Genomic DNA, 115,343 nt, shown 5'->3' on the forward strand with positions numbered 1-115,343 from the left:
CATACTTCTACTTCTTTCAACCCAGCATTCATAGCTATCTTCGCAGCATCCTGAGCGGCGACTGTAGCCGCGAACGCTGAAGACTTTCTGGATCCAGAATACCCAACCTTACCTGCAGAAGCCCAAGAAATCACATTGCCTGCAGGATCTGTGATGGTCACAATGGTATTATTGAATGTCGCCTTAACATGAACAACTCCAGAAGGAACACTTTTCGTGATTTTCTTTTTAGCTCCCTTCTTGACCTGCATTTGATTTTTAACCAAAACAAGACTCCTAAATTAAAATTATTTCTTTTTACCGGCTACGGTCTTACGTTTCCCTTTTCGAGTACGCGAATTCGTTTTCGTTCGTTGACCTCTAACAGGTAGAGACAAGCGATGTCTCGACCCTCGATAGGAGTGTATCGCTATTAAACGTTTGATATCAGACTGAACACTGCGTCTGAGATCCCCTTCGACCAAATACTCCGCCTGCAACAAAGCATTTAACCTTCCAATTTCCTCCTCAGTCAACTCTCCTGCCTTCGAATCAGGATTCAACTGCAATTTCCGAATAATCTCTGCAGACAAAGCTGGCCCTATTCCGTAAATATACGTAAGGCTCACAACTAACTTTTTCTTCGCTGGAATATCTGTTCCAATAATGCGTGGCATGTGCTTAACTCTCTATTTAAAACCCTGAAATATTAGGTCAAAAACTGTTATTTTTCAACGCCTTCCTTGCTACTAGCCCTTTTTGTTTTTTAAAAAGCCGTCATATCTCCTCATCAGGAGAAAAGCGTCTATTTGTTTCATCGTATCAAGAATAACTCCAACAACAATCAACATTGCAGTCCCTCCTAAAAAATAACTCACGTTGGAGTCTACTTTAAGAAGACGACCCAAAATTGAAGGAAATATAGCTATCCCGGCAAGAAAAACTGCACCAAGAAGCGTTACTCTAGTCATTGTGTACTCCAGATACGCTTGGGTAGCTTTCCCTTGCTTAATTCCAGGAATAAAAGCGTTATTCTTTTTCATTTCAGAAGCAATTTGTTCCGGATGAAACTGTGTGGCTGTCCAAAAATACGTAAAGAAAATTATAAGCAACACAAAACACACAGAGTACGCCCAGGTTCCTGGAGAAATAAATAATGCTATCCGCCTTAACCATGAAGACTCTGAAGTCATAAACTGCCCAATGGTAGCAGGAAACATAAGCAAAGAAGAGGCAAAAATTACAGGAATAACTCCCGCATAATTGACCTTCAGAGGAAGATGAGCTCCTCCTCCGGGAACCTCCCTACGCCCAATAATCCTCCTAGCATACTGAACAGGGATCTTACGAACACCTTCTATAATTAAAACCGTAGAAAGCACGACCAAAACAAACACGACAAGCAAGAGTAACAGAGAAAGAAAACCAAAATCGGAGGCTTCTTGAGACCCTATGTTCAAACGATTAATGACGGAACCCACAACAGAAGGAAAGGAAGAAAGTATCCCCAAGGCTATAATCAAGCTAACTCCATTTCCTATCCCTTTATCCGAAATTTGCTCACCAATCCACATCAACAGCAATGTCCCTGTAGTCATGACTAAGGAGATTGTTAAATAAAAAACCCAAGGGATCCCAAATAGCTTAGGAGCAAGCATGATAGGAAGAACAATGCCCGGAACAGCCGCATCCATCCGAAGAGCAAATTTTGCAAATAACACAGCCTGGATTATCGCTAATCCAACAGTCAAAAGACGAGTATACTTCCCAATTTTTCTTCGACCAAGATCCGGAGACTCCCTGACTTCTCTTTGAAGGGCTGGCATGAATATCATCATCAACTGGACTATAATGGACGCCGAAATATAAGGCACTACACCCAGAGCAATCACCGTCATCTGGGCAAAAGCCCCTCCAGAAAACACATCCACTAGCTGAAAGAGATTCTGACCACCACCTATGAGTTGTTTAAAATACGCTAAAGCTCTTTCCCCATTAATACCTGGAACAGGTATAAACACCCCTATACGGCAAGCAGCCAACAATAGAAGAGTCAAGTATATCCGATTTCTAAGCTCAATGACCGAAAAGATCTTCTTTAACGTAATCATAATACCGTTGCTTTACAACAAACCACTAAGAAATTCCCAAGACAGACTGCGCCCCCAAGGAAAATTGTATCAAAGAATCCCTACAGGTAAGCTTCTTAGTCAAATCCCCTTTTAAAATAATCTTAGCACCAGAGGCCTTCTTAGAGACTATCTTCTTCTCCTTCAAGATAAAAAGAGAAACTTCATCTCCATCTTGAAAAGCAGCATCCAATCTCTCCGTGGTAACTTCCTCTACTTTGCTTGCGAATCGAGTTACGTCCGCACCCCTAGTCGGAACCCTTCTATATAAAGGGACCCCACCCCCTTCATAGCCAAAGCGTCGCTTATAACCGGATCTACTTCCATCCCCCTTATGTCCTCGACCAGAAGTTTTTCCATGACCAGAAGAGGGACCCCGTCCTAATAACTTCTTCCTTCGTTTTCTTCCCGAGTGATCGAACAAAGATTCTAACTTAATCATTTGCAACACCTCTTCCCTTCAATACGTCTTCCTTAACAGTAAGCTCTGAAAGGGCTTTAAAAGTAGCTTTCACCTGATTGACTGGATTATTGGATCCAATATTTTTTGCAACGATATCCTTTGCCCCAGCCATTTCCAGAATCAACCTGACTCTAGATCCTGCCACTATACCTGTTCCTGGCTTTGCGGGCTTCAAAAGTAGCTGGGCTCCATCAAAATTCACTCTAACCTCATGTGGTATGGAGCCATTCTCCATAGCCTTAACCCTGATCAAGTTCTTTTTGGCAGCTTCTCCACCTTTCCTTATCGCATCTGTTAGCTCGTTAGCCTTAGCAAAACCGTAGCCGACACGGCCCTTACCATCACCAACCAAAATTAGGGCTGAAAAACTAAATTTTCTTCCCCCTTTCACAACTTTTGAACACCGGTTTACGAAGAGAACTTTCTCTTCCAAGTGATCTTCTCTATGATGAGAGTTTTTTGATGCTGTCATTATACTTCCTTTTAAAACTGCAATCCACCTTCTCTCGCTGCATCCGCTATCGCAGCCACAACCCCATGGTACTTAAAGGGACCCCGATCAAATACAACCTTACTAATATTAAGACCCTTTCCTATCTCAGCAATCTTCTCTCCTAGATGCTTCGCAGACTCTCTACTCTTCTTAGCTAGGTCCGTATTCTTTAATGCTTTTACTATCGTAGAAGCTGATCCAAGAGTTTTTCCTTGTTCATCATCTATGAGCTGAACGTAAAGATGCTTATTCGTCTTTACAACACAAAGCCTTGGTCTCTCTAAGGACCCTCTCAAATGCTTTCTAACCCTGAGAGCTCTTCGTCGTTTCATCGAATTTGACTTAAGAAGAGAACTTTCCATATTTTTTACCTATTTTTTACCAGTTTTTGCAGCCTTACCAGCCTTACGACGAACATACTCTCCCTCATAGCGAATACCTTTCCCCTTATAAGGCTCTGGAGGACGTTTCGCCCGCACTTTAGCCGCAAACTCCCCAACTAACTGTTTGTTGATACCCTTAACTGAAATAAGCGTGTTTTTTTCAACGGAGACTTGTAATTCAGACGGAATAGGCATTTTTACCGGATGAGAGACCCCTATAGACAGATCCAATAAAGATCCTTGAACAGCAGCTCTAAAACCGACTCCTATCATCTCCAATTTTTTTTCAAATCCCTCAGAGACACCCTTCACCATGTTTGCAATCAGCGCCCAAAAAAGCCCTTGCAAACGACTAGGTCTATCTACAACGTCGGGAGAAGGCTGAACCGTAATATTCCTATCATCTACAGAAACTACTACTTCCCTAACCAACTTCTGGGATAAAACCCCTTTTGGCCCTTTTACAATAATCTCTTCGCCATTCAAAGAAACTTCCACCCCTTTAGGAAGCTGAATGGGATCTCGAGCTTTACGAGACATTTTCTACCTATATTTCCTTTTTCTTACCAAACAAGACAGAGCAACTCACCACCTACGTTGCTACTCCTTGCCAACGAACCCTCGATTACCCCCTTAGAAGTAGAAAGAACAGAAATACCCATATTCCCAAATACGTAGGGAATCTTAGAGGAAGGAACATACACCCTAAGAGAAGGCTTTGATACCCTTCTTAACCCCTTGATAACAGGCTTCCTATTCTCCCCATATTTGAGGAAAATACGCATAGTTTTCTTTCTATTCTCTTCCTTGACGAGATACTGAGCAATAAAACCTTTCTTCTTAAGGATCGCTATTATTGACTCCTTTATCTTACTATGAGCCACATCTATGAAAGTGTGCTCTGCAGCCAAAGCGTTCCTAATTCTTGTAAGCAAATCCGCTATAGGATCACTGGTAGTTCCCATTGTCTCTCCTTATTCTGCCTTCTTAAATCGTAGACCCATAGCTCTCAGCAACTCCAAACACTCTTCGTCCGTTTTTGCTGTGGTTACCCAAGTGATATTCATACCTTGAGACCTTTTAACCTTATCAAGATCTACTTCAGGGAAAATTTGCTGATCATCCAACCCTAAGGAATAGCAACCCCTACCGTCTCCCTTCAATCCAAAACCTCTGAAGTCCCTAATTCTAGGAGAAGCTATATTACAGAATCTATCCATAAAATCATACATTCTCTTCCCTCGAAGAGTAACTTTGGCTCCAATCCCTTGACCTTCCCTCAACTTAAATCCTGCAATAGAGTTTTTTGCCTTAGTAACAAGCGGTTTTTGACCAGAAATATACGCTAACTCTTCTAAATGAGACTGGAAAAGATTCTTATCTTTTGCTGCTTCAGCTAATCCCATGCTTATGACAATCTTTTTTAAGACAGGGATTTGCATTACATTCCGATACAGAAATTTCTCAGATAGTTTCTGTCTAATTTCTGTGCAATATAATTCCTTCAACCTACTCATCTTAGTCCTTTCTCCCTACAACACGATAAAGAGCAAATGATCCGTCTGGTTTCTTTTGCCAAAGCTCTTTCTGCCCGTTCTCACCATACCTGACAGATAGCTTTGCCGGATTTCCATCTATAGATAAACGGACGTTAGAAATATGAACTGGAGCTTCTATCGAAATACGCTTCCCTTTAGGATTCTCTTGACTCTTCCTAACATTTTTTATACGAACGTTAACCCCTTCTACGGTAACCCTATCATCCGAACAAGCAAGAACTTTCCCTACACTTCCTTTTGCGTTTCCGGAAATGACTCGAACTACATCACCCTTGCGAATCGTCTTTTTACTCATGCCCAACTCTTCTATTTTAAATAACTTCAGGAGCCAAAGAACTAATCTTGATAAAACCTTTATCTCGAATTTCTCGAGCTACTGGCCCAAAAATACGAGTGCCTTTTGGATTCCCTTTATCGTCGATAATGACACAACTATTAGAATCAAATCGGAGCTTTGATCCGTCTTTCCTAGAAATATCACATCGAGTACGAACAATTACTGCTTTAACTACGTCCCCTTTCTTAACTGAGCTATCAGGCTCTGTATCACGAACAGAACAAACTATCACATCGCCTACAGTAGCATAACGCTTCTTAGATCCGCCTAAGACCTTAAAGCACTTTACTCTCTTCGCTCCAGTATTATCGGCAACTTTCAGTTGAGTTTCTTGTTGAATCATATTTCTACTTTCCCGCCAATTCCGTATAAGAGGTTATTTAACAACTTCGACCACTCGCCATCTCTTTAATTTAGAGATTGGCCTCGTTTCAACGATACGAACAGTATCCCCTTCTTTAACCCCTTCTTGTTCTTCCACATGGGCATAGTATCTTTTAGAATCCCTGACAACCTTAGAGTATTGAGGATGAGGATACATCCTCTCCACTCTTACCACAACAGTGTTCATCATCTTGGAAGATACGACAACACCAACCTTAACTTTTCTTCTGCCTCGAGATTGCATCTCAGCCATTTTCTTTACCTTTAGCTCTTTCTTGTTTAATGGTTAGAGCCCTAGCAATATTTTTGCGGCACTCACTAAATAAATGTGCTTTAACCGACTTATTACTAAGAACAACTTCTTCCTTTAAGGAAAATATTTGCCTCTTCATTTCTTCTATATAAGCGTCCAAATCACTATTACTCTTGGCTCGTAGCTCCTCTAAAACAACTCCACGCTTCATACTAAACCCTCTCTACTCGCTTAACAAACCTGGTCTTAATTCCCAACTTTGCCGCAGCTCTTCTTAACGCATTCTGCGCTTCTTCTCGAGGCACATTGGCCACCTCAAAGAGAATCCTGCCAGGACGAACCACAGCAACCCAGTGATCCGGAGCCCCTTTTCCCTTACCCATACGAGTTTCTGCAGGCTTTTTCGAAACACTCTTATCAGGAAAAATTCGAATCCAAACCTTTCCTTTTCTCTTCAAATGTCTATTGATAGCCACCCTGCACGCCTCAATTTGACGGCTAGTTATCCAACCTCTCTCGAGGGTCTGCATCCCAAACTCTCCGAAATCAACAAAATTTCCACCTTTGCTTAACCCAGCAAATTGGCCTTTCTGCTGCTTTCGAAACTTCATTCGTTTAGGCATTAACATGTCGTTTTCTCCACACTATAGCTTCTTATGCGGCCACTACAGGAGCAGTCGCTGAAGTTTTCTCTCCAAGATTTATCCAAACTTTAATTCCTATAATTCCATAGGTAGTCTCAGCAGTTGAGATAGCGTAATCTATATCAGCTCTCAACGTATGCAAAGGCACTTTCCCTTCCTTATACCACTCGGAACGAGCAATCTCAGCACCAGCCAATCTCCCAGAAACCTGGATCTTTACTCCTAACGCTCCCGCGTCCATGACAGATTGCATTGCTTTCTTCATAGCTCGGCGAAACGCCACTCGCCTCTCGATCTGCTTAGCAATTCCATCAGCAACGATCTTAGCATTCAACTCTGGACGCTTAACTTCGGCTATCTCTACCCACACTTCTCGCCCAGTTAACTTTCTAAGCTCTTCTTTCAAAAGGTCTACTTCAGTACCCTTTTTGCCTATAACCAATCCCGGCCGCGAAGTATGTATCGTCACCTCTATCTTTTCACTCATCCTGCGAATCGTAAATCCAGCCGCTCCTTGACAAGAAGGTTTCTTCTTCAAAAACTCTCGGATGCGGACATCCTCCACAAGAAACTCTCCAAACTCTTTTTTGTTTCCAAACCAAAGAGAACGCCAACTTTTGTTAACTCCAGTGCGAAATCCTATAGGACATCCCTTCTGACCCATAAATACCTAACTCCTAGTTCTCTCCGACAACAACAGTTAAATGGCTAGTCCTCTTTAAAACAGGAGACCTTCCACCACGACTTTTAGATTTTATTCGTTTGTATGTAGGTCCAGCATCAACTCGAACCTCTAACACACTCAATTTTTCCCGCTTAACATTGTCATGAAGCTCTGCATTAGCCACAGCACTATCTAAAACCTTTTTAAAAAGCTTTCCAGATTTCGCTTGTACAAAGCTAAGCTGAACAGCCGCATCAGCAACACTCAAATTCCGTATTATCCCAGCAACGAGTCTAGCCTTCCTCGGCTGCACCCTAATATAACGAGCCGTAGCCTTAAACATACACCTTCTCCTTATAGCCCCACACTTCCGCCTTAACCTTTTTTAACCGGATGGCTTTTGAATATCCTAGTTGGAGCAAATTCCCCCAACTTATGCCCCACCATAGTCTCAGAGACAAAGACAGAGAGAAACTTCTTCCCGTTATGAACTTCAAAAGTATGCCCCACCATCTCAGGTATAATCATGGAGCGGCGAGACCAAGTCTTAATAGGCGACTTTTTCTCGCTTTGATTCATGTCACGAACCTTCTTCAACAAATGATGATCAACAAAGGGTCCTTTTCTTAACGATCTAGCCATACTTCCCTATTTCCTACGGTCTTTTACAATCCACTTATTGCTCTTACGTTTAGCTCTAGTCTTTAATCCCTTCGTCATCTTACCCCAAGGAGTACGCGGGATATAACCATTATGTCGACCTTCCCCACCTCCATGCGGATGATCAACAGGGTTCATTGCTGTACCGCGAACTGTGGGCCGAACTCCTTGCCAGCGACGCCTTCCAGCTTTCCCATCATTTCTTAAATTGTGATCGGCATTAGAGACTTCCCCTAAAGTCGCACGACAACCTTCATGAAGCATACGAAACTCTCCCGAAGGCATCTTTAAAGTCACATAGCCATTACTTTTAGCTAAAACTTGAGCCGATAATCCAGCAGATCGAACAAGCTTGCCTCCACCTCCGGGGCGCATTTCAACATTGTGAACAGAAGAGCCCAAAGGAATTTTCTTCAATGACATGCAACAGCCAACCTTGTAAGGACTATCCTCTCCAGAGAAAACCTCATCCCCTCGCTGCATCCCCTTGGCCGCTATAATATACCGCTTCTCCCCATCAATATACTGCAAAAGCGCTATGTATGCAGATCTATTAGGATCATATTCGACAGAAGCCACTTTAGCTGGAATACCATCTTTGTTTCTTTTGAAATCTATGATTCGGTAAAGACGCTTGTGTCCCCCACCGATATGACGACAAGAGATATGACCTAAATTATCCCTTCCACCACTCTTCTTAATGAACACAGACAATTTTTTCTGCGGTCTTACGCTTCTCTTAGAAGCAGATCCATTCAAGTCTCCAATCCTGGTTAACTCATCAAACCGAGGAAGAACTAACTGCCTAGATCCTGGAGTGACTGGCTTAAACTTCTTAAACATTCCTTACACCTCTCTACCAACTAAGCGACAGAAAAACCCGCCTGAAAAGTAACTATAGCTTTCTTAAATCCTGCAGACTTCCCTTTCTTCCGACTACGAAATACACGCTTCGCCTTAGGCTTAACACAAATAGTGTTCACCTTCAGTACTCGAGCGTTTTTCTCCGCATAAATTTGCTCTAAAGCTTTTGCGATACTAGGCTTTGTTGCATCTTGTGCCACCAAAAACACAAACTTCGGATCGGCGGAATAACTCCCCGACTTTCTCCCAGAGCCGTCACCAAGACTTAAACTTTCTAGAACCTTAGCTTTCTCTGTTATGTAATACCCTTTAATCACATCATAAGGACTAGACATTTTTTCCTTCAGCCTCCCCTCTACTCTCCCGAAACACCTTGAAGCAATCGCTCCACAGACTCAAAAAACGCACTTTCAGAGATCACAATCCCCCTAGAAGACGCAACATCATACCCATTTAAGTTTTCGTTGTAAGCAAAACCCTTGCAAGCAGCTAAATTTCTTACACTCTTTCTAAAACTTTCATTCGAATGCACATGCTTTTTCGAATCAACAAACAAAACCCCCCTCTCTTCTACTTGACAATTCCTCAAAAACTGCGCCACCAGCCTAGTTTTTGGAGCCGACATAGAAGAAAAAACCTCATCCTCCACAACAAAGAACACATTAGACTGTATCTTCTGAGCTAAAAGATACCTCAAAGCCGAACGACGCTCTTTTTTGTTAATACGAATATGCTGATCAAACTTTGGCTTAGGACCAAAAACTATTCCTCCTCCTCGAAATTGAGGAGCCGCCAAACACCCCTGCCGCGCATTCCCAGTTCCTTTTTGCTTAAAAGGCTTCTTAGTCGAATGACTTACCTCTGACCGCCCCTTAGTACAAGCAGACCACTGACGCTTGTTTGCACGCAAAGCCACCAAATAATCTTTTACGACCTGACGATTAACCCCCTTTTCAGAGAAAAAGAGATCACTCAACTCAACCTCTCCAACCCTCTCCCCAGAGAAATTATATTTCGACAACATCACCATGATAAATACCCCTCGAGAATCAACCGCTTTACTTGCCCTTAGAAACCATTGAACGCTTAACCACAACTAGACCACCCTTTCCACCAGGAACAGCCCCCTTCACCAAAAGAACCTTGCGATCCACATCTACTTTAACAACCTCTAGATTCTTTACAGTGACATTATCAGCCCCCATATGACTCGGTCTAGGACTTCCAGGAAAACACCTCCCCGGAGTTGAACGCATCCCAGTAGAACCAGCATGCCTATGAAACCCTGAACCATGACTAGCAGGCCCCCCTCGAAAGCCATATTTTTTCATAACTCCCTGAAAACCCTTACCCTTGGAAACCCCACTAACATCTACGGAAACAACACTTTCAAAAAGCTCTATCCCCAAAGACTGCCCAAGAGAAAATTCCCCCAAAGAATCTTCAGAAACCCTTACTTCCTTGAAATGCCTAAAAAACTTATCCCCAAACTTAGCCGTATGCCCAGCAAGCGGCTTGCCAACCCTGCGGAGAGCTGTGCGAGGATCCGAAACAACGATCTCCTCAAAAGCCAACTGCACAGCCGAGTACCCATCGGACTCTACAGTTTTAATCTGAGAAACAATGTTATTTTCTAAACTGATCACAGAACAAGGGACCAAAACACCTTCCTTATCAAAGATGTGCACCATTCCCTTTTTCTTTCCCATCAAACTAAGCTGCGCTTGCATAAAATACCCTACACACACACGACCTCAATCATACAGTCGTCATCTCGTGAATTCGAAAAATAGTTGTCAAAGAATTTCCCTAAAAAGAAAAGGAACCTTTCCTCTAAGAAAATAAAAAGGAGAGGTTAACAGAGGGAGAAGATTTTTACAACAGAAAAAGAGGTTCTTAATAAAATACCCCTTCTATAGTTTACAGAAACAAAACGAAAAAGATTTAACAATAAAAAAGCCCACGAAAACCGTGGGCTTTTTTGGTCTTTAAAAAGAATTTTAACCAAATTATTGATCAGAAGACCAAACTTTGTACATTCCAAGACCTCCGATAACGATCCCTACAGCACCTCTAACAATAAAAGTAACTGGCTGCGTGATTGGGAATGTTATAAGTTTCAACGCATCCAAGAAGAGCTCCAATGCTTTTTCAACAACACCACAAATCCCCTTCTTGATAGCCGTCTTGTGAGCAGTTTTCAATGCTTCTATATCTTGCTGCAAGAGCTCTTGATCATCATTCGAAACAACTCTGCTGGCGTATGACTCAGCAATGGCATTTAAAGAAGATAATGCACGATTAAACTGTCTATTCTCCAGCCCAAGCCCTATGGACCCTCCAACAACACCTGCCGCATGGTTAGCTACCATTAGATAATCACACGTCGCCGTCATATTAGTTTTAGTGTGGCGACTAACTAAACCACCGTGAGTTAACTTGTCTGCAAGCAAAACAGGCCTCAAGGAACCAAATGTGACTGCAAATGTAGAGGCCCCCACAAAATCGCACCCAGACTTGATTGCAGCAGCCAAATATTCACCTTGTGTTAAGTATTGCTTATTATAAACCTTACCACTGTTTCTTTCATCAACAACTCCCTGCTTCTCTCCAGCAAAGGCATATCTGAAGTTTTGATAACAATTTCTAGCAGAGGCTACTGCTCCAGGGATACACCCATTCAAAACATTGGTTAACCCCACCACAGACCTTGCGTCCTTCAACGTAGTAAGAACATTAGAAGCTGTCGCTAAAGAAGCTTCACCTCCCCCCTGCTGCAAAATAATACCCTTGGTTAGCTCTGCGGCAGCTATAGAGACCTTTAAGGATTTATCAACCCCACTTGTTTTGTTTACAAAGGAACTTACCGGATTCCCTAGATCACAAAAAACCCTGTTGAGCAATGCTTTTTGAGGAGCTTTTTTTGTAGACGGCACAGTAAAACTACATCCACGCTGCGCCAAAGAGAATAACCGCACGCCACTCGACATATACACACCCCCAGTTGAAACTTAAGTTGCTAAGACAGAGCATTATATCAGAACAAACAGAAATCACAAAGCCCTAATTCAACAAGGCCAAGCCAAAACCTCATTCTCTGCAATTCCGTTTAAAAAATTCTCTATGCTTAAAGCAGTTTTCCCCTCTAGCTTCACCTTCTTTAAAGATAAAGCCCCACTCCTACAGAGAACTACCAAATCTTTTTTTGATATTTTCAAGAGATCCCCTGGTCTCCCTTGAAAACTTCCATGAACAGGGCGGGCTTCAAGAATAGAGAGCCTTTTAGGCCCGCTTCCCCGAATCGAAACGGACATCCACGCTCCAGGAGAAGGCGTCACTCCACGGAAGCAATTATAAACTTCCTCGATAGAACGATCCCAACATAACTTGCCTTCGGCTTTCTCTAGTTTCGGCGCTAAGGAGGCCAAAGAATCGTTCTGTTTTTCTAATGTTAACGAACCCTCTTCTATCTCTTGCATGACCCGGATTAAAGCATCTGCCCCACCCAAAGAAAGAACTTCTGCTAATTCTCCTGCAGTCATGTCAGGCAAAACCGGGACCCGTGTTTTGAGAGCAATATCTCCTGTATCCATACCTGCATCCATACGGATAACCGTATTCCCGCTCTCAGTAACTCCATCCATTATACAACGCTGGATGGGCGCGGCTCCCCTGTATGAAGGCAACAACCCCGCGTGCAGGTTGTAACATCCATGCTTAGGAATGTCTAAAACCACCTGTCTGAGAATAGACCCATAAGCCACAACCAGGAATATATCAGCACCAATATTACGCAATTCCTCTACAAATACAGGATCTGAAGCCTTCTCGGGCTGCAGTAACGGAATACCTTTTTGCAAAGCGAGCTCTTTCACAGGAGAAGGCACCGTTGCACTGGATCTTTTCCCAGGCTTATCCATCCGAGTAACTACAGAAAGAATGGAAACCCCCTTCTCTAACAACCCAGCCAACACTGTCCGAGCAAAAACAGGAGTACCAAAAAAAATAGCCTTAAGATTCGACAAGCACTTCCTCTCTTTCTGAATTCTGCTCCATGAAAAACACCTTCTTTGTATTACGCTCTATTCCTCGTTTACTATCTTCCTTGCAAAAATCCAGAAAATAAGCTACCTCAGGAACCGCGCCAACCTCTTGCTCCGCGATACCTAAAGCTTCTTTGAATGAGTAACTTGAGGAGTAAACTATTTTAAAGGCCTTAATTAGAGCAGATCTTACAGAAAAAGGCAACTTACGCCTTTGCAATCCAACCTTGTTGATTCCTCCCAGAACAAGAGGATCTCCCATGCCTATAGTGTAGGGGGGCACGTCCCTCCTAACACCACTCAATCCTCCAATCATGGAATACGCGCCTATACGCACAAACTGGTGGACTCCTACCATTCCCCCTATAACAGCGTAATCTCCCACCTGCACGTGACCTGCTAGCTGCGTGTAGTTACTAATGATCACATGATTCCCTATGGAACAATTATGAGCAATGTGCACCCCCGGCATGAGTAAACAATTGTCCCCTATGGAAACTTTTGTCCCTTCAAAAGTCGAAGAAGTTATAATAGCAAACTCCCGAATCTCACAATTCTTGCCAATGACAACAAAAGTTTTTTCTCCGCGGTATTTCAAATCCTGGGGCTTGTTACCTATCATAGCTGAAGGCCAAATAGTAGTCCCCTCTCCTATTGTAGTGTGGCCATCTATGTAAGCATGCGACTTAACGACAACGCGATCTTCTAACACTACGGTAGCTTTAATCACTGCGAACGGCTCGATAACAACATTCTCACCTATCTGCGCCCCTGGCTCCACTATCGCTGTTGGATGAATGTTCGTCATAAATCTCCGCAATTAAATTGATGCTTTATCTACAAGAGCAAAACTAATAAAAGCTTCAGCAGCTAACCCTGCCTCAACAAAAGCCTTAGCCTCGGCCTTCCCCCCCTTGGCAGAAAGAACCGAAAAATTTGCTTGAAGAGTCAAAATATCTCCCGGTCTCACTGCTTGCCGAAACTTAGCTTCTTTGACACCTAAAAATAAAGAAACTTTTTTCTCTCTCTCTTCCTTCGTTAGCAACATTCCCAATAGCAGCCCCGCTGCCTGTGCTAAGGCCTCTATAATTAACACCCCAGGCATAATAGGAGCGTCAGGGAAGTGTCCTACAAAAAACTGCTCGTTGAACGATACGTTCTTTTGCGCCGTAATAGACTTTTCTTCAAAACTGTACGCCACCACACGATCCACCAAAAGAAATGGAAACCTATGAGGAAGTAACTCAAGTATGTCCTTCACAGAAAGTGCTTCACCATTCATATAGCTCATATTCCTTGTTATTGTAGAACCGAGACCAATTCCTTAGCTAATGCAATATTCGAAGAGTGCCCCGATCCTACTGCCACTACATGAGCGAGAAACGGTTGCCCAACCAACGAAAGATCCCCTATTAGATCTAACATTTTATGTCTTACTGGTTCATCCGTAAATCTTAATTTTCCCTTACAAATAATTCCATCATCTTTGAAAATTACAGCGTTCTCCAAAGAGCCCCCTCGAATAAGCCCTTTCTCCATTAAAAAACACAGCTCATTATACAAAGCAAAGGTTCTACAAGGAGCAATTTCTTTTTTAAAAACTTCTTCTGTAATCACCAAGGAGCGGTATTGCGTTCCTATCATTCGGCAATGAGGATAATGCAAAGTGTAACTAATCTTAAATTCATCAGAGGGGAAGGCAGCCAGAAATATGTCTCCCGACTGGTAAAAAACAGGCCGAGATAACTTCCGGGGAAAAACAGAGCTACCCTGAGAACAAACCCCTGCTTGCTGAATGATCCGAACAAAGGACTCTGAACTACCGTCCCCTATAGGAATCTCTTCTTCTGAAGATCTAATAAACACGTTATCAATTTCGCAAGCCCTCAACGCAGCTAGAAGGTGCTCTATGGTTACAACCGAAACTCCTTCTCTTTGTAACGAGGTGCTCCTCCCTGTGTTAGATACGCAATCCAAACGTGCAGGAATATCCACATACTCTCCAGATTCTGGATTGCGTCGTTGAAAAACAACCCCTGTGTTCTCTTCAGCAGGCAATAAAAAAATTTCTGCAACTTTTCCTGAATGAACCCCTACTCCAGAGAACCTAACCCCTTTTTTCAACGTCTTTTGTGCTCGTTCTAACATGAAAAAACCTGATAAACAGCCAATGTATATTATTCTTCAGTTTTTTTTACAACTGACATGCTTGTAAACCTTTTTCCCGAATCACCCTCAAGAGACCCCTTCACGCCCCTTCACGCTATTCCTCGATACTGTTGCTGAAATCGGAAATACCACCACAAAAAAATAACTACAGCAGCCCAAGAAATAACCCTCACAGGCCAATCGCCATAAATTACGTAAGGCGTGCAATATTCAAACAATGAAATTTCTGCAATTAGAACTCCAGGCAAAACTTTTCGAATCATACTGTCCTCCGGAAGTTTAGCAACCACACGTCCTAAAGAATCTACCACAGCTGTTACCCCAGTATGGCAAGCTCTAATGCAGGGTAACCCGCATTCCAAATTCCTTGTCACTCCGTGAAGAAAATGCACCTTGGGCAACCTAGATTTTGGATACCAGCCATCATTGGAGATATTAATGAGTAGCTGCGCTCCCAACCGCTTATATTCCCTGACTAAATGTCCAAAAGTTTCTTCATAACAAATAGTTACAGCAAAAGGGATGCCATCCTTGGAAACAAATATGCCAGATCTTATCCCCGGTTCTCTTACATATGGCAAAACATACTCCGGGCAAAAGAACCGGAAAAATTTTTCGCCAACTTTCCCACCTGGGATATACTCTCCCCCGGGGACTAATATTCTTTTATCGTAGCAACCCGAAAGAATGTTCCCTGGAGAAAACATAAGGGCAGAGTTGTAAAAGTGCCGAGTTGTGTCAACGAATCGTTCAAACCCCATCACTAAATCGCAGTTGAACTTATTGGATAGTTCACATGCTACTTCTTTATTTGACAACAATGACGCATCGGGGAAACTAGACTTATTCCCGAACCATGTTTCTTGAAGAATAGAAAAATCTTTAGCCGGATACACCTTTCTGTGTACCCCGAAAGGCACAGAAACTTCTGGCATGACCATCAAATCCACTTGAGTATCTATTCTGGAACATAGCCGAAAAATTCTTTCCCAGACGGATAATGCGTTTGAAGGAATAGCAATAAAAGGAGGCTCTGCAGTCTGCAGCAGAGCAACTTTTACACTCCTTACTGAAGTTAGTTTCTCTCTATATTTTACAATCTCTCGAAACATCCCTCCCAGACAAAAAGGCACTAAAGATATGCATAAAAAGGGAACAAAAAATCGTAACTGACGACTTTCTAAGAAATACAAAAAAGAAATATTTGTTGCTATTACAATAACACTAAGCCCCGACCAACCAAAAAAAGAACTAAACTGAGCCAAATAGGGGACCCCAGTTAAAGCCCATCCTATATAATCCAAAGAAATTCCTGAAAAAATACAGTGATACCTGATTGTCTCCCAAAACACCCAAAGAAAAGGGAATGTAAAGACAACAAAACAAAAGGATTGACGCTTTTTTATCCAAAACAACCCTGAAGAAAACAGGGAAAAAACTACTCCCGACACTATAATCAGAGCTAGCCATGGGAAATAAATAACCCAGCCTAAAAGCGAAGCGGATGCCATCCAAGAAAAATGAATCGCAGAAACCCCTGCCATCCAAAGAAACGAAATCACCAAGCGTTTCCTTGATGAATACGCCTCTACCGAATGCCAATAAAGTCCATAACCAACCAAACCCCCGACTAAGGATACTAACGGAGCAATATCTGGCTGTGAAAGGATCATCAAGAAAAACGACAGAAGAAGAACAACTTTGTTCAACATATTATTTATCAGAATTTAATCGACTTCTTCTTCTGACATCTGCCTCTTCATATCTCCGTTTTTCCTCTTCTGTTTCAGGAACTACAACATGAACTTCCGTAGGTTTGTTTTCCTCATCAACAGCTACGAAAGTAAAATACGCCGACGTAATATGTCTTCTTTCTTGTCGAAAGCTATTTTCAGCCCAAACTTTTACACCAACCTCCAAGGAAGTCCTCCAAGTTCGATTCACTGAAGCCTTACATATTAACGTTTCTCCCATAAACGCCGGAGCACAGAACCTAAGTGCATCTACAAACGCTGTTACGCAGATGCGTTCAGTATGCCTCTCTGCTACGACAAGAGCTAATCGATCCAAAATGCTCATAAGAAGCCCTCCAAAGACCGTATTGTTAGCATTTAAATCGTTGGGGAAAATTTTGTATATGTGACTATCGATACGACTAAACGAAACCGGCTTCTTCTTAACCACGACGACATAAAGGGGTAAAAGGAATAAAAGGTGGATACTAATCCTGATTATAAAGAAAATCAAGGGAATCTTGATTTGTCTAATTAAAGATCAGAAAAAGGATTAACAACCTGAGAAAAACCTATCTTTTTCTGGCGCTGTTTTATCTCACTGCGGATAGAATATAAGAGGTCCGTATCAAAATCCATCCTCGCTGCCCATTGCAGATAGGTTAGAGGAATTTCGGAAAAACACCGTCCCTTATGCTTCCCTAACGGCATGTATTTCATCTTAATCGGATTAGCTAATATTTCCTTGATTTGCTCAACGGTGCGAAACCTCTTACAAAGATATTTGAATATCGCAATATTAATTTCCACATCCTTCATGGCTCGGTGATTACCATTATAAGGGACATTAAAATGCATCGCTAAAGACTCTAATGAATTATTAGGACTATCCCCATATTCCTTAGCCAACCGTAAGGTGTCTACTACACAATATTTAGAAAAAAATTGCTGATCTACTCGCTTGGCTTCTTGACTTAGAACATCCAAATCGAACCCAATACTATGACCTACGATGTAATCTCCATCTCTGAAAAAAGAGTTTAACTTAGGTAACACCTCTGCAATAGTTGGCTGTCCTTCTAACATGGCATCGGATATATGGTGTATACGTTGGGACTCTACAGAAACAGATCTTTCCGGATTTACGAGAGTTTCAAAAGAATCCAACACTTCCTTGAAAGTAAACCGTACTGCAGCAACTTCTATGATACGATCTTTTTTTACATCTAGTCCTGTCATTTCACAGTCAAGACAAACAAAAACAGTATCCTTTAATAGTCCCATGCCAATTTTTATCCTTCTCTACAGCCCCACAGATCATTCCTAGGGGATGTTATAGCAATATCTCTTCTATTTTTTCCTAAAGACACAATACGCACCTCCACGATCTCCCGAAAAGTCGCGGCAACTTCCCCCATCTTTTCCGGCCACTCTACGCATAGAATATCCGAATCTTCCGCGTCCTCAAAAATTGATGTGTCAAAGAGATTAGAAAAACGGTACAAGTCGTAGTGCAAAACCCTGCGCCCATTGTTCTCATAAGTAAAAAGCCCAGAAAAGGAGGGGCTGGCTACTTCTCTACCTGCATGGTCCCCGAGATACCCCTCAACAACCCCTCTAACGAACTCGGTTTTACCTACGCCGTAGTCCCCGAACAACAACACCAAGCAGCCCATAGGGAGCTCTCTACCCAATCTTTCTCCAGCTAGAAGGGTTTCCTCCCTAGAGTAGCTTTCTATTCGTCGGCATCCACCCATTCACTAATGTACTCATGGAAAGATGTATCTTCTGCTAATACTTCTACAAATTCCGCAATTTTTTCTTCTTCTAGGTACCCCTGTAACAAAGACAAAAAGCTTCCTTCTAACTGAAATTTGTTTTGATTTTGTACTTCTACAAGCATCATGCGACGCAGATAGGACTTTTTGAAATCTTGAATCAGATCCGGCAAACTATTGAACAGCTTACCGGTAATCACCGAAGCAAAAACAACCTTCGTTCTAGGAGCTTTCGGCGGTTGGATATAATTAGCTATAACCTTAGGATCATCTGAGACAAAAAATCTTTTAACTCGGACCCCCCCCTGTCGTTCCGTGTTCTCAGGACATTTCGCCAACCAATCATAAATAGCATCTAGGGGGTTGCGGTACACATTGTCAGCAAAAACCTTTCCTGTAAATGGACATATATATATCCGCCTGGTTTCTTCATTAACGGAAGGCTTCCCTACCCCGATGCGTATCTCCGTTTCCCTCCAAAGCTTCTTCTCTTCCTCTAGAATCCTGACGGCATCTTCAGGAGATTTAAAAATAATCTTATCCTTAACAAAAACTACGGGATCTAGGGATAGCTCCTTCTCCAGATAGAAGAGGTAAGCAGTCAGCAACTCCGGCCGCTTCTGCTCCTTTAAGAACTGCAGCAATTTTTTTTTTACACTTCCAGAAACATTCATATCTATCCTTCCAGATCGGCCCAAAAGAAAACCTCCTCTTCTGTCTTCAGAGGTCCTCAGAAGAGAACAGAACCCTAAACTTAATACACGAAACTAAGGACTACGCCAAGGTCATTTCAGCGGCTGATTCTATCATATCGAAGGAATTATGTTAATCAGAAAGGAGGATTTCTTACTCTCAATGATAAGAGTTTCGCCATTGTTTTTTTTTTATCTTAAGTCTACAATTCGCCTCGAATTTGCAACCATGGCGGAATCGGTAGACGCGCTAGATTCAGGTTCTAGTGAGCTTTGGCTCGTGGAAGTTCAAGTCTTCTTGGTTGCATGTGGCTTCTACCCTCAAGAGAAGCCTGAGACTTTGCAAATATCCTTAAGGTAGGTTTTATGGTTAAAATTGTCTCCGACGATTCTTTCGATGCATTCGTCGCGTCCAAGTTAGTTTTAATAGATTTCTTTGCAGAATGGTGTGGTCCTTGCCGGATGCTGACGCCTATTATTGAAGAACTTGCCAGCGAAATCTCGGGACTTTCCGTGGGAAAGATTAATATTGACGAAAACTCTAAGGTAGCTGGAGCTCTCGGTATTTCCTCTATCCCCACTCTCATCCTGTTCAAAGATGGCAAAGAAGTAGAACGAGTTGTCGGGCTTAAAGACAAAGCGTATCTAATTAAAATGATCGAGAAACATCGGTAAAAGGTTTTCAGGCGAAAATTGCTTGCCACTGGCTGTAGTTTTGGCGCACGACTTCGTACATGACAATGCCCGCAGTCGTCGCCAAATTCAGTGATCTTGTTCCCCCTTGCATAGGAACTGTTAAACACTGATCACGATATTTCCTATAGATCTCTTCCGTAACTCCTCTTGATTCAGACCCAAAAATATAAACTCCCGAAAGCGGCAGCTGCACTTCAGCATAGTATTTTTTCCCACGGGTAGACAAAAGAAAAACCTCACTCAAGGGCACGCCCTGAACAGCCTCCTCCAAAGAATCCACCACAGAAAAATCCAACTGGGGCCAATAATCCATCCCTGCTCTCTTGAGCATTTTATCCGAAATAGAAAAGCCCAACGGACGAACCAGAACTAAGGATGCCCCTAAAGCTACACAAGACCTCCCAATATTCCCCGTGTTCTGAGGAATATCAGGATGAAATAGTACCACCTTCATATTAAGAAGAGGGTTGCGAGCTTGCCTTGTCATCTTGAGCAGCAGCAACCTCTTCCCCATTTACCTTAATCAATTCTATCTCAAAAATTAATAGGGAATTCGGAGGCAAACTGCCAGTTGTTCCATAAGCTAAACTAGGGTGAATATACAACTCTCTCTTCTCCCCTTCTTTCATTCCCTGCATTCCAAGAGCAAAACCCTTTATAGTTTGATGAAGAGGTAAAAGAATGGGCTCTTTTAAATCATAGGAACTGCTAAACACCTTTCCGTCCGCAAATCTACCTTGGTAGTGTAGTAATGCGGTAGGGGTTCCCTTGAGCACTTCACCCGAACCTTGCTCTATAATTTTGTATTGTAAAAGATTTTCTTGCACTTCTATGACATTTGTTTTTTTCGCATTTTCTTTAAGAAAATTCTCTGCTGCTAATAAATTTTCAGAGCTTTTTCTTTCAAAAATTTCTTTTTGTAAAATCGTCATTTTCTCCTCATATTCAGTCTGAGACAATGGAGCTGCTTTACTTAACATTTCATCCTGCATTCCCTTGGCAACCTCAATCAGATCAAACGTTATATCCTCTGACTTTGACAATTGTCTAGCCAACAGGTGCCCAAATGTTCTAGATAACTTTTTACTTTCTTCCATTTGTTCATCGCTTTGAGAAATTTCTTTCTCCGCAACAGCATCTTTATCTCCTAATCCTAAGCTACGTGCTAAAGTACGAACTGAAGATTTAGAAGAGCAGCTTGTGACCAAAATCAACAGCCCAGCAATAACTAAACCCCACTGTTTTTTCATAATACCTCTCGTGGTATAGGTTATTTTCTAAACAACCAAGCCTCCCTCTCTAAGAAGGATTAACTCGAATATGTAACTCTTTCATTTGTTCTAAACCGATCTCCGAAGGCGCCTGCATCATTAAATCTGTAGCCTTTTGGGTCTTTGGGAAAGCTATAACCTCCCTAATACCCTCAGCTTTTCCTAAAATCATGACTATCCTGTCTAACCCCAAAGCAATCCCTAAATGAGGAGGAGTTCCAAAACGAAGAGCCTCCGTAAAAAATCCAAATTTATTCTTAATATCCTCTAAAGAAAGGTTTAGTACACGAAAAACTTGTTGTTGTAAATCTGAACAATGGATTCTTTGCGACCCAGAAGCTATTTCATACCCATTTAACACTAAATCATAACCAGAAGAACGAACTTTAAGGGGGTCTGTTTCTAAAAATTCAATATCCTTCTCATGAGGTGAAGTAAAGGGGTGGTGTTCTGAAACTATTTTTCCGTCTTCCTCCGCAAACAAAGGAAAATCTGTTACCCAAATAAAAGCATACTGACCAGGATCGCACAAACCTCTCTCTTTGGCTATCAACCGCCTCAGATGATCTAAAGATTGATTTACTATCTTGTCTGAAGAAGCTATTAAAAAGGCTGCGTCCCCCTCCTCAACCTCTAGGAAGGATAAAAGTGTTTCAAAAACCTCTTTACTTGCAAATTTAAGAACATTAGATGAAATTTCTCCGTTAATTTTCCTGATCCAAACAAGTCCTTGACTCCCATATCTTTTAACGAATTCTGTGTAACCATCTATCTGCTTCCTGGAAATATCAGCGCCACCTTCAACACGAAATCCCTTAACCGTACCTCCCGACGCAAGCTGATCTAAGAAAATAGAAAAGGTGAATTGATTTGCATAAGCTCGACAATCTTTCAATTTCATTCCAAATCTAAGGTCCGGTTTATCCGTCCCATACTCATCTATAGCTTGCTGATAAGTCATCCTGGGTAAAGCCCCATGAATCTCCACTCCTCCGGCTAAAAAAAGTTCTTTTACAAGACCTTCCACCAGAAGAAAAAGATCTTCCTGAGTAGCAAAACTCATCTCCATATCAATCTGAGAAAACTCCGGCTGCCTATCAGCGCGAAGATCTTCATCACGAAAACAAGTTGCTATTTGAAAATACTTATCTAATCCCCCTATCATCAACAATTGCTTGAAAATTTGAGGAGATTGAGGCAATGCATAAAAATCTCCCGGATGCACTCTGGAAGGCACAACGTAATCTCTAGCGCCTTCAGGAGTCGACTTACAAAGAACAGGGGTCACTACCTCAGTGAAACCTTTCTTATCCATATATTTCCTGCAAGCCATCATCAGCTGATGTCTCAGAGACAACTTTGATAAAATATCCCCTCGACGCATGTCCAAATAACGATATTGTAGTCGCAACTCCTCGTTCACGTTTACATGATCATCGCAGATGGAAAAAGGTGGAACCTCAGACTTTGACAACACCGTTAACCCCTGGACTTCAACTTCTATTTCTCCAGTAGACAAATTAGGATTCGACATTCCCTCTAAGCGCTTTCTCACCCGACCTTCGATGGCAATTACCCATTCCGAACGCAAAGAATCCATGACTTTATGAAGTTCTGGTGCGTCTTTCGAGCTGCAAACAATCTGGGTAATCCCAAACTTATCCCGAAGATCAATAAAAAGAATTCCTCCATGGTCTCGGAATCTATGGACCCATCCTGCAAGTTTTACTATCTGTCCTTCGTGAACCAAAGACAATTCATTACAATTGTGCGTTCTGTATTTCATAAAGCAATTTTTCCTTAATATCCTCTTGAGAGCCCTTCTCTTCCTTTCGATCCCTCATATTTCGCAAAATGAAATGTTTATTTCTTAACTCTTCTTCCCCAACAACGCAGATGAAAGATATGTTTTCTATAGAAGCGCTCTTCAACATACTCTTAACACTTCTTCCTGAATAATCTACTTCTGCAGGAATCGACATTTGCCTCAAAGAATTTGCCCATAAGAAACAAAATTCTTCTGCTTCTCTCCCCATTGGCAATAAGCGGCAAGAAAAGCCTTTTCCAGGGAGAGGAGCTTGTTGTTGCATCAAAGTGCGTATAACCCTTTCTACGCCTATTCCAAAACCAAAGGCTGGAATATTCGGCCCTCCCGACTCAGCAATTAAATTATCATAGCGCCCACCACCCCCGATGGAGTTTTGCCCACCAATCCCTTCGATAAAAGCTTCAAAAACAAACCCCGTGTAGTAATCCAAACCACGGACCAATAAAGGGTCTAACGAACAACTTATACCTCTTCCTTTTAAAGCCGTACAAACCTCTTCTAGATACGTCCGATCTGCATCCTCCAGAAAATCAACCCCGGAAGGGGCAGTTTTTAAGAGAAGAATATCTTCAGGTTCTTTGGAATCTAAAATTCTCATGGGATTCGTAGAAAAACGCTCTTTGCTAATAGGAGAAAGTTGCTCATAGCAATCTGAAAAAAACTCCCTCAGCTTCTGAGAATAACTCTCCCTCGAACTTCCGCTGGCCAAATAGTTTACTCTAAGTTGAACATCTCTCAGACCCAAGGAGGAAAAAAAGTCCCATAATAAGGAGACTACTTCCGCATCCTTAAGTGGATGTTTAATTCCAATAGCCTCTACTCCAAACTGATGATGCTGACGATACCGACCGGCCTGCTGCCTTTCATACCTAAACATGGGAGCCAGATAAAAAAATTTATTCTCTTTGACACCTTCGTAAAGTCGATGCTCCACTAGGGCTCTCGCTACCGCGGCGGTCCCCTCCGGCCTTAAAGTAATGGACCTACCCTTCCTGTCAAGAAAAGTGTAAGTCTCCTTTCGAACAATGTCTGTATGCTCTCCAACTCGATGAAACACCTCAGTCTTTTCAAACACTGGTGTGCGAATCTCCTGAAACCCATACAAATCGCAGAGATGCCGAGCAACGGCTTCCACGTGACGCCAAACCCCTGAAGACCGCCACAAATGTTCCGCATCAAGAACTCTTGGGAGAATATCAAAGACTCCTTTCGGAAGTGAGGACCCCATAATTCTTCTCTCTGAATTACCTCTACTAAATTGGGGAAGGATACTCCATTCGTTGATTAAATCGCAAAATCAAACCCGACTCATGTCAGAAGAAGTCAAAAAAAGGGGCTGAATAATTTCTGATTCTTGTATCTCAGGATTTACAATCCCGCCTCGATTTTCAAAACAAATACTTACGCCCCTGGGGGAAAAAGCAGATCGGCAACAAACAAATTTTACAAACCAAGCTCCTGCGGAAAGCAAAATAAAACCTACCACACAAAGAACTACAAAGGACCTTCTCTTTAAGAGTCTCATTTTTACCCCCTATTAATTAAGTCAAACAAGCAGTCCTTACTGAAAAGGTCGGATCGCTTTAAAAAAATTCCTAATCAAGCAAAATGTTTCAAATTAAAAACTTTTTTACATAAATTTGGTAGCGTATGCTTCAAAATGAAAAACTATCCATTATTTCCTCTCTTGTCTTTTTCCTCCTACCTATGCTAGTGTGGGAGGGAAGGCGTCTTTATTCCCAATGATTTCTACAAAAAGTACCTTCGCTCGATACTTTAAATGTGGATCAAATCTTAGGATAAGGAGAATCCATGAGAATCTTACCTAGTTTCTTTCGACCTCCGCAGCATATCGCAGAGATCGACAACCCGGAAATTGTCAAAAAGAAGTATAGATATTGGCGGCTTAGAATCTTCTATAGTATGTTTGTGGGGTATATTTTTTACTACTTCACAAGAAAAAGCTTCACCTTTGCTATGCCCACCTTAATGGCAGATTTGGGGTTTGACAAAGCACAACTAGGTATCATTGGCAGTACCCTCTACATCTCTTACGGAGTTAGTAAGTTTGTCAGTGGGGTTATGTCCGATCAATCCAATCCTCGTTACTTCATGGCGTTTGGTCTAATTGCTACGGGGTTTACAAATATATTCTTCGGCATGTCCTCTACCATTCCTCTTTTTGCTCTTTGGTGGGGAGTCAACGGTTGGTTTCAAGGTTGGGGATGGCCTCCTTGCGCGAGACTTTTAACACACTGGTATTCAAAATCTGAAAGGGGCACTTGGTGGAGCATCTGGAGCACTTCCCACAATATTGGCGGCGCTCTAATTCCAATTCTGACAGGAGCGGCAGTTAATTGTTGTGGTTGGCGAGGTGCCATGTACATTCCAGGAGTACTCTGTATTGGCATGGGACTGATCCTAATCAATCGTTTGCGAGACACGCCTCAATCATTAGGTCTTCCTGCGATAGAAAAACACCGAAATGATCCTCTTCCCAATACCCAGGAGTCAAACGTCACTGAAGAGGAGGAAGTAGAGCTATCGACAAAGCAAATCCTATTTACGTACGTGCTCTCTAATAAGTGGATCTGGTTATTAGCTTTGGCTTCGTTCTTCGTTTATGTAGTACGAATGGCTGTCAATGACTGGAGCGCTCTATTCTTAATAGAAACCAAACACTATGCTCCTGTGAAAGCCAATTTCTGTGTATCGTTGTTCGAAATTGGTGGCTTGTTTGGGATGCTAATAGCCGGTTGGCTGTCGGACAAGGTCTCTAAAGGAAAGCGTGGACCTATGAACGTCCTCTTTTCCCTAGGATTGATCATTTCCATAGCAGGAATGTGGTTTTATCGGGATTTGAATGTCCTTTGGATCGATGGATCTTTGCTCTTTACAATAGGTTTCTTCTTATTCGGCCCCCAAATGATGATTGGTTTGGCGGCTGCTGAGCTATCGCACAAAAAAGCCGCGGGAACGGCCAGTGGCTTTGCTGGGTGGTTTGCGTATTTTGGAGCAGCTTTCGCCGGTTATCCCCTGGGAAAAGTTGCTCAAGATTTTGGTTGGCAAGGATTCTTTGCTGCTTTATTGGCCTGTGGCGCAACCTCGTTGCTTCTATTCTTACCGACATGGAATGCCTCCCCTAAGCAGGAAGATAGAACTTAAACTGTTATAGTATTGGGAGTTATTTTGAACTGGATCCCTTTGCATTGTCACTCTCAATACTCTATATTGGATTCAACAAATTCAATAAACAGCCTAGTAGAGAAAGCCGTTGAGTTTAGTATTCCCGCCTTGGCTTTGACGGACCACGGAAATCTCTATGGAGCTATTCCTTTCTACAAAGAATGCACGAAGCATGGCGTCAAGCCTATCATTGGAGCGGAGCTTTATGTAGCTCCAAATTCTAGATTTGAAAAAAAGAAAGAAAAGCACCGACGAGTTGCTCATCATTTAATTTTACTCTGTAAAAATGATCTAGGTTATCAAAATCTCTGTAAATTATCTTCTTTAGCATTTACTGAAGGATTTTACTACTTTCCAAGAGTGGATAAAGATTTATTAGCAGAATATCACGAGGGCCTTATTTGTTTATCAGCTTGTCTCAGTGGATCTATCCCTCAAGCCATCCTTCACGCCCCAGATTCTTTGGAAACAGAAATACGGTGGTTCCATGATCTCTTCGGAGAGGATTTCTACCTAGAACTACAACTTCACGAGATGTCGGATGATTCTTTAGAAAAAATTGATGAAGAATGGCTGAGACAAGAACATAAAAACTTTGTTTTACAACAAAAACAGGTTAACACTGCCTTAATCGCCTCCAGCAAAAAATTTTCTATTCCTGTTGTGGCCACAAATGACATCCATTACATCCATCCTGATGATTGGCTAGCCCATGAAATCCTTCTAAACATTCAGAGCGGAGAAACCATACGCACGGCCAAGCAAAATACGTATGTCTCAAATCCTAAACGAAAATTCTATCCTTCAAGAGAATACTATTTTAAGTCTCCTGGGGAAATGCTAGCTATATTTTCTGATATTCCAGAGGCTATTTCAAATACCAACATCGTCGCAGAGAAGTGTAACCTTGAGTTAGATTTTGACAAAAAACATTACCCCATATACGTCCCAGAAGAACTCAAGGGGACTTCCTATACTGAGAAAGAACGTTATGAAGCATCTGCTAAGTTTCTCAGACAGCTCTGCGATGAAGGATTGAAAACGAAATATTCTCCTGAAGTTTTAGAGTACATAGCAAAAAAATTTCCAGGCAAAGACCCAATGAACGTAGTTAAGGAACGTCTGGAAAGTGAGATGTCTGTCATCATCCCTAAGGGAATGTGCGATTATCTACTCATTGTTTGGGATATTATTCACTGGGCCAAAGCTAACGGCATCCCTGTAGGGCCTGGAAGGGGCTCCGGAGCTGGGTCTGTCATGCTCTTTTTAATGGGTATTACGGAGATCGAACCCATACGGTTTGACCTGTTCTTTGAAAGATTTATTAACCCTGAAAGAATTTCTTACCCTGACATTGACATCGATATATGCATGTCTGGGCGAGAAAATGTGATCAATTACACTTTGGAACGACATGGCAGAGAGAATGTTGCTCAAATTATCACATTTGGCACGATGAAAGCCAAGATGGCCATTAAAGACGTGGGACGCACGCTAGATATCCCTCTGTCTAAAGTAAATTCAATTGCCAAACATATCCCAGACTTAAATACAACTTTAGAAAAAGCTCTAGAGATAGACCCTGATTTAAACCATCTGTACACTCATGATCCTGATGCTACTCAGATCATTGATATGGCTCTCAAATTAGAAGGCTCTATTCGAAACACTGGTGTGCATGCAGCTGGTGTTATCATTTGTGGAGAGAAGCTTATTGATAAAATTCCTATCTGCATATCAAAAGACTCTTCCATGATCACCACACAATACTCAATGAAACCCGTCGAGAGTGTTGGCATGTTGAAAGTTGATTTTCTAGGATTAAAAACTCTCACCAGTATTCGGTTAGCAATCAACTCAATTCAAAAAAAGACTGGCACGCAACTTAGCATTAGTAATCTTCCTCTTGATGATCTGAAAACTTTCGCTCTCCTACACCAGGGAAAGACTCTTGGCATATTCCAAATGGAATCCAAGGGCATGCAAGAGTTAGCTAAAAACTTACGCCCAGATACATTTGAGGAAATTATCGCTATAGGAGCCTTATATCGCCCAGGTCCCATGGACATGATCCCTTCTTTTATCAACAGGAAGTTTGGGAAAGAAATCATAGAATATGACCATCCTTTAATGGAGAGTATCCTTAAAGAAACGTTCGGAATCATGGTTTATCAAGAACAAGTTATGCAGATAGCAGGTTCCCTCGCCAATTATTCATTAGGTGAAGGTGATGTTTTACGGCGAGCCATGGGGAAGAAAGATGCTGAGCAGATGGTGAAAGAGCGTGCGCGTTTCTGTGAAAGAGCTTGTAACAATGGTATCGATTCTCAATTAGCAACAACCATTTTTGACAAAATGGAAAAATTTGCTTCCTACGGGTTTAACAAATCTCATGCAGCAGCCTATGGTCTTATTACTTACACAACTGCTTACCTAAAAGCTAACTATCCTAGAGAGTGGATGGCTGCATTATTAACTTCTGATCGAGATGACATTGAGAAGGTTGGAAAGTTAATTCGAGAAGTTAAAAACATGGATATTGCTGTATTACCTCCCGACATCAATGAATCGGACCTAGATTTTGTGGCTACGGATCAAGGTATTCGTTTCGCTCTTACAGGAATTAAAGGTGTTGGAAAAGGTGTCGTAGAGAGCATTTTAGAGGAACGTCTAGCCCGAGGACCTTACAAAGATATCTATGATTTTATATCCAGATCTGATTTGAAGAAAGTTTCAAAAAAAACCATAGAATGCCTTACAGATGCAGGATGTTTTGATTTTTCGGAACCCAATCGAGATAAAGCTTTGGCCTTAACAGAAACCATCTACGAATCCGTGGCCAAAGAGAAAAAGGAAGCTGCTTCTGGAGTGATGACCTTCTTTTCTCTGAAAACCATGCAAAAAGACTCTCCAGTAATCAAGAAAGATGTTTCTTTTGTTTCTAGAAGTAAGCGAGAGCTACTGAAAAAAGAAAAAGAACTGTTGGGAATTTATCTTACAGAGCATCCCCTAGATGCTATTAAACACCTTATTCCTCGACTTTCCGGAGTTCCTTTTAGCGAATTTGAGAACCTTCCTCACGCTGCAACTGTGAGGACAACATTTATCATAGACAAAGTTGTCACCAAAATTTCCTCGAAAGGGCAAAGACGATTTGCAGTCCTTAGAGTTAGTGATGGAGAAGATTCTGTTGAATTGCCTATATGGCCCGAGTTGTATGAAGAAAAACAAACTTTATTGGAAGAGGATCGCCTCATTTATGCTATTCTAACCATAGACAGACGAGGTGGAGAATCTCTGCGTTTACATTGCAAGTGGATGGCAGATTTAGCTACTGTAAATGAGAATATCATTACGGAATGCGATGAAGCGTTCGAGAAAATAAAAATTCAAATGCAAAAAGTCGCGTACATGACTTCTCAACCTTCTAACTCGATAGAAAAAAAACAGGCTCCCGCGATGAAAAAGCACACTACTGTTCTCAGTATGGATTTACGACAAATAAAACACAGTCACATAGTGACTCTAAAAGATCTAATTCAAAGTTACTCTGGAGATATTCCCTTAAAGTTAGTTTTTACAAGAGAAGATACTTTGGTAGGAACCGTTTCTCCTGATGAAAGTTTCTACGTATCAGAAGATTTAGAAGGTTTAGCTCGAGAACTGGAAGGGTTAGGGTTACCAGTGACGGTAGCTAAAGAGTAGTTAAGAATCTAATTTTCTCCCGTTGATAGCGTTAATAAATTCTGTTCTTTGTGATCCGTCTGTTCCTTTTGTGGTGATCCTGTAAGCGGGGACGAAAACTTTTTTTGTATCTATCACATAAAAGTTTTTCCCAAAAACTTTTGAAGCCAACGAGCGAATATCATCTTCACTGTGTTTTTCAGCAATCATTATTGATCCTTTGGGCTTCATAAGAGACACCAAAGACCGATTCATAGTTGTCATACAGTTAGTTAAGGGTTGAAACTTCCTAAAAGGAATTCCCACCCTGTCTCCTTGAACAAAGATTAACTTTTTCCTGTGGCAACTCTTGATTGACTTAGCCACGTGGAAATTTTTTGAAGCCAATCGCTCTATGAGCTGTTCTCTATTCATTGATCCCCCCATAGATATCAGCGTTTGCATAATGAGCATATCATGCCTGTCTGCTTTAGAAATTAGGCATTCTCTGAACCCTTGGGAACAATTCCAAGTCTCTGTATCCAAAACAACTTCCCCATTGACAAGACTCCATAACAACACACCTTCCAAAATTTCATAATCTCCACTTCTGGAAGGGACTTCTTTCTGGTACCTAGCTTTGAGAAGCACGTAAGGGAAAAAACATTGTTCCAAGTAAAGGTCTTGATTTTTGTACTTTAGGTTTTCTATCACTTGCTCGGGAGAATATGATCTTTCTATGATAAAGATTTGTTCGCTGCCTATCATTTTTTTAGCGATGCGGGTCCCTTTATTGAATACCTCTCTACCGTAACGAGCCGAAGCAGTCATTATAGTTCTCGCTCTTACAGAGTTATCCCACAAAAAAATACCTAAAAAAAGAAGAGAAATTGGGATAAAAGCAGAATAAACTATCTTTTTCATAAAACACCTTTAATTATTATTTTAATAAACAAAAAAATCTTTTATCAAATAAAAAAAACAAAAGTTCTTAAACAATATAATCACAAGGGATTTGACAAATTCACTTTTACTTTTCTATGATCGCCTATTAGGTTTTATGAGTTTTGAATTATGAATCGTGCAGTCGTCCTACTTCTTTTCTCCTCTTTGTTTTATTGTTCCTTGACAGAAAGCAAGCCTATTGCTTTTGAACCATTTATGGGAGGGAAGCTTTCTACAAAACGGTTTTCCCCAAAATACTCGCCCGAACGTTACATGGAAGATGGCAAGCAATTCTTAGCCAGAGGTCAGTACCATAAAGCTCTCACTTGTTTCCTAATTATCATTAACCATTTTCCCGGTCACGAACTACTTCCTGAGTCCCTGTTGCTGGCAGGAAAATGCCACCTGAAGAGAGAACAATTTGATTTAGCTAATAAACTGCTAAGTAATTACTTATCCCTACCTGAAGCGGCCTACTCACAGGAGCTGTTTGAAATGAAGTTACAAATTGCTGCCAATTTTGCGCAGGGAAGACGTAAGCATTTATTTGCTTTGGAGGGATTTCCAAAGCTTGAAAATGCGGATCAAGATGCATTTAATATTTATAACGAGGTCCTTTCAGCACATCCCTTCGAAAATCTGGGAGCTGTCGCTTTATTTTATAAAGGAGAACTCCTTCGGGTTAGAAAAGAATTTGATGAAGCGTTAAAAGTTTTCCAGAAATTGACTAAGCAATTTTCTTCGCATGAATTAGCCATAAAAGCATATATAGCGATATCTGAAATTTATGTGATTCAAAGTATTCCCGAACCACATAATACGACCTACTTAACGTTATCCAAAGCTAACTTAGACAAGTTTGTAAAAAAACACCCTAATCATCCTGCAGTCAAAGTCTTAAACGAAAACATCCGTAAAATTGAAGAATGTCATGCTAAAGGTCTCTATGGCACAGGGAAATTTTACGAAAAGAAAAAGAAGCCTATGGCCGCCAAAATTTACTACCAAACCGTAGTTTCCTTGTATCCAGAGACCTCCTGGGTAGCCAAGTGTGATAATCGTATAGCAAGATTGTCTCGAAAAGCTTAGTTCTTCACTCTCATGAGATTTCTATTCTTTTTAATTCTATCTTGTTCATTATCCTCCTGTATTGGTTATACCTTTGTTCAACCGCAAAGTATTCTTAGCAATTCGTGGGGCCAAGCCCCCATATATGTATGTCCCATTCAAAATGATCTAGGGGGGGAGTTTCTTTCTGCCATAACTAATGCTTTGGTTAGCAGAAACTTCTGTATTAGCTCCGAGGATTGTGCCGACTATGTGCTACTGGTAGAAATTATAAAGGAGGTTGACCGTAATGTTGGTTTTTCTTATGCCCCGAATAAGCAAGGAGAAGAGATTCAAAAACATTTCCTAGTATCTGACGAAGGACGCCTTTCACTCACTGCAGACGTAAAACTTAGAAAACTTTCTTCCGGAGAAATTATTTTTACTAAGAGAGTGTTCTCTAATGAAGTTGTCTTTGATTTTGAGCCCGATGTTGGAATAGAAAATGCTCATGATTTTTCTCTGGGCCAATACGAAATGTATGGAGAGGCTAAGAAAAGCGCTCGAAAGACATTGTTGACAACCGTAGCTCAACTAATTGCGAAACAGATGTACTATGACCTTGTCTAAAGTCCAACAAACCTTCCCGGCTGTTATGGGAGAGCTACATAACATGCTGGATTTTGTTAAAAGAGCTGGAAAAAAAACTGCTCTAGGCAAAAATCGTCTAGCCAAACTAGAACTAGCCTGCGAGGAATTTTTAGTTAACATCATTTCTTACGCGTACGATACTGCCTCTTCCGTAGGGATCATCAATATTCTATGTAGAAATTCTTCAGAATATTTTGAAGTGACAATCACAGATCATGGAAGACACTTTGATCCCGCTCAAGCTGTTATAGAAACCCCAACCGACAAACCCTTGAAGGATCGAGAACCTGGAGGATTAGGAATTTTCCTCGCCCGTTCATCCGTAGATGAAGTGCGCTATGAACGGCTTAACAATACCAATATGTTGCGTATTTATACCTATTTTAACAAAGAATAGCTATCAAAACCTGCTTCTTAAAACAAAAGCCTTTATTAGATCCTTTTATGTACAATCAATTAAACGGTAAACCCCAGAATCATAAATCTATTTTTTATCTACCATGTCTCTAACTACGTGTTGAAAAACAAAACTAAAAATGGCGATATTTGTCTCTAAAAGTACATCAACATAGCTCATCCAATGGGTTCTCGTTTTCTTAAGCAATTTCTTTCTTTTTTAACCTTTTTAGTAATAAACCAATCTTTTTTACTTTTAGCAGCTTTTGACCCAACTATCACTTCCTCTCTCAAACTTTCTGGAGAAAGTCTTCTTCTTGTCAACGTATCTAATGGGGATATTTTGTATGAGAAAAATTCTGAGACTCCCATCTATCCTGCCAGCATGACAAAAGTTGCAACAGCACTTTTTATTCTTGCTTGCTATCCAGAAATTCTAGAAAAGTACGTCACCATAAAAAAAGATTACCTATCCACGATAACCCCAGAAATCAAAAAAGAGTCTGGATACCGAAGCCCGCCTTATTGGCTGGAGAGCGATGGAACTAACGTAGGGTTAAAACTAAGAGAAGAAATCTTGGGAAAGGAATTATTCCTCTCTCTCTTGATTTGTTCTGCCAATGATGCAGCTAATGCCCTTGCTGGAGCTTGCTCCGGATCCATTCCCAAGTTCATGGAAGAACTCAACATTTTCTTGAAGCAAATTGGCTGTACTTCCACTCATTTTAACAACCCTCATGGGTTACACCATCCAGATCACTTCACCACAGCAAGAGACCTAGCTCTAATTTTTCGTCTCGCATTAAAATACCCCCTATTCCGGGAAACGATAGCTACTACTCGATATAAATCTCTTGAAACCAATTTAGAGCCTGGAAGAATTTTCCAACAAACGAACAAAATGGTAATTCCTTCCTCGCAATTTTATTATCGATATGCTGTGGGAGGAAAAACAGGCTCTACAAAATGTGCAGGGAAAAATCTGGTATGTGCAGCGAAAAATCATCGTCGGGAAGTTATTGTTGTAGCATCTGGATATCATAAATCTGTAGCAGTTCTATACGATGATGTAAGATCCTTATTTGAAGTAGCTTTAAATGAACCTTACCAAAAAGATTACCTACTTCCTCCGGGATCGTCTTTTTCTATATCTTTCAGTAATAGTTGGAAAAAAGTCAGGGTTCCACTGCCCGAAGGGATCTATTACAACTTCTTCGCCTCGGAAGGGAAAAAACAAGCATCCATGATCTTTCAGCAAACCCTAAAAACTCTTCCTATAGCAGAAAACTTATGCTTAGGAGAAATCCTAGTTCTTGACCATACTGGTAACACTTTGTCATCTTTCCCCTTGGTAACAAAAAAGCGACTCACTCATAGCTTATTATCGAGATTTTCTGTCTTTCTAGCAAAAAAGGCTCTCCCTTTTTCCCTTATCATATACACTCTACTCCTATTGAAAAAAAGGCGATCTAGACACCGGTCTCGAAGCATTTTTTCATAATTTGATATATTTTTTTTTGCACTTTAACTAGAATCCCCGCTGCCTTTTTGTATCTTTGAGAGATTTCAGTAAGGTCTTAGTATTCCCTGGTTTTTGACTGGTTGCGCAACAGTTTCTTTGGGAGCCTTATGAGGGTCCTTAAGGACTGCTTCTCTTGGTCTTCTCTTACTAAAGAGATAGAATCTTCAAAGCTGAGGAAAACTCCTACCGATCACCAATTATGAAAGTATACTCAACAACCGCTTCATCAAGAGTTTGTATTTTATGTATTCCAAGATTCATCTTTTCGTTGCTACGACAATCATCGCTACTGGTCAATCTGAATGTCTTGCAAATGTTGTATCCTTTAAGTCATTGTTTGTTACAGAATCTCTCTACAAGGAGGCTGTAGCTATTCCCGTAGCAACACTCCCCTCTCCCGTCGAGCATGATTCAAAAGATCCCCTCCAAGAACCACCTTCAGCGCCGGTCAAAGCGCCTTCAACTGAAAACTCACTTGAAGAAATCTCGTGCACTTCCGAACCAGTAGAGAAAGAAATTGAGTCCACAGGAACATCTTCCGGCTCCCCAGCATTTAACGAAGATCTTAATTGTAGGGCTCCTTGTGAAGGATTTTGCTACAATTTGTTTTCCTTTAAGGAATTGCTGTCTGATTATGGGCCAAGCAGTGATGTCGATCTACTTTACGAGCATGGATTTGTTTTTCTATCTTGTGTTTTAGAACAACTACAATGGGAGTAAGAATTAAACTTTGAAAATCACGGAGTACATTCCATCTCCGGATCCAGTGGTAGGCAGAAGTTTGGTTTCCTTCTCTACTTCCCAGCCAAAGGTTTTAACAAAAAATTTTTTTTGCTCTTCATTTTCCTGAGGGAGCAGGGAGCAAGTGATGTAGACCAACCTGCCTGAGCTGCAGACAAACTGTCTGGCTTCATTAACAATTTTTCTTTGAAGAGTTACCCACAGAGATAATTTCTTGGAGGATAATAACCATTTTCCTTCTGGGTGTCTGCGGAAAGTCCCCGACCCCGAACAAGGGGCATCTATAACAACGACATGACATCGTTTAGTATACTTGTTCAAGGTCTTCCTATTTACAATTGAAAAGTTCGTATTTCCTGAACGAAGTAAGCGTTTTTGGGCCTGTCTCAAGGCAACTTTTCGAATATCGTGCAGGAGAATTAAGGATGCTTTCTCTGCAAACACTAAGCTTTTACCTCCTGCTCCTGCGCAATAATCAAGCACAACATCTGAAGCAGTGATGGGTACTTCTTGGGAGACTTTTTGAGAAGACAAGTCTTGAAACTCAAAAAGTCCTTCATTAAATTCTTTGGTCCTTTGCAAAGGATATCTTTCCACCAACCGTATTGCACCAGGAATCGAACTACTAACCTCCCCTACGAATCGTCCTTCCCACCTATGCAGCAATTCCTTAGGAGAAATTTTTTTGGTATTCACTCGAATACTAGTTGGTGCCTCTTCTTGAAATAGAGCCAAACACTGCCTCACGTATTCCTCTGGATAGCAATCTTTTAACAAAGATAGAAAATCGTCAGAGACAGAGTAGTAAATCGCTTGCGAGCAAGGACTATCTTCTTTGAGAGTCTTTAGATCCTTTTCCAGTATTAAGGAGACAAGGTTCTCTGAAGAACATCGTTGATTCGTTTCTTTTAAGTAATATTTTAAAAAACGAAAATTCCTAATGATAAGATAGAAACACTCACTGATAAACTTACGATCTTTGGACCCTAAGGATTTATTATTTTTAAAATACCAGGCCAGCACTTGATCTGAAGGACTAAGGAAACTCGCTTCAATGAATTCCCGCAAAACCCGTTGTAAATGATATGCACGAAAAGGAACCATAATAGTGCTCATGATAAAAAATCTTCTCTTTTTCTTCAGACAGATTTTCTACTAGAGACCACTTCTTCCATCAAAGATTGTTTAAATTCCTCTTTGCGATTCCATAACCAACTCTCCAGAGTAACTCCCAATAGCCAATCTATCTTAATACCTTTGTCAATAACAGTGTCTATAAAAAGGAGTATTTCCTGGATCTCTCTAGCATCCTTAGCTAAAGGAAATACTTTCTCTCTTCGAAGCTCTTGTAAAAGAGCCTGACCTATAATAATCTGGCTATTTTTAAATACCTCCACATTTTGTTCGTGTATTAATTCCCATTCTCCCAAAATTCCTCTGCCCTGGTTTGAGTGTAATCCTCTCTCTATACATCTCCACATAGGCAATGTATTGACAACAAAAGCTTTAACCAACTCTTTAGTCAACAAACAAAAATCTTCAAAACTAAATTTTGTTAAGGATAAAAAATTATTGATTACTCTACTTTCTATTTCTCCAATTTTAACATCCCGATGATTAATAGAAACTGTAAGAAATTTTTCCAACAAGCGACTTCTCACTTGATCAGCTACACAGGTCTCGGACATCAAAAAATCCAACAGTGTTTTGAGAAGAAATGTCTCATTTTGCCGGATCTTAATGACGTCATGCATGAGATGCTTCAGAGAGCTACTAATAGAAATTCCCTTTTCAGCAAGGTAAGAGATCTCTTTTTTTGATGCCGTTGGAGAATATTTCTCTACTCCACTTTGAAAAACTGTAGTAATTTTAGATTGATTCCTTTGAAGCCCTGCATGCAAAAATTCTTTTATCCTCAAGAGCTTATTTATAACATCCCGTCGTTCTAAAATATCGTTACCTGTAAACTTGCTCAGCCACCTACGCTGCCATCGTTTTTCTTCATTCAACCTCCTGTCAAGGATGCCAAGAAGTTTCGTGAGTTCTAAGTAAGATTTACCTTCGTGACAAATAAGTTTATCTAAGACAGCAGCAAAAATAGATACATCTTGAGTTTGAGATTCTAACAAACCATCCCCTGCAAAAATAATCATGATTTGTCGTAAATCTCTATCGTAGACTATGTCTACCCTGTTGTCTCTAACAGATAGCTCTATCACCCTGAGATAATAGTCCGTCGAAAAAGAAAAATCTAACATAGGCATGAAAGAATGCTGAGTGCGTCCAAGACAAAGCCTTTACATAGAATTACTCTGAAAACGAAGAGAAATCTAATTTTTTCCAGCCACGGAAAAATCTTTTTACTATCGCATTAAGCTGTTTATCAAAAGCAACATCATTATGGTAATAAGCTTTAGCAATGGTAGCCGCGTTTGCTCCTACAGTCTGATCAATAATGTCTCGATTTAGATTCGGATTTGATTCATAAAGTTTTGATACCAAAGACTCTAGCTCTTTGATAAATTTCTCTCTCAGTCCAAATAACAGGTCCTGAACTAACAACTTCTCATCTTCTCCCAGAGCAGAAAAATCTTGCAGCAATTGAGCTAAAAGTTTCTCTGTCTCATAACTTCTCAAAGGATCAAAATCCGATAAAGAAGTCATCATATTGGAAGCTTCATAGCGTATGGAAAAAGTAGGAACCATACACAGCTTTAAGAGTGCACGCATAGCAGGAACGTTAGAAGTGCCCTCAGAAATACTCTCCACAGCTACGTGACCACACAACTCTTGTATCTCGCGCCACTTCGTTGAAGATTCAGGGGATAATTCTCGAATTAGAGTTTGTTTAATACTCTTTTCTAAGGGAATGCCCAAAAATAAAGATCGAACATCATCCACTCTTCTTAAAGCCATCAACATCAGCTTCGCCGCAGCAATTACAGATTCCTTGCTATGAGCGGGAATCTTAAATTGTAATGGAGATAAAACAACTCTAACAAAACCTGCTTTTAATCTTTTATTATACTGTTGGGCAAGAGAATCTTGAGAACTACTGGATTCTCGAGAATTATAACTTTCATCCCTCCGAACACCAAAATCTACACCCCTAAAACTCTCAGAAGAGGCGCTGCTTTTATTGGAACAATAACAACACCTTCGTATAACCCCCCAAACCCTTCGAGCTATGGAAAATATCCTTCGCAATAGATTCCTAAAAAATCCTGTTGGAAGTTCTTGTTCCACCCGACCATGAAGGTCATACTCAGAAGCATACTCCTCTGTCCGAGGTGTTCCCTCCTGAGACTCAAAAATCTCTTCAGTACACTCAGAAATCCTGTTATCTAAATCCTCAACTTCATCCAAGGAATCACTGTCTTCTTGGTTACTACCAACTTTTTGAGACCCTATATCTTCTGGCTGAATTCTTGAATCTTCTCCTCTAGGAGGTATCCCGCTAACCATCTTACAAACTCCCTATCTACTCATTTCTAGGTGGGAACATATCATTTATCATAACTTGCTTAGCAACAAGGGAAGATGTTGGCGTTTGTTTCTCCATATGCTTAAACAAAAGTTGAGTAGAATTTAAGTTTGACTCCACCAATCCTTTGCTATACCTGGGGTTGGCTTTTTCAATTTCTTTCTGCAACAAGGAAATCAATCCTTGAGCCTGGTTTGTCATGTTCTCTAGAGCTTTATTAAAATCTCTGGGAGACTTCTCTTTTAAAGCTTGGAGATCCTGTCCTAACCGAGCCAAGTCGGAATCAGCAGTATCATTTATTTCTTCCATAAGCTCTTGCACGTTGGATGCTGTCCCGGCTTCTAACAAAAACATCATCATTATGTTCGCTGTATCCCACCATCCTCCGTCATTACCTTCCACGAGGGCCTTGTCTAAAATTTGTCTTGTGTTGGTCTTGACTTGCTTTAACAGACCGGGGTTTGATGCAGGCCCTTTGGCCTGTTTGTGGGCAGTTTTCCTAACTTCCTCAAGAGATTGTGAGGTAATCCCAAGTCCTAACATCTTGTACTCCACTGGACGTTCTGCTTCGAGCTTTACCCAGCTGTCCCTTAGTATGCTTGCGGGATCCCATCCTTTAGTTTTCATCCCTTCCTGGATAGCTTGTTTTAACCCTGCCACTAGAGGGCTATCAGAGGGACTTGGATCAAAGGACTCACCAATCTCTTCGTAAACATGCTCTCCATCATCAACCTCTTGCATCCTTTGCTGCATTAGACCCTCATTATCTGGAGTCTCATAAATACTTTCCTCGTCAGAAGTGCGGGAACCTCCCTCACTGGCAGTGTGATAACTACCTTCACTGCTAACAGTGTGATAACTACCTTCACTGCTAGCTGTTGCGTAAACACTTCCTTCTCTACTGGAATCGGAAGTTTCAAACACATTGTCATCATTTCCAGGATACTTGATTTCCTCGTAGATATGCTCCTCATCGTCAGAACTGCTAGAAGAAATCATGGACTTCCTGTCAGATCCCTCCGAGCGCCCCTTTGTGAGCAACTTAGCTAGATCTCTATCTGCCACTTCTACGTCACCATTTTTTGATGTTTCTAAAGTATGGACCTCAGAATTTGAACGACTTCGACTTGGGGGTGTTGTGGGAGCAAAACCAGAATAAATTCCAACTTCTACCTGATCTCTACCCGTTGCATCTTCTCCTGCTAAATTTGGAGCACTACTGCTTCTATTTGGAGGTGTTGTGGGAGCAAAACTGGAATAAATACCTGTCTCTGGATTACGCAATTCTGGGGCACTTCGAGACTTATTCATTCCTCCTTTTCCGAATAAGGAACGCACTTTTTCTGATAATTTGGCTAAAAAACCCTTCCCTTCACCAGAAACTTTATGGGAAGAAGAGGAGGAGGCAGAAGAAGTTGAAGAAGAGGAGGCCATCCGTCCTCGAGCAACATTACCTACTCTTCCAGACGTTCCCGCAGACTCTCCTTCGGAACTCGAAACTTTTCTATCACCTAAACTACCTTCAGTTTTTCGAGGCCCTCCGCTGGATGTAGCTCCCTCCCATCGTACTCCCCCTGAAGACCCTTGATTTGGATCAATAGTCATTAGAATCTCCCAACAAAAAAAGAAAAAAATCAAAAATTAATTATCTTAATTTTAAAAAATTATTTATTAATAAAACAAACTTCAGAAGAAATAGAATTAAAAATAACAAAGAAAACAAAAAAGCCTTTTAATCAAAACTGATTAAAAGGCTTCTAATAAAACAAATAAAAAACAGAAATTAGTCGTTAGGTGGGAATAAATCGCATACTAATACCAACATAGCATTATCGCTAACGCTGGGATAAGCTTTTTCTATCTCCCTGAGTAAAAACTTAGAATGTCCAGCATATTGCCCAACTAAGCGATAGTTTGCATGAGGGTTGGCCTTTACTAATTTTCCTCTTTCAGTTTCTAGCATTTTTTGACCCTCCTTCAGCAAAGTCACCAACCCCTTGCTGTATTCCTTTAACCCCTTACTTTTTAATTTCTCCATATCTTCCCCTATTTGAGCAAGTAGCGAATCATGAATCTCATTTAACTCATTCATAAGATTTGCTGGGCCCTCAAGAGAATTTTCTGCCTGAAGCAGAAACAAGAAAAATATATTCGCTTTATTCCAATTCCCTGTTTCGTTACCTTCATAAACGGCATCCGACAAAAGGTTTCTTACATTACTTTTGATGTTTTTTAAACGTTTACCTTGACGGGTTATCCCCCGGGCCTTTTTAGCCAGGGCTTTCCTTTTTTCGCCTATGGTTTCAAGTAACAGTCTCTTTCCCATAAGCCTATATTCCAAAGGAGTTTCCTTTTCTACTGTCTCCCAAAGTTCTCTCAATTTTTTGCTGTTAACTTTAATATTCTCGGCTTCCTTGGAGATATTTTTCAGCCCCTTGACCAATACATCAGTCTTTAATCCTTCCTGAGAAGAAATGCTTTCTGAAGAACTTGAACGACTAGAAGAAGATCCGCTAAACCAGTTCACCACTCTATGCATTAAATTTCTAAGAGGACTTGAAGATTTTCGCGAACTACTACTAGAATGACTTCCAAAACTTCTATTGCTATTCGATCGACTAATATTGCTAGCGACACTGGAAGTTTTACTTTCCGTAGAACCAGAGGAAAATTCGTCATCCGCATCATAAGATACTTTACGTCCTCCTATACTTCCTTGAGCACCTCCTTCCGCACCAAGATCTCTTTCCCATGGATTATTATTTTGATTACCGGTTGGATTTATGCTCATACTGACCTTGCTAGTTAAAAATTAATAAAAAGTGTTCTTGCCAGCACTAGGAGAAAAAGTTTTTCTCCATGAAGCTTTACAGCTTCTTTAATCCCTTCACAAGTCGCTTATATACAAAGAATTGTCTACTCCTTCTTTCAGCTAAGCTGTTCCTAAAAACTTTTTGAGGTAATTTGTCAAAATGCAACAAAGCTGTTCTAAACTACCCTCACTAAAGCTTGTCCTATGAAGCAAAACACTTGATTTTTCAAAAAACTCTTGCGTCTATGTCTCTCAAATCTGGCGCGTATGGCGCTCGAGCATTAAAAATCTCCTAAAGAAAAGGTCTTTTTCTGTTGTCTAAAGCCCCGCACAAAACCATTAATTGGTCCCCACTTTGGGATTGCAATTGCGCTTTTGAGACTTTCTCTAAAACAGTAACTGTGAGTAGGGATAAGTCTTCTCGTAAAGATTATCACCAGGGCCTCCCAAAATCTGATCTCATCAGATGATATTGACCAACCCATGAGGAGAAGTAAAAACACGTTATTCTTTAAATATGAGACGCTTAAAGCTCTGTTGACAAAAGTATTCCTTGTTTTTTCAATCCCTACATTTTTCAAAGGCAATGGGGCGACTAAAATAGGCAATAGAACCGGCACAGATTTGATCGACATAAAATAAAAAACGTTTTGTTTTTGTTTATTTTATAATAAAAACAAAACAAACCAAACGAATTTTATTTATAAAACAAGACGACAACAAAGAAAATAATGATCTTTGCAAACAAAATAACTACAAAGAGGTATGCGAAAGAACTTCCAATCCGGGCAACATGCCGTGTTCAATAAATTCGAGGGAAGCTCCCCCACCTGTAGAAACAAGAGAAACTCTGTCAGAGACCCCAGCTAAATGGGCAACAGCACCCGCATCTCCCCCACCAATGACACTCACAACATCTTGAAGAGAAGCCATATACCGCGCTATTTCCAACGACCCTTTGTCAAAAGGAGATACTTCGTAGACTCCAACGGGACCATTCCAAAAAATAGTTGCCGATTTAGAAAAAACATCCATAAATAACTGTAGAGTTTTAGGGCCTATATCTAATCCCTCAAGATGAGAAGGAATTCCTTCGTCAATGATCATAGTTTCTACAGCAGCTTCAGCACTAGCTTCCTTAGCAACAACAGCATCAATAGGCAAAAAAACTTTCACTCCCTTATCTTGTGCTTTGCGAAGGATCATCTCAGCCATAGGAGTACCAGATTCCTCACACAAGGATCCTCCAATGTTTTTTCCCAAAGCTTTCAAAAAAGTATATCCCATACCACCAGCCAGTAAAAGATTATCTACCTTATCTAGAAGCGATTCTATAACACCTATTTTTGAAGACACTTTGGCTCCCCCGAGGAGGGCAGAGAAAGGTTTCTTTGGATTTTGAATCAAATTTTGTCCCAAAAACTCCAACTCCTTTTCTACCAAAAATCCTGCAGCAGACCTATTTGGGAAAAACTGAGGAACTACGTACACTGAGGCATGCTTTCTATGCGATGTTCCAAATGCATCATTAACGTAAAAGTCTCCGTAGGAAGCTATGTTGGCGGCAAATTCTGGGTGTTTTTCCGGATGTTTTTCCCCATCATGGAAGCGGAGATTTTCCAATAGCAGCACCCTTTCCGAAGGTAATTCTGCAACAGCTGCAGCAACCTCATCTCCCACACAATCAGACGCTAAAGGCACAGGGAACCCTAAAAAATCAGATAGTCTTTTGGCTACAGGACGAAGACTATAAGCAGTTTCAAAACCATTTCCTTTAGGTCTACCCAAATGGCTCATAATAATTACTGCAGCTTTCTTTTGTAACAAGTAACGAATAGTAGGGAGGGCTGCCTTAATACGCGTATCATCTAAAATCTTGCCATCTCTTAGAGGAACATTGAAATCCACCCTGACAATAACTCGTTTACCTTCTGGAGATAAATCTCTTACAGATAAAAAGCTTTCTTTCATACTACTATCCTTGAATTGCCATTAGTGTAAGACATCGCTACAAATTAGCATGGATGATGCCTTTGAAACTCTTTGAGTTCCCTTCTAACCAAAAACCGCTCTTAAAGCAAAGAAAAAGACTACAGAAAAGAAGGCTCCTGCAGGAACGGTGATAAACCATGACATTATGATATCTTTAATAATATTCAAATTTATAGCACGTATACCTCTAGCAATGCCTATTCCTAGAACAGCACCAACGACTACATGCGTAGTGGAAACAGGAAGTCCTAAAGCAGAAGCTAAAGCTATGGTAAGCGAAGAACCAAAACCGGCAGAAAACGCCCTAGAAGGCGTTAACTCAGTAATCTTACAACCCACTGTTTCTATCACCCGCCAGCCCCAGGTAGCCAATCCAATAATGAGGACAACGCCTCCCACTCCCATCAACATTGAGACCATTACTGGTGAGTACCTATGAGGGTACAATACCTTAATTACAGCAAGCAAAGGAGCAATCGCATTAGCAACATCGTTAGACCCATGGGCAAAAGCCATGAAGGCTGCGATAACAATTTGTAAATAAGCAAAAATCCTTTCCACCAACAAGTACTTTATTCCGTAATCTCCACCTCGAATCTTTAGTCTTTCCGTCAATGATCCCTCCACCGGAGATGAAGATATAGTCTGACTTTTTCTCATTCGCAGTAAGAAAAAACAAAAAGCAAAGGCTAACATTCCTGTACCCAGGACAACAGCTCCCCGCTCGTAAAAGGATAGCTTCGAAGCATAACTACTTCCTCCCAGAACGATAGCTGTCATAGTAGAAAGGATTACTAGAGCCATCAAAGGCGCAACTCTAACAACTGCCCGAACGGGATCAGATTTATAAAAGACTGTCTTGCGAATGATAGTAAAGACCAGGTGCGCAATACTTCCGCCCAAGATAGGGGAAACCAGCCACCCAGATACTATAGACCCTACAGCTCCCCAGCGAATAAACAACCCCTTCCCTACGGACAAACCAGAACCTATAACAGCTCCAATAATGGAATGAGTCGTGGACACAGGCCAACCGAAGAAGGATGCTAGCTGAAGCCAGACACCTGTAGCCAATAGCGTAGAGGTCATGGCAAAAACGTACTCCAAGGAGCTTCCCGTATATTTGGAAAGATCTATTATCTGCCCCTCGATAGTTCCCGCTACACGGTTACCTAGAAATATAGCGCCCAAGAGCTCAAAGATCGCGGCTACAACAACCGCTTGTCTTAAAGTCAATACCCCAGAACCAACACTAGTCCCTACAGCATTCGCTACATCGTTGGCCCCAATGTTCCATGATGCATAACAACTGCAGAGAACAATAAAACATAGAAGATAAAACATAGAAAACGACTTACTTGTCTTCCAAAGTCATATTGATTCTATTCGCTAACTTCTCTGAAGCATCAGAAACCCCTGCTGTACGCTTAATAACCCTGAGCCAAAGGTACAAATACTTCTCCGTCATCACTAAATCATCGTGGAATAAAACTTTCATCAATTTTCTTTGTAAAACATCTGCTTGGTGCTCAGCCTTGGCAACATCTTTGACATACTCTCTAGCTTTATCAGCTTTGCGACCTCCAAAAGAGCTTTCTAACAATTGGTTAAACTCTTGAATAAGAGTTGCTGCTATGCCAAAGGCTTCCAAATTCTTATCCAGGAAGTCAAAAAAAATAGCCTCAAATTCTTCAAGAAAAGTCAATTGCTTGACTGTCAACAAAATTCCCACATCCTCGGCAGCATCGGCAATACTATCTTGCACAGAGATAATTTCCAATAAATCCACTCGAGAAACGGGAGTAAATATGCCCATAGGCAAATGATTTCGCATATCATTCTTGATACAATCTGCTTGGTACTCTTTTTCAGAAATGTCCTGAGCGATTTCCTCTACTTCTGAATACCGTCTGTCCCGTACAGCGGAAAAAATCTCCGGCAACAAAGAAACACACTCCACAACAACCTCTAGGTGCGCTTGGAGAGGCTCAAAAGGAGATTGACCAAAGAGTCTAGCTAGAGTTTGCATAAGAATAACCTTTTTCGCCATAATAGCTATATTTTACGATCTTGTAAATGACTTATGCCCCGTTCTCCAATTCTGCAAGTTGCTGACCTTGATATCTCCCTTGTGAAACACAAAAAAATTTATCCCGTGGTGGAGTCCGTCTCTTTTGATCTGTATAAGCAAAAAACTTTGGCTATTATAGGCGAATCAGGGTCAGGAAAATCGTTAACAGCTCAGGCACTCCTCAGCCTTTTACCCAAAACCCAGTTTCTCATAAAAGGTTTAGCTCTTTATAAACAACAAAATTTGCTCACACTGCCTTCAAAAGTGACAAGAACAATTCGTGGAAATAGGATTGCTATGATTTTTCAGAATCCTATGGCCTCTTTAAATCCTGTGTACACCATAGAACATCAGCTAACTGAAGTCGTATACACCCACCTTGGCATACCCTCGCATTCTATTCGTGAGCTTCTATTGCATGCCCTTCAGGAGACACGTATTCAAAACCCCGATCAGTGTCTCAAATCTTACCCTCACCAACTTTCTGGAGGTATGCTGCAAAGGATATGTATAGCCATGGCTCTTCTGTGCCGTCCAGACATCCTGATAGCAGATGAGCCTACGACAGCGTTGGATGTCTCTGTCCAACACCAAATCCTTTCCTTGCTCAGAGATTTACAGGATAAAACAGGCATGGCAATTCTCATAATTACTCACAATATGGGCGTCGTAGCAGAAATTGCCGACGATGTAATAGTCCTGTATGCTGGTAGAACTATTGAAAAAGGTTCTGTCCAACAAATTTTCGATAACCCCTCTCACCCCTATACGCAAGCACTCTTTGCTTCAAGACCTAATTTAGTAGGACAAGTGAACACTTACCTAACAACTATGAAAGGATCCCCACCCCACCCTACACAATATCCGTCGGGGTGTCGTTATCACCCACGCTGCCCCAAAGTTATGGAAAAATGCAAGCAATGCCCCCCATCAAATATTGCTATTGGTGACAAACATGAGGTGAAATGTTGGCTGTATGATTACTAAACCATTGTTACTCAACGTTGCAGATCTGAAGAAATATCACTACAAAAGCTCAGGATTGTTTGCAAGCAAACAAATCATAAAATCCGTAGACGGCATCTCCTTCACCATGAAACATGGGCGAATCTTAGGAATTATAGGCGAATCAGGGTCAGGAAAAACTTCTCTAGCGTTAATGCTTGCCGGCTTATCCATACCTACCTCAGGCTCTGTGTTCTTCGATGGTATCAATGTACATAAGCCTCAAAAAACAGAAATCCCTATTCTAAGAAAAGAAATCCGAATGGTATTTCAAGATCCCTTTTCTTCTCTCAATCCAAGAAAAAACATCCTCAGCAATTTGGGAGAAATTCTTTTGCGCCAACGAATAGCTAAAAATAAAGACGAACAAATCCAACTTGTAACAAGCGCTCTTAACAAAGTTGGCTTACCGGACTCCGTCCTATACATGTATCCTCACCAACTTTCCGGTGGGCAACAACAACGATTATCTATAGGGAGAGCTATCATAGGGAAACCTAAATTAATTATCTGTGACGAAATTGTTTCCGCATTGGACCTCTCCACACAAGCACAAATCCTGAATATGCTCAAAGACTTGTATATTTCATTAGGGATTAATTACCTGTTCATCTCCCATGATTTGGCTGTGGTTAGACATTTTTGTTCGGACATCATCATCATGTATCGAGGGAAAATTATGGAAACCGGAAGTACAGAAAGCGTCTTTCAAAGTCCCAAGCATCCGTACACCAAGTTACTATTGAACTCTCAACCAGCAGCAACCCCTAATCAAGCAAGAAGCCGGGCTCCCAATCCTTTCGAGTTAACTACCCCCAGTGACACTCCCAGCCCAGAAGGATGTCCCTTTTACTCGCGTTGCCCCTTCAGAAAAAAGCTATGCAAAACAGGACCTATACCAAGAAAAACCGACCTCTTACAGACATACGATTGTATTTGCTAACCCGTCTCTCAAACACCACACAGCATGTCACGAAGATACCTTCGATAGGAGCGTCTCCAGCTCTGTGAATTGCTTCTCATTTTCAAAGTGAATAGAGATAACCCCCCTACCCCCCTTAGATCGAACAGTAACTTTAGAAGAAAACACCGACGAAAGCTTCTCGGTCGCTGAAGTTATCTGCTCTTCAGGAATATTACGTAAAACAATATCCTCTCCAACAAAAGCAGAAACTCTCGCAGATTCTCCACTCTTGAGCATCTTCTTAGCCAGTATTTCAGCTTCCCTAACTGCCAATCCTTCTTTCACAATTGCCTGAACCAGCTCTTTCCTAAGGGGAAGATCTTCCAACATCAGGACAACCTTAGCATGCCCTAATGATAGACTGCCTTCGCGAATGTACTGCTTTATACAGTCTCCCAAGGTAAGTAGCCGTAAGTAATTAGCAACTGTAGAACGTTTCTTCCCCACCTTTTTGGCCACCTGATCTTGAGTCAAACCAAAAACATCTATCAGCTTTTTAAAAGCCTCTGCCATTTCCATCGGGTTAAGATTAACCCTCTGAAGATTTTCAATCAAAGTAGCTTCTGCAGCAACCTGGTCCTTAGATGCCCGCACCAATACGGGAATAGTCGTAAATCCAGCCAATGCAGAAGCTCTCCAACGACGCTCCCCAGCAATAAGTTCGTAATATAAAACCTTACCCCCACTCTTTATCTCCCTAACAACCGGGGGTTGAATAAGACCAACGGAGCGAAGAGACTGAGCCAATTCTCCCAGCTCTTCCTCCGAAAAGTGCTTCCTTGGTTGAAATGGACTTACGCGAATAGATTCAATCGATACCTCTACTACTCTGTCTTCAAAATCTTTATCCACAGCGGCTAGACTCCTTATCCTCCATCAAGAGATTTCCATCATATAGGGAATATTTTTTTGTAGGCTATTGTTTACTCACAAATGTAAGCTTATCCCGAACGTTTACGAAAAAAATACTTCCTTATAGACTGAAAGACTACAGAAAAGGTACCTCATTATGCAAGAAAACAGAGCCTGTAAAACACGAAAAAATTTTTTCTCTCTTCAAGGAATCTTCCTTTGTCTTTGCGTTAGCGCTACGTTATTAACGAGCGTCCTATTGCAAAAAGAATATCGATACCGTAAAAAAATCATTAGCGACTACGATTGTTTTTTTTCTTCCTTTCTACAGTGTTCTCGTATAAAGCTCCCTCAGATAGAGGCCCCTTTCCTTAAAGCAGAAAAGATTTTCTGCCAGCGATCGAGTCAATTAGCCTCCTACTCTCACTTTCTAGCTTCGACGTCCTTTCTTGCAGGAGATAGACAAAAAGGCTCTTTGTACAACAACGTAGCGTATAACAACGCTTCCATGCTGTTTAATGCACCCAAAATTGCAGCCTTACAGAACAACATCATCCTTGCTCAAACTCAAGAAAACTTCTCCGAGGCCCTTCAACTAACTAAACAACTACTGCAGGACTTGTCCAAAGATAAAAGCTCCTACCCGCACCTCTACTTCTGTTCCTTGCTGCGCGCCGCTTACCTAAGCAATAAAGCAGGAGTCGACGCCAGAAACTTCAAAAAAGAAATAAAGAATCACCCTCTGTACAGTTCTTATTGTAGTTTCTTGGATCAAAAATATTGGAAGTTTGCCAATTACATGGAAAGTCTCTAGGAATATGCACATTGTTCTAGCTTATCGAAGAGTGTCTTTCTCTTCCAATCCCAGATACCTGGAGGCTTTGAAACAGCAACTGCTGTTCTGCAAAGAGCATTTTTCTTCGCTTACGTCAACCTCTTCTTTTCAACGCAAACAACGATTCTTCTCTTGCTTGCCAAATGAGATCTCCGTAACTTTTGATCATGCCTCAGCAGACTTTTACTTTTCTATATTCCCTTTCCTTCGCACACACGAAATCCCAGCCACAGTAGGTGTAGCTTGGAGATACATACCCCCTGATCATCTGGCAGAAAACTGCTCCCCATCAACCCGGATCAATATTCCTGAATCTTTGTCATTTCAAGACGAAATATTCTCTTCTTTCGCCCCCTTTTGCTCTCCTTGCGAACTATCTCAGCTAGCCGCTGCGCCTAACATTTTTCTAGCTTCTCACGGAATCGGGGTCCGCAACTTGATTCACACACCCCCTTATCTTCACGGAGAGGTTATCCTCTCGAAAAGAAACTTAGAAAAACTATTACAAATTCCTGTCTCATCTTTTATATACCCTTTCGGGAGATATGACTCTCACGTAGATAAGTTGGTACGCCAACACTACAAAACATCTTTTATACTTGGCAATACTTGGAATACTTCTCCTAAAAAGCACTTAGTTTACAGGATGGAAATGCGCTCAGTGGAAGACATAGAAGCTTTTCTGTCCATTAGAACTCGCGTATCTTGCATACGCAATTGGATCAAGGCCCTTTCCTCCAACCTCATAAGAAAAGTTTCAAAGCAATCCTCAAAAACTCTTTAGGAAAGAAATGCCAATAATTCCTCAAAAGTCCTAAGAAAAGTCTCTATATCTTCATCGTCATTGTAAAGACCCAAGGATACCCTCAACATCTGAGGAACTCCCCACCTACGCATTGCTGGCTGTGCGCACAAATGACCCGTTCGCACAGAAATTCCTCGAGCATCTAAAAGCGCTCCCATGTCCATTGGGTGCACCTTATCCATAGTTATACTGATTAGAGATCCTCGAGGAACTCCCTTACCTGGACCTACAACAGTTACCCCAGGTATTGCGAGCAAAGTTTCTAAAATTCTCTGGGTAAGCAAAGATTCTTTCTCAGAAATTTTTTTTAAACCTAAGGCACCTAGGTACTCCACGGCCTTGCCCATGCCTATCACTTCAGCTATAGGGGGAGTCCCTGCTTCAAATTTTAAAGGAGCAGGCTGAAAAAGAGTATCTTCCGACGCATAAACATCTACCATATCTCCCCCTCCAAAAACTGGAGGTAAAATTTCCAATAAACTTCTCTTTCCATAAAGAACACCCACTCCTGTGGGACCATACATCTTGTGACTAGAAAAAGTCATGAAATCCACATCTATCATCCGCACGTCTATAGATTGATGTGCAATGGATTGAGCTGCATCAAGACAAAGTAAAGAGTCATAACGACGGACAAGAGAAACAATCTCTGCCAAAGGCTGGATGGCTCCAGATACATTGCTAACATGGGCTATACTAACAAGAGCCGCACCCTGCCTAAGTAAAGATTCTAAGTGATCCAAACGAATAATCCCTTGTTCGTCCACCTGCACCTTAGCAACAGAGTGTCCAACCCTCTTGGCCGCTAATTCCCAGGAAAGAACATTTGCATGATGTTCGACTTCTGATACAACTACAGGGCCTTTTTTACTCAAGAAAGAATCATTGAAGGCTATAGCCAATTGATTTAACCCCGCAGTACAACCTCCAGTAAAAACAACCTCTTCAGAAAATTCAGCGTTGATAAAATCTTTAACCCTATCTCGAACTCTGGAATAAGCCTCTGTAACTGAAGAGGAAGCTTGATATATCCCTCGATATACCGTTCCATAATAGCACGAATAAAATCGAGACATCTCCTCTATTACGCATGAAGGCTTGTGCGTGGTGGCTGCAGAATCTAAATACACACATGAGGAAGACTGCTCTTCCCTTTGGTGAAAAATAGGAAAATCTGCTTTCCCTAAAGAAGGCTGTAAAACCTTTTCCCCGTCCCTAATCAAAACAAGCACCTTCTGGTTTCGGATGCAGAAAACCTTCCAAAAATACCTCCTTGGCCCTATCTTCCGAGATCCCCCGAGATCTCATAAAAAAAATAACACTCTCGTCAGGCTTCCCTACCGTAGCGCCATGAGACGCTTTTACGTTATCTGTAAAAATTTGAAGTCTTGGAATAGTAACAACAGATGCTGACTCTTCTAGCAGTAAACTATCATGTTTTTGATAAGCCTCTGAGGCTTCACAATCAGGATCTATTACAATATCTCCTTCAAAAGAAAAACTAGATCCCTCACGCAAAAGAGATTTTATAGTCTGCCTAGAACCTGTTTCTGCCGCCTTGTGAAGCATTGCCACCTTTAAAAAAAGCTTTTTAGGATCTTTAACGGATCCCAAAACTTCAGCGTAAGCTCGAGATCCCAGTAATTGATACCTACAATCAAGAACTCCCGAAGAGAAATTGTTTTCTCGAGAGCAAACGTAAGTTAAAATTGAGGACCTCTCTTGCATTAAAGCCGAAACGGACCAAATCTGAGAGGATTCATTAGCTAAACAAACTTCAAAGGACCCTAAAATATTTGTCGAATAGATTTCGCTGCCAAAATACAAATCAACCACTGAAAGCCTGTCAGCAACAATATTTAATACCCCGCTAATTATACTGTTAGAGCCAGACAACACCTTCCCCCTGCCTAGGAATATCTCTACAGGAAGGACATTAAGGGCAGCCGATGCTTTTGTGGATAACGCTACAGTAACAGCAGGAAGAGCTATGCTCTTCTTGTTGTTAGAGGGAGTTTCTAAGACAATATTTCTGATAATTATAGGGTCTTTAATCACATGTTCCTCAGGGATGTAAAGGAAAGCTGCCTCATCCAGAAAACTAGCGTTCAAGCAGTGAACAGGGCTCTTAATGTTCGTTAACCCTTCTTTATGCAACTGAAAAAAACTTTGATAAAACCCCCTAGCCTCTTTCATAGACAAAAGCAAACAACCCTCAGGAATATTGGATAAGAGAGGTTCAAACGATCCATTGACAAAAGTGCAACTCCAGCCAGGAAGCCGATTTATTCGCCCTTCCTGTATAAGCTCCGCAAGTTCTCCCTTGTTTAAGAAGCTTCGAAGATACCCCTCATCATCGCTAATATCACAAACTTTCACCCAAGAAATGCTACGCAAACAATTCTTGTACTCTTCATTCTCCAAGTACTGACTAGTTTCAAATTGTCTTTTAGTTATTTCCTTAGGTAGGGATAATACTTGTGTCATGCCAGTGTTCCCTCTTCTAATCGAAGCATTTCTTTTTCATCAAAGATGGCATCGTACCCCCGCTGCTCCAGCTGATGAACCATTCTGGCATCTCCTGAATAAACGACTTTACCTCGACCAAGAAGATGGACATAAGTAGGATTTAGCAGAGATACTATTTTCGGATTATGCGTGATAACACACAAAGAGGATGCCGCATGTATGCCCATATACTTTTTAACGGCGTTACAGATAAATTGTAGAGCATCAATATCCAGACCAGAGTCGGGTTCATCTAAAATCGCTAGTCTTGGCTCCAAAACCAACATTTGCAAAATTTCATTTTTCTTTCGCTCACCACCAGAAAACCCTTCATTAACAGAACGTTGCATGAGAGACCCATCAGGAATAAACTCATAACGTGCACAGGTCTCTGCCAAAAAACGCTTAAACTCGTCTGCGTCCAATTTACTTCGTCCCCTAGCTTCAGCACAAGCATTGTATGCTTCCCTTAAAAAAAATTCGTTAGCAACACCAGGAATTTCTGGTGGTTGCTGAAAACCCACGAATATGCCTTTCCGAGCTCGCTCTTCAGGATCAGCTTCTGAAATATCCTCTCCATAAAAAGTAATTTTACCAGAAACAACCTGGACTGAACTCTCTCCAGACAACACCTTCGTTAACGTAGACTTCCCAGCCCCGTTAGGGCCCATAATGATATGAATCTCTCCAGGAGCGATTTCTAAAGATAAATCTTTAAGAATATCTACACCCTCATAACTCGCTTGGAGATGCTTTATTTCCAACATGTTAGCCCACACTGTTTTCTAATTTAAGTAGCAATAATTTTTTCGACTCTTCCGCAAACTCCAGAGGCAACTCGCGAAAAATTTTCTCACAAAAACCATTAATAACTAATCCTATAGCGTCCTCTGCACTCAATCCCCGACTCCGCAAATAAAATAATTGATCCTGTCGAAGTCTAGAAGTTGTTGCTTCGTGTTCCACGGAAGCTGTGCTGTTTTTTACCTCTATGGAAGGAAATGTATGGGCTCCACACTGGGTCCCTACAAGCATGGAATCGCATTGTGTGTAGTTATGCACATACGCGGCCCCTGGAGCCACCATTACTTGACTACGAAAAGTATTTTGTGAACGATCTGCAGATATCCCTTTGGACACTATCGTAGAGGAAGAATTTTTGCCTATATGAATCATTTTCGTCCCCGTGTCGGCCTGCATCCTGCCCCCGGTCAGAGCTACGGAGTAAAATTCTCCTATACTATGTTCTCCCTTCAAAATACAGCTTGGATATTTCCAAGTAATCGCCGCACCCGCTTCCACTTGAGTCCACGATATTTGAGACCTAACCCCTTCACATAATCCTCGCTTCGTAACAAAATTGTAAACACCTCCCTTACCAGTTTTCCGATCCCCAGCGTACCAATTTTGTACTGTAGAGTATTTAATGCGCGCCCTAGATTTTGCTACCAACTCAACAACCGCAGCATGCAACTGGTTAGAAGAATAGGAAGGAGCCGTACAACCTTCCAGATAACTGACAAAAGAATCCTCCTCTGCAACAATCAATGTTCTCTCGAATTGTCCAGACTCCTTATCGTTGATGCGAAAATACGTAGAGATTTCCATAGGACAAGAAACTCCTTTGGGGACATACACAAAAGACCCATCCGTAAACACCGCTGCATTAAGTGCTGCAAAAAAATTATCTCGATAAGAAACTACACTGCCTAAATATTTTCTTATCAAATCAGGGTGATTCTGGACGGCTTCGGAAAATGAACAAAAAATAACACCCGCTCGTTCCAAAGTCTCCTTGAAAGTTGTTCCTATGGATACGGAGTCAAAAACCAAATCTACAGCAACATTCAGTAGACGCTTTTGTTCATCAACGGGAATCCCCAACTTTTTAAACGTTTCTAAAACCTCTGGGTCTGCATCTTCTAATCGTCCTAACTTGCCCTTGGTCTTGGGAGCCGTAAAATACACTATATCTTGATAATCAATACCATCCCTAACCAGATTAGCCCATGCAGGCTCCCGTAATCCCTGCCAATAGCGGAAAGCTTTAAGACGAAAATCCGTAATAAAGCCCGGCTCCTGGCGAAGCGCTGAAATCTTCTCGACCATCTCCGCTGAAAGTCCTTTTCCTAAACTTTCAGTCTCTACGGCAGTAGAAAATCCGTAGCGATACTCTTCCCTTTCCTTCAAGATAGCATTAATGTCTTGCTCACTCATAAAGCTCGGAATTTTTATTTTACATCGAAGATTCTTCTCCAACTGGGGAAGACCAGGGAAAAGTATACCACACCAGTAGTTTTTGGAATAAACAAAGAAAGCCCAGGGCGCGGAAAGCGCTCTGGGCTTCAAAAGACAAGGGTTAAACCCTCATGAAGTCAAGATTCAACCTCTCCAAGGAAACCCCCTAAAGAGGCGACGGTGAACTTATATCACACAACCATTTTTTACGAAAATTATTCTTCCAACAAATAAAAAAATAATTCCTAAAGCACCTTTTTACCCAGAGGAAGTGGAAAAGAACCAGTCGTTACAGCCTTCTCTAGTAAAGGCGCAAATTGAGATTCTTTTGAAGAAAGAAAAGCCAATTCTTTGAGCGCCTTCTCAGCATCTCCTTTCATATGATATAAGTACCCCAATAAATAATGGGCTCTTTCGTGATCCAGATTGATAGCCAAAGCCTTGTTGAAGGCATCAAAAGCATGCCTATCTTGTTTCAAATCCATATAAGACAATCCCACATAAAAATGCGCGTCAGCGTCTTCCTCGTTGAGATGTAAGGCTTCTCGAAAAGCTTTTAAAGCTAACTTTGTTTTGTCCAGAGTCAAATAACACAATCCCAGATTATAATGACCATCTGCCAAATCCGGGCGCAAACGAACCACCCTCTCGTAAGCTTCAGCAGCTCGTATCCACTCCTTGCCCTTGGATAATAAATACCCTAATTTGATCCATCCCTTCCAGTATAGCGGGTTCTTTTTCACTGTCGTTTCTAAAACTCTAACCGCCTCTTCTTCCCTGTCCATATCTGATAGAATTACAGCCTTGTTGTAAAGACTTTGAGGATTCCAGGGATCGACAGCTAAAATTTTGTCAAAGCAGTCCATAGCTTTCCCGTAATCCTTCAGCTTATGGTAAGCACTCCCCAAACTAAACCAACATTCGGAATCCTCAGGATGCAGATCTATATACATGTGGTACTGTTCAACAGCCTCCTCTAGACGATTATTTCTATCCAAAGCCACCCCATAACAGTAGCGAAGATAACTGTCGCAAGGATCAAACTCTAACCCAAGAGAACACCACTTTAAAGCCTCCTCTGCTCGCCCTGTTTCTAGACAAATAATCCCCAGGTAGCAATATGCCAAAGCAGACTCTGAATCTAAGGAAAGAACTTCTTTTAACCTCTCTTCAGACTGGGAGTACTCCCCACTCAAAAATAAATTAATTCCCGAACATAAATATTCTTTTGCCAGCTGGGATTTTGACAATTCGTCCATGACAGTGTTTCTCCTTCAAAAAGCTTTTCACTTCTGGAGAAAGCAATTACCGTGCCAAAAACGATTTTTTTAAAGATTTAATAGAATTACTTCTGAGCTGATCTAATTTTTTCCCATTTATCAATCATTTTCAAAGCCATAGGAGCCGCGTCCTTACCAAACTCTCCTAGTCGCAAATACACAATAACCACAATATCTGGATTTTGAAGCTCTTCATCTTTAAACCCTACAGCACCAAACCAAACATGCTTCATCTTCATTAACCCATGCTCCCGATCTAATCCTGTTCTAACTAAAGATTCTGCCGTACTGGTTTTTCCTATCACCCTAAGAAGAAAATCTTTAGGGAAAAGACCCCTCACTGATCTTGCGGTGCCATACTTCCCCCAAATAACATTTTGCATCCCCTTCTTGAATAAAACAGCAAGTTCATCAGGCATAAAAATTTCTCTTCTAACAAAGCTTCTTGCAGGAATGTACGCACCCCCATCCCATTCTCCCATCAACAAGTGCGGGACAAATAATTTTCCTCCGTTTACAAGAGACGCCATCATCACAGCTGTCTGCAAAGGAGTAACTGTCAACGTGTGCTGACCTATGGCCATTGCGTACAATCCTGACCGATTATAAGAAGTATCTCTGGGAATATATCCGGCAAATTCCCCAGGCAAATCTAAACCTGAAGATTCGCCAAAACCGAACAAGCTCGCTGCTGCACATAAATCTTCAGGGTCTTCCAAAAAATCCCCTACCATGAGAGAAAAATAGGGGTTACTAGACATTTCTAAAGCTTTAATCAAATCCATAGAACCTCGTCCAGAATAATCGTTGCCAGGAAGAACTCCTCCTCGATAAAAATTGGGAACAGGAGAACCGTCAGGGAAAAAACCTATGTGAGATTTTTTAGCCCGAAATCCTTCACTATTCTTATCTACTAAAATCAATAGCCTTGTTAAATCTTGTTGATCAGACACCCCTTCAAGAACTCTTTGAAAGAGAACAGAATAAGCAGAAACCAATTTGAATATAGACCCCAGAGTAGTTGCCTGTCTAAACGCATGCGACCTCAAATATCCAAAACCGTATGTCGGATAACATAGAGCAAATAGATCTTGCTCCGTAGGTTCTTTATTCTTGAGAAGAGAAACTGGGTATTTTCCCAACAAAGGTCTGCGAAGATCTGAAAAAGAGCGAAAAGCAGCTAAAAAAAGTCCAATATCCTCTGAGGAAATATCACTCAAACAATTTTTCAAAAAGAGATAGTGATCTCGCCAAGGCAAAGCCATGTGCGCCCCCTTTTCTAGCTCTTCCCTCCATGCTCCCATAGCAAGAACAAATGGCTCGATCTCCGAAGAAATGTTCTTCTGCTCTCCTGTCAACAAAAACAGCATCAACCTTGTCATATGCTGATCGACAAACTTTTGAAACAAAAGCCTCTTCTCCACGTCTAAGTAATCAATATAAGGTGTGGGGAACCTTTGTTTTCTTACTCGTTCTTGCTCTCTCTTTTGAACAAGCAATGCAGAAAAATTCTTGCATCGCCATTCTCTAAAATGCGTTTCTACAAAAACATCCTCCATTAGCTTTTCAAAAGCACTCTTGAGCGCTATGTACCTTCCCTCCATCTCTGAAAAAGAAAATAGAGACACCCTTTGTAAACATTCTTGAGAAATTCCTGCGAATCTTTTGGGCTCTACACACAACCGAAACAAATCAGCTAAAAGAATCTTGTCGTAATTAGCTGACAGCTCTTTGAAAAATGGTGCTAAAGAATCCTTTAGCTCCTCTATTTTCTCCCTATTATCCAAAAGGCAATTTTTAAGATCCTTTTGATCAGAAAGAGAAACCACTTCACCAGATAAGACGTTCCCTTCTTCTTCCGTGTATATGGCATCGAAAACAGCCGAAGCTGAATGTAATCCACTTTCGGAAAAGATACTCATAAGCGCTTCTATAAAGAATTGGATATCGATAGCTCGCTCGATAGTGGCATTATCACAAAAAACTTTCTTTACTAAAGAAGCTTCGGGAAGAATAAAATCTAAGTAATATCTTAGAGAAAGAAAAGTTTCCTCAAAGTATTGCTCATTTTTCAGAACATCTCTACGCTCCCTTTGAAGAGAGGTTTTGAAATCTCTAAGCTCTGAAATATGCAAAGAATTTTCTAACCATCGACATACAGACGATTTCATTTCTTCTCCTTCAATATCTGAAGAAGATCGTAGATTTATAAAATCATTTAAGTCACATCGAGGAGATGAAGCCATAGCTAAAATTTCCCCGCTGTTGGGATCAAGAGCCACAATAGCTCCTCCTTTTATCCAAGGAAATAACGGGGGGAGTTTTTTTTGTTTCCTCAAAGAACTTACTGATCGCAACATCTCGTTGCGCTCATGTTCTAGCAATAATTCATCTGCAAATGCTTGCAATTCAGAAGAAATAGTCAAAGTTAATTTCTTGCCTGGAACCGTTTCGCAACTTTCTTGGGGAAGCTCACGAATAAAATTTCCTCTACGATCGACAAGATAAGCCTTTTTCCCATATGAACCTCTTAATTTTGAATCATAAAAGGCCTCTATACCCATCTTCCCGACCAGAGCGTTGACGTCATAAGCATTCCCCTCCAACTGACGAAGTTTAGAAGCCACTTCATCCACACTTGAACATCCCTTTGGAAATGCAGGCTCCTCTCCGTCCTCATACGCACGAAGGCATTCACGCAACTTTGCTAATTCCTCTGTTATATGCCTATATTCCGAAGAACTAATAGGACCTATATATCCTATTAAATCTGCGGCAGTCTTCCCTAACGGGTAATGTCTAGAAGCCACCCTCTCAGCATGTAGCCCCGGCCAATCTTTTTCTAACATCTTAAATCGCAAGTAGGAGCGTTCCGAAATATTGGACTTGATTAGAAATGGGATATTCCCCAAAACAGAAGCTTTCGAGTGAATGAGATCTTCTATATGCTCTCTATCAAGGTGCAGCTCATCTGCTAGTAGAGCTGCCAGCCTAGTTATGTATTCCTTTCTAACAGGAATTCGCACTTTTTTCCCTTTGGAATCTAAGCGCCAAGCACCTATAGGGAGCTCCTTAATTCCACCATAAGAAACGCTCACGTTGTATTGCACTTTATTAGTAGCTAAAACTGTTCCAAACCGATCACATACAGTTGCTCTATCAGCTTGAAGAGGAAGCACTCTTTTTTGAGGCTTATAAGCTTCCTCAGTCTTCACATCATGCTCAACTACAGCAAGATGCCACAAACGGAATACTATGACAGCAAATACTATCAATATTCCCGAAAGTAATCTGTTAGCTTTTTCTGAAACAGATGGTGATGGCCTACTTCGCCGCTTCATAATTTGTACAAACGCATTTCATGCACAGTAATAAAAGCCCTAAATTTATTCATTTCTAAAATTTTTTATTAACAAAAAGCAGAAGTGCAAAAAAAAATTCCCATTCTTCGCTGTCAAACCTATAAAGGTTTGACAGCGAGAACTTTACAAAAGATTTCGAGATAAAAACCAGAAAAAAAACGATCGAAAATTCCAAAAAAATTCGACAGGATTTTCAAAAAAAACCAAATAATTTTGGCGTCACATCTTTACTATAAAGAGAAAAGTTTGCTATGTTTGCGACTAATACGCTTGGTGTTCATGCGATAAGGTTGTTATTCCCTCCGAAACGAACGTACGGGGATGATTTTCAACTAGATCGACGATTTCTCGGCATACTACCGAAACGCATTAGCCGGAGCAAAACAAGAATAGCGAGCATCGAACAACGAAATATTAGCAAAAATCTTCAGAGGTAAGTATGAAAAAACTCTTCAAGTCGGTATTGTTTGCCGCAGTCTTGGGCTCCGGCGCCACCTCCCTCGGTTTGCCTGTAGGGAACCCTGGTGAACCCAGCCTATTAATAGATGGAGTATTATGGGAAGGAGCTAGCGGAGATCCTTGCGACCCTTGCTCCACTTGGTGCGACGCTCTCTCTTTACGCGCGGGCTTCTTCGGCGACTACGTCTTCAATAGACTCCTTAAAACCGATGTGCCTGCCCAATTCCAAGGAATGGCTGCTATGGTGTCTGGGGGCACTGTTTCTAATGCTACTACTCCCGTCTCCAGAGCAAATATAGCTACACACAAAAATATGACGCAGTCCGAGCTCTATACCAATGCAGGCTACCTCGCTCTCAATATCTGGGATCGTTTTGATGTCTTCTGTACCCTGGGCACCACTAATGCCTACATCAAAGGCTCTTCAGCTGCTTTTAACCTTATTGGACTCATAGGGAAAGCTGCTGATCCCGGCAATGCTCTTGATGCCAGCAAAACTAGGCCTAATGCAAACATTGCTAATGCTTTTGTAGAGCTCTACACAGATGCTGAATTCTCTTGGAGTATCGGCGCTAGAGGCGCTCTCTGGGAGTGCGGGTGTGCTACTTTAGGGGCGGAATTCCAATATGCTCAAGCCAAACCCGAAATCTCCCAGATCAATGTCGTCTCTAACGTCGCTCAGTTCTCTATCGCTCATCCCAAAGGTTTCATCGGAGAAGACGCTAAACTTCCCCTTCCCTACCTGACTACAGAAAAATCTCCAGACATGAGTAAAACAAAATCTTTATCAGCAAATTATAACGAATGGCAAATAGGACTGGCTCTAGCTTATAGACTTAACTTCATCTCGCCTTATGTCGGTATCAAGTGGTCCAGAGCTAAAATCGACTTCGATGGCGCTTATATCGCCCAACCTCAACTAACAGAAGCTGAGGAAAAATTAGACATGCAGACTTGGAATCCTACTCTCTTTGGAACAAAGGCAACTGGAGCTGCTGACGAAGATGTATTAACTCAAGTATCCGTCACCTTGAATAAATTGAAGTCTAGAAAGTCTACAGGATTCGTCACCGGAGCTACTTTAATTGATGCTGATAAGTTTGCAGTAACTGTTGAAGGACGCTTCATAGATGAAAAAGCCGTACACGTTAACGGCCAATTCCGCTTCTAGTTTAATTTAGAAGTTATCGAAGGTTTTTGTTATCGGAATCAGGGTTCCCCTGATTCCGATTTCTTTTTAATTGCATTTTCTCTCAACTACATCTTGTCAAAAAACTCTAAATTAGATAAACTTCCCCTCTTGTCTGCGCCCGTAGCTCAATGGTAGAGCTGTAGCCTTCCAAGCTACCGGTGTCAGTTCGATTCTGATCGGGCGCTATTCTAAACTGCCAAGGCTGAAATCCCGGACTTCTTTTTGGGATGCCCTGTTAACATATTTTTACAAATAGAGGAACAAAGCTTGGAATCACAAAATCTTCCTATCACAATTAAAGAGCTCATTGAAGCCGGCGCTCATTTCGGGCACCAAAAAAGGCGCTGGAACCCCAAGATGAAGCGGTTCATTTTTGAGGAAAGGAATGGGCTGTACATAATCAATTTGGCAAAAACTTTACAAAAGATTCGCGAAGCTGTTCCTTGTGTAAAGAAAGTTGTTGGAGAGCATAAGTCTATACTTTTTGTTGGAACAAAGAAGCAAGCTAAGGGTGTCGTTCGTGAGGCTGCTGAGGCGTCGGGAGAGTTTTACGTTTGTGAAAGATGGTTGGGCGGAATGTTGACCAATATGAGCACTATTCGCCAATCTGTAAAAACCTTAGAAAAAACAGAACACGAGTTAGTCGCTGGCCAAGATTACCTAACCAAAAAGGAGTTGTCTTTGCTGGCGAAGAAAAGGGCTAAGTTGGACAGAAACCTTTCTGGCGTCCGGTTTATGAAGCAACTCCCTGGACTATTGGTTGTTGTTGATCCTAGTTACGAAAGGATTGCCGTGGCTGAAGCGAAAAAATTGGGCATTCCTGTTTTGGCGCTAGTAGATACCAACTGTGATCCCACGCCCATTGATCATATTATTCCTTGTAATGATGACTCCTTAAAGAGCATAAAGCTGGTTGTGAACGTGGTCAGAGATGCGGTTGTGGCTGAAAAAACCCGACTGGGCATAGCTATTTCCCCACCAGAAGAGTCTTTAGCGGCTTCTAATATTTCTAGCGCGCATTCCTCAACTGCAGAGCAGATGTTATCTATGAAATTTGATGATGGGGGTCGAGAGAATGAAAGCTAATACTTCTATGGAGGACATTAAGACTCTCAGAGCTCAAACTGGGGTTGGTCTTACGAAATGTAAGGAGGCGTTAGAAGCGTCTGAAGGCGATCTTGAGAAAGCTGTCCTTTACTTACGAAAGTTGGGGTTGGCTTCCGCTGGAAAGAAGGAAAGCAGAGAAACTAAAGAAGGGCTAATTGGTGCTTGGGCCGATGGCAAGGGCTTTTCTCTTATCGAAGTTAATGTGGAAACTGATTTCGTCGCTAGCAATGACGTCTTTAAAGGCTTTGTGAAGAATTTAGTCGGGGCTCTGCACGCCTTCGCTAGTGATGACTTGGAAAAGTTTTTGGCTCTTCCCTATCCCGAAGACCCTTCTGTAACTGTTGACCAACAAAGAGCTGTTGTAATGCAGACGGTTGGGGAAAATATTCGAATTAATAAGATTGCTTTCCGCTCTTCGGGCAAAAACGGCAAAGAGAGTTGTGGTATTTATTCTCATGGGAATGGAAAAAATGTTGCCGTGGTCGTCATAGAGGGTTGTGACAAATGTGACGCTTTGGCGAAAGATATTGCCATGCACGTGGTAGCTTCTTCTCCAGACTATATATGTAAAGAGGATATTCCTTCTGAGATTATTGAGAGAGAGAAAGAGGTAATAATTTCTCAAATTCAAGGGAAGCCTCAATCTGTTGTCGATAAGATTGTCGAAGGAAAGCTATCTAGTTTTTACAAAGAAGTTTGTCTTCTAGAGCAACCTTTCGTAAAAGACCCAGACAAAACCGTGGGGCAATTGCTTGAAGAGCAAGGAAAAGCTAATGGAGTCTCTTTAACGTTGACTTATTTTTCAAACTGGAAAATAGGAGCTTAAATAATGTCTTCTCTGCCAAAACGAGTCCTTTTCAAGATTTCTGGGGAATCTTTAGCAAAAGAATCTGGGGGTGGTTTAGATGAGGTTCGCTTGTCCGCTATGGTTGGAGAACTTCGTCGAGTAAAGAATCTTGGGGTCCAGACTATCGTTGTTATCGGCGGAGGCAACATTCTCAGAGGGCTAGAAAAGGAAAAAGAACTACAAATCAACAGAGTTTCTGCCGATCAGATGGGCATGTTAGCTACTTTGATCAACGGGATGGCTTTGGCTGATGCTTTGAAGGCTGAGGGTATCTCCTGCTTACTTACTTCTACACTTTCTTGTCCTCAAGTCGCAGACTTATACAACCCAGAGAAAGCATTGGATGCTCTAACCAGTGAAAAGATAGTTATTTGCACGACCGGAGCCGGGACTCCCTATTTAACAACGGATACGGCAGCTGCCTTAAGGGCTTGCGAACTCAGGGTAGATCTACTCTTGAAAGCTACTATGCATGTGGATGGGGTGTACGATAAGGATCCGAGAAAGTTTGACGATGCTATTAGGTACGATAGGATTTCTTATCGGGAGTTTTTGACGAAACAATTAGGAGCTATGGATGCTTCAGCAGTGACTCTTTGCAGGGACGGTAATGTTCCTATCCGGGTTTTTTGTTTAAGCAGATATTCCCTAGAGAACGCTCTTTTGGACGATTCCATTGGTTCTTTGATTTGTAAGGAAGAATAAGAGAGGTCGAGGTGTCTTTTTCCCTAACATTCCTAGTTTCAGAAGCAGACAAAAAAATGGAGTCTCTAGTTGAAGAGTTTCGTCAAGATATTGCGGCAACGCATGCAGGAAGGGCTAGCCCAGGGCTGGTTGAAAATGTTTCTGTGGAAGCTTATGGGACTACCATGCCTATCAAAGAGCTGGCGATTATTTCTATCCCTGACGCGAGGAGTATCCTTATTTCCCCGTTTGATGCAAATAATACCTCTGCTATCTGTAAAGGGATTTTAGCTGCGAATATTAACCTAAATCCTCAAGCTGAGGGTTCCACCATCCGAGTAATTATTCCGGAGATCAGTGCTTCTTTTCGAGAGAGTATGATTAAGCTCGTCCGACGCAAAGGAGAAGATGCCAAAATCGCTGTAAGAAATATTCGTAGAGACGCTAATACTGCTGTCAAGGCGGTCACCGGTGTCGGAGAGGATGAACTAGAAAATGCTGAAAAAAAAATCCAGGACTCGACCAATTCCTATTGCAAAGTAATAGATAGTGTTGTCAAAGCCAAAGAAACGGATTTGATGACTATTTAGTCTTTATCTTGGGCTTTTTACCACAAACTGGTGTCCTCCTCCAAAAAAAGATCTTTTCCGTCCCTAATGGGAAGCCCTGGCGATCCGTCATATGATTCTAGGATTTCTTCAGATCTGATGTCGAAGAGCTCTGCATACCTTCTTAAGAAAGGCATGCTGCTCTGGATTTCAGAAAAGTTTAAAACAAATCTCATCCAGTTTTCTTGAGATACTTCAAAGCCCGGATATAGAGCTTTGCTTAGCTTGGCGTACGAGTGCCAGGACAAACAAAGTGTGTAAAATTCTTCCCATCGCATCATCAGAGTCTTTAACACCCGTAAATCAAACTCCAAAGGCAAAGAAGCTAGCATTCTGGCTTGCCGACCTTTGAAAATTTCAACGCTAGAAAGAAACCTGGGATAAGTAAACAATAACGAAGGCTTTTCCTTCCCCAATTTTTTTACATACTGGACAAATCGAACAACTCTACACTCCTTATGAAATTCCTGCTTGTATATCAATAAGGCTTCTGGATACACCGCCCGAAGCCAATCTTCTAATTCCAAGAAAAAAGATTCAAAAGAGTCGTTAGCACAAAGGTAATTACGCTGATCTAAAAACTCTTCATAACTGCTCTCCTCTTCACCCGGAGATGCCTCGCAGAAAATAGAAGCCCAATCTTTAATTTCAGCCGTAGTACAATACGAAAGCAATACTAAAAAGAATTCTCTCTCTAACCTATCTTGAAGAGTGGAAATTGGATATTGAGGAATCTGAACTCTTCCAATGAGATTCTGTGCCCATACTCCAATGAAAACCCCTGACAAAGCATCTTTAATCTGCATCTTATTAGCAAAATACTTCGTCAAATAAGGACTCTTGAAATCCACATGTTCGTTCTTCACCAGTTCCAAAAAATTCTGAAATTCATCTTGTTCCTGAGCAACTTCAAGATGTTCTAGACGCACAATGTCTTTAGATAAGACAAAAAATAAAACAACAAACGAAACCGAAGATACAAACCCTGTGGAAGCCATGACTAGACCCGGAAGGCAAGGAATAACGCCAAGAAAACCTAGTATCATAACAACGATAGACACCACAGACAATATGGATGCCATAGCAACTGAGGGAACAACCAGGGACGACAATACTTTCTTCGTTGGAGGAGATCCTTCCGAAAGTGGTTCGCTGCTGACTCCCATGTTGTGTATGTGATGTACATTTATCATTGAATCTCTGAAACTAAAAAAGGACCCACCGCAGGACACCAGACAAAGCACCCACGCCCAGCAACAAAAAATCTTTCTGTTGAATAAAGGTCTACGCAAACTTTTCTTGAAAACAAGAAAAAAATCTTTTAACAGAAAAAATATTTCTCGTAAATAAATAGAAATGTTTGCCCTAAAGAGGGAAAACAAGTAGAATCCCTCCTTGTTTCAGTCTGGTACTGGCCCCATCGTCTAGCCTGGCCCAGGACATCGGATTTTCATTCCGGTAACAGGGGTTCGAATCCCCTTGGGGTCAACACAGTCGTTCTGTTTACGAGGAGTGTGTTCGGGTCTTTAGCTCAGCGGTTAGAGCACCTCACTTTTAATGAGGGGGTCGAAGGTTCAAATCCTTCAAGACCCAAACATCTTTTTTCTTCGTTTCAAAAAAGAATCCTGTAGATTGTTTTTTTTCACCTTCATGAGTAGAATCCGGAAAGTGGTCTGCTCTCGAAGGATCTTATGGATACAGGTGCTGCTAACCCCCCGAAATGTTATCTCTGTCAAAATACTGCTACACGCTGTTTTACAATCGTAGATAAAGAAAAAACGGTGCGCTCTTACGTGTGTGCTGACTGTCCTTCTCCAGGTCATTACCGAACACATCAATTACAATCTCAGGAAAATCGTGACAGTCCCAAAATCCATCTTGAATGTGGAAACTGCGGAACTACATGGAATCAAAATGCACAAAAATTGTTAATGGGATGTCCTCAGTGCTACGAAAATTTTAAAAGCGCTTTGACGGCTCGTTTCACCAAAACTATGTCTCCTTTTTTCCAAAAAGAGCATCTAGAAACTCTTCATCCAGGAAGAAAGCCTGGTCAAGCTTTTATCACTAGCCCAATGATTAAATTGATAGCACTTAACGAAGCGTTAAAAGACACTTTAGAAAAAGAGGATTATGAACAAGCTGCTCTCTTAAGAGATCAAATCAATCAAATAAAAAACCAAAATTCCCATGAGTGATTGTAATACAACAACTTTTCAAGAATTCTTACAGCAAAAACAAATACAAACTTACAATCCTATTTGGTTTGCTTCAACTCTTTCTTTATCCAGAAACTTGTCTTCTTTCTCTTTTCCCCACAATCTGGACAAAGAACAGCGTTGCGATATCCTAAAATTAGTATCCTCTGCCATCCAAGACACTACTACACTAGGAAGAGCCCAAACGATTTCTGCGAAGGAAACCGCTCCAAAATATAAGGAGTTCTTACACGAGCATTTCCTCTGTCCCCACGATAACCAAGAATATTCAGAGGGACAAGCCTTCGTAACTTCCCCTACAGAAAACGCCTTAGCAGGCATCAATTTTGATGATCACTTGTTTCTGTATCTTATAGATTTTTCCACGGATCCGGAAACGAGTTGGAACAAATTAGTATCCCTAGAGACGTCCTTACAAAAAAAACTATCTTTTGCTTTTTCCAACAATTTTGGCTTTCTCACAGCTGACCCGGAACGTTGCGGAACAGCTTTTTCTTATAAAGCCTACCTTCACCTACCAGCTCTTTTATACACAAAAAATTCCGAGCCTTTTCTCGATGAAAATTCCGAAATCTCTTTCGAGAGCTTTCTTCAAGGAACGAAGCCTTTCCCTGGAAATATTGTAACCATTTCAAACCTTTACACCCTTGGATTAACAGAAGAAAATATCCTTTCTTCGATCCGTCTATGGGCATCTAAACTTTCTGTAGCAGAGGCAACGGCCAGAAAAAAATTACTTAGTGAACATAATGAAGCCCTATCAGATACCTTATCTCGCTCTATAGGATTACTTAAACATTCTGTTCTCTTAGAGCTGGAGGAAACTTTAAATGCTTTAAGCTGGATACAACTGGGTATCGATTTAGGAAAAATTAGAAGCTCCAAAACTTCTTGGATTCCTTTGTTCTGGACTGTTAGAAGAGCCCATTTAACCCTCTACAAAGACTTCCAAAACCTTCCCGAAGTGAAATATGAGGACATCCCCAAAATAAGAGCCGATTACATAAAAACCTTTGTAAACGGCCTCACCCTTGCGTAAATGCCCAAAGCCGGGCTTGAACCGACGACCTACGCGTTACGAATGCGTTGCTCTACCAACTGAGCTATTCGGGCTTGCGAGTAATCATAAAATCTAATTATCTTGTTGGCAAGGAAATGATGCTTCTGTAGCCCCTTACACAATAGAGGGGGTTATACATCTATTAGGCTTTTCTTATAGAAAAGCCTAGCCTCGAAGCCCACGCTCTCTCTTTACGCGCGGGCTTCTTCGGCGACTACGTCTTCAATAGACTCCTTAAAACCGATGTACCCAATACTTTCAAGATGGCTATTCAGCCTACGAATGCAAATAGCAATACGGATTTAGCCAGTGGAGAAGAAACTCTAACTTCTTCAAAACCTAGAGAAAATGTAGCTCTTCACAAAAACATGACGCGATCTGAGCTTTATACCAATGCAGGCTACCTTGCTCTTAACATCTGGGATCGCTTCGATGTCTTCTGTACCCTAGGCACCACTAACGCCTATATCAAAGGATCTTCTAATGCCTTCAACCTTATAGGATTATTAGGTGCACAAGCCAATGGCACAAATTTACCCAACGTTTCCATCGGAAATGCCTTTGTAGAGCTTTACACTGACGCAGAGTTTTCTTGGAGTATCGGAGCTAGAGGTGCTCTTTGGGAATGCGGGTGCGCTACACTAGGTGCTGAATTTCAATACGCTCAAGCGAAACCCGAAATCTCTCAAATCAATGTCGTCTCTAACGTCGCTCAATTCTCTATCGCCCACCCTAAAGGCTTCGTTGGAGATCTAGCTAAATTGCCGCTGACATCTGACAAAACTAAAGCGAAATCCTTAACGGCAGACTATAACGAGTGGCAAGTAGGATTGGCTTTAGCTTATAGACTCAACTTTATCTCTCCTTACGTCGGTATCAAATGGTCCAGAGCTAAAATCGACTTCGATGGCGCTTATATCGCTCAACCCGAATTGCCTGCAAAAATATTGGACTTAGTTACTTGGAATCCTACTCTTGGCGGAGTTGCTGCATCTATAGCTGCAAATAAAGATGTTTTAGGAGACGTATCCGTCACCTTGAATAAATTGAAGGTTAAAGGATTAGACCCTCTATACAATAGAGGATCTTATACATCTATTAGGCTTTTCTGCAAGAAAAGCCTAACCTCGAAGCCCACGCTCTCTTTACGCGCGGGCTTCTTCGGCGACTACGTCTTCAATAGACTCCTTAAAACCGATGTGCCTGCCCAATTCCAAGGAATGGCTGCTATGGTGTCTGGGGGCACTGTTTCTAATGCTACTACTCCCGTCTCCAGAGCAAATATAGCTACACACAAAAATATGACGCAGTCCGAGCTCTATACCAATGCAGGCTACCTCGCTCTCAATATCTGGGATCGTTTTGATGTCTTCTGTACCCTGGGCACCACTAATGCCTACATCAAAGGCTCTTCAGCTGCTTTTAACCTTATTGGACTCATAGGGAAAGCTGCTGATCCCGGCAATGCTCTTGATGCCAGCAAAACTAGGCCTAATGCAAACATTGCTAATGCTTTTGTAGAGCTCTACACAGATGCTGAATTCTCTTGGAGTATCGGCGCTAGAGGCGCTCTCTGGGAGTGCGGGTGTGCTACTTTAGGGGCGGAATTCCAATATGCTCAAGCCAAACCCGAAATCTCCCAGATCAATGTCGTCTCTAACGTCGCTCAGTTCTCTATCGCTCATCCCAAAGGTTTCATCGGAGAAGACGCTAAACTTCCCCTTCCCTACCTGACTACAGAAAAATCTCCAGACATGAGTAAAACAAAATCTTTATCAGCAAATTATAACGAATGGCAAATAGGACTGGCTCTAGCTTATAGACTTAACTTCATCTCGCCTTATGTCGGTATCAAGTGGTCCAGAGCTAAAATCGACTTCGATGGCGCTTATATCGCCCAACCTCAACTAACAGAAGCTGAGGAAAAATTAGACATGCAGACTTGGAATCCTACTCTCTTTGGAACAAAGGCAACTGGAGCTGCTGACGAAGATGTATTAACTCAAGTATCCGTCACCTTGAATAAATTGAAGTCTAGAAAATCTAAAGGGTTAGACCCTCTATACAATAGAGGGTCTTATACATCTATTAGGCTTTTCTTATAGAAAAGCCTAGCCTCGAAGCCCACGCTCTCTCTTTACGCGCGGGCTTCTTCGGCGACTACGTCTTCAATAGACTCCTTAAAACCGATGTACCCAATACCTTCAATATGTCTACCCAAAATACAGATACCACAGCTTCCACAACCTCTACACCAAGAGAGAACGTAGCCTTGCATAAAAATATGACACAATCTGAGCTCTATACCAATGCAGGCTACCTCGCTCTCAATATCTGGGATCGCTTCGATGTCTTCTGTACCCTAGGTACCACTAACGCTTACATCAAAGGATCTTCGGCTGCTTTTAATCTAATTGGATTAATTGGAGATACTAGCGCTAGCACAGCTGAACAAGCCGTGCCTAATGTTTCTATTGGAAATGCCTTCGTAGAACTCTACACAGATGCTGAGTTTTCTTGGAGTATCGGCGCTAGAGGCGCTCTCTGGGAGTGCGGATGTGCTACTTTAGGGGCGGAATTCCAATATGCTCAAGCCAAACCCGAAATCTCCCAAATCAACGTCGTCTCCAACGTTGCTCAATTCTCTATCGCTCATCCTAAAGGCTTCGTCGGAGATTTAGCTAAACTGCCTCTACCTACACTTTCCGGTAGTGGAAAACCTTCAGACCTGTCCAAAGCTAAATCTGCGATAGCAAACTATAGTGAGTGGCAAGTAGGACTCGCTTTGGCTTATAGACTCAACTTTATCTCTCCTTACGTCGGTATCAAGTGGTCTAGAGCTAAAATCGATTTCGATGGTGCCTATGTTGCCCAGCCTCAACTAGAAACTGCTAAATTAAATCTTCTAACTTGGAACCCTACTTTGGCTGGAGCGGGAACAGTTCCTGGTAGTACAATGCAAGATGTGCTCACTAAAGTATCCGTTACCTTGAATAAATTGAAGGTTAAAGGATTAGACCCTCTATACAATAGAGGATCTTATACATCTATTAGGCTTTTCTGCAAGAAAAGCCTAACCTCGAAGCCCACGCTCTCTTTACGCGCGGGCTTCTTCGGCGACTACGTCTTCAATAGACTCCTTAAAACCGATGTACCCAATACCTTCTTTATGTCAAAGCAAGCAAGTGATGCTGCTTCAAGCAGTTTCACTGGAGAAGATCTTCCCAACATAGCTTTACACAAAAATATGACGCAATCTGAGCTTTATACCAATGCAGGCTACCTCGCTCTCAATATCTGGGATCGCTTCGATGTCTTCTGTACCCTAGGCACTACCAATGCCTACATCAAGGGATCTTCAGCTGCCTTCAACCTCGTGGGTCTTTTGGGAGCCAACGATGCTGATTCTCTGGGCAGTAATGCTGTTCCAAACGCTTCTGTTGGGAACGCTTTTGTAGAACTTTATACCGACGCAGAGTTTTCTTGGAGTGTCGGGGCTAGAGGCGCTCTCTGGGAATGCGGGTGCGCTACTTTAGGGGCGGAATTCCAATATGCTCAAGCCAAACCCGAAATCTCCCAAATCAACGTCGTCTCCAACGTCGCTCAATTCTCTATCGCCCATCCTAAAGGTTTCGTTGGAAGAGACATTAAACTTCCTTTACCAACCAAATCTAGTTCTACTGCCCCAGATTTATCAAAAACAAAATCTGCATCAGTGAATTGTAGCGAGTGGCAAGTAGGGCTAGCTCTGGCTTACAGACTCAACTTTATCTCTCCTTATGTCGGCATCAAGTGGTCTAGAGCTAAAATCGATTTTGATGGCGCTTATATAGCTCAACCCCAGCTAGAAACACAAAAGTTAGACCTCATCACTTGGAACCCTACATTAGCTGGCGATAATTTGACTGCTACAAATGACAATAAAAGTCAGGACGTACTCAAAAAAGTATCCGTTACCTTGAATAAATTGAAGTCTAGAAAGTCTACAGGATTCGTCACCGGAGCTACTTTAATTGATGCTGATAAGTTTATTGTAGAAATGAGATACTTCAAACTCTAGACTTCAATTTATTCAAGGTGACGGATACTAAGGTTAAGACATCTGCTTCTGCGACTACAGCTGCAGCTCCGGACAAAGTGGGGTTCCAAGTTAACATGTCTAATTTTTCTGCTTCTAATTGAGGTTGAGCTATATAAGCGCCATCGAAATCGATTTTAGCTCTAGACCACTTGATACCGACGTAAGGCGAGATAAAGTTAAGTCTATAAGCTAGAGCCAGTCCTACTTGCCACTCGCTGTAATTTACTGAGACAGACTTAGTTTTAGTTAGGTCTGGGACAACAATTCCGCTTACTGTTTTATTGGGTAGAGGAATTTTAGCGTCTTCCCCGACGAAACCTTTAGGGTGGGCGATAGAGAATTGAGCGACGTTAGAGACGACGTTGATTTGAGAGATTTCAGGTTTGGCTTGAGCATATTGGAATTCTGCACCTAGTGTAGCGCACCCACATTCCCAAAGGGCCCCTCTAGTGCCGATACTCCAAGAAAATTCTGCGTCCGTGTAGAGCTCTACAAAAGCATTACCTATAGATGCATTAGGTCTATCTCCAGTTGCTGTTGCTGCTCCGCTTTTTCCAATAAGTCCGATAAGGTTAAAAGCAGCTGAAGAGCCTTTGATGTAGGCATTAGTGGTGCCCAGGGTACAGAAGACATCAAAACGATCCCAGATATTGAGAGCGAGGTAGCCTGCATTGGTATAGAGCTCGGACTGCGTCATATTTTTATGCAAAGCTACGTTAGGGCGGGATTCAGCGGAGTTTACAGTTGACTGATTAGTTGTGATGGAAGCGCTCATGCCTTCGAAGGTGCTGGGTACATCGGTTTTAAGGAGTCTATTGAAGACGTAGTCGCCGAAGAAGCCCGCGCGTAAAGAGAGAGCGTCGCACCAAGTGGAGCAAGGGTCGCAAGGATCTCCGCTAGCTCCTTCCCATAATACTCCATCTATTAATAGGCTAAGCGTGCCAAGGTATATTGACCAGAATACTTATCCCCTAGCATAAGCTAGGGGATGCAAAACTATTAGTGTTTAATATCAAGGACTTTCAAATCAGTGTCGGAAGAAACGGGTTGAGGAACTTTTTGACACTCAGGAGCACATCGAGGAGCCACTTCTAGAGAAGCTTTTTCTGCTTCCCAATTGTATCTGTATCCTTCTTTGTTAGTTAGCAATGTACCTTCCTCGAAACTTGTTATAACCTTAGGCTTGATAAACATCATAATGTTTCTTTTTTGCCTTTGGTCAATAGTTCTTGAGAACAAGCCTCGGAGAAGAGGTATTGAACTCAACACAGGAACCCCAGAAGATATTTTGGTTGTTTTGTCCCTAATGTGTCCACTCATAACGAGGAAGCACCCATCTGGCACTTGCAATCTAGTGGAAGCGTAAGTCTTATCCGTCGTAGGAGTCAATGTAGCTCCCGCGGAGTGAATTTCTGATATGGTTTGCTCTATTTGCAAAGTGACAACATTGTTAGGAGCAATTGTAGAAGTCACTACAAGATTAACTCCAATGTCTTCATACTCGATATTCTGAGTAACAGACCCTGTTTCTTGAATAATAGTATTTGTTGTCTGATAAGGAATAGTTTGTCCCACAAAGAACGATGCTCTTTGAGTATCTTGAGTCATAATGCGAGGATTCAAAACTATGACTGTATCTCCGTCTTGATCCAAAGCACTGAGCAACCCACCAAGTGTCAGGAATGACTTTCCTTTATGGCTCAAAACATTTCCTATAATACCCAATCCGAATGCCGAAGATAGATTAACCATGTCGGAAAATCCTCCAAGCTGTCCAGGTGTAGGTAGTGGCAACGCTGCCGCTGCAGGGGATCCTGGAGGCGCTGCTGCCCTGGAGGCAGACGAAATTGTTGGGGAAGGAGGAGCATTGCTAAGCAACCCAGAAGCATAAGCCAACTTGCTTTGCTCATCCCCTAGAGCTATCCATTGCACTCCAAAATCCCAAGAATTTTCCAAACTTGTTTCAAGAATGAGGACCTCAATGTAAACCTGTTTTGGAGGAAGATCTAAACCATTGAGAAGGCTAACCACCTTATCGACGTTTGCCTGATTCCCAACAATAACAATCGAGTTGTTGACCTCTAACCACTGCACGCTATTAACAGTATTAATGAAATCCTCATCCATAGCATTAGTTACGTACAAGTTATCCCCGATATCTTGCAAAGCTTGAGCTATCGCCGCTCCATTTTGATATTTGAGCTTGTACATAAAAAAGCGATTGCTTTTTGGACTCACCGTGCCTGGTGTCGACAAATTACTTATGGGACCAGGGACATCCTCAAAAGTATGCGCCATCTCAGGAACGTCCAAAGATTTTAAAAGCTGGATGGCCTTAGATGTCAATCTAGGGGAAGATACGATGAAAATCTTGTTAGTTCCCGGCTGCAGGAATATCTGAAAAGTTTCATCCTCTGCCATAGCACCGAGAACATCTTGACAATAGCTAATCAAAGCCTGCGGATTCGCATACACCACTTCGTAATCGCCCATATCTACAGAGGTCCCGGGGCCATCCAAAGCTGCCAACAATTCCCCAACCTTATCTACGTTTCCAGAAATATCCGATACGATGACATGCCGAGTATTCTCAGAGGCACTTACAATGGCATCGTGAGATAGAAGCGGTTGTATAATATTTACTGCCGCAGAAGGACTAACACTGTATAAACGGAAGACACGAGTGACCACCACAGATTCACAATTATCCTTAGCTGTTCCATCAGTCACTACCGTGGATAATTTAGAAATATTTGGATTGCGGTAGATTAAAACGTTGTTCCCCTGTTCCACGACTTTCAAGTCGTGCATCTTCAACACTTGAAGAAGGATTGTAGATAAATCATCGACAGATGTCGGATCATGAGAAACAATGGTTACATTGAACTGCAAATCTTGGCTATCAAACACAAAATTTGTGCCAGAGATTTTACTAACAAACTGTAATAGTTCGATAATAGAAATATCTTGGAAATTAACCGTATACCCGTTTTCCTTGAGGTCATCGCAAGAGAGTTGCTTAGTACTTTCAAAATTAACTACAGAGCCTCTCTCTTTAAACCCTCTATCCTTTGCAGCGGTCACTAAAGTGTGAACGTTGGAATCGTCTTCCGGTGGTTTATTCTCCAAATTCTGTTGCGCATGGGCTTTTGCTACTTCTGCAGCTCGTTTGGCCAAAGCTTGTTTGTCGTCCCAAATTTCAGCTACGGTTTCTGTATCTATCTCTCTGTCACGAGCTGTAGGATCAGCCAATTGTTTAGGAGGAAACTTACTGCTTCCTCCTCGGTTAGGAGGGAGTTTGCCTGCTATTCGTTTTTCTGCAGCTTGTTTTTCTAAAGCTTGCCCGGCAGATAGTTGTTTAGAAGCTGACTGTTTAGAAGCAGAACTCCTACTCAATCCCTTAACAAGACTACCATTTTTTGCCGTATGAGAAGTCGGGCTTGTCTCTCCGAACCCAAATCCTTGCGACGCCGCCGGTGGGGTGAAGGAATTTGAGGATCTCTTACCAGAACTACGGATGGTCACCCCAGAAGGCGGTTTCGTCTGCACTCCTGAAGGATGCGCAGCCACAGACCTTCTGGGTGGTGTGGGTTTACTAGTAGCGTTCTTTGGACATGCAGCAACCAGCCCCTCTAATCCACCATCAGACATGCGCCCTCTAGGATGATCGGCATATATCTCCTGATTTTTCCTAACTCCTTTTGCATCACCGCTACGAGAACCATCAAAGCCTAGGACTGCAGAAGGAAAGCAAAATGCGACAAGAAAAGCTCCCATCTGTTGCTTTTGTTTACGAGCGGACCGTAAGACTTTTTTAATAAACTTTGAAATCACGTTTTTCACTGTGTTCTCTTTAAACTAATAAGCGTTCTCGCATCAGAGTCATTCCAGGTCATCTGGGCACAAGCACCCACCATGTCATCCATAACTTGGAACATACTCGTTTGCTCTCTATCTTGCAACTCCAGACATAAGGGAATTGTTAAAAGATTGGAGAAAACATCTTCCTGCCAATTATGTAATATTGCTTCATCTCCTATTTCCCATGCAACCTCGGTTTCCCTAATTTGCTCGGAAGAGATTTTCCCTAAGGGATCTTCGTTTCCAAAAACCTTCTTCACCTTACCTTTTGAAGAAACTATATGTAGAGAAGTCTTACCACAGGCAACACACGTAAGAATATTATTTGTAGCAGACAATCTAAGAGCCGTTAAAGAAACTCCTCCACTAGGAAATGGTGGATGCATCGCAGAAATAAGATCATTGACCTCTCTTACAGCATCCTTCAATGATAGCCTGTTTATAGCACTACGAAATAAACCTTTTACATAAGCTAAAGGCAACAGCATCTTTGATCGCGTTTCATCCTCAACTTGAGCTAAAACAAAGATATATTCATTCCCCCTAGAGATACTTTCGTAGTAAACGGGAACAAGCGATGTTACATGACGAGAAAGAGCTAACTCCATACTTGTTGGCGCCGATACCGACCGTGGAGACAGTATCTCCAAGCTATCAGAAAGACTTTCATGAAACTCTGTTATGGAATCGTAACTTCTATGATCTTTTTCTAAAGCCTGTGATTCTTCATAGGTCTCGATATCTGCCAGTAATTCCGTTACTGAAGCATACCTTGAAGATGGAGAAGGATGTAGCGCTTTTGCAATAATCTTCCCTATTTCCTCAGGAACCAAAGAAAGATACACTCTTCCCAAAGATAGTCTGCCCAGAATAAGCTCATAAGCTATTACTCCCAAGGAATAAATATCTGCATTATAAGATATTTGCTTGCCAAATTTTTGCTCTGGACTCATGTATGCAGGGGTCCCGTCCAGGGCTGCTGAGGCTTTAGGGAAATATACAAAATCGGAAGAAGATATTCCAAAATCCACCAACTTCACTATATTGTCGCTGGTAACAAGAATATTTTCTGGTTTCAAATCTTTATGCAAGATGTCTTGCTTGTGTAAGTACTCAATTGCTGAAGCTATCTGCTTTACAATATCTAGAGCCTTGCGAAGAGAAATAGGCTCATGCAAAATAATGTCCCTGAGAGATCTTCCACGAACATACTCCATGGCTATGTATAGTCCTTTCTCCCATTTCCCGTAGCTTAGCAGGCGGACAACGCCTGGATGATTTACTTTTCCTATGATCTTTGCTTCTTTCAGGAAACTTTCTACATTCTCCCGGTGGAAAACATGCGGGGCAGACAAAATTTTTACGGCAACGGGCAGACCGGAGCTTCTTTGTCTAGCAAGAAACACCTTGCTTTTAGTTCCGTTTGCGAGGATCGTTTCTATACGATAACCCCCTATCACCAGACCTTTGAAAGAATTCTCTTCGCCGTCCATGGAAAGCCATTTTGATTAAATATCTAAAACTCTGACTCCAAGAACATCCCCTAATGCAATAATCTCCCCCCTTCCAACTTTTGCTCCTTGAACCACTAAGTCCACCCCTTGATTTGGACTAACTCCCAAATTTAGGGTGCTTCCAGGCGTTAATTTCATAAACTCTTCAACAGTTAATGAGTACCTAGCCACCTCTACCACCAGATTAATAGGGAGCTTCGAAAGAGCATCTTTACCCTCGCTAGCATTTTCTGGTGCTGGCGCTGAAGCATTTTCTGGTTGATCTTCCATGTGATTGGCCTCCTCCTCTGGGGTAATAGCGGAATACCCAGTAATTTTAAATTCTGTTGAAGTAGCATCTACAAATCGCCCACCAAAGAATTTCTTCTTTTGAATGGACACTAATGCTCCACACTCTCCCGTTTCTGGATCAAACATACACCCGTCCAGCATAACAAATGACCCAGGAACAATCGCCTGCCACTCTTCTTTGGTTAAGTTACTATGTCCAACCTCGATAGCCATTGTTAATGGCAAAGTTTTATCTATCTTTTCTGGATCAAAAGCAGCGTTTAATCCGGAAAAGAAGGTCTCGCATCCTCCTATTGTTTCCTGAGGAAACAATAGTCTGAAGCGAAAAACCTTACCATCCAAGACACAAGAAATATCTATGACTTGACAATCTTCTGTAACTGCCGATGCTGAAAACTCTGCGTCTCCAGCAACTTTTATCGACATTGAAGGAATCCACTGCAAGGTTTGCAATAGATGACTCATCTCTGCCACAAAGTAATAATGAAATCCTAGCAATTTATCCTTCTCATAAAAATAAGAAGCTAGCGTACTATCAGAGAAAACGGAAATTATCCATTCCTTCAGATCCTCTTCCGACGATACCAAGAAAAATTTTCCGGGATTTACCGGTTGCATTACCATAGGTTGCACTAAGCAATGCATCCCAAATTCTGATAAAGCCTGTTTGGGCTTCATCTTCCCTCGAAGTTCAAAAGAAAGAGAACAGGTGGTTTTACCAAACTTTTCCTTTAGTAACCGACAACATTCCTCCAAAGGAAAAATTGGCGGCGATAAGGAGATTTCCTTCCCCCCCAAACTGTCGAGGAACTCTTCTCGATGCTTTAGCCAGCTGACTCCAGGTTCCATCATACTTGTCATATCAACCCATCATGATGTGCAGCAGAAAGCCACACATTTTTCCTACAATTGAACTTCTTGTATTACTTGCTCTTCTTTTTGCTGGTCTCGACGATTTTTATCATTTTGACCCTCTCTGTCCTTTTCAGAGTCACGATGTTGTATAGAAGCCGCTATCATATGTAAAGGACTTTGGATTTCTTCCCGAGTAGGCAGTTGAACAACTTGACCTGCAACCACCATCTCTCTCAGAACTAATTGACGGTTTCCTAAGTTTTGGACTAAAACCTGCAAATTTTCAGGGTTCCCCAACACCAGCTCCATAGCCTTCGCTGCTTGAGCTTGATCGGTAAAATTGGAAAAGGCAACGGAGATACCTTCGCCTTCCTTAGTCATGGTCAAATTCGCGCCCACAAAAGCCTCAGGCACTTCCTGACTCTCGGAAAGAATAACTTCTACGAGCTGTCCGCCTTGGATATCTCCAATGAACATGGAATCTACAGCTTTCACTATGCAGCTCTCCACCCAATCTAAGGAAGGAGCAGACACTACCACAGAAGCAGCTTCTAAAGAAGTTTCTACGCTTTGGGGAGCGATAACATCCATCATTGCCAACCCTGCTGCTCCCCCGTCATAAAGAAGACCTTCTTTGCTTTCCTTTTTTTCTTCCTTAGTCGCTATAGAGGCTGGCCCCTCTTCTAATTTTTTATCTTCCTGCCCCCGTCGTTCTCCTCTTGCAACTTTCCCTTGCTGACGAGAATTGGATCGAGTTTCCCGATTTAAAGAGAAAGTTTTAACATCTCGATTATCTACAGGTTCGGGCTTGTTGTTTTTCGTAATACGGGAATCCTTATTGCAGCTATAAAGAGATGTGTCTCCTGAAGTTTTATTTAGTTCCATATTACCTTCCCCCTTATCAATCTTAGTGTTTCCTTCGACGCAACTGGAAGAGCAGCTGCCCCATTTCGTCTTGTTCTTTTTCTTCTGCTCGCGCTTCTTCTTGTAAAGCTTCTTTCATCCAACTTTCTTTGTGTAGACGAGTTTTTTCTTCCTCTTTTCGTCTTTTCGTCAAATCTACTTCTGCTTTTTCCAGTTCTTTGGCAGCTACTAGCACAAGCTCTTTTTGTTTTTTAACTTTTTCTTCCTCCTCAGCCAATTGAACTGCCACTACTTTGATATATGACTTTATTTTTAGCACTTCTTCACTAGTTGTCCCCTCATCCAGCTTCTCTCTAAGCTGCTGGATTTTCTGCATATAGTGGTTTTTTACTTTATCTCGCCCGGACTCTTTTTCTCTGAGTTTTTCTTTTTCTATCTCCAGTAAACGACGTTTTTCCTTGACCACTTTCTCAGCACGTTCTACCCGATCACGCTTAATAGTCAGTACAGTTTCCAGAGGATACTTAGGCATTTCCTACTCTTTTCCCGAGCTTCTTTTGCACTAACGGAATATGGCTCTTAATTGTTGAGCTGCTTCCTCATAATTTGTTTTTTCGTGCATATCCTGCTTTAAGAAACGATTTAGTTTATCAATATGGTCAATGGCAAAATCTACTTCCCTATCAGACCCACGCTTATACTCACCGATGCGAATCAACATCTCGTTAGCCTTATACTTAGCCAATACTTCCCTGGCTTTCCCTATAATCCTACGCTGTTCCTCAGGAACAATGGCCGTTAATAAACGGCTAATAGATGCCAAGACATCTATTGCTGGGTAATGGTAAGACTGAGCAAGAGCGTTTGAAAGCACAATATGACCATCAAGAATAGACTTCACTTCATCAGCCACAGGCTCGTTCATATCATCTCCCGCAACCAAGACCGTATATAGAGCAGTAATAGATCCTTTATCCGATGCCCCTGCCCGCTCCAATAGTTTGGGTAAGGTAGAAAATACAGATGGAGTGTACCCTGCTCGAGCTGGAGGTTCTCCCGCTGCTAATCCCACCTCCCTCAAAGCTCGAGCAAACCTAGTGACAGAATCCATCATCAAAATAACAGTCTTACCTTGATCTCTGAAATACTCTGCAATCGCTGTGCCTACGTAAGCAGCATTTAACCGGAGCTGAGAAGACTGGTCAGAAGTAGAGATGACTATTACTGAACGTTTCATTCCCTCTTCACCAAGATCCTTTTCTATGAATTCTCTGGCCTCTCGTCCCCGTTCTCCAATTAAAGTAATGACGTTAACATCAGCCTCTTCTGCATTTCTGGCAATCATTCCTAACAGAGAAGACTTACCAACTCCAGCACCGGCAAATATCCCTACCCTTTGGCCTCTGGCAATAGTTAACATACCATCAATGCAGCGAACACCCGTGGATATGATGGTGTCCAATCGCTTCCTTTTTAGTGGGTCAGGAGGAGCTCGAAAAATAGGATACACTTCGTCGGCGTCCACAAGAGGCCCTTTAGTATCCACATCGATAGGCTCTCCGAGCCCATTAATCACTCGCCCCAGCAATCCTTGGCCAGCACGAATATGTAGGGGCATTCCTGTGGGAATAACTTCTGATGAAGGGCTTACACCCGTCAATTCTCCTAACGGTGATAGAAAAGCAAAGTCTGAGGTAAATCCTACTACTTCAGTAACTAGAGGCTCCATATTAGCTCTTTTAACCAAACAAACCTCGCCTACGCGAATGTTTGGCACAACAGCTTTGATTAACATCCCCACCACTTCTACAATTCGTCCAACCATAGACGTGAGATGAACATCCTTTAAGCCTGAAAGGAGAGTATCAAATTCTGTCGTAAGACCTTCCATGGATTAACCCAATTGTGTTGTCATAATTGTTTTAATACTACTCACAGTTGTCCCAACAATGCTGGAGAAAAGCTCTGCGCGCTGAGTAGCACGTTGCACAGCGTATTGAATTTTCATGAAATTCGCTACACTTTCTGGCTCCCCATTCCTATCGGAAAAGTATAAAAGAGCCCTGTTAAGGACTTCCTCTCCGGAAGAAATCCAATCTACTACTCGTCGAGCGACAGAACGATTTTCTTCCTTATCTTTATCAGAGTCTTGCAGAGATTGTCCTGAATGTTGAGCTATAGCAGCTAAATCTTTATCTATCAGATTCATGATAGTATTCACAGCTTCTATGTGCTCTGCTTGCAACTTTTCTGTGCGTTCGGAATCATGCATTTGCAGCTTAAAATCATTGAGCCTTCGCTTCAAATTATTGATTTGTTCCTCTAACTCTGCGGATTGAAGCTCCTCTTCTATCTCCTTATCAACAAGACTAGAATTTTTTTCCCGAATAAGAGACATAAGATCTGGCTTATCAATAACTGTTTTCTCTACAGCTATCTCAGAAGATTTGGAAAGAGAAAAACTTTTTATATCTTTCCTATTTGCCTCCTGAACAGAAGGCTTCCCTGTTTGTTCTGTAGAAGAAACAGGATCCTCAGAATCCATTCCTGTTAAAGCTTTTATAACATCTATCATCTCGTAACCACTCTGCTTCTGCGTCAAGATTTTCTGGCTAAATACTGGAAATTTGGCTTCCTCCCAAAATTATCTTAATGGGCCAGCACTTTTCTTAGCCAAAGCCTCATGCCAATCCATGATAGAGCGAGCAAAAGCTTTTGTCGTAGCAATTTCACATTCAGCCAAAATCTTTTCTGCTAAACGGAAACTGTTCTCTAAACTTTCTCTTCGCACTTCAAAAGTGCTACCCTGATCCAAGACGATTAACATATGTGTTAGAGAGAGAAAAGCTTTAATACTCCAGTTATCCCCTTCTCGTTCATGTAAGGCGGACAATCTCTCTGCAGCCTCTTTCAATTGCATCTTATGCAGAGCTATAAGAGCCTGTCCCAACTCTTTTGCGTAATGTTCAGAGTCAAGAACACCGAGAGCATCAAAGATCTTCCTTGCTCCCTCTTCATCCCCTTGCTTCATAGCTAACATGCCACCCTCAAACAAGAGCGCAAAATCTTCTTTAAAACTTTCCATAAAAGCTTCCTCCCGTCCTTCGTATTATTAACTACCTTTAACAGCTCTTGCCATAGTGATCATTTCCGTGTGAACAGCAGTAAGAACGTTAGAAACAGCTTCAACATATTGCGACAAAATCTGCATACGGAATTGAAGGTTGAACATTGTCCCTAGATCAACAGTTCCTTGAGTGGATGTCTCTAGTTCAGTAAGATATTGCTGGACTCCCTGCACATACTTACATATGCCGTCCAACATCTCATTAAAATTAAAAACTGTACAGCTACTACTGGACATAAAAGTTAGCCCCCTTCAATTACACAATTTTACGGTTGATTCGCCCAAGAACTTTCTGGAGGGCTAAATAACCCGCCAATAGTGTTTGTTTTTTCTCGAAAGAATCCTTATCAGCACCCTCTCGAAGCATAGCGTTGAGCACTCTTACTTTTTCTCCGATGGAATTATTTACCTTCTGAGCCTCAGTAGAGTCACTCATAGTGACTTCCAAATCAAAAGATTCTTGTTTATCTCTTGCACTTTTTTTTGTGCTCTCCATATTGAACATAAAAACAGTACCTTTTTTACAAAGCTTTTTATTTTAAATGGCTATTTATTGTAGTCGATCTTGTACTTCAACCCATCTCTTTCTAAAAAGATGCTATTAGGCTGTATACTTGTAACTGTCATGCCATCTATGACATCTCCTCGGGTGAGAATTTTTCCATTAACCACTACATTGATACTTACATCCCCATATTTAGAATACCCCGTCACCCGATAACGATTGGGATACCTATGACTGAGGTCTATGAGCCCCTCTTCAGCTGGCAGCAGCACAGCAAAGTTCTTTACAACACGAACACCCGACAACTCGCCTAATTCCTGTATCACAGAACGGAACCGTTCATTTTCGCTGTTGTTAACATAACCAGTTAAGATGAGCTCTCCATTGATGAAAGACACTTGGATATTTCCGAAGCCATTTTGTAATAAACGTCCTTCTATGGATTTGAGCATGATATTTTCTACTATTACGCTATTATCCAAGAGAGAAAGGTACTGGAAGTGCAAATTCAGATAATCAGTGAGGCATGCAGCTTGTTCTTCAGTTTTAACATAACCGTTCAAAACAAAACGTCCTGGCTCTGGGGAACTCATAGAAATACCCTTGAATTCTGGACGCTTTGAAAGAAGAATATTCATTTCTTGCCAAACAGCTTCATCATCTATCACGTTATCGTCGACAGATTTTACAAAGAAAAGCGCATCAATTTTGTACATCAACTCGCTCTTTTCAATGCCATTCTTGACATGTCCAACAAGGAACAACTGCCCATTATTTTTATTGAATGTATAGCGAACTCCCGGAAATAGTTTTGTTACCCCTTCCAAATCCGATTGAAAATCTATATTCTCTATAGGAATAACTTCCTTGGAATGAAAAAGGGAAGCGGTTCCAATACCAAACAGAATCGCTAATCCTCCGATGAACAAGGTGAGAATAAACGTTCCCGTAGGCAAAGTAGCTTTTTTGGCAGCCTCTTCCTCAAGCCGCTCTTCCTCCAAAGGATCCACCTCAGGATCTTGCCTACCGAACAATCCATAGTTTTCGGGAGAAAAGCTAGCAACAATGGTTTCGGCTGGTGCTTGTTGGTCAATTAAGAGGAACAGTGTTGTTCCCAAAGCAACCACCATATTTGCTGAAACAGAAGAATTGCTTTCTATCTTCTTGCCTTCAACGACCACACCATTCTTGCTGCCCAAATCCTCAATAGAGATAGCTCCCTCACTGCTAACTATGAGTTTAGCGTGCTGATGAGAAACACTGGTATCGTCAAAAACGACGTCACAAATATCTGCGTTAGAACCTATAATGTATTCTTTGCCTGCGTCAAGGTGAAACTCAGCACCAATATTAGCACCAGCAAGAACTTTTAATAAAAACCTTGACGGACGCGATAGGTCCACAGTTACATCTTTGCCGGAATTATCTAGTTCTGCAGGAAAAATCCCCTTATCAAAATCGAATAAATCTTCGACATCGAAAGGAGCTAAAACTTTTGGTTTATTATCTGTAGTTTCTGGCTTATCCGTTTTTTGCTCTGCAGAAGCCCCTGTATTATTTTCTACTTGACCTACAGGATTTTCCTCTTGCCCGTCATTTCCAGCAGAAGCCATACCTTCCCCTCCAGCTTCTGCAACAGGCGCTTCTTCTTTAGGAGGATTATTCTCTCCGCTAACTTCTTTCGAAGGACTACTTTCTACGCCATTTTCTTGTTTCACTTCCGGATTCAGAGTCCCTTTCCCTTTATCAATTTCAACTTTTTCTGCACTAACATCTGCTTCTTTCTCTGGCCCCTGTTGAGGAGAAGACTTATTAGCCTTAACCTCATCTTTTCTTTTAGAGCTTTCGGCCTCTTCCTTATTAGGCGGTGAATCTTCTTTTGACTGACCCGAAGGGGAGGAAGGTTGTTCCACATTTTTCATCCCCTCAGCACCATCCTTTTGCGCCTCTTTTCCTTCGGCTTTTTGAGGAGCCTCATCGTTGCTGTCAGCGCTCTCAATCTTAGTATTCTCTGCAGAAGGAGTTTCTTTTTTGGGCGCATCACCGACACCTTCAGCATTTAATTTTTCCGAGCTATCTGGGATCTCTACCATTTCTTCTGGGCTGCCTGCATTTTTTGCTGAAGCCAAAAAAGCTTCTGAAAGCGCCTGATCTTTCTCTGTGAATCCCTGAGGTCCGGAGGACGCCTTTTCGTCTTTTTTCTTCCCCTTGGAGCTCCCTTTCCTTTCAGAAGACTCCTTTTCCTTTTTCGATCCCGCTCCTTTAGAAGGTAACGCAGAAACATTTTCCGTTTCCCCAAATTCGAAGAAAAACGCTTCATTGAAATCTTCTTCCTTCTCAATGAAGAAAGAATACGTATTACTTCCTAACACTATGAGATCTGAGTCCTTCAAAGGAGATGTATCAGCTACAGCCACTCCGTTAACAAGAACTTCTTTAGAAGAGTCTGTATTCTTGACATAGTAGACATCTCCTTCCTTGTAAATCAACGCTTGGCAAGGAGCTAATCCAGAGTCTTCAATAGCAATATCACTTTGCTTTGCATCTCTTCCGATAGACCAATTATCCCCCTCTTCGAGAGACAAGACCATACCAGACAAAGGCCCTTTGCTAACTACTAACCTTACCGCCATACCTTTTCTTACCTATTCGCTTTTGGCCAATGACAAGCTATCCCGCCAAGATTCTGAATAATTTACAAACGATTCCACGCCACGCACAAAGTCTTCGTAAGAAATATCGCCTGGAAGTTTTTTTACAAAGACGACATTCTCTTCTGGGTCTAAACCTAGAGCTGCTCCACCAGTCTCTCTCCCAAACAAGTTGCCCACCATCATTTCAAAATGAGTCTTTGCTTGGTCTGCAGAGGGCGCTAACACTCCAAAGGAAACCATTAAAACGATGTTATTGTCAGCATTTTGATACGCGCGAACACGTGTCCTCTCTCCCACGGGGAACACAAAGGCACCCTCTGCGTCCAGTTCCGTTTCAGAAGAAACCCCTAAGTATTGGGTTAAACTTTTTATCAATTTTTCCAACATACAGCTTCGCTATCGGGCCACTACATGGGACTCGAATTTCTTGAAGAAGCTAACGAAAATGTTCCTCAAAAAAAACACAAAGAACACTCCCCATTAACCACCATCATCTTCTTTTCTCGACTTAACACTGAGTTATGCCAACAAAAAGGTTAAAATTAAAAAGGATTTCTTCTGTCTTTATTAGCATTTTAAAAACGATATTTTTATGTTTTTAACAGTAAACAACAAACGATTCTCACAGTAGCGATCCTAAAAAATGCTTTTTTTGCGTAAAGCTCCTGTTTCCTCGATAAAAACCAAGATCTGCACCTTGAAAGCGAAAGCAAAGACCAATAAAAAAAACGGAAAAAGCTAACACTTCCCCACCGACCCCAGGTCAATCCTAATGCACTCAAAAGCTAGGGTATTTTCGGAAAACGAATATGTCAAGAGATGAATTAGACTCAAGGTTATCAACAAGTTACAACTTCACCTTCATAAGACAGACCGTAAGATCTTGTAGATTGTCCAGAAACTCTTTTTAGGAAAAAATTCCAATATTTCTCAGCAGAAAAATCCAAAAACTCCATTGCTAAATTTTTTTGATCATCTGCATTTTCTGACAAAGAAAAAGTTCGTATTTTGTCATTAATGGCTTTCATATCAAAGAAATTGCGTTTATCCAAATGTCTATTATTAGACACAACACTGGGAACACTTAAATCAATAACTATTCTTCCTGGGAGAGAAAATAAACCGCCTAAAAGCATTGGAGTTTGTGAAAAATCTGCGGTAGTTCCAAAAATGACTACCTCGTAATCATCAAAAAAAGACAATAACTTTCTTGGGATAATTTTCTCTTTTTTCGCTGAGTTGATAGATTCTGAACAAAAAATAAAATTTGATCTGCCACGCCTTCTAAAAAAAGAAGCTATCCTGCAATTTATTGTGGAGTAACCCACAAAAATGGTTTTCGCATCAAGAGGTATTCCCTCCAAGAGACTATGAACAACAGCCTCTGTCGTAACTTGTTTTTCTTTCAATAAGTTTGTCGACCGGAAGCGCTTTCCTTCTTTGAGAGCTTTTTGAAAAAGATAGTGTAAAACAGAAGGTATTTTCTCTTTTTTGATCGTTTGAGTGTAGGCCCTCTTGACCTGCCCTTGAATTTCTGTCTCTCCTAAAACTACACTGTCACAGCCTGCCACTACCCTAAACAGATGGGTAAAACAGTCTAGTCCTAAGTGAAGGTAGCCACAAGGAAGATCCTCTTCTCCTTGACTCTCTCCACCCCAATTTACGTACACACCTAAATGATGAAACCTTTTCTGAAACTCCAATAACAATGAGGAGCGCTCAGTGTCCGAAGAAAAATAGATTTCCGCCCGATTACAGGTGATAAGGAGAACAGAGGGGCCTAAAAATTGTTGGCGCTCCTTCAATCGACAAAAGAAACCTATGACCGTCTCTCTATCTCTCGAAGAAGCCAAACGGTAATTAACACCAAAAACGCCGACACTCATTCTTCCTTATAATTCCTAAGCAGGGGTTTTGATCAAATTCGGCATAAACCTAGAGAAAGTCTTGGTGTATAAAGAAACAGAAAATTAGATGCTATAAAATTATCCAATACACTATAAGCGCCCCGAGGAAAACGGTAACAAACTAAAGTTAAAAAATTAACACATAAATCCCAAGAATATTTATGTCTTCTTCATATACAGAAAACCACATCATAACTCTAGATTCTCTGGACCATATTCGATTACGAGCAGGTATGTATATAGGGAAACTTGGTAGTGGTAAACACCCAGATGATGGCATCTACGTTCTACTTAAGGAAGTCATAGATAATGCTGTAGACGAATTCACTATGGGACACGGGAAAGATATTTCTATCACTTTGGATCAAACAGAACAGAAGGTAGTGGTCCAAGATTACGGTAGAGGCATACCCCATGGCAAAGTTATTGATTGCGTTTCCAAAATTAACACGGGAGCAAAGTATACCGATGACGTTTTTTCCTTCTCTGTTGGACTCAACGGTGTAGGGCTTAAAGCAGTAAACGCTCTTTCATCATTTTTCTCTGTGAGAACGGTTAGGAAAAAAAAATCTTTCACTGCTTATTTCTCTCAAGGAGTTTTGACCCACACGGAGGAATCTTCCTCTCTGCATCCTAGCGGGACTACTATAACTTTCATCCCAGACAACACAATTTTTGAACACCCTGAATTTATGGAAGAAATTATCAGGGATAAATTAAGAAACTATGCCTACCTACACCGAGGATTAACACTCCATTATAATGGGGAAAAAATCACTTCAAAAAATGGTCTCTATGATCTTCTAGAGGAAAAAGTTGGTGGAAACAGTCTTTATTCTCCATTTACCTATTGCGATCAAGCGATCGAATACTGCTTCACTCATTCCAATAGCAGTACAGAAACATATCTCTCCTTCGTCAATGGTCAATACACAATTGATGGCGGAACGCACCTTTCTGCTTTCAAGGAAGGTCTTACCCGCGCTGTCAACGATTTCTACCACAAAAATTTTCAAAGTTCTGACGTCCGTGAAGGGATCACAGGATGTTTTTCTATAAGAATACGTTCGCCCATTTTTGAGTCTCAAACCAAAAACAAATTAGGTAACACTGATGTAAAAGCTCCAATCATTGCTAGCGTTAAGGATTCGCTTCTCAAACTACTACACGCAGATAAAGACCGTGCGCAAGCGCTTCTTGAGCGTATTAAACTCAATGAAAAAACAAGAAGAAACATTCAATTTCTGAAGCAAGAATTAAGAGATAAACAAAAAAAAACACACTACAAAATTCCTAAGCTAAGAGATTGTAAATTCCATTACTGCGACAAATCTTTGTATGGTGATGCTTCTATGATTTTCTTGACAGAAGGAGAATCTGCCTCAGCTTCCATCCTTTCTTCCCGAAACCCTTTGACCCAAGCTGTGTTTTCCCTCAGAGGCAAGCCTATGAACGTCTTTTCTCTGGAAGACGATCAAGTGTACAAAAACGATGAACTATTTTACCTATCCTCAGCTTTGGGAGTAAAAGATAGCAACGACACTTCTCTTTTGCGTTATGCTAAAATTATTTTAGCCACAGATGCTGATGTTGACGGCATGCATATTCGCAATCTGTTAATCACTTTCTTTCTAAAAACCTTTCGAAAATTGGTTTTAAATAATCATTTATTCATTTTAGAAACCCCTTTATTTAAAGTTCGATGTAAAGAGAAAACTTTTTATTGTTACTCAGAAGCAGAAAAAGACTCTACAATCAAAGCTCTAGGGAAAAAGAGTTCCCCGGAAATCACCCGATTTAAGGGCTTGGGAGAAATTTCACCAAAGGAATTCAAATCTTTTATTGGGCCTGATATTCGCCTCACACCCATCCACCTTTCTCAACCCGAAGCCATAGACGAAACTTTAAATTTCTACATGGGGAAAAACACTCAAAAACGGAAACGTTTTATCATAGATAACCTCATAGCTGAACCTTAGTGATAACCATGCAGAATGTTTCTGAACTATTTAAAACTCACTTCCTCCACTATGCCTCGTACGTCATTCTTGAACGAGCTATTCCCCACGTCCTAGATGGGTTAAAACCTGTACAAAGACGCCTATTATGGACTCTCTTTCGCATGGACGACAATAAAATGCATAAAGTTGCTAACATAGCAGGACGCACTATGGCCTTGCACCCTCACGGAGATGCCCCTATCGTTGAGGCTCTCGTCGTTCTAGCAAATAAGGGATACCTCATAGATACTCAAGGAAACTTTGGGAATCCTTTGACAGGTGATCCTCACGCTGCAGCTCGTTACATAGAGGCTCGCCTTTCTTCTTTGGCAAAAGAGACTCTTTTTAACACCGATTTGATGACTTTCCATCCCTCTTATGATGGAAGAGAATCTGAACCAGATGTATTGCCGGCAAAAATTCCTCTACTTCTACTACATGGTGTCGATGGTATTGCTGTAGGCATGACAACAAAAATTTTTCCCCATAATTTCACTGAATTACTACAGTCACAAATACGCTATCTAGAAGGAAAAAATTTCCAGTTTTATCCAGATTTCCCTTCAGGAGGAGTTATGGATGTCTCAAACTATCAGGATGGAAAAGGTTCTATCGTCGTACGAGCTTCCATAGAAATCGTTAACAACAAAACCTTGACTATAAAAGAACTATGCCCCTACACCACTACAGAATCTCTTATCCGATCTATTGAGCTGGCGGCAAAAAGAGGCCTCCTTAAAATCGATAGCATTCAAGATTTTTCTACGGAAAAACCGGAAATAGAAATCAAACTTCCCAAAGGTTGCTATGCTGAAGAAATCCTTCCTAAATTATTTAAACATACTGAGTGCGAAATAACATTATTCCCTCAAACAACTGTTATCCACAAAAACAAACCCATAGAGCCCACTTTATCGGAAGTATTACGGCTGCATACAGATACTTTACTTGGTCTATTGCAAAAAGAATTAGAAATTCGAAAAGCAGAGTTACAACAAACTCGTCTAAGAAAAACTGTAGAATACCTTTTCATCAAACACAAACTTTATGACACCATTAGAACTTCTGATACTTCTTCCCTACTGGAAGAAAAAGTTTTACAGGCTTTGCAACCCTTCTTAAAAGAGTTGCCTTCATCTCCAACAAGGGAAGATGCTTCCTACCTCATCTCTATTCCCATAAGGAAAATTCTTTCTTTCAATGAAGAAAACACCAAAAGTAGTTTAGAATCAATAGACAAGGAAATAATTCTAGTTAACGAACAACTAACCGATATGTGTAAAGTAACTATCAAATATTTGAGGAAATTGATAACCAAATACAAAACTCTGGGAGAAAGAAAAACTAAAATAGCGTCCTTTGCCACAAAAGCTCATTGCGAAGAAAAAATGTTGTTTTAATTAATCTTATTATTTAAAAATAAGTTTTAAGGACATTGTTTCTAACGCTTTTCATTTTCTCCCTTTATAAAAAAGCAAATAAGAATCGAAAATAATTTTTTCTGAATATATAATTGCATCAAATAGGTAAAGTATCCTCTTAACATCTGCGGAGCCTCGCCATGGAACAACCTCCTGTCGCTACTTCTGGACCCTATTTGGGAAAAACTTCTCCAGTCAAAGAGCTTTCCCCCGAGTACCTTACTCCGACCAATACTACTTTCTCTGGCCCTGTCAAAACTTTAGGAGATCTCCGCTTAGCATTGATACAACAGTTTGGACCCGAGCAAGGGAAAAAAATGTATGACCAGTTCTATTCTTCTATTTTAATCATGTGCTTCGGAACAGTCCACAAAGAGTCTGATAGAGCCCAACGAGCTGCAAAAAAAATGCGCTCAGCTTACAAAAACCATTAGTAGCGTTCATAATATCTATGGTTGAAAGTTTCTTGGCTTTACAACTCTCCCAGTTGTATCAAAGATACTTAGCTGCTATGTCACCACAGAAGTTGGCTTTGTGGTTAAACCAAGACGTCTACATGTCTGTGATTTTTACGAAACATCTCCTTCCCACAGAGAAGAACTCTCCCGGCTCTTTGTTACTGGTAAAGCCTCTACCCTATGGAAGCATTACCTACGATTATTTCCTGGCATTACATCGACATGTGTGTAGTTTTCTCATTAACACTTTAAAAATGCCTGCCAACTGTACAGAAAATATTTTTATTTTTTCATCTCTATCAGAAAATTATATTCGGGTAACTCTTGAAAATTTTTGTTCTACACTATACGAAAAGGCTTCCAACGCGCACACAAACTTACTGATTGACTGAAACTTAGAGCCTCCCTAATCGGTTTATCTAAAAAGATCTTTCTACAGATTTCTTTTTTCCAGAATAAAACACTTCGTTAACTAAAAATTATCCTCAAATTCATGAAAAAATCAGAAAAAGCAATTTTTCAATTAAAAAAAAACAACACTTCATTTAATCTCTCGTCCCGAGAGAACGCTGGGCAGGGTCTCTGCTTCCTCCGGGATTTCTTCGAGAGCGTTCAATAGGTTATTAGAGAAAGTCCTTAATTTCAAGACTACAGTCACAGCCCCCCTGTGGTGATGGGTCTTGATTTTAAGGCATTTTTAGTGGGCTTTGTTCGAGTATCAAAACCGGGCATGCGTCTTCTTTTTTCTCTTTAGTATTTCCAATGAAAAAAAGTAAAACTTTATCTTTTGTTTGTGGCAAAACTCCTCCCTCTTCTCATCTTGCTAATGAAGCAGCAGATCTCGATGAGGAGCTTCTTTCTGAAGCTAATTTTCAATCAGATATAAACATTATTTTTCCTCTAAGGTTAGACAAATTTCTCTCATCAATACATCCCGAATACTCCAGGACTTTTTATCAAGAATGCATTACAAAAGGACGAGTCTTTGTTAATGACCAACAAGAAACGAAACCCAGAAGACAACTTTTCCTTAACGACAGGGTGGTTATTTTCATCCCAGAAGAAAATCCGCTAGATCTTCTTCCTGAAAAGATCCCTCTAGATATTGTTTATGAAGATGATCTTATTATCATTATCAACAAACCCAGAGGGTTAGTCGTACACCCCGCTCCAGGCCACTACTCAGGGACCGTTGTTAATGGGTTGCTACATATACTGGGGGAGAGACTACGAGAAGAATTTTCCGAAGAACATTTACGACCAGGGATTGTTCACCGTTTGGATAAAGACACTTCAGGGTTGCTCATCACAGCTAAAACCAAACAAGCGAAAATGTTGTACAGCAAAATGTTCAAGGAAAAAACTATACAAAAAACATACCTAGCCATTTGCGTCGGAACTCCAAGCGAGCAAGTTATTCACACTCAAATAGCTAGGCATCCATCAAGGCGACAAGAAATGACTGTAGTGTCCTCCGGAGGGAAAGAAGCTGTTACTCATTGTAAACCTATAGCATCCCACAACAATTTAAGTTTAGTACGACTATCTCCAAAGACAGGTCGTACTCATCAACTACGAGTACATCTCAAATACATACGAGCTCCAATCTTAGGAGATCCTGTCTATGGGAATATTTCTAAAAATCTTAGCGAAGGATTCCAACAACAACTCCTTCATGCTCACTCTCTTACCTTTATTTGCCCCCTTACTTCCTCTCCAATAACTTTATTTGCGCCCCTTCCCGAAGACATGTCTATGTTAATAAAGAAACAATTTTCTTCCGTTAAACTTTAGTTATTTGTCTTTAACCACTTTGTATTTTATTAAAAATCTTAAACAACAAACTTTTTTATTTTGTTAAAAAAACAAACATTTTTTATAAAAAAGATTTTATAATTAAATTAGTAATTAAAAATTTTAAATCGATTATTTATTACAGAAGTTGAATTAATAGGATTTTCGAATGAAAGATTTTTTAGAATACATCGTAAAAAACCTCGTTGATAAGCCCGAAGCGGTACACATTAAAGAAATAGAAGGAACAAACACCCTTATCCTGGAGCTTCAAGTTGCACAGCCCGACATCGGGAAAATCATTGGTAAGGAAGGGAAAACTATCAAAGCCATCCGGTCTCTATTAGTGTCTGTTGCTAGCCGGAATAACCTCAAAGTTTCTCTAGAAATCATCGAAGACAGAAGATAAAAGGCCGGACCGAGCAGGATTCGAACCTGCGGCCATCCGCTTAGAAGGCGGATGCTCTATCCACTGAGCTATCGGTCCAGAGGAAACCCTCACAAAGGAGAACAGAGGAAAGGGTACATTGCCCGAGATAATAAAGTCAATAATGCTTGCTTAATGTCCCTTTCTTAAGTTCTCTTTTACTCTTAAAAAGTGAATCTAAAAATTCTTATATTAAATTAGGCATTCCTTGAACTAAAAGAAAAAAATACGTACATTCTCAATCTCGAGAGTGTATTCCTCGTAGACAACTCCTCCTTTAACGTTATTTTGGACAAACCGAAAATTTTATGACGTATTTATTTGAAGATTTATGTGATTCCAACAAACTATCTATAATTAGCGGCCCTTGTGTGATGGAAAGCGCAGAACATGTCCTAGAATGTGCAGCATTTCTAGCAAGCTTGTTTCAAAACTACCCACAGGTAAATTTTATCTTCAAATCAAGTTACGATAAAGCTAACAGATCTTCTGTACAGTCCTTTAGAGGTATGGGATTGGAAGCCGGGCTAGAAATTATGGCAGAAGTAAAAAGACTTTACCATTTACCCGTCTTGACAGATGTACATTCCCCTGAAGAAGCGGAAAAAGCTGCTGAAATCTGCGATGTTATCCAAATCCCTGCCTTCCTTTGCCGGCAAACGGATATTCTTCTGGCGGCAGGGAGAAGTAACGTCATCGTTAACATAAAAAAAGGTCAGTTTTTATCCCCTTGGGATATTGAGGGTCCTATAGAAAAAATTCTCTCCACAGGCAATAACAAAATTATACTTACGGAAAGGGGTTGTTCATTCGGCTATAACAATCTAGTTTCAGATATGCGCTCGATAGCAGTTATGAAAACAACAGGCTTTCCAGTAATATTTGATGGTACCCACTCCGTACAACTTCCAGGGGCTCTAAAAAGTTCTAGCGGGGGACAGACAGAATTCGTTCCTACACTAACAAAAGCTGCTCTCGCAGCTGGTGCTAATGGTTTGTTTATTGAATCTCATCCAACACCGGAAACAGCTAAAAGTGATGCGGCTTCCATGCTTTCTTTTTCTCAGTTGGCTGAACTTTTACCTGTCTGGGAGCAACTTTTTGATTGCATATCTTCTCTGTCTGAGCCAGTAAAACTATGACAAAGTTCGTATCCTATGGATTAATTTGTTTGGGGACGCTCTTGTTAACGATATTTATCACGGGTGTCTCGGTACTTTGCCCAGATAATTTACAAAGAATTTCCTCCTTACCAAACGAGTGGCACTCTCCTCCACCTTTTCTAAAAATTAAAAAATTAGGCGTAAAAAAACAAATTACCACAAAATCCTCCGGTCGTTTCTTCTGTAGTATTGATAGATCTTGTGTAGAACTAAAAGTACATGATGACTTTCGTTGCAGAGAGACTCTCTCTGGACTATCTGGAAGTTTTTATCCTAATGATCCATTAAAAATGGTAAAATTTCATGGAAAAAGTGGTGAGTTAACTTATAAAAACTATGAACTGACGTTACATGATTGCCAGTTCAGTCTCTTTGAATCCAATGACCCAACCTCCCTACTCAAAGAGACAACAACAGGGGCCATGAAAACGATGACTTTATCTCTACTGAAAATGCCTAAGTGAACCTATGCCCGTTTTATCAGTCCACAATCTAGTAAAAAAGTATAATAAGAAGCCCGTTACCAATGATGTTTCTTTCCATGTGAATCCAGGAGAAATTGTCGGGCTCTTAGGGCCAAATGGCGCAGGGAAAACAACAGCCTTTTACCTAACAGTGGGGCTCATTAGACCGGATTCAGGCTCCATTCTTTTCAAGAATACAAACGTCACAAAAAAAACGATGGATTACCGGGCTAGGTTGGGTATTGGGTACCTAGCTCAAGAGCCCACTGTATTCAAAGAAATGACAGTTAGAGAAAATCTCACCTGCATTTTGCAAATTATTTACAAGGCTAGTAAGGAACAATCTCACCTTCTAGATACTCTCGTAGATGATCTACAGTTAAGCTCTTGTTTACATAAAAAAGCTGGGACTTTGTCTGGGGGAGAAAGACGCCGATTAGAAATAGCTTGCGTCTTAGCCTTGAACCCTAGTGTTCTTCTTTTAGACGAGCCTTTCGCTAACGTAGACCCATTAGTTATTCAGAATGTCAAATACTTGATCACACTGCTATCAAGACGGGGTATCGGCATACTCGTTACAGATCATAACGCCAAAGAGCTATTGTCAATAGCAGATAGATGTTATCTAATCATTGATGGAAAAATTTTCTTCGAAGGCTCCTCCTCCCAAATGATTGCTAACCCACTTGTCAGACAACACTACTTAGGAGATGCTTTTTCCTACTGATCCTCTATATTCAACAAAGCATCCACTAAAGCCTCGAATCCATCCTGATCCAACTCAGTGACTCCAGGTTTTATCCCTTCCTCTGCTAATCGGAAAGCCTTCATGGTATTGCATATTCTTCCGACCAACCGAACTCCCACACCTTTCAATTCCCAGACATTCACATATTCTCCAAACATTTTCAGGGACAATTCACAAGCTGTAATGATAAACAAAAGGCGTTTTCTTGGATTTTCCTTGCGAATACGATAAAAGTATTCCGCGATATACATAAATGTTGGAATGATAATTACTTTATATTTCGACGATCTTCTCGACAGTACACTGCCTATGGAACACACTTGGCAAGCAGGATTTCTAGGGTCATATGAGCAAGAATCATTAAATCGGCCAAAAGGACAAAACTTAGCCTTCTGACAATAGGAGAAGCCAATGACCAATAATGTATCATCTTTCTTTGCTTCCCGGATAATTTCTTCTACTGACAAACAATTATAAAAAAATAAATTTCCTCTCTGAAAAACATTCCTTCTTGGAGTTAGCAAAGCCCAGATCAGTTTACACAAAGCTTTGGGTTCAAACATTATTCTGTACAGCATCTTCCGCCCCCTTTCAAGGGAAAGCAGATACTTTACTGTCTTCCACCTTAACCACTTCTTCGTGCTTTTCGTAATAAAAGGAACGTTTGGCCTACACACAGATTTTTTATGTTCTTCGGGGAAACTCATGATCTGAGACTAAAAAACTTTACCTTGGCTCCCCAGATAGATTAGCAAGATTCAGGAAATTCGTCTTCTGCTAATACTTCCCTAGCAACATCCTTGATAGTCTTTAATCCTTTGGGAAATCCAACAGAATACAACAGCTGATCAATGTATTGCAACTCAGCAAATAATTGATCATTAACAAATTCTAACTCTGCTAAACGCTTACTTACCATGGCAAAATCTTTATCCATAGAATCTCCTTAATTTCTCATTAAGGAGAGTAGCGACTACCGTGCCAACTATCCTAGCAAACTACGGACAAGACCCAAATATACTTGATTCAAAATCTGTAGAGAAGTTGTTATCACTGTCCACTCTTGCTGCATACCTGTTAAATGCATTTGTAAGTTCAATTGGTGATTTTGCCCCATATCAGCAAAAGACTGTTGATCAGATTGAATTAACGCATGTAAGGAAAACATCCCATTGGGAATCGTCTGCCCAGAAAAACCTGACACAACAGCATCTTCCATGCTTTCCAAATTATTTTGCCACTGAGGATCAGGACCGGAAACTTTAAAGGTCCCTGGTAATTCTGTATCCTCCGTTTTAGAAACTGTTATCTGACTTAAAAAATTAGATACTGTCACTAGATTATTAGCAATTCCTTGTAACCCAGTGGCATATCCCACCAACATATCTATGAGTTGTGTTCGTTGGGAGAGAGAAATTTTATCGTCATTGTCTATTATAACCAATTGCCTTTTTATTTCTTCTAAGCCTGCTTCTGTCTTTTGCAAAAATAGCGTAGCTTGAAGGCGCTCCTCACTTAATTTCCTCTCTGCACTTTCAAAGTTTCCTGGATAAACATTATTGTCCTTTGTCCCCACGGCAGGCTTTTGCCCAACATAACTAGCAAAATTAAAATACGTTGCAGAATTCACAAAACCAGCTATTGCTTCTAAGATAGCATTGCCCACGGTGGACGCAAAATTGCTGTAATATAACTGCGAATAGGAATCATTTAAAAAATCTACCTCTCTTGGCATATAATGATCTATCAATACCGTCGCAACAGCAGAAGGCAGAGCTAGAGCCCGTAACTCCCCTGTTTTAGCAACCAAGCCGCTTGCGTAAACATTCTTTTCTAAAGAAGATAACTCTTTCAGATTCCCTCTGGATATATTTAATTTGTCCTCTTCTTCAGTAAGGGCAGTATGCGACAACCCCTTAAATCGAAAGTAATGTTGAGCTATGTGATTTTTCTGAGCCTTAAAAAGTCCGCTCCAATTATTTAAGAAAATTCCATTGATATTCATTAAAGCAAAATTAATTGTGACCGCGGAACTATCTGTTTTTTGGGAGTAGACTGTGTATTGGTCGCCATTAGGCAGGATTGCTATACCATTTCCTACCACCCCCGATGAAGCTCTTCCATTCGTTCCTGAACTTACTTTTATTACTGCGTCCTTAATGACTCTAAACATATTAAACTCGGCTCCAGAAAACACTTCTGCCCCATTTCTTACGGCTGTATTGACTTCCGTTAATGATATAGAAGGATTTTTAGCTGTGGCATTAGATGCCAAAAAATAAGTCCAAACTATCGCCATATACCACGGGAAATCAGCCCCTTCTAAACCTCCCCCCGCAGCACCGCCTCCGGAAACAATTTTTACGCCAGATCTAGGATCTGTTGTGTTATACCGTAAAGAAAAGGCTTCATCGAACGCGTTATTTACTAAACTTTTTTGATTTTCACTTAGGTACGCAAACAGAGAATCTATGGCAAATAATGCTTGTAAAGCTGCAGAAGCACTACTGGCGGTGAAGTCTGATATACTATTAGTTAGGTTAATGGGGGCAAACAAGCCAAAAAAGGCTGCTGTCTGATTCGATACCTGTCGAAAAATTTCTAACTGATGCTCTCTGGCAGCTATACTGGCTTCAACAACTTTTTGATAAGTTTCTAAAGACTCCACCTGTTCGTTGTATACCGTCATAATCTTTCTGTTATAATCTATTTTGTCTCCTCGAGAAAGCGTGGAACAATTGACAGCTTCAGAAAACTCAAGAGTATATAGCAAAACATTGTCCAAATCTTCAGAAGAATAGGTTTCTACCTGGTTGTCCAGTGAGAAAATCTTCCTCTCAAGAAAAGTAAATAGACCAGAATCCTCATCATTTAGGCGCTTCTTTATCTCTGATAAAAGACTCAACAATTCCCTCACTCTAGATCGCGCATATGATTCCTCCAGTAAGGTTATGTTCTCGTACTGTAGTGACAACTCCGACATTAAGGAAACCTTGTTAGCTTCATTCAGATTTGATCGACCTATAGCATTCACTATTTCCCAAGAAAGGTTTCTCGTCGTAATCATGTCTTCAATAGTATAGCCAACTTTTTTGTTTTTTAACCCAGTTGCTGTCTCAAGCAATTTAGAAAAAAGTTCTTCACTGTCCTGTCTTTTTGCAACGCATTTTTGTAAAACTTGAACCAGTCCATCTAGGAAAGACCTGGTCAAACATTGTTGGTTATCATCCACTATCTTGTTCGCTTGCTCATCAGAAAGAACTCGAGGAACTTTTACCGGATACCGACCTTCCTGGAGAGGCTTAAGAGACGATGGTTTTGCGTTAGAACAATACGGAACACAAAACCTCTTCTTTGCTAAAGGAGCAGCGATATTGGAAACAGACAGAGGAAATTCCTTTTCCTCCTTATTTGCTTCTTGAGTAGAGACTTCTTGACTTCCATCCAAATCACCAAAAATGTGAGTCAATTTGTTAAGAAAATGCTTTTCTTGCAAAATGGATTCAAATTTTATGGTGTCGCTTAAAAAAGACTGTTTGTTGATTGTGTTTTTTTGAAAAGCAATGGCTATTTCTTTTTTAGGATTAACGAAAACTGATTTATCAATCATAATGAACCCAACTGAATAAAAAGTTTTTCTATCTTAACAAGCTTCGAGCCAGTCCCAAATAAATTTGATTAAGTACCTGCAGTGAAGTTGCAACAACGGTCCATTCCTGCTGCATACTTGTCAGGTGCATCTGTAAATTTAACTGGTATGTTTGGCCCATATCGGCAAAGGATTGCTGATCTGATTGGATTAAAGCTTGAACGTTAAACATGCCTCCTCGAGTTCCTTCACTAGGAAGTCCCGACACAACAGCTTCTTCTAGAGATTTTAAGTTATTTCTCCAGTCAGTAGGTCCCGTTACTTGAAAAGTTCCAGGTTTCCCCTCCGGAGAAGAAAGACTAATTTGATCCAAAAAATTTGAGATAGTAATCAAGTTAGACGCGATAGTCCCTAGGCTGGTTTCATAACCAGCTAACAATCCGGTTAAATAAGCTCTTTCCTCTTGAGAGATTTTAGAATCCTCATTAACCAATTTAGTTTGCGTACTTATGGCCTCTAACCCATCCCGCGTCTGTTTCAACAATTTCTGAGCAGCTTCTTTTTCCGACTTCAGCCTATTTTCTGCACTTTCTTTAGTCCCTGGGAAAGTATTAGGATCCTTAATTCCAACGACAGGCTGTTGGCCGACGAAGCTAGCAAAGTTGAAAAAAGTTCCTGAATTGATATATCCAGGTATAGCGTTCAAGATGTCATTGCCAACAGAAGATCCTAAATTGCTATAATAAAGCTTCTTATACAACCCTTCCAAAAAATCAACCTCCTTGGGCATGTAATGATCTATTAAAACGGAGGCTATAGAGGAGGGTAATGCCAAGGATTTAAGTTCGCTAATTCTAATTTGAGAATTTTCTTGGTAACTAGAAGATTCTAAATTTTTCAATGTCCGATGTTCTTGTTCTGTCTCTTCGAGAGCTTTCGCACTCTCTTCCTGAGAAGTTCCAGCTAATCCTACGAACCTTTTGTATGCTTCTGTTATTTGACTTCTCTGATCTTTAGCAGCTTCAGCAAAACTACCTAAGAAAGCTCCTTGTCCCCTATTCATGAATTGAAAATTTATCTCTACAGGATCATTAGTCGTTTTTTTTAAAAAAAACATTTCCAATGCAGAACTTTGTTTAACATCTTCCGACTTAAGCTTGTAGACTATGAAATGTTTCGCTTCATCACCACTTCCAAATCTTAAATCTCCTCTAGCAAGCACTATAGATTTGATAGTTTCTATAGCCTTTCCTACCAAGTTTACCCCAAAATTAGTTGTTTTGGATAACTCTCTACAAATAGCCTCTCCTATTTCTTCTTCCGTTCCTTCAGGATTGGCATCTGTAGCTATCGAAGCTAAAAAATACGCCCAAACACCTCCCAAATAAGGAGACAAATTGCTTAAACTATCCAACCCATCATTAACAATTTTTTTTTGCTCATTTTTTAAATCTTTAAACAAAGAATTAATCGACAGTAAAACTTGCAGAGCCGAAGAGGCCTCCAAAGCTGCAAAGGTGTCCAAGTTGCTACTTAAATTGATAGGAGCAAAAATACTAACTAGAATCTCTACCCGATGAATAGCTTCTCGAAACGCACTTAATATCTGATTTTCAAGAGCTAGTTCATAATCTCCCAGTTTTTGAAAAATCTTTAAAAGCTCTATTTGATACTCAAAAAGATTTCCTAGGTGTTGGTTATATTTTATTTTATCATTTTGTGATAACCTTGAGGAGTTTACCAAATGTGCCAACTCATAAGAACTATTCAAAATAGTGTCTATTTGCTCCTCTGAGTAATCCTGCGCTAATTGCAGTTCACTCAGTTGTTCAAAGAGTTCGTCAAAAAGTTGAAAATCTTCCTCAGAAAGCGTATCTCTAACTTCCGTTAGAATGAATATCATTTTTTCCAATCGCTCTCGAGAGAAAATCTTTTTTAAAGAATTTTCTTGGTTGTAAGTTTTTAACTTTTCTATAAACGAAAGGGTTTCAACTGCAGGTAATCCTATTCGACAAATGGTGTTGGCTGTTTGTAAAGAAAGGTTCCAAATATTCAAGATGTCCTGTTGAGAGTAGGGTTCCTCTTTGTTCTGAAGTTCATCAACTAGAGAAGTTATTTCTTGCAATTTCTTTAAAAGTTCTTCAGAAGTGGTTTTTGTAGTGCATTCCTCTAAGACAGATTTGTTTGCTTCTAGAGCTTCTCTCGCTTCGTTTTGAGGAAGTGTTTCTACTAAGTCTTTGAAAAATAACCTTTGAGAATTTTCTGCCCGATTACTCCTAATAGCAGGCAAACAAGAATTTTGACTTCTTAAAGAATAATTTAATTTAAATGCTTTTTGAAACTTTTCCGGCAATCTTATTGTTTCAGGAGAATATTGTTCTGAAATAAGTGAATGTGAAAAACAACGATCAAAATTATCTTGTTTATTAATTTGATTAGAAAAATCACTTGCTAAATGCAAAATTTTAGTAAGTGCAATCTTTTTCCCAGAAATAATTTCCATGGAAGTCAGATTATTAATTCTATAAGATTCTTTAGAAACATTCTTCCTTGTAATTCTTTCAAAACTAAAGTCTTTGTAATTAGAAGAGATTAGGTCGCTATTTATCATATATCGCTTTAATCATAATCGAATCAAATCAATTATGATTTTATCACAAAAAATAAAATAAAAACAAAAAATTTTTATTCAAAATAATAAAAATTAAAAAGAAAATAAAAACAAAAACTTTGCCATTTTTATTATGAATTTTTCTCATATAAAACGTTCTCCAACGGTTTCTGGATCTTATATTTTTAATATTCAATTAGATCACAAATATTCAGGATTTAATCCTAAATCCCGTTCTGCCATAAATATGCAAGAAATAAGTTCTGGATTATTTGGACTAAAAAGAATCGCTAACATCATAGAACATCTTGATGCAGAAACTGTTAAGAACTTTTACAAGAAAAACAAGCTCATACTAACAGAAAACTCTTGTTCAACACCTGTTTTAAACTTTTATGCAATCTCAAAGACAGCTACTCCAGAAACAAATACCCCTAGTATAACGCAAGAAAAGATCTTGGAAATACAAGCTAAATACGCTCCAGATTTATTGAAATTATTAAAAACTAATTTTCCTAAATTCTTAGAAGAAACAAAAGCTGTCAGTCTATTTAAAATGGTTGAAGTAGCTTCTGCTTTAATTAAAATAGAGTCTTTGAGTTCTCAAGAATCCTTGTCTCAAGAAGACGTTCAAAAAATTCTGTCCCTTTCTTCTGTTCCAACAGAAAATGCTATGAAAACTTTTTTTGAATCCCAAAAATCAGATGTCCTACAACCTTTACTTGAAGAGTTACGAAAACAACTAACCGAAGCTGGTATTTCAGAAGAAGAAATTACAAAGCAGATAGATTTATATAAGAACATTTTCCTTGAACAATATATAAATTCTCACGTATCTCCGTTCTTAATTCCCTACAGAAAAAGCATTAGCGAACCCTTAGCAGAAATTTCGAAAGAAATCATGCTGGCTGTAGGAAAATATACTCCCCCTAAAACCATAACTTATGAAAATCTAGAAGAAGTCAATGCACGAATTTTACTAGATTCTATAGCTTCCTCCCTGAATGATGCCATTCTATACACTCCTTCCTTAGCTACAGATCCCAAAATTCAAGACTTCCAAAAAAAAATATGGAATCTACAGTCTCAATCTTTCTTAGAAAATAAATACAAAGAAATATATGACCTTTCTACCCAGCCAACAGATGAACTTCTAAAGCAATACTTATCACCTGCTTCAATCACCGAATACAGGAATTCTATCTCCCGAACCTACCAGGCTATGGTGCTCAACATAAATGTTGCTAAAAGCAACATAGAGGACCAAATTAAATTATTGGAAAGTAGGGTATCGACGTTCCAAACAGCAAAAAGTTGTTTTAACAGTTTCATCAATGGTCTGTTAGAACTGGTTAATACTAGTTCTCAAACTTCTAGAACTGTCGCTTACGGAATGCAAGCCTACTCAGCTTTCAAAAATTTATCCCAAATTTATTCCTACCTGGACGAAAAAGAAAGAAAAATTCTAGATCCCTTCCTAACAGATGGGGGATGGAACTCAGAATCTTCCCAAGGACGCGACGGAGTCTTAGGCTTTTACCTAGGATCCAGTTCACCATCAAACAATTGGCCAGCAAAAACAATAGCATCCATGCTCTCCGTTATGACCATATACCAAGAAATGAGTGACTACTTGCTAAATGATGCAGTTTTGACTTCAGATACATGGGGTTTACAAGAGAAAATAAAGGAAAAGGTAAATGTAATAAAGAAACTACCGTATTATAATGTGGCATTTGTCTCGGAAAAACTAAGTGAAGTGGCAAATTCCGCTAATTACCTCCAGTCTATGTACTTAACCACTACGGAGGGGTTTTTGCAACCGAAATTTAGCTTACTTTCAGACTATTTCACCAGCATTTACTCAGAGCATAACTCTAATGAAGAACTCAAAAAAAGGCTAAAAGATTTTAACTCAAAGGCTGATGCATATCTAAATCAGCAACAAACATCAGTGTCTGAATTACAAAAAAAATCAGAAAGTCTTACCCCAGATAAAGCTCCTTTCATAAGTGAACGCTATGAAGCCATAGAAACTACTGTCGAATCATATGGCACTAACTTAGGTGCGGCCTTTTGGTCTATGGTTACAAATTCACAATTACCAAGACAGAAGTTACTTTTAGATCCTTTAGTCAAAGAAATTAACTTCAATAATACAGCTTCCAATGCTTTGAATTCATTGCTGCAATTAACCAGTGACTTCTCTACCTCAGCTGTGTATTACAATTTTTCGTCCTTCTTAATACAAAGCAAGGAAGGCGAAAACCTCTTCGCTGGGAATTACTATGAAACCGTAATTGCCAGAGCTACAGAAAGAGAGAATATTTCAAGAGACGTAGCAAAATGTAAACAAGCTTTAAAATTAGCAAAGGAAATACTGGAAAAAATCAAAAACTTCCCTGGAGTAACTGAAGCTCAAAGAGAAGAAATGATTTCTGCGACATCTCAATATCTTTTCATGTTATCCACTACGATCACTCAACTTATCTTTTTGGATACACTACTGACCAGTTTAAACATAGAACCCCAACCCCAAAAAGATGACCCCAAGAAACAAAGAGATGATCTATTTAAAATTACAGCGTCCAAGGATTGGATGCCAACCCTATCATCACTGGAAGGATTCGTAACCAATGGTTACAATGACGTAGACGTAACCGGTGGTCTCGGCCCTATATTTACGCAAATACAAGCTGACCAACAAGACTACACAACACAAAGTCAAACACAACAATTAAATCTTCAAAACCAAATGACTGGAATCCAACAAGAATGGACTGTTGTTTCTTCGGCTTTACAGGTGTGGAATTCTATTATCACAACTCTTTCAGGACAAATTTACGAATAAGAGAATTGTCAAACCGCTTTACAACGGCAGCCCAAATTCTTGTTTTTCACAAGAATTGAAAACTTCTAAATAACAAAAACCTCTGTCAATAACAGAGGTTTTTCTATTTTAGACATAAAAGTGATATTTTTCTTCTTACCTATTGGAAACCATGAACGAAGCAACGTTAATTAGGAACTGTTGAACAAACATTGGCTGAGATCTAAACTCATTGATTGTTTTCTCCAGATCTTGTTTTGTTCCTTCAACAAAATCTTTAGTTAAACCTTGGATAAATTTCTGAGCTCCCTCTTTAGGCAATTGCATATAAGGATAATCATATTTAGGAGCTTTAGAAACCTCTGTTGTCAATTTTTTCCTAATCTCTTCCAAATTAGCATTCGGGTTTTCTTTAACCATCTGCGCTAAACTTTCATACGTACTCAAAGCACCAAATAAAACCCCTGCATTTTTTGTGTAGGATAGCATATCTCTTGTCATACGACTGTTTGTGTCACTCAAACGACCTAGAGACTGTTCTGCGTCCCTACGAGACCTATCATCCATAAGAGGTCTTTCAAGAGATCGGGATGCAGAGGAATCTATTAATTGCTGAGCCTCTTGAGATATAGAAGAGTAATCTTGGTTTAGTTGAAGGAAAGCCTCATAACTAGTAGAAAGTGCTGAAGCTGTTTTAGAAGAGGAAACAGAGGAAATTGCGGCTAAGCTACTCCCTATTTGCGCTGCCTGAATAGGCGAAGCACCACCCATAGCAGCAGCAGCTTGCGCTATAGCTCCCATAGCAGCGGCTTGTGCCTCTGCTGTTGCAGATTTTGCCATAGCTACTTTCATAGCATCAATGGCCCCACTTTTATCCAAAGATGAGAAGGCAGGATCCTTTGTAGCAGCCTTTTCTGCTTCACTTAACTTGTCAATAACACCTCGAAGCGTCGGTCGAACATCTGGGTTGTCCTGATGGAATAAATCTATCATTTTTCTAAATCCATCCATAATAATAGATGCCGTTTGACTTTCAGCGGCATCTAATAAAAACCCTACCCTAGTCTGACCTATGCTCCTGCTCTTGTTCTGAGAACTACCGACACTACTGCTAGACCCACCAGTGACAATTCCTGACACAATATCATCAAAGTGGCTCTGAAGTTCTTCCAAACTCGCCAGAACGTTGTCTATCCTTTTTAAAGCATCTTGAACTGCAGGAGAAGAATCTCCAAGAGCAGACACTTTTTCTTTTAATTTGGTCACTTTGTCTATGCTAGAACTGATTTTACTTGGAGAAGCATTCGCTTGAGTTTCTCTTAAAATTGTTTCAGCTTCTTTCACTGCATCAGCTGCGGCCTGGATATGCTCAGATAATGCCGCTACTTGGCTTGCTGCTGTATCCACTCTTTTCTTTTCTTCTCCTAAAACAGGCGGAACGTTATCCCCTAGTCCCAATTTTGCTGAATCTGTTATGATTTGGGACGCGGCAGCGGAGTTTAATGAAGCATCGACTACAGCATTGTTAGCGATGTCTATAGTAGTAGCATTTCTAACTTGATCAACAAGAGCTTCAGTTTTAGAGGCTATTTCGTCCATTTTAGTAATATAATTCATCATGGATTGAGCTGTTACGGAAAAATTTTGTATTTCCGATAGCTGCCTTTGAATATCGCTGTTCTCCGTTATTTGCCCTGCAATCCTTTTAGCTTCAGAGAATTTTGTCAACAGCGTGTTTAATTGTGCTTGAGAATCATTTACCGTTGTGGAAGCTTTAAAACTATTAAAAGAGTCAATCGCAGATTGGTAACACGTATTAAATTGCTGTACCAATTCTTCCTGCGTAGGAGTTTCTTCAACTCCTGACGGTCCTTCTGTTCCCGAAGCTTCAGCTAATAGACTAGGAGCCACCTTTCGACTTTCTCCAGAAGCTGCAGATAGTTTGTCTAATAAGGCATTCAATGCTGCTCGAGCTCCAGATATACGATTAAGTGTATCAAAAGCTCCGGAAGTAACCTCTTCAGTGTTCCTGAAGGAAGAAGATTTTCCTATCCCTGCAAGATTCTGATTCTGAGCTTCAGAAAGTTCTGATAAATCTGGACCTAAAATTGGTTCTGGTTCATCGGAAGGACTAATAGGATTGACCATAGGAAAACACCAAAAAATAGTAATTCTTTTTCTCTATTTTATTATAAAAAGAGAAAAATAACCCTATTAATAAAAACCGAACAATTATAAAAAAAGAAGAGGCTCTATTAAAAGAGCCTCTACAAAGAAAGTAAATTAGAAAGCAGAAATTAATCCCACATCAAACTTTCTATAAGTGAAATCACTGCCCAACTTATCATTTTCCGGCCTGGAATAAGCGCCGTAAGCTCTAAAAGACAAAGAATTTGTAATGCCAACAGCAAATAGACCCGATACACCCTTGTAATTTGTAAACCCGTTAGCATCCTTAGGATCGTAATTTCCTGCTACAGCTTGAGCAAACCAATATTTAAGACTATTACCCCGACCTATTCCAGAAACATCAATCTCCGGAACTGCCAAAGCTTCAACAACTTCGTAACGCACTGTAACAGACCAGTCCCCAGCTTTACGTAAGGATCCCAGAGTTCCTCCAACAAACCACGCTAGATTTTCCTTCTTATTCAAAGTTGTTGTCGTGGCTTTAGCCAAATAGTTTGTTAAAACAGCGCCATACAGATAAATGGATTTTCTCTTCCCTTTTCCCCAAGGCATAGAAGATCGATTCCCCAAGAGAAACTGACCAACAAGATACTCATATTTCTGTGGCAAAGCCGCACCCTTCACAGGTTTTTTAACCTGTTGATCTTCACTTAGGGTCTCAGGCTTAAAGGAGTTCCAGTCGATAATGCTGTATTTCATTAAAAAGTTTGCAGGAAGATTACTTAAAATTCCTTCCGCAACCCACGCATAATGCTTGGTAGCCATGTTCACAACAAAGGGCCCCCCATGAACAATAACTTGCCACGGTAAAGCTTTCGCAATTCTTTTCGAACAATACAGATGTATTCCGTCGAATTGGCTTGAAAATTGTACTTCTGACTCGAACATATCCCCCAACCCAGATCTCCCTATCTCAATGAAAAAATCTGACTTAGTAACTGGATTCCTAAACAAACGGTAACCAATAAAAGCTCTGTCTATATCGACCCCTGCAGCCGTATTTTCTCCTCCAGCAACAGCGGCCCAACGCATTTTGGACGTCATCCAGTTATTTTCTGCTAAGTAACTCATGTACATATTAAATTCGCTACGATAGCGGTTAATGGGCAAAAGCTTCTTTGTATCCGCAAACGTGCCTTTGTCTTTTGAGTCCTTTATGTCTTCCTTGGCATATATCCAGCGAGCTCGAACATCTCCAGCTAATCTTAAAACACCACCTCGACCTCTAGTTTCTACATAACCCCTCTTGGTCACATATTCTTGGATATCGCTCCAAGAAACGGCCAAGTTATCTTTGGTTCTCTTCGTCGTGGTTGCGAACTGGTCAGAAGCTAAAGCTGAAAATGAATTTCCCAGAAGACTGCTTCCAAGAAAGAAGCACAAAAAGTTTTTTCTCATAACTCTCCACAAATAGGTATTTATCTATCAAGACGCCGTAAGCAATACAGGACAGCTTTTCGCAATGATATCTCCGATCATTCGAAACAGACAAAGGAGAGTTTCGTTAGCAAAGAAAAAACACAACTGACTCTCGTAAAAGTAGGATAAGAAACCCTAGTTCTCTTTCTCTTCCATCAGCTGTTCACTTTGCCGCAAAACCCCTCCACGACCTTTCCAGTAATCGAAAGAAGTCAAATTGAGAAGATCCTCAGTCCCGAAGAGTTTGGCAAATATGAACAAAAAAGCCAAGAAAATGCCGCTTTCTGAACAAAAAGCAAAGCACTGAGAGTATATTGCGGAAACGGAAAAAGCCTCTTTAGAAGTTAGTGAGTGTGCCCATATTACATTTGTGGTATGAGTAAGAACATTTATCCCCACTGTTGTCCATGCTGCCACTAATGTTGTAAAAACTACTTTAACCGCTCTTGACAACGTCATAAAGAGGATTCCCTTGTAAGCTTCCTGCCTCTTCCCTGAATATGCCCATAAAAGAAACAACTGTCCCCATGACACTACAGAGGTAGCTAATGATACCCCATAGACATCATGAAAGAGATGCCCCAGTAAGAAGCTCAAGCAAATATTAGATATAGCCGTCGCCACACCTATGAGTAGGGGCACAGTGTATTTCCTATCTGCATAAAACAGCACAGAAACCAGGGCACTTAGTGCCATAGGAATAATACTTCCTCCATATCCCCAAAGGACTTTGACTATCGCTAAAACAGCTTCTCTAGAGAATTGCCCATGTTCATACAACATTCTGACTCCAGGCATAGCTAATAGGAATAGTCCTATGGTCATAACAATCATCACAGATATCGTGAGATTGAGAGCAAAAATAAGTAAATCTGGACCATTTCTATTATCTTTTTTCTGCACACAACGAGAAATGGCGGGCAATAACACGGTGAATACCCCGAGTCCAAAAAGATGTATTGGCAACTGTTGTATACGCGCTGCGTACCAGAGATATAACGGGCCTACAGGATTGATATATTTCGCAATAAACATATCGCTCATTGTGTTGATTTGAAAAACAGCACTATTTAGTAGTCCTAATGACAGTGGAGCTAAAACTTTTTTAATACTATCAACCTTTTTCGGTTTTGTGTTCCATTGAGACAGGAATTTTTTAACTCCGGGAACTGTAACAAACCATTCCAAAACAAAACCGCAAGTAATGATCACAGCTATACGGACAATTCCAACCTTTGGTGGCACATTACGGTTGGCTACTACAGAAGCAATCCATAGGAGATTTACCAAGGAAGGAGCTAATCCTACTCCAAGAAATTTTTTTTCACAGTGGAGTAATGTTGCATTTACCGTGTAAAACAGAAGAAATATTCCTGCAGGCAACATGATCATTGTTAATAAGAGAACATCCGAAGAATAGTTAAGAGCCTTGTATCGGTACAGCAACCCAGCTTCTATCAAAAGAGTAAATGAAACAGAAAAACAAGCAAAAAATTTGAAAAATCTTTTAAAGAAGAACGCTGCTCTATTGGGATCTTGAGATCTTAAATATTCAAAATAAGGGATGAAAGCTGTCCCCAGCACGTTCCCGCCTAAAATTTTTCTGAGCATAAAAATCATGCGAAAAGATATCCAGAAAGTAGCTACCAGAGGATCTGCCCCAAAATAAGTCGCCATGACTATCTCTCTGGCCATACCCGTAATCCTACTGAATAAAGTTCCAGAAAGAACATTAAAAACAGATCCCGCAACAGATTTTTGTCCATCTTTCTTGTTCATTAATATTTTTCTCTCCTTATATACTCCAGAGTGAACTGTATCGTTTTTTAATCATGAAAATAATCGCACATCCAGACAAACCTCTTTTGGGAGCCCATACGTCAACGGCAGGCGGGTTACATAACGCTCTTATAGAGGGTCAAGAAATAGGGGCATCTACTGTTCAATTATTCACAGCAAACCAGCGGCAATGGCGAAGAAAACCATTAAAGGAAGAGGCCATCGCAGAGTTTTTTCGAATCAAAGAGCAAACAAACCTAACCTACCTCATGAGCCACGCTAGTTACTTAATCAACCCAGGCTCTCCGAACCGAGAAACTTTAACAAAAAGCCGCGAATGTTTGTACCAGGAAATTCAAGACTGCATTTCTTTGGGAATCAGTTTCGTTAACTTTCATCCGGGAGCAGCTTTAGATACCTCTAAAGGACAGTGTCTTGATACAATCATTCAAAGCTTTCTTTTAACTGCTCCTTTGTTTGAACAATCTCCCTCTCTGATGGTTCTATTAGAAACTACTGCAGGCCAAGGCTCATTGGTGGGTAGCTCTTTTGAGGAACTTGCTTACCTTGTAAACGGGTTAAAAAACTTTGTTCCTATCGGAGTTTGTCTAGATACATGCCACGTTTTTGCCGCAGGATATGACATCTCGACGCCAGAGGGCTGGAACTCTGTATTGAACCATTTTGATTCAACTATAGGTCTTGCCTATCTTCGAGCCTTCCATCTGAATGACTCTGTCTTCCCTTGCGGCAAGAACAAAGACCGCCACGCCCCTTTAGGAGAAGGCTTTATAGGACTAAAATGCTTTGAATTTTTGATGAACGATCCAAGAACTCGAATTATCCCCAAGTACCTGGAAACTCCCGGCGGGCCAGATTTATGGCAGAAGGAAATCCGGATACTTAAAGAGCTCGCATGAGACTATCAAGCGAGCCCTTAGTTGACAAACAAGCCTGCGTTCTTGCCTACGTCCTGTGAGACAGGAACTCACAGATTAGAGGCACGTTAATAGGCAAAGGAAGTTGCCCCTCTACTTGATCAGCTTCTGGAGAAGAAACCAACACCCCTTTATACTTAGACTTATCCAAAGATATGTAAGAAGGCAGGGAGGACTCATCCTTAGCTTCCAGCGCCTCACAGACCATCTTCATACGCTTGGATTTCTCACCTAAAGTAATCTCCATTCCTGGGCGCACAAAAAAAGACCTCCTATCAACTCTCTTCCCATTAACCAAAACATGCCCATGAGAAACCAGTTGTTGTGCAGCAAAGATTGTTTTGGCAAAACCCATTCTATAAACAAGATTATCCAATCGGCACTCAAACCTTTCCAAAAACAACTGAGCGGTATTCCCGTTCTTCCTCTCAGCTTCTTTGAAAGCCTTGACCAGTTGTCTCTCCATGACCATGCCGTAGCAGGCCTTCAATTTCTGCTTCTCTTCCAACTGAGCTCCGTACTCAGATTTTTTTCTTCTTTGCGCTCCGTGCTGTCCTGGAGGGTTCGCCTTTCGCAAGAGAGGATTGCGGCTTCTACCAAAAATGTTTGCTCCGAACCGACGAGCTATTCTGTTCTTAGGACCACAATATCGAGCCATTATCCACCTTATAGTTCTTGCCATGGACTCAAGGTCCACGACGTTCCATATCGAATGATCAAAAATACGAGTTAGTGCATCATTCTATTACTCGAAGGGAATTTTCTACAATGGAATTATTTTCCTCTTTCTGCTAAGCTCGTCCCCATGAAAAAAGATTATTATGCTCTAGCTTATTATTTATTTACTAAAGTCGAAGACCCTCACCTGGAGGTCGCCTTGCATAAGGAACTGTTCCGAGGGATGGACGTCAGTTGTCGCATTTACATCTCAGAAGAGGGTATTAATGGCCAGTTTAGTGGTTTTTTGCCGGACGCTGAAGCGTACATGGCCTGGTTAAAAAAACGCCCGGCGTTTTCGTCTGTAAAGTTTAAAATTCACCACATCAGGGAGAATATTTTTCCCAGGGTGACTGTCAAATACAGGAAGGAGTTAGTGGCCCTCGGCTGTCGCGTAGATGTTTCCAAGGGAGGAGGGCACGTTTCTCCCGGCGAGTGGAAAGAAATGTTAGATGATCCTAAATTTTTAATTTTGGATGTTCGTAATAATTACGAAACCAAAATAGGGCACTTTGAGAACGCTGTTCTTCCAGATATATCCACCTTTAGAGAATTTCCTGACTACGCAGACAAGCTCTCCAAAGAATACGACCCAGCGACAACCCCCGTAATGATGTATTGTACTGGAGGGATCCGCTGCGAGTTGTATTCTTCCTTGCTTAAAGACAGAGGATTCAAGGAAGTTTACCAGCTAGACGGCGGGGTTATCGCATACGGAAATCAAATTGGTGATGACAAGTGGAGGGGTAAACTTTTTGTTTTTGATGATAGGTTAGCCATTCCAATTGATGAAAAAGCGCCACCTAGAGATCCTATTGTTCAGTGTTCTTCGTGCGGAAAATTAAGCGACCTCTATTATAACTGTGCAAACGCAGATTGTAATACACTGTTTCTAAGTTGTCCTGATTGTGTGCGGACATCCAGAGGATGTTGTAGTGAGCAGTGCCGAAATTCTCCAAGAGTCCGCTCCTTTGATGAAAACAGAGGCAATAAGCCTTTCAGAAGAGCCCACCTGGAGAAAATAGCAGTAGCCTCCGAACAATAAGAAACGAGTGCCTGCGTTTTTATTCCCTGCTTGTTGGGAGAGGCTTGTGTTACAGTCTCTCTCGCTCTTCAAAATCTGATATCTGAATCCAGAAAAAACTTGCCATTACCGTTTCTTTTAAAGACAACTTTCTGATGGGAAAGATCGTTTTCCTTAAGCAAGGAATCTAATATTTTTACCGCAGCACTAGCCTCTTCTCCCCCAATGCAAAGAACGCAAACACTCTCCCCTCTCTCCAATCCTTCTCGAACAGCATTCACCGTTTGACACAATGCCCCATTAAGAGAAGTGTCAGAATCTTCATCAGATAAATTTGCCCGCACAACGGAGAAACAAAAAGAGAACATTCTTAAAGAAAAATCTTTCTTGAAAACCACGGGTATAACACGAGTTACCCTGGGCAACAAAGCAACAACCTTATTTAACTCTTTTTCGTTGTCTACACAGCAAAAAAAGCAAGATTTCGGAGATGCATGCAACCGAAAATGCTTAATGAAATGATGTTGCAGAAAAATGTCACAAAGCAGTCTATATAAGTTCTCTCTCCAAAAGAAGAGGTACCCTAAGCTTAATAAGGCAACCGCCCATCCGATAAGAGAAAAACTCTTTCCCGGATCTAACTGCAGAACGTTACCGAGAACCCAAATAACCAAAGAAGTTAGCAAAACCCCGAAGAAGTCCAAAAAATTATTTGCAGCCAAGATTCTACCCCTCTTATGTTCTGGACTAACGTACTGAACGTAAGCGTGCAAAGGAACTTGATAAAAACCACCGAAAATACCAAGGAAAAACAAGCACAAAACCAAAGAAAAAATTGTTGGAGAGAAATGCAACCCCACTAAGAATCCGCCTATCCCAACCCCAGCCAATGGTGTATACGCGAGCTCTATATTCCTCCCTGAGACTAACCCAGCAAGATAGGAACCTAACCCGACCCCAATAGCCACCATAGGAAAAAGATACCCTCCGTAGTGCTCTGGTAAACCCAAATCAAACTGAACAAAAGGCACTATTTCTAGTTGAACATAAGCGCCTATAAGAAGGAAAAATGAACCTAGAAAAATCGCAGAAGTTAGATAACGAATATGTACAGTGGATCTTAGCGTCACCCAGATCTCTTTGAAATTAAATACTTGTATCTTCTGGTTTTTATTTTCGACCCGGCTCCTAGATATATAGAATGCCATAATTGCCCCCACCAAAGAAAAGATCACGGTGAAAGAACTTATAAAGACATATTTTTCAGCTCCCGAGCCCCCTGTAATTCCGCAAAATACAGAGGCCAAACAAGAACCTAAAATACTTGCTGAATACGTTGCAGCCGTCATGATCCCGTTTGCACGAGATAGTTGCTCTACAGGCAATATTTCTGGTAATATACCGAGCTTGGCTGGGCCGAAAACGGCTGTGTGAGAAGCCATCAGCACTAAGACGAAATATCCTCCCCACTCAGATTGTATATAAAATAGAAAGGTTCCGAGGCAGGTACAAAAAACCTCTACAGCTCTAGTAAGTAAAATGATGTTTCTTTTTCTAAACCGGTCAGCCAGAGACCCTGCAAAAGGCGCCAACAAAAGAAACGGCAAAGCGAAACATAAACTGACAATAGACAGCACCTTTGTGCTTTCCTGAGGAGACTTATCCTTTACGAGAAAAAAGACCAACAGAAACTTGTACAAATTGTCATTCAATACTGTGAGAAAATGAGTTATAACTAAAGATTTAAAAGATATCTCTCTGGATGTTTTCATGTCTTACAAAGAAAATAATGTTTTTTTTAGTAACTCCCTTCACCATCTACTGGCAAAGCTCTCCGTAGATCTATTTTCTACAAGGCAAGAACCCTTTTCCAGAAGGCGAATTCTCGTACCAACCATAGAGATCAGTAACTGGGTCCAAAGTGAGCTCCTATCCGCTTCGTCGAACCGGACCGTCCTTGGCTCTAAAATCCTAGTCTCACCCGAATCCTTCATCAAATTTCTGTATACAGAGTTTTGTCACAAAACCTCTGATTTTCCAGATTTTTCCATGCTCCCCGTGTGGTTGCACGAAAAAATCAAAGAAAACACAGAAAATCCCCTTTTTAAAGACTTTTTCCAATCACTAAAAAACAAAATACCCTTCAGTTTCGCTCGCTCACTAGCCACAGCCTTTAGGAAATACTACCTAAATCGTCAGGCTACGGAAGGAACAAACAGCCACTATCAGCTATTTTTCGAAAAAGTCTGCTCCCATTTTGTAAGCCCTACCAATATTATGCAAGAAATTCGGACACAAGCCCGTCTGAAGGACAAAAATTTATCTCTTTTTGTCTTTACTCTTTCTGGACTTCCTCTTCATATACTTTCTTTTTTATCAGAAATCTCAGAGCAAATCCCTGTGAACTTTTATGTTTTATTACCGACCAAAGAGTACTTTGGGGATATGATTTCTGATAACTTCATTGACAAATATCTAGAACGCAACTTAAAGATTGCTCCTTCAAAGGCCTTACTGTCCTGGGAAAATTACGTTTTTAACAATAGAAACTCCTT

110 protein-coding genes and 6 tRNA genes (2 of these 116 only partly in view) are annotated in these 115,343 nt (G+C 40.9%); 39 read left to right on the top strand and 77 right to left on the bottom strand.

Going from position 1 to position 115,343, the window contains the following annotated elements; all coding sequences use genetic code 11:
- The 31 genes from rpsK to KJA62_RS04270 all read right to left on the bottom strand — a co-directional run.
- On the bottom strand, positions 1 to 266 hold the 5' portion of the coding sequence (rpsK, locus tag KJA62_RS04120; RefSeq protein WP_213318742.1) for a 30S ribosomal protein S11. Its footprint begins 136 nt before the window's first position; 266 of the gene's 402 nt are visible here — the first part of the coding sequence; the start codon lies at positions 264 to 266; the stop codon falls past the left edge of the window.
- A 21-nt stretch (positions 267 to 287) separates the two neighbouring features.
- On the bottom strand, positions 288 to 656 hold the full coding sequence (rpsM, locus tag KJA62_RS04125; RefSeq protein WP_213318743.1) for a 30S ribosomal protein S13: 369 nt from the start codon (positions 654 to 656) through the stop codon (positions 288 to 290).
- A gap of 72 nt (positions 657 to 728) precedes the next feature.
- The gene (gene secY, locus KJA62_RS04130) at positions 729 to 2,090 is read right to left on the bottom strand and encodes a preprotein translocase subunit SecY (protein WP_213318744.1); all 1,362 of its coding nucleotides are present in this window, start codon (positions 2,088 to 2,090) and stop codon (positions 729 to 731) included.
- 25 nt (positions 2,091 to 2,115) lie between these two features.
- Positions 2,116 to 2,550, bottom strand: coding sequence for a 50S ribosomal protein L15 (gene rplO, locus KJA62_RS04135; protein ID WP_213318745.1), 435 nt, complete (start codon positions 2,548 to 2,550; stop codon positions 2,116 to 2,118).
- Positions 2,543 to 3,043: a 30S ribosomal protein S5 gene (gene rpsE / locus KJA62_RS04140; RefSeq protein ID WP_213318746.1), complete on the bottom strand. Its 501-nt coding sequence runs from the start codon at positions 3,041 to 3,043 to the stop codon at positions 2,543 to 2,545. Before rpsE ends, rplO begins: the two co-directional genes overlap by 8 nt.
- Positions 3,044 to 3,054: 11 nt before the next feature.
- Complete coding sequence (gene rplR / locus KJA62_RS04145) at positions 3,055 to 3,426, bottom strand: 50S ribosomal protein L18 (protein WP_213318747.1); 372 nt, start codon at positions 3,424 to 3,426, stop codon at positions 3,055 to 3,057.
- A 9-nt stretch (positions 3,427 to 3,435) separates the two neighbouring features.
- Positions 3,436 to 3,987, bottom strand: coding sequence for a 50S ribosomal protein L6 (gene rplF, locus KJA62_RS04150; protein WP_213318748.1), 552 nt, complete (start codon positions 3,985 to 3,987; stop codon positions 3,436 to 3,438).
- A 23-nt stretch (positions 3,988 to 4,010) separates the two neighbouring features.
- Entirely contained in the window at positions 4,011 to 4,412 is a 402-nt protein-coding gene (gene rpsH, locus KJA62_RS04155) for a 30S ribosomal protein S8 (RefSeq protein WP_213318749.1), read from the bottom strand.
- A gap of 9 nt (positions 4,413 to 4,421) precedes the next feature.
- Positions 4,422 to 4,964 carry a 50S ribosomal protein L5 gene (gene rplE, locus KJA62_RS04160; RefSeq protein ID WP_213318750.1) on the bottom strand — a complete coding sequence of 181 codons (543 nt, stop codon included), beginning with the start codon at positions 4,962 to 4,964 and terminating at the stop codon, positions 4,422 to 4,424.
- 1 nt (position 4,965) lies between these two features.
- Positions 4,966 to 5,301 (bottom strand): 50S ribosomal protein L24, encoded by a 336-nt coding sequence (gene rplX, locus KJA62_RS04165; RefSeq protein WP_213318751.1) that lies wholly within the window; start codon positions 5,299 to 5,301, stop codon positions 4,966 to 4,968.
- A gap of 16 nt (positions 5,302 to 5,317) precedes the next feature.
- Positions 5,318 to 5,686 carry a 50S ribosomal protein L14 gene (gene rplN, locus KJA62_RS04170; protein WP_213318752.1) on the bottom strand — a complete coding sequence of 123 codons (369 nt, stop codon included), beginning with the start codon at positions 5,684 to 5,686 and terminating at the stop codon, positions 5,318 to 5,320.
- 33 nt (positions 5,687 to 5,719) lie between these two features.
- Entirely contained in the window at positions 5,720 to 5,971 is a 252-nt protein-coding gene (gene rpsQ, locus KJA62_RS04175; protein ID WP_425513840.1) for a 30S ribosomal protein S17, read from the bottom strand.
- Position 5,972: 1 nt separating this feature from the next.
- Entirely contained in the window at positions 5,973 to 6,191 is a 219-nt protein-coding gene (gene rpmC, locus KJA62_RS04180) for a 50S ribosomal protein L29 (RefSeq protein WP_213318754.1), read from the bottom strand.
- A 1-nt stretch (position 6,192) separates the two neighbouring features.
- Positions 6,193 to 6,609: a 50S ribosomal protein L16 gene (rplP, locus tag KJA62_RS04185; protein ID WP_213318755.1), complete on the bottom strand. Its 417-nt coding sequence runs from the start codon at positions 6,607 to 6,609 to the stop codon at positions 6,193 to 6,195.
- Positions 6,610 to 6,634: 25 nt separating this feature from the next.
- Positions 6,635 to 7,288 (bottom strand): 30S ribosomal protein S3, encoded by a 654-nt coding sequence (gene rpsC / locus KJA62_RS04190; RefSeq protein WP_213318756.1) that lies wholly within the window; start codon positions 7,286 to 7,288, stop codon positions 6,635 to 6,637.
- A gap of 13 nt (positions 7,289 to 7,301) precedes the next feature.
- Entirely contained in the window at positions 7,302 to 7,631 is a 330-nt protein-coding gene (gene rplV / locus KJA62_RS04195) for a 50S ribosomal protein L22 (RefSeq protein WP_213318757.1), read from the bottom strand.
- Between the two features lie 32 nt (positions 7,632 to 7,663).
- A complete protein-coding gene (rpsS, locus tag KJA62_RS04200) occupies positions 7,664 to 7,930 on the bottom strand; it encodes a 30S ribosomal protein S19 (protein ID WP_213318758.1) in 267 nt (88 codons plus the stop codon).
- A 6-nt stretch (positions 7,931 to 7,936) separates the two neighbouring features.
- Positions 7,937 to 8,791 (bottom strand): 50S ribosomal protein L2, encoded by an 855-nt coding sequence (gene rplB, locus KJA62_RS04205; protein WP_213318759.1) that lies wholly within the window; start codon positions 8,789 to 8,791, stop codon positions 7,937 to 7,939.
- 20 nt (positions 8,792 to 8,811) lie between these two features.
- The gene (gene rplW / locus KJA62_RS04210; RefSeq protein WP_213318760.1) at positions 8,812 to 9,147 is read right to left on the bottom strand and encodes a 50S ribosomal protein L23; all 336 of its coding nucleotides are present in this window, start codon (positions 9,145 to 9,147) and stop codon (positions 8,812 to 8,814) included.
- Between the two features lie 20 nt (positions 9,148 to 9,167).
- The gene (gene rplD, locus KJA62_RS04215; protein WP_213318761.1) at positions 9,168 to 9,842 is read right to left on the bottom strand and encodes a 50S ribosomal protein L4; all 675 of its coding nucleotides are present in this window, start codon (positions 9,840 to 9,842) and stop codon (positions 9,168 to 9,170) included.
- Positions 9,843 to 9,870: 28 nt separating this feature from the next.
- Positions 9,871 to 10,542, bottom strand: coding sequence for a 50S ribosomal protein L3 (rplC, locus tag KJA62_RS04220; protein ID WP_213318762.1), 672 nt, complete (start codon positions 10,540 to 10,542; stop codon positions 9,871 to 9,873).
- 279 nt (positions 10,543 to 10,821) lie between these two features.
- On the bottom strand, positions 10,822 to 11,802 hold the full coding sequence (locus tag KJA62_RS04225) for a CT529 family inclusion membrane protein (RefSeq protein WP_213318763.1): 981 nt from the start codon (positions 11,800 to 11,802) through the stop codon (positions 10,822 to 10,824).
- A gap of 78 nt (positions 11,803 to 11,880) precedes the next feature.
- Positions 11,881 to 12,837: a methionyl-tRNA formyltransferase gene (gene fmt, locus KJA62_RS04230; RefSeq protein ID WP_213318764.1), complete on the bottom strand. Its 957-nt coding sequence runs from the start codon at positions 12,835 to 12,837 to the stop codon at positions 11,881 to 11,883.
- On the bottom strand, positions 12,824 to 13,663 hold the full coding sequence (gene lpxA / locus KJA62_RS04235) for an acyl-ACP--UDP-N-acetylglucosamine O-acyltransferase (RefSeq protein ID WP_213318765.1): 840 nt from the start codon (positions 13,661 to 13,663) through the stop codon (positions 12,824 to 12,826). Before lpxA ends, fmt begins: the two co-directional genes overlap by 14 nt.
- A gap of 12 nt (positions 13,664 to 13,675) precedes the next feature.
- The gene (gene fabZ / locus KJA62_RS04240) at positions 13,676 to 14,137 is read right to left on the bottom strand and encodes a 3-hydroxyacyl-ACP dehydratase FabZ (RefSeq protein WP_213318766.1); all 462 of its coding nucleotides are present in this window, start codon (positions 14,135 to 14,137) and stop codon (positions 13,676 to 13,678) included.
- 17 nt (positions 14,138 to 14,154) lie between these two features.
- The gene (gene lpxC, locus KJA62_RS04245; protein WP_213318767.1) at positions 14,155 to 15,003 is read right to left on the bottom strand and encodes a UDP-3-O-acyl-N-acetylglucosamine deacetylase; all 849 of its coding nucleotides are present in this window, start codon (positions 15,001 to 15,003) and stop codon (positions 14,155 to 14,157) included.
- A gap of 110 nt (positions 15,004 to 15,113) precedes the next feature.
- Positions 15,114 to 16,736 (bottom strand): apolipoprotein N-acyltransferase, encoded by a 1,623-nt coding sequence (lnt, locus tag KJA62_RS04250; protein WP_213318768.1) that lies wholly within the window; start codon positions 16,734 to 16,736, stop codon positions 15,114 to 15,116.
- A 1-nt stretch (position 16,737) separates the two neighbouring features.
- Complete coding sequence (locus KJA62_RS04255) at positions 16,738 to 17,208, bottom strand: acyl-CoA thioesterase (protein WP_213318769.1); 471 nt, start codon at positions 17,206 to 17,208, stop codon at positions 16,738 to 16,740.
- A gap of 83 nt (positions 17,209 to 17,291) precedes the next feature.
- Entirely contained in the window at positions 17,292 to 18,041 is a 750-nt protein-coding gene (locus KJA62_RS04260; RefSeq protein ID WP_213318770.1) for a putative quorum-sensing-regulated virulence factor, read from the bottom strand.
- An 8-nt stretch (positions 18,042 to 18,049) separates the two neighbouring features.
- Complete coding sequence (tsaE, locus tag KJA62_RS04265) at positions 18,050 to 18,514, bottom strand: tRNA (adenosine(37)-N6)-threonylcarbamoyltransferase complex ATPase subunit type 1 TsaE (RefSeq protein ID WP_213318771.1); 465 nt, start codon at positions 18,512 to 18,514, stop codon at positions 18,050 to 18,052.
- Positions 18,493 to 19,209: a DUF2709 domain-containing protein gene (locus tag KJA62_RS04270; RefSeq protein ID WP_213318772.1), complete on the bottom strand. Its 717-nt coding sequence runs from the start codon at positions 19,207 to 19,209 to the stop codon at positions 18,493 to 18,495. Before KJA62_RS04270 ends, tsaE begins: the two co-directional genes overlap by 22 nt.
- A 241-nt stretch (positions 19,210 to 19,450) precedes the next feature.
- Here KJA62_RS04270 and KJA62_RS04275 point away from each other — a divergent pair.
- Both KJA62_RS04275 and trxA read left to right on the top strand, forming a co-directional pair.
- A tRNA-Leu gene (locus KJA62_RS04275) sits at positions 19,451 to 19,534 on the top strand.
- Positions 19,535 to 19,593: 59 nt separating this feature from the next.
- On the top strand, positions 19,594 to 19,902 hold the full coding sequence (trxA, locus tag KJA62_RS04280; RefSeq protein ID WP_213318773.1) for a thioredoxin: 309 nt from the start codon (positions 19,594 to 19,596) through the stop codon (positions 19,900 to 19,902).
- 7 nt (positions 19,903 to 19,909) lie between these two features.
- On the opposite strand, the gene KJA62_RS04285 is transcribed toward trxA, so the two are convergent.
- Genes KJA62_RS04285 through hisS form a run of 4 tightly spaced genes read right to left on the bottom strand, consistent with a single transcriptional unit; the run spans position 19,910 to position 24,250 of the window.
- Positions 19,910 to 20,377, bottom strand: coding sequence for a tRNA (cytidine(34)-2'-O)-methyltransferase (locus tag KJA62_RS04285; protein ID WP_213318973.1), 468 nt, complete (start codon positions 20,375 to 20,377; stop codon positions 19,910 to 19,912).
- Position 20,378: 1 nt separating this feature from the next.
- Positions 20,379 to 21,173 (bottom strand): FKBP-type peptidyl-prolyl cis-trans isomerase, encoded by a 795-nt coding sequence (locus tag KJA62_RS04290; protein ID WP_213318774.1) that lies wholly within the window; start codon positions 21,171 to 21,173, stop codon positions 20,379 to 20,381.
- Positions 21,174 to 21,222: 49 nt separating this feature from the next.
- Positions 21,223 to 22,980, bottom strand: a complete 1,758-nt coding sequence (gene aspS / locus KJA62_RS04295) for an aspartate--tRNA ligase (RefSeq protein ID WP_213318775.1) — start codon at positions 22,978 to 22,980, stop codon at positions 21,223 to 21,225.
- Positions 22,955 to 24,250, bottom strand: a complete 1,296-nt coding sequence (hisS, locus tag KJA62_RS04300; RefSeq protein ID WP_213318776.1) for a histidine--tRNA ligase — start codon at positions 24,248 to 24,250, stop codon at positions 22,955 to 22,957. Before hisS ends, aspS begins: the two co-directional genes overlap by 26 nt.
- A gap of 584 nt (positions 24,251 to 24,834) precedes the next feature.
- Between hisS and uhpC the strand changes: the two genes are divergently transcribed.
- A complete protein-coding gene (gene uhpC, locus KJA62_RS04305) occupies positions 24,835 to 26,187 on the top strand; it encodes an MFS transporter (protein ID WP_213318777.1) in 1,353 nt (450 codons plus the stop codon).
- Positions 26,188 to 26,211: 24 nt separating this feature from the next.
- On the top strand, positions 26,212 to 29,913 hold the full coding sequence (dnaE, locus tag KJA62_RS04310; protein ID WP_213318778.1) for a DNA polymerase III subunit alpha: 3,702 nt from the start codon (positions 26,212 to 26,214) through the stop codon (positions 29,911 to 29,913).
- Here dnaE and KJA62_RS04315 read toward each other — a convergent pair whose 3' ends face one another.
- Positions 29,914 to 30,795 carry a hypothetical protein gene (locus KJA62_RS04315; RefSeq protein ID WP_213318779.1) on the bottom strand — a complete coding sequence of 294 codons (882 nt, stop codon included), beginning with the start codon at positions 30,793 to 30,795 and terminating at the stop codon, positions 29,914 to 29,916. It lies immediately after the preceding gene.
- A gap of 150 nt (positions 30,796 to 30,945) precedes the next feature.
- Here KJA62_RS04315 and KJA62_RS04320 point away from each other — a divergent pair, with 150 nt between their 5' ends.
- The 5 genes from KJA62_RS04320 to KJA62_RS04340 all read left to right on the top strand — a co-directional run bounded on the left by KJA62_RS04320 (position 30,946) and on the right by KJA62_RS04340 (position 35,152).
- Positions 30,946 to 31,905, top strand: a complete 960-nt coding sequence (locus KJA62_RS04320) for a tetratricopeptide repeat protein (protein WP_213318780.1) — start codon at positions 30,946 to 30,948, stop codon at positions 31,903 to 31,905.
- Between the two features lie 12 nt (positions 31,906 to 31,917).
- Positions 31,918 to 32,493 (top strand): lipopolysaccharide-assembly family protein, encoded by a 576-nt coding sequence (locus KJA62_RS04325; RefSeq protein WP_213318781.1) that lies wholly within the window; start codon positions 31,918 to 31,920, stop codon positions 32,491 to 32,493.
- Entirely contained in the window at positions 32,480 to 32,911 is a 432-nt protein-coding gene (locus KJA62_RS04330; protein WP_213318782.1) for an ATP-binding protein, read from the top strand. Before KJA62_RS04325 ends, KJA62_RS04330 begins: the two co-directional genes overlap by 14 nt.
- Positions 32,912 to 33,094: 183 nt before the next feature.
- On the top strand, positions 33,095 to 34,411 hold the full coding sequence (locus KJA62_RS04335; RefSeq protein ID WP_213318783.1) for a D-alanyl-D-alanine carboxypeptidase family protein: 1,317 nt from the start codon (positions 33,095 to 33,097) through the stop codon (positions 34,409 to 34,411).
- 264 nt (positions 34,412 to 34,675) lie between these two features.
- Entirely contained in the window at positions 34,676 to 35,152 is a 477-nt protein-coding gene (locus KJA62_RS04340) for a hypothetical protein (protein ID WP_213318784.1), read from the top strand.
- A 3-nt stretch (positions 35,153 to 35,155) separates the two neighbouring features.
- Here KJA62_RS04340 and KJA62_RS04345 read toward each other — a convergent pair whose 3' ends face one another.
- From KJA62_RS04345 to KJA62_RS04380, 8 genes are all read right to left on the bottom strand, one after another.
- Positions 35,156 to 36,289: an RsmB/NOP family class I SAM-dependent RNA methyltransferase gene (locus KJA62_RS04345; RefSeq protein WP_213318785.1), complete on the bottom strand. Its 1,134-nt coding sequence runs from the start codon at positions 36,287 to 36,289 to the stop codon at positions 35,156 to 35,158.
- A gap of 23 nt (positions 36,290 to 36,312) precedes the next feature.
- Positions 36,313 to 37,437 carry a hypothetical protein gene (locus KJA62_RS04350; RefSeq protein WP_213318786.1) on the bottom strand — a complete coding sequence of 375 codons (1,125 nt, stop codon included), beginning with the start codon at positions 37,435 to 37,437 and terminating at the stop codon, positions 36,313 to 36,315.
- A 43-nt stretch (positions 37,438 to 37,480) separates the two neighbouring features.
- On the bottom strand, positions 37,481 to 38,638 hold the full coding sequence (locus KJA62_RS04355; RefSeq protein ID WP_213318787.1) for a TmeB family type III secretion system effector: 1,158 nt from the start codon (positions 38,636 to 38,638) through the stop codon (positions 37,481 to 37,483).
- A 16-nt stretch (positions 38,639 to 38,654) separates the two neighbouring features.
- The gene (locus tag KJA62_RS04360; RefSeq protein WP_213318788.1) at positions 38,655 to 40,262 is read right to left on the bottom strand and encodes a hypothetical protein; all 1,608 of its coding nucleotides are present in this window, start codon (positions 40,260 to 40,262) and stop codon (positions 38,655 to 38,657) included.
- A 178-nt stretch (positions 40,263 to 40,440) separates the two neighbouring features.
- Complete coding sequence (locus tag KJA62_RS04365) at positions 40,441 to 41,448, bottom strand: hypothetical protein (RefSeq protein WP_213318789.1); 1,008 nt, start codon at positions 41,446 to 41,448, stop codon at positions 40,441 to 40,443.
- Positions 41,449 to 42,222: 774 nt separating this feature from the next.
- On the bottom strand, positions 42,223 to 43,440 hold the full coding sequence (locus KJA62_RS04370) for a phosphoglycerate kinase (RefSeq protein ID WP_213318790.1): 1,218 nt from the start codon (positions 43,438 to 43,440) through the stop codon (positions 42,223 to 42,225).
- 84 nt (positions 43,441 to 43,524) lie between these two features.
- Positions 43,525 to 44,805, bottom strand: a complete 1,281-nt coding sequence (locus KJA62_RS04375) for an inorganic phosphate transporter (RefSeq protein WP_213318791.1) — start codon at positions 44,803 to 44,805, stop codon at positions 43,525 to 43,527.
- 10 nt (positions 44,806 to 44,815) lie between these two features.
- Positions 44,816 to 45,490 (bottom strand): TIGR00153 family protein, encoded by a 675-nt coding sequence (locus KJA62_RS04380; RefSeq protein ID WP_213318974.1) that lies wholly within the window; start codon positions 45,488 to 45,490, stop codon positions 44,816 to 44,818.
- 54 nt (positions 45,491 to 45,544) lie between these two features.
- On the opposite strand from KJA62_RS04380, the gene KJA62_RS04385 reads away from it, so the two are divergent.
- Both KJA62_RS04385 and KJA62_RS04390 read left to right on the top strand, forming a co-directional pair.
- Entirely contained in the window at positions 45,545 to 46,519 is a 975-nt protein-coding gene (locus tag KJA62_RS04385; protein WP_213318792.1) for an ABC transporter ATP-binding protein, read from the top strand.
- On the top strand, positions 46,509 to 47,480 hold the full coding sequence (locus KJA62_RS04390) for an oligopeptide/dipeptide ABC transporter ATP-binding protein (protein WP_213318793.1): 972 nt from the start codon (positions 46,509 to 46,511) through the stop codon (positions 47,478 to 47,480). The genes KJA62_RS04385 and KJA62_RS04390 overlap by 11 nt, the downstream gene beginning before the upstream one ends.
- A gap of 27 nt (positions 47,481 to 47,507) precedes the next feature.
- On the opposite strand, the gene KJA62_RS04395 is transcribed toward KJA62_RS04390, so the two are convergent.
- A complete protein-coding gene (locus KJA62_RS04395) occupies positions 47,508 to 48,353 on the bottom strand; it encodes a ParB/RepB/Spo0J family partition protein (RefSeq protein WP_213318794.1) in 846 nt (281 codons plus the stop codon).
- A 157-nt stretch (positions 48,354 to 48,510) separates the two neighbouring features.
- Between KJA62_RS04395 and KJA62_RS04400 the strand changes: the two genes are divergently transcribed.
- Positions 48,511 to 49,167, top strand: coding sequence for a hypothetical protein (locus tag KJA62_RS04400; RefSeq protein WP_213318795.1), 657 nt, complete (start codon positions 48,511 to 48,513; stop codon positions 49,165 to 49,167).
- Between the two features lie 4 nt (positions 49,168 to 49,171).
- Entirely contained in the window at positions 49,172 to 49,972 is an 801-nt protein-coding gene (locus KJA62_RS04405) for a polysaccharide deacetylase family protein (protein ID WP_213318796.1), read from the top strand.
- On the opposite strand, the gene KJA62_RS04410 is transcribed toward KJA62_RS04405, so the two are convergent.
- The 6 genes from KJA62_RS04410 to KJA62_RS04435 form a co-directional block, all read right to left on the bottom strand.
- A complete protein-coding gene (locus KJA62_RS04410; protein ID WP_213318975.1) occupies positions 49,969 to 51,213 on the bottom strand; it encodes a SufS family cysteine desulfurase in 1,245 nt (414 codons plus the stop codon). The two genes, KJA62_RS04405 and KJA62_RS04410, sit on opposite strands and share 4 nt — an antisense overlap.
- Positions 51,209 to 52,480 carry a SufD family Fe-S cluster assembly protein gene (locus tag KJA62_RS04415; RefSeq protein ID WP_213318797.1) on the bottom strand — a complete coding sequence of 424 codons (1,272 nt, stop codon included), beginning with the start codon at positions 52,478 to 52,480 and terminating at the stop codon, positions 51,209 to 51,211. Before KJA62_RS04415 ends, KJA62_RS04410 begins: the two co-directional genes overlap by 5 nt.
- Positions 52,477 to 53,280, bottom strand: coding sequence for a Fe-S cluster assembly ATPase SufC (gene sufC, locus KJA62_RS04420; protein WP_425513832.1), 804 nt, complete (start codon positions 53,278 to 53,280; stop codon positions 52,477 to 52,479). The genes KJA62_RS04415 and sufC overlap by 4 nt, the downstream gene beginning before the upstream one ends.
- The gene (gene sufB, locus KJA62_RS04425; RefSeq protein ID WP_213318799.1) at positions 53,270 to 54,718 is read right to left on the bottom strand and encodes a Fe-S cluster assembly protein SufB; all 1,449 of its coding nucleotides are present in this window, start codon (positions 54,716 to 54,718) and stop codon (positions 53,270 to 53,272) included. Before sufB ends, sufC begins: the two co-directional genes overlap by 11 nt.
- Before the next feature lie 266 nt (positions 54,719 to 54,984).
- Positions 54,985 to 55,998 carry a tetratricopeptide repeat protein gene (locus tag KJA62_RS04430; protein ID WP_213318800.1) on the bottom strand — a complete coding sequence of 338 codons (1,014 nt, stop codon included), beginning with the start codon at positions 55,996 to 55,998 and terminating at the stop codon, positions 54,985 to 54,987.
- An 86-nt stretch (positions 55,999 to 56,084) separates the two neighbouring features.
- Positions 56,085 to 59,360, bottom strand: a complete 3,276-nt coding sequence (locus tag KJA62_RS04435; protein WP_213318801.1) for a penicillin-binding transpeptidase domain-containing protein — start codon at positions 59,358 to 59,360, stop codon at positions 56,085 to 56,087.
- A gap of 460 nt (positions 59,361 to 59,820) precedes the next feature.
- On the opposite strand from KJA62_RS04435, the gene KJA62_RS04440 reads away from it, so the two are divergent.
- The 6 genes from KJA62_RS04440 (at position 59,821) to frr (ending at position 64,260) form a co-directional block, all read left to right on the top strand.
- Positions 59,821 to 61,011 (top strand): porin, encoded by a 1,191-nt coding sequence (locus KJA62_RS04440; protein ID WP_213318802.1) that lies wholly within the window; start codon positions 59,821 to 59,823, stop codon positions 61,009 to 61,011.
- 135 nt (positions 61,012 to 61,146) lie between these two features.
- Positions 61,147 to 61,217, top strand: a tRNA-Gly gene (locus KJA62_RS04445).
- Between the two features lie 82 nt (positions 61,218 to 61,299).
- Positions 61,300 to 62,118 carry a 30S ribosomal protein S2 gene (gene rpsB, locus KJA62_RS04450; RefSeq protein WP_213318803.1) on the top strand — a complete coding sequence of 273 codons (819 nt, stop codon included), beginning with the start codon at positions 61,300 to 61,302 and terminating at the stop codon, positions 62,116 to 62,118.
- Entirely contained in the window at positions 62,108 to 62,965 is an 858-nt protein-coding gene (gene tsf / locus KJA62_RS04455; protein ID WP_246481898.1) for a translation elongation factor Ts, read from the top strand. Before rpsB ends, tsf begins: the two co-directional genes overlap by 11 nt.
- Positions 62,966 to 62,968: 3 nt before the next feature.
- Positions 62,969 to 63,691: a UMP kinase gene (pyrH, locus tag KJA62_RS04460; RefSeq protein WP_213318804.1), complete on the top strand. Its 723-nt coding sequence runs from the start codon at positions 62,969 to 62,971 to the stop codon at positions 63,689 to 63,691.
- An 11-nt stretch (positions 63,692 to 63,702) separates the two neighbouring features.
- The gene (gene frr / locus KJA62_RS04465; protein ID WP_213318805.1) at positions 63,703 to 64,260 is read left to right on the top strand and encodes a ribosome recycling factor; all 558 of its coding nucleotides are present in this window, start codon (positions 63,703 to 63,705) and stop codon (positions 64,258 to 64,260) included.
- A gap of 17 nt (positions 64,261 to 64,277) precedes the next feature.
- Here frr and KJA62_RS04470 read toward each other — a convergent pair whose 3' ends face one another.
- Positions 64,278 to 65,444 (bottom strand): P-loop NTPase family protein, encoded by a 1,167-nt coding sequence (locus KJA62_RS04470; RefSeq protein ID WP_213318806.1) that lies wholly within the window; start codon positions 65,442 to 65,444, stop codon positions 64,278 to 64,280.
- Positions 65,445 to 65,691: 247 nt separating this feature from the next.
- On the opposite strand from KJA62_RS04470, the gene KJA62_RS04475 reads away from it, so the two are divergent.
- From KJA62_RS04475 to KJA62_RS04490, 4 genes are all read left to right on the top strand, one after another.
- A tRNA-Glu gene (locus KJA62_RS04475) sits at positions 65,692 to 65,766 on the top strand.
- Positions 65,767 to 65,798: 32 nt separating this feature from the next.
- Positions 65,799 to 65,871: transfer RNA gene (locus KJA62_RS04480), tRNA-Lys, on the top strand.
- Between the two features lie 98 nt (positions 65,872 to 65,969).
- A complete protein-coding gene (locus KJA62_RS04485; protein WP_213318807.1) occupies positions 65,970 to 66,476 on the top strand; it encodes a UvrB/UvrC motif-containing protein in 507 nt (168 codons plus the stop codon).
- Positions 66,469 to 67,536: a protein arginine kinase gene (locus tag KJA62_RS04490; RefSeq protein WP_213318808.1), complete on the top strand. Its 1,068-nt coding sequence runs from the start codon at positions 66,469 to 66,471 to the stop codon at positions 67,534 to 67,536. Before KJA62_RS04485 ends, KJA62_RS04490 begins: the two co-directional genes overlap by 8 nt.
- Before the next feature lies 1 nt (position 67,537).
- On the opposite strand, the gene KJA62_RS04495 is transcribed toward KJA62_RS04490, so the two are convergent.
- Positions 67,538 to 67,610, bottom strand: a tRNA-Thr gene (locus tag KJA62_RS04495).
- A 102-nt stretch (positions 67,611 to 67,712) separates the two neighbouring features.
- On the opposite strand from KJA62_RS04495, the gene KJA62_RS04500 reads away from it, so the two are divergent.
- Positions 67,713 to 69,662, top strand: coding sequence for a hypothetical protein (locus KJA62_RS04500; protein ID WP_246481916.1), 1,950 nt, complete (start codon positions 67,713 to 67,715; stop codon positions 69,660 to 69,662).
- Positions 69,659 to 71,617 carry a hypothetical protein gene (locus KJA62_RS04505; protein WP_246481917.1) on the top strand — a complete coding sequence of 653 codons (1,959 nt, stop codon included), beginning with the start codon at positions 69,659 to 69,661 and terminating at the stop codon, positions 71,615 to 71,617. Before KJA62_RS04500 ends, KJA62_RS04505 begins: the two co-directional genes overlap by 4 nt.
- On the opposite strand, the gene KJA62_RS04510 is transcribed toward KJA62_RS04505, so the two are convergent.
- The 13 genes from KJA62_RS04510 to KJA62_RS04570 form a co-directional block, all read right to left on the bottom strand.
- Positions 71,607 to 72,590 carry a porin gene (locus KJA62_RS04510; protein WP_213318977.1) on the bottom strand — a complete coding sequence of 328 codons (984 nt, stop codon included), beginning with the start codon at positions 72,588 to 72,590 and terminating at the stop codon, positions 71,607 to 71,609. The genes KJA62_RS04505 and KJA62_RS04510 overlap by 11 nt on opposite strands.
- A 47-nt stretch (positions 72,591 to 72,637) precedes the next feature.
- Positions 72,638 to 75,415, bottom strand: a complete 2,778-nt coding sequence (locus KJA62_RS04515) for a secretin N-terminal domain-containing protein (RefSeq protein ID WP_213318811.1) — start codon at positions 75,413 to 75,415, stop codon at positions 72,638 to 72,640.
- A 62-nt stretch (positions 75,416 to 75,477) separates the two neighbouring features.
- Entirely contained in the window at positions 75,478 to 76,992 is a 1,515-nt protein-coding gene (locus tag KJA62_RS04520; RefSeq protein WP_213318812.1) for a serine/threonine protein kinase, read from the bottom strand.
- Between the two features lie 15 nt (positions 76,993 to 77,007).
- Entirely contained in the window at positions 77,008 to 78,165 is a 1,158-nt protein-coding gene (gene sctQ / locus KJA62_RS04525; protein WP_213318813.1) for a type III secretion system cytoplasmic ring protein SctQ, read from the bottom strand.
- Between the two features lie 42 nt (positions 78,166 to 78,207).
- Positions 78,208 to 79,044 (bottom strand): DUF5421 family protein, encoded by an 837-nt coding sequence (locus KJA62_RS04530; RefSeq protein WP_213318814.1) that lies wholly within the window; start codon positions 79,042 to 79,044, stop codon positions 78,208 to 78,210.
- A gap of 22 nt (positions 79,045 to 79,066) precedes the next feature.
- On the bottom strand, positions 79,067 to 79,555 hold the full coding sequence (locus tag KJA62_RS04535) for a type III secretion T3S chaperone (RefSeq protein ID WP_213318815.1): 489 nt from the start codon (positions 79,553 to 79,555) through the stop codon (positions 79,067 to 79,069).
- A gap of 30 nt (positions 79,556 to 79,585) precedes the next feature.
- Positions 79,586 to 80,914 carry a type III secretion system ATPase SctN gene (sctN, locus tag KJA62_RS04540; protein WP_213318816.1) on the bottom strand — a complete coding sequence of 443 codons (1,329 nt, stop codon included), beginning with the start codon at positions 80,912 to 80,914 and terminating at the stop codon, positions 79,586 to 79,588.
- 3 nt (positions 80,915 to 80,917) lie between these two features.
- Positions 80,918 to 81,598, bottom strand: coding sequence for a CT668 family type III secretion system protein (locus KJA62_RS04545; protein WP_213318978.1), 681 nt, complete (start codon positions 81,596 to 81,598; stop codon positions 80,918 to 80,920).
- 69 nt (positions 81,599 to 81,667) lie between these two features.
- Complete coding sequence (locus KJA62_RS04550) at positions 81,668 to 82,108, bottom strand: CdsG family type III secretion system protein (protein WP_213318817.1); 441 nt, start codon at positions 82,106 to 82,108, stop codon at positions 81,668 to 81,670.
- Between the two features lie 27 nt (positions 82,109 to 82,135).
- The gene (locus KJA62_RS04555) at positions 82,136 to 82,387 is read right to left on the bottom strand and encodes a DUF5407 family protein (protein WP_213318818.1); all 252 of its coding nucleotides are present in this window, start codon (positions 82,385 to 82,387) and stop codon (positions 82,136 to 82,138) included.
- Positions 82,388 to 82,406: 19 nt separating this feature from the next.
- Entirely contained in the window at positions 82,407 to 82,655 is a 249-nt protein-coding gene (locus tag KJA62_RS04560) for a DUF5398 family protein (RefSeq protein ID WP_213318819.1), read from the bottom strand.
- 41 nt (positions 82,656 to 82,696) lie between these two features.
- Positions 82,697 to 85,288 carry a type III secretion system inner membrane ring subunit SctD gene (sctD, locus tag KJA62_RS04565; RefSeq protein ID WP_213318820.1) on the bottom strand — a complete coding sequence of 864 codons (2,592 nt, stop codon included), beginning with the start codon at positions 85,286 to 85,288 and terminating at the stop codon, positions 82,697 to 82,699.
- Positions 85,289 to 85,300: 12 nt separating this feature from the next.
- On the bottom strand, positions 85,301 to 85,696 hold the full coding sequence (locus KJA62_RS04570; RefSeq protein WP_213318821.1) for a type III secretion system chaperone: 396 nt from the start codon (positions 85,694 to 85,696) through the stop codon (positions 85,301 to 85,303).
- Positions 85,697 to 85,720: 24 nt separating this feature from the next.
- On the opposite strand from KJA62_RS04570, the gene KJA62_RS05205 reads away from it, so the two are divergent.
- A complete protein-coding gene (locus KJA62_RS05205) occupies positions 85,721 to 85,849 on the top strand; it encodes a hypothetical protein (RefSeq protein WP_281412405.1) in 129 nt (42 codons plus the stop codon).
- A 299-nt stretch (positions 85,850 to 86,148) separates the two neighbouring features.
- Here KJA62_RS05205 and KJA62_RS04575 read toward each other — a convergent pair whose 3' ends face one another.
- Positions 86,149 to 87,195, bottom strand: coding sequence for a hypothetical protein (locus tag KJA62_RS04575; protein ID WP_213318822.1), 1,047 nt, complete (start codon positions 87,193 to 87,195; stop codon positions 86,149 to 86,151).
- Positions 87,196 to 87,377: 182 nt separating this feature from the next.
- Between KJA62_RS04575 and KJA62_RS04580 the strand changes: the two genes are divergently transcribed.
- The 6 genes from KJA62_RS04580 (at position 87,378) to KJA62_RS04605 (ending at position 93,298) form a co-directional block, all read left to right on the top strand.
- Positions 87,378 to 89,195 (top strand): DNA topoisomerase IV subunit B, encoded by a 1,818-nt coding sequence (locus KJA62_RS04580; protein WP_213318823.1) that lies wholly within the window; start codon positions 87,378 to 87,380, stop codon positions 89,193 to 89,195.
- An 8-nt stretch (positions 89,196 to 89,203) separates the two neighbouring features.
- Entirely contained in the window at positions 89,204 to 90,616 is a 1,413-nt protein-coding gene (locus tag KJA62_RS04585) for a DNA gyrase subunit A (RefSeq protein WP_213318824.1), read from the top strand.
- Between the two features lie 161 nt (positions 90,617 to 90,777).
- Complete coding sequence (locus tag KJA62_RS04590; RefSeq protein ID WP_213318825.1) at positions 90,778 to 91,071, top strand: CT656 family putative T3SS effector; 294 nt, start codon at positions 90,778 to 90,780, stop codon at positions 91,069 to 91,071.
- Between the two features lie 17 nt (positions 91,072 to 91,088).
- Positions 91,089 to 91,487, top strand: coding sequence for a hypothetical protein (locus KJA62_RS04595; RefSeq protein WP_213318826.1), 399 nt, complete (start codon positions 91,089 to 91,091; stop codon positions 91,485 to 91,487).
- A 370-nt stretch (positions 91,488 to 91,857) separates the two neighbouring features.
- Entirely contained in the window at positions 91,858 to 92,889 is a 1,032-nt protein-coding gene (locus KJA62_RS04600; RefSeq protein ID WP_213318827.1) for an RluA family pseudouridine synthase, read from the top strand.
- Positions 92,890 to 93,058: 169 nt separating this feature from the next.
- Positions 93,059 to 93,298 (top strand): KH domain-containing protein, encoded by a 240-nt coding sequence (locus KJA62_RS04605; RefSeq protein ID WP_213318828.1) that lies wholly within the window; start codon positions 93,059 to 93,061, stop codon positions 93,296 to 93,298.
- Positions 93,299 to 93,303: 5 nt separating this feature from the next.
- Here KJA62_RS04605 and KJA62_RS04610 read toward each other — a convergent pair.
- A tRNA-Arg gene (locus tag KJA62_RS04610) sits at positions 93,304 to 93,376 on the bottom strand.
- A 248-nt stretch (positions 93,377 to 93,624) separates the two neighbouring features.
- Here KJA62_RS04610 and kdsA point away from each other — a divergent pair.
- The 3 genes from kdsA to lptB are packed head-to-tail and all read left to right on the top strand — an operon-like array spanning position 93,625 to position 95,670.
- Complete coding sequence (gene kdsA, locus KJA62_RS04615) at positions 93,625 to 94,458, top strand: 3-deoxy-8-phosphooctulonate synthase (protein WP_213318829.1); 834 nt, start codon at positions 93,625 to 93,627, stop codon at positions 94,456 to 94,458.
- Complete coding sequence (locus KJA62_RS04620; protein WP_213318830.1) at positions 94,455 to 94,943, top strand: DUF1137 domain-containing protein; 489 nt, start codon at positions 94,455 to 94,457, stop codon at positions 94,941 to 94,943. Before kdsA ends, KJA62_RS04620 begins: the two co-directional genes overlap by 4 nt.
- Before the next feature lie 4 nt (positions 94,944 to 94,947).
- Positions 94,948 to 95,670, top strand: a complete 723-nt coding sequence (lptB, locus tag KJA62_RS04625) for an LPS export ABC transporter ATP-binding protein (RefSeq protein ID WP_213318831.1) — start codon at positions 94,948 to 94,950, stop codon at positions 95,668 to 95,670.
- Here lptB and KJA62_RS04630 read toward each other — a convergent pair.
- From KJA62_RS04630 to KJA62_RS04645, 4 genes are all read right to left on the bottom strand, one after another.
- Positions 95,664 to 96,269: a hypothetical protein gene (locus KJA62_RS04630; protein ID WP_213318832.1), complete on the bottom strand. Its 606-nt coding sequence runs from the start codon at positions 96,267 to 96,269 to the stop codon at positions 95,664 to 95,666. The two genes, lptB and KJA62_RS04630, sit on opposite strands and share 7 nt — an antisense overlap.
- 170 nt (positions 96,270 to 96,439) lie before the next feature.
- Positions 96,440 to 96,628 (bottom strand): hypothetical protein, encoded by a 189-nt coding sequence (locus KJA62_RS04635; RefSeq protein ID WP_213318833.1) that lies wholly within the window; start codon positions 96,626 to 96,628, stop codon positions 96,440 to 96,442.
- Between the two features lie 48 nt (positions 96,629 to 96,676).
- The gene (locus tag KJA62_RS04640) at positions 96,677 to 99,301 is read right to left on the bottom strand and encodes a CT620/CT621 family type III secretion system effector (RefSeq protein ID WP_213318834.1); all 2,625 of its coding nucleotides are present in this window, start codon (positions 99,299 to 99,301) and stop codon (positions 96,677 to 96,679) included.
- A gap of 28 nt (positions 99,302 to 99,329) precedes the next feature.
- Positions 99,330 to 101,891 carry a CT620/CT621 family type III secretion system effector gene (locus tag KJA62_RS04645; protein ID WP_213318835.1) on the bottom strand — a complete coding sequence of 854 codons (2,562 nt, stop codon included), beginning with the start codon at positions 101,889 to 101,891 and terminating at the stop codon, positions 99,330 to 99,332.
- A gap of 133 nt (positions 101,892 to 102,024) precedes the next feature.
- Between KJA62_RS04645 and KJA62_RS04650 the strand changes: the two genes are divergently transcribed.
- On the top strand, positions 102,025 to 104,742 hold the full coding sequence (locus tag KJA62_RS04650; protein WP_213318836.1) for a CT620/CT621 family type III secretion system effector: 2,718 nt from the start codon (positions 102,025 to 102,027) through the stop codon (positions 104,740 to 104,742).
- 135 nt (positions 104,743 to 104,877) lie between these two features.
- On the opposite strand, the gene KJA62_RS04655 is transcribed toward KJA62_RS04650, so the two are convergent.
- The 3 genes from KJA62_RS04655 to KJA62_RS04665 form a co-directional block, all read right to left on the bottom strand.
- Complete coding sequence (locus KJA62_RS04655; protein WP_213318837.1) at positions 104,878 to 106,869, bottom strand: hypothetical protein; 1,992 nt, start codon at positions 106,867 to 106,869, stop codon at positions 104,878 to 104,880.
- Positions 106,870 to 107,004: 135 nt separating this feature from the next.
- Positions 107,005 to 108,309, bottom strand: a complete 1,305-nt coding sequence (locus KJA62_RS04660) for a hypothetical protein (protein WP_213318838.1) — start codon at positions 108,307 to 108,309, stop codon at positions 107,005 to 107,007.
- Positions 108,310 to 108,465: 156 nt separating this feature from the next.
- Positions 108,466 to 110,109: a lipid II flippase MurJ gene (locus tag KJA62_RS04665; protein ID WP_213318839.1), complete on the bottom strand. Its 1,644-nt coding sequence runs from the start codon at positions 110,107 to 110,109 to the stop codon at positions 108,466 to 108,468.
- A gap of 53 nt (positions 110,110 to 110,162) precedes the next feature.
- Here KJA62_RS04665 and KJA62_RS04670 point away from each other — a divergent pair, with 53 nt between their 5' ends.
- Positions 110,163 to 111,029, top strand: a complete 867-nt coding sequence (locus KJA62_RS04670; protein ID WP_213318840.1) for a deoxyribonuclease IV — start codon at positions 110,163 to 110,165, stop codon at positions 111,027 to 111,029.
- A gap of 46 nt (positions 111,030 to 111,075) precedes the next feature.
- On the opposite strand, the gene rpsD is transcribed toward KJA62_RS04670, so the two are convergent.
- Entirely contained in the window at positions 111,076 to 111,705 is a 630-nt protein-coding gene (rpsD, locus tag KJA62_RS04675) for a 30S ribosomal protein S4 (RefSeq protein WP_213318841.1), read from the bottom strand.
- A gap of 147 nt (positions 111,706 to 111,852) precedes the next feature.
- On the opposite strand from rpsD, the gene trhO reads away from it, so the two are divergent.
- Positions 111,853 to 112,809, top strand: coding sequence for an oxygen-dependent tRNA uridine(34) hydroxylase TrhO (trhO, locus tag KJA62_RS04680; protein ID WP_213318842.1), 957 nt, complete (start codon positions 111,853 to 111,855; stop codon positions 112,807 to 112,809).
- 68 nt (positions 112,810 to 112,877) lie between these two features.
- Here trhO and KJA62_RS04685 read toward each other — a convergent pair whose 3' ends face one another.
- A complete protein-coding gene (locus KJA62_RS04685) occupies positions 112,878 to 114,560 on the bottom strand; it encodes an MFS transporter (protein WP_213318843.1) in 1,683 nt (560 codons plus the stop codon).
- Here KJA62_RS04685 and KJA62_RS04690 point away from each other — a divergent pair.
- Positions 114,559 to 115,343: the beginning of an exodeoxyribonuclease V subunit gamma gene (locus KJA62_RS04690; RefSeq protein WP_213318844.1), read on the top strand. The gene runs 2,314 nt beyond the window's last position; 785 of the gene's 3,099 nt are visible here — the first part of the coding sequence; it begins with the start codon at positions 114,559 to 114,561; its stop codon lies off the right edge, out of view. The two genes, KJA62_RS04685 and KJA62_RS04690, sit on opposite strands and share 2 nt — an antisense overlap.

It is taken from the genome of Chlamydiifrater volucris (assembly GCF_902806995.1).
In the GTDB taxonomy this organism is placed as follows: Bacteria; Chlamydiota; Chlamydiia; order Chlamydiales; family Chlamydiaceae; genus Chlamydiifrater; species Chlamydiifrater volucris.

What these genes read in the sequence shown, in the direction of transcription:
- rpsM (WP_213318743.1), bottom strand. Translation starts at nt 656, where the DNA reads ATGCCACGCATTATTGGAACAGATATTCCAGCGAAGAAAAAGTTAGTT.
- secY (WP_213318744.1), bottom strand. Translation starts at nt 2,090, where the DNA reads ATGATTACGTTAAAGAAGATCTTTTCGGTCATTGAGCTTAGAAATCGG.
- rplO (WP_213318745.1), bottom strand. Translation starts at nt 2,550, where the DNA reads ATGATTAAGTTAGAATCTTTGTTCGATCACTCGGGAAGAAAACGAAGG.
- rpsE (WP_213318746.1), bottom strand. Translation starts at nt 3,043, where the DNA reads ATGACAGCATCAAAAAACTCTCATCATAGAGAAGATCACTTGGAAGAG.
- rplR (WP_213318747.1), bottom strand. Translation starts at nt 3,426, where the DNA reads ATGGAAAGTTCTCTTCTTAAGTCAAATTCGATGAAACGACGAAGAGCT.
- rplF (WP_213318748.1), bottom strand. Translation starts at nt 3,987, where the DNA reads ATGTCTCGTAAAGCTCGAGATCCCATTCAGCTTCCTAAAGGGGTGGAA.
- rpsH (WP_213318749.1), bottom strand. Translation starts at nt 4,412, where the DNA reads ATGGGAACTACCAGTGATCCTATAGCGGATTTGCTTACAAGAATTAGG.
- rplE (WP_213318750.1), bottom strand. Translation starts at nt 4,964, where the DNA reads ATGAGTAGGTTGAAGGAATTATATTGCACAGAAATTAGACAGAAACTA.
- rplX (WP_213318751.1), bottom strand. Translation starts at nt 5,301, where the DNA reads ATGAGTAAAAAGACGATTCGCAAGGGTGATGTAGTTCGAGTCATTTCC.
- rplN (WP_213318752.1), bottom strand. Translation starts at nt 5,686, where the DNA reads ATGATTCAACAAGAAACTCAACTGAAAGTTGCCGATAATACTGGAGCG.
- rpsQ (WP_425513840.1), bottom strand. Translation starts at nt 5,971, where the DNA reads ATGCAATCTCGAGGCAGAAGAAAAGTTAAGGTTGGTGTTGTCGTATCT.
- rpmC (WP_213318754.1), bottom strand. Translation starts at nt 6,191, where the DNA reads ATGAAGCGTGGAGTTGTTTTAGAGGAGCTACGAGCCAAGAGTAATAGT.
- rplP (WP_213318755.1), bottom strand. Translation starts at nt 6,609, where the DNA reads ATGTTAATGCCTAAACGAATGAAGTTTCGAAAGCAGCAGAAAGGCCAA.
- rpsC (WP_213318756.1), bottom strand. Translation starts at nt 7,288, where the DNA reads ATGGGTCAGAAGGGATGTCCTATAGGATTTCGCACTGGAGTTAACAAA.
- rplV (WP_213318757.1), bottom strand. Translation starts at nt 7,631, where the DNA reads ATGTTTAAGGCTACGGCTCGTTATATTAGGGTGCAGCCGAGGAAGGCT.
- rpsS (WP_213318758.1), bottom strand. Translation starts at nt 7,930, where the DNA reads ATGGCTAGATCGTTAAGAAAAGGACCCTTTGTTGATCATCATTTGTTG.
- rplB (WP_213318759.1), bottom strand. Translation starts at nt 8,791, where the DNA reads ATGTTTAAGAAGTTTAAGCCAGTCACTCCAGGATCTAGGCAGTTAGTT.
- rplW (WP_213318760.1), bottom strand. Translation starts at nt 9,147, where the DNA reads ATGTCTAGTCCTTATGATGTGATTAAAGGGTATTACATAACAGAGAAA.
- rplD (WP_213318761.1), bottom strand. Translation starts at nt 9,842, where the DNA reads ATGGTGATGTTGTCGAAATATAATTTCTCTGGGGAGAGGGTTGGAGAG.
- rplC (WP_213318762.1), bottom strand. Translation starts at nt 10,542, where the DNA reads ATGCAAGCGCAGCTTAGTTTGATGGGAAAGAAAAAGGGAATGGTGCAC.
- KJA62_RS04225 (WP_213318763.1), bottom strand. Translation starts at nt 11,802, where the DNA reads ATGTCGAGTGGCGTGCGGTTATTCTCTTTGGCGCAGCGTGGATGTAGT.
- lpxA (WP_213318765.1), bottom strand. Translation starts at nt 13,663, where the DNA reads ATGACGAACATTCATCCAACAGCGATAGTGGAGCCAGGGGCGCAGATA.
- fabZ (WP_213318766.1), bottom strand. Translation starts at nt 14,137, where the DNA reads ATGAATGGTGAAGCACTTTCTGTGAAGGACATACTTGAGTTACTTCCT.
- lpxC (WP_213318767.1), bottom strand. Translation starts at nt 15,003, where the DNA reads ATGTTAGAACGAGCACAAAAGACGTTGAAAAAAGGGGTTAGGTTCTCT.
- lnt (WP_213318768.1), bottom strand. Translation starts at nt 16,736, where the DNA reads ATGTTGAACAAAGTTGTTCTTCTTCTGTCGTTTTTCTTGATGATCCTT.
- KJA62_RS04260 (WP_213318770.1), bottom strand. Translation starts at nt 18,041, where the DNA reads ATGGGACTATTAAAGGATACTGTTTTTGTTTGTCTTGACTGTGAAATG.
- tsaE (WP_213318771.1), bottom strand. Translation starts at nt 18,514, where the DNA reads ATGGGTGGATGCCGACGAATAGAAAGCTACTCTAGGGAGGAAACCCTT.
- KJA62_RS04270 (WP_213318772.1), bottom strand. Translation starts at nt 19,209, where the DNA reads ATGAATGTTTCTGGAAGTGTAAAAAAAAAATTGCTGCAGTTCTTAAAG.
- trxA (WP_213318773.1), top strand. Translation starts at nt 19,594, where the DNA reads ATGGTTAAAATTGTCTCCGACGATTCTTTCGATGCATTCGTCGCGTCC.
- KJA62_RS04285 (WP_213318973.1), bottom strand. Translation starts at nt 20,377, where the DNA reads ATGAAGGTGGTACTATTTCATCCTGATATTCCTCAGAACACGGGGAAT.
- KJA62_RS04290 (WP_213318774.1), bottom strand. Translation starts at nt 21,173, where the DNA reads ATGAAAAAACAGTGGGGTTTAGTTATTGCTGGGCTGTTGATTTTGGTC.
- aspS (WP_213318775.1), bottom strand. Translation starts at nt 22,980, where the DNA reads ATGAAATACAGAACGCACAATTGTAATGAATTGTCTTTGGTTCACGAA.
- hisS (WP_213318776.1), bottom strand. Translation starts at nt 24,250, where the DNA reads ATGGGGTCCTCACTTCCGAAAGGAGTCTTTGATATTCTCCCAAGAGTT.
- uhpC (WP_213318777.1), top strand. Translation starts at nt 24,835, where the DNA reads ATGAGAATCTTACCTAGTTTCTTTCGACCTCCGCAGCATATCGCAGAG.
- KJA62_RS04315 (WP_213318779.1), bottom strand. Translation starts at nt 30,795, where the DNA reads ATGAAAAAGATAGTTTATTCTGCTTTTATCCCAATTTCTCTTCTTTTT.
- KJA62_RS04320 (WP_213318780.1), top strand. Translation starts at nt 30,946, where the DNA reads ATGAATCGTGCAGTCGTCCTACTTCTTTTCTCCTCTTTGTTTTATTGT.
- KJA62_RS04325 (WP_213318781.1), top strand. Translation starts at nt 31,918, where the DNA reads ATGAGATTTCTATTCTTTTTAATTCTATCTTGTTCATTATCCTCCTGT.
- KJA62_RS04330 (WP_213318782.1), top strand. Translation starts at nt 32,480, where the DNA reads ATGACCTTGTCTAAAGTCCAACAAACCTTCCCGGCTGTTATGGGAGAG.
- KJA62_RS04335 (WP_213318783.1), top strand. Translation starts at nt 33,095, where the DNA reads ATGGGTTCTCGTTTTCTTAAGCAATTTCTTTCTTTTTTAACCTTTTTA.
- KJA62_RS04340 (WP_213318784.1), top strand. Translation starts at nt 34,676, where the DNA reads ATGTATTCCAAGATTCATCTTTTCGTTGCTACGACAATCATCGCTACT.
- KJA62_RS04345 (WP_213318785.1), bottom strand. Translation starts at nt 36,289, where the DNA reads ATGAGCACTATTATGGTTCCTTTTCGTGCATATCATTTACAACGGGTT.
- KJA62_RS04350 (WP_213318786.1), bottom strand. Translation starts at nt 37,437, where the DNA reads ATGCCTATGTTAGATTTTTCTTTTTCGACGGACTATTATCTCAGGGTG.
- KJA62_RS04355 (WP_213318787.1), bottom strand. Translation starts at nt 38,638, where the DNA reads ATGGTTAGCGGGATACCTCCTAGAGGAGAAGATTCAAGAATTCAGCCA.
- KJA62_RS04360 (WP_213318788.1), bottom strand. Translation starts at nt 40,262, where the DNA reads ATGACTATTGATCCAAATCAAGGGTCTTCAGGGGGAGTACGATGGGAG.
- KJA62_RS04365 (WP_213318789.1), bottom strand. Translation starts at nt 41,448, where the DNA reads ATGAGCATAAATCCAACCGGTAATCAAAATAATAATCCATGGGAAAGA.
- KJA62_RS04370 (WP_213318790.1), bottom strand. Translation starts at nt 43,440, where the DNA reads ATGAAAGAAAGCTTTTTATCTGTAAGAGATTTATCTCCAGAAGGTAAA.
- KJA62_RS04375 (WP_213318791.1), bottom strand. Translation starts at nt 44,805, where the DNA reads ATGTTTTATCTTCTATGTTTTATTGTTCTCTGCAGTTGTTATGCATCA.
- KJA62_RS04380 (WP_213318974.1), bottom strand. Translation starts at nt 45,490, where the DNA reads ATGCAAACTCTAGCTAGACTCTTTGGTCAATCTCCTTTTGAGCCTCTC.
- KJA62_RS04385 (WP_213318792.1), top strand. Translation starts at nt 45,545, where the DNA reads ATGCCCCGTTCTCCAATTCTGCAAGTTGCTGACCTTGATATCTCCCTT.
- KJA62_RS04390 (WP_213318793.1), top strand. Translation starts at nt 46,509, where the DNA reads ATGATTACTAAACCATTGTTACTCAACGTTGCAGATCTGAAGAAATAT.
- KJA62_RS04400 (WP_213318795.1), top strand. Translation starts at nt 48,511, where the DNA reads ATGCAAGAAAACAGAGCCTGTAAAACACGAAAAAATTTTTTCTCTCTT.
- KJA62_RS04405 (WP_213318796.1), top strand. Translation starts at nt 49,172, where the DNA reads ATGCACATTGTTCTAGCTTATCGAAGAGTGTCTTTCTCTTCCAATCCC.
- KJA62_RS04415 (WP_213318797.1), bottom strand. Translation starts at nt 52,480, where the DNA reads ATGACACAAGTATTATCCCTACCTAAGGAAATAACTAAAAGACAATTT.
- sufB (WP_213318799.1), bottom strand. Translation starts at nt 54,718, where the DNA reads ATGAGTGAGCAAGACATTAATGCTATCTTGAAGGAAAGGGAAGAGTAT.
- KJA62_RS04430 (WP_213318800.1), bottom strand. Translation starts at nt 55,998, where the DNA reads ATGGACGAATTGTCAAAATCCCAGCTGGCAAAAGAATATTTATGTTCG.
- KJA62_RS04435 (WP_213318801.1), bottom strand. Translation starts at nt 59,360, where the DNA reads ATGAAGCGGCGAAGTAGGCCATCACCATCTGTTTCAGAAAAAGCTAAC.
- KJA62_RS04440 (WP_213318802.1), top strand. Translation starts at nt 59,821, where the DNA reads ATGAAAAAACTCTTCAAGTCGGTATTGTTTGCCGCAGTCTTGGGCTCC.
- tsf (WP_246481898.1), top strand. Translation starts at nt 62,108, where the DNA reads ATGAAAGCTAATACTTCTATGGAGGACATTAAGACTCTCAGAGCTCAA.
- pyrH (WP_213318804.1), top strand. Translation starts at nt 62,969, where the DNA reads ATGTCTTCTCTGCCAAAACGAGTCCTTTTCAAGATTTCTGGGGAATCT.
- KJA62_RS04470 (WP_213318806.1), bottom strand. Translation starts at nt 65,444, where the DNA reads ATGGGAGTCAGCAGCGAACCACTTTCGGAAGGATCTCCTCCAACGAAG.
- KJA62_RS04485 (WP_213318807.1), top strand. Translation starts at nt 65,970, where the DNA reads ATGGATACAGGTGCTGCTAACCCCCCGAAATGTTATCTCTGTCAAAAT.
- KJA62_RS04490 (WP_213318808.1), top strand. Translation starts at nt 66,469, where the DNA reads ATGAGTGATTGTAATACAACAACTTTTCAAGAATTCTTACAGCAAAAA.
- KJA62_RS04515 (WP_213318811.1), bottom strand. Translation starts at nt 75,415, where the DNA reads ATGGGAGCTTTTCTTGTCGCATTTTGCTTTCCTTCTGCAGTCCTAGGC.
- KJA62_RS04520 (WP_213318812.1), bottom strand. Translation starts at nt 76,992, where the DNA reads ATGGACGGCGAAGAGAATTCTTTCAAAGGTCTGGTGATAGGGGGTTAT.
- sctQ (WP_213318813.1), bottom strand. Translation starts at nt 78,165, where the DNA reads ATGACAAGTATGATGGAACCTGGAGTCAGCTGGCTAAAGCATCGAGAA.
- KJA62_RS04530 (WP_213318814.1), bottom strand. Translation starts at nt 79,044, where the DNA reads ATGGAACTAAATAAAACTTCAGGAGACACATCTCTTTATAGCTGCAAT.
- KJA62_RS04535 (WP_213318815.1), bottom strand. Translation starts at nt 79,555, where the DNA reads ATGCCTAAGTATCCTCTGGAAACTGTACTGACTATTAAGCGTGATCGG.
- sctN (WP_213318816.1), bottom strand. Translation starts at nt 80,914, where the DNA reads ATGGAAGGTCTTACGACAGAATTTGATACTCTCCTTTCAGGCTTAAAG.
- KJA62_RS04545 (WP_213318978.1), bottom strand. Translation starts at nt 81,598, where the DNA reads ATGATAGATGTTATAAAAGCTTTAACAGGAATGGATTCTGAGGATCCT.
- KJA62_RS04550 (WP_213318817.1), bottom strand. Translation starts at nt 82,108, where the DNA reads ATGGAAAGTTTTAAAGAAGATTTTGCGCTCTTGTTTGAGGGTGGCATG.
- KJA62_RS04555 (WP_213318818.1), bottom strand. Translation starts at nt 82,387, where the DNA reads ATGTCCAGTAGTAGCTGTACAGTTTTTAATTTTAATGAGATGTTGGAC.
- KJA62_RS04560 (WP_213318819.1), bottom strand. Translation starts at nt 82,655, where the DNA reads ATGTTCAATATGGAGAGCACAAAAAAAAGTGCAAGAGATAAACAAGAA.
- sctD (WP_213318820.1), bottom strand. Translation starts at nt 85,288, where the DNA reads ATGGCGGTAAGGTTAGTAGTTAGCAAAGGGCCTTTGTCTGGTATGGTC.
- KJA62_RS04570 (WP_213318821.1), bottom strand. Translation starts at nt 85,696, where the DNA reads ATGTTGGAAAAATTGATAAAAAGTTTAACCCAATACTTAGGGGTTTCT.
- KJA62_RS05205 (WP_281412405.1), top strand. Translation starts at nt 85,721, where the DNA reads ATGGGACTCGAATTTCTTGAAGAAGCTAACGAAAATGTTCCTCAAAAA.
- KJA62_RS04575 (WP_213318822.1), bottom strand. Translation starts at nt 87,195, where the DNA reads ATGAGTGTCGGCGTTTTTGGTGTTAATTACCGTTTGGCTTCTTCGAGA.
- KJA62_RS04580 (WP_213318823.1), top strand. Translation starts at nt 87,378, where the DNA reads ATGTCTTCTTCATATACAGAAAACCACATCATAACTCTAGATTCTCTG.
- KJA62_RS04585 (WP_213318824.1), top strand. Translation starts at nt 89,204, where the DNA reads ATGCAGAATGTTTCTGAACTATTTAAAACTCACTTCCTCCACTATGCC.
- KJA62_RS04590 (WP_213318825.1), top strand. Translation starts at nt 90,778, where the DNA reads ATGGAACAACCTCCTGTCGCTACTTCTGGACCCTATTTGGGAAAAACT.
- KJA62_RS04595 (WP_213318826.1), top strand. Translation starts at nt 91,089, where the DNA reads ATGGTTGAAAGTTTCTTGGCTTTACAACTCTCCCAGTTGTATCAAAGA.
- KJA62_RS04600 (WP_213318827.1), top strand. Translation starts at nt 91,858, where the DNA reads ATGAAAAAAAGTAAAACTTTATCTTTTGTTTGTGGCAAAACTCCTCCC.
- KJA62_RS04605 (WP_213318828.1), top strand. Translation starts at nt 93,059, where the DNA reads ATGAAAGATTTTTTAGAATACATCGTAAAAAACCTCGTTGATAAGCCC.
- kdsA (WP_213318829.1), top strand. Translation starts at nt 93,625, where the DNA reads ATGACGTATTTATTTGAAGATTTATGTGATTCCAACAAACTATCTATA.
- KJA62_RS04620 (WP_213318830.1), top strand. Translation starts at nt 94,455, where the DNA reads ATGACAAAGTTCGTATCCTATGGATTAATTTGTTTGGGGACGCTCTTG.
- lptB (WP_213318831.1), top strand. Translation starts at nt 94,948, where the DNA reads ATGCCCGTTTTATCAGTCCACAATCTAGTAAAAAAGTATAATAAGAAG.
- KJA62_RS04630 (WP_213318832.1), bottom strand. Translation starts at nt 96,269, where the DNA reads ATGCTGTACAGAATAATGTTTGAACCCAAAGCTTTGTGTAAACTGATC.
- KJA62_RS04635 (WP_213318833.1), bottom strand. Translation starts at nt 96,628, where the DNA reads ATGGATAAAGATTTTGCCATGGTAAGTAAGCGTTTAGCAGAGTTAGAA.
- KJA62_RS04640 (WP_213318834.1), bottom strand. Translation starts at nt 99,301, where the DNA reads ATGATTGATAAATCAGTTTTCGTTAATCCTAAAAAAGAAATAGCCATT.
- KJA62_RS04645 (WP_213318835.1), bottom strand. Translation starts at nt 101,891, where the DNA reads ATGATAAATAGCGACCTAATCTCTTCTAATTACAAAGACTTTAGTTTT.
- KJA62_RS04650 (WP_213318836.1), top strand. Translation starts at nt 102,025, where the DNA reads ATGAATTTTTCTCATATAAAACGTTCTCCAACGGTTTCTGGATCTTAT.
- KJA62_RS04655 (WP_213318837.1), bottom strand. Translation starts at nt 106,869, where the DNA reads ATGGTCAATCCTATTAGTCCTTCCGATGAACCAGAACCAATTTTAGGT.
- KJA62_RS04660 (WP_213318838.1), bottom strand. Translation starts at nt 108,309, where the DNA reads ATGAGAAAAAACTTTTTGTGCTTCTTTCTTGGAAGCAGTCTTCTGGGA.
- KJA62_RS04665 (WP_213318839.1), bottom strand. Translation starts at nt 110,109, where the DNA reads ATGAACAAGAAAGATGGACAAAAATCTGTTGCGGGATCTGTTTTTAAT.
- KJA62_RS04670 (WP_213318840.1), top strand. Translation starts at nt 110,163, where the DNA reads ATGAAAATAATCGCACATCCAGACAAACCTCTTTTGGGAGCCCATACG.
- rpsD (WP_213318841.1), bottom strand. Translation starts at nt 111,705, where the DNA reads ATGGCTCGATATTGTGGTCCTAAGAACAGAATAGCTCGTCGGTTCGGA.
- trhO (WP_213318842.1), top strand. Translation starts at nt 111,853, where the DNA reads ATGAAAAAAGATTATTATGCTCTAGCTTATTATTTATTTACTAAAGTC.
- KJA62_RS04685 (WP_213318843.1), bottom strand. Translation starts at nt 114,560, where the DNA reads ATGAAAACATCCAGAGAGATATCTTTTAAATCTTTAGTTATAACTCAT.